The organism is Kribbella sp. NPDC000426 (genome assembly GCF_040300265.1).
Taxonomy (GTDB): domain Bacteria; phylum Actinomycetota; class Actinomycetes; order Propionibacteriales; family Kribbellaceae; genus Kribbella.
In genome coordinates this window covers 1-112,180 of record NZ_JBEPDK010000011.1, presented here as the reverse complement: position 1 = coordinate 112,180, position 112,180 = coordinate 1, and the positions used below count along the sequence as shown (strand labels likewise).

Sequence of the window (112,180 nt, the reverse complement as noted above, 5' to 3'; positions counted from 1 at the left end):
CGTCGGCCCGCTGGTGAACTCGCCGGAGGTGCAGGACGCCATCGCCACGAAGGTCACCGACACGATCCAGGACCAGGTCGACATCGAGGCGCTGCTCAACGACGTGTTCTCCGGTGTCATCACCGACCGTCCGCGGCTGCAGCGACTGGTCGGGCCGCTGTCCGGCGCGATCAACAGCCTGATCGAACGGCAGGTCCGGGAGTTCATCGCCTCGGACGCGTTCGCCGACCTCTGGACTGCCGCCAACACCAGAGCCCAGCAGACCCTCCAGCGGGTGCTGAAGGGTGATCAGACCGGAGCCGTCTCACTGCAGGGTGAACAGATCGTCCTCGATGTCTCCCAGGTCATCGACCAGGTCAAGCAACGCCTGGTCGATCGGGGCCTCACGATCGTGCAGAACGTCCCTATCCCCGACGTCGACAAGCAGATCGTGCTGATGGAAGCACCGCAGGTCAAGCAGCTCCGGACGATCTACGCGTTCGCGAACCCCGTGGCCCAGTGGCTCATCGTGGTGGTGGCCGGGCTCTATCTGCTGGCCCTGCTGCTCTCGCGCCGGCGGCCGCGCACGACGGTGATCATCGGGGTGCTGATGGCGGCGAACGCGTTGCTGATCGCGCTGGCGCTGACCGTCGGACGGCAGCTGTTCATCGACGCCCTGTCCGGTACGACGTTCAGTACGGCGGCCGCAGTCTTCTACGACCAGCTGCTGTCCTATCTCGAGCGTGGCCGGCAGGTGTTCTTCCGGCTGGGCCTGGTGATCGTGGTCATCGGCTGGTTCGCAGGACCCAACAAGTCCGGTACCGCCGTACGTACTGCCGTCCGCGACGGTCTGGAAGGTATCGGCGCAGCCCTGTCGAACGGCCCGGTCGGCACCGCGGGCCGCTGGGTTGCGGCCAACGCGCGGTGGTTACGGGTGGTCATCGGCCTGCTGGGCGCCGTCGTACTGTTCTGGGGTAACAACGTCTCACAGGGCAGGCTGTTCTGGTCGCTCGCGCTCGTGGCCCTGCTCCTGGTGGTGGTGCAGCTCCTGGTCGGCGCCGGCCGGGCTTCGGCCGCCTCCCGTCCCGTCCCTCCGGCCGAAGCCGTTGCCGGGACCGCGAACTAGCCGGCTGTGACAGCGGCGGCAGGCAGGCGCGCATGAACATCGTCTGGGCCGCTCTGGTCATGGTCCTGTCGACAGCGGTCACCGTCACTGCAATGCTCCTCGTGCGCAGGCGGGCGCCGGAGGGCAGCTACTTCACTGACGGTGACCGCGCCTCGGGTGTCTTCGGCGTGCTGGCCACCGGGTTCTCCGTGCTGCTCGGTTTCATCATCTTCTTGTCGTTCACGTCGTACGACCAGTCGCGGGCCGGCGCCGAGTCGGAGGCGACGATCGTGGCGCAGCAGCTCCAGACGGCCCAGTTCATGCCCGGCAAGGCCCGGTCGGAGCTCACCGCCGAGCTGACCTGCTACGCGCGATCCGTGGCCGGGATCGAGTGGAACTCGCTGAACACCGGCACGCTGGGCAATTCGGTCAATCCGTGGGGCGTGGAGATGTTCCGGACGATCTCGACCGTCGATCCGCAAACTCCGGCCGAGCAGTCGGCGTACGACCGCTGGATGGATCAGACCGCCGCCCGGGAGCAGGCGCGCATCGACCGGATCCACGGTGCGGAGGGGATCATCCCGGCGCCCGTGTGGCTGGTCCTGTCGGTGATCTCGGTGGTCATCTTCGTGTACCTGCTGTTCTTCGCCGACCCGGGCGAGCGGGCGCTGACGCAGGGGATCTTGATGGGCAGCGTGACGGTGGTCATCACCCTCCTGCTGTTCCTGCTGGTGTTCTTCGACCATCCGCACGGCGACGGCGTGGGCAGGCTGCAGCCGACAGCGATGGAACGAACCATCGGCCTGATCGACTCCCAGACCAAGCTGGTCGGGCTCGACGTGACCCTTCCGTGCGCAGATGACGGCAGCCGGCGCTGACGAGCGGCCCGGGAGCGGCCGCACCTGGCAGGAGGTGATCGTCACCGTCCTGCTGGTGGTCGCCGCCCTCGGCACCTCGTGGAGCAGCTACCAGGCGACCAGGTGGACCGGCGAGCAGGCAAAGGTCGCCGGCCGCATCAACGCGATCAGGATCGACGCTGCCCGGGCCCAGGGCCAGGCCCAGTCCCAGAGCCAGGTGGACGTCGCCACGTTCATCGCCTGGGCAGACGCCGACCGCCGGGGTGAGACCGAGGTCGCCGACTTCTACTCGCATCGCTTCCGCACGGAGTTCCGGCCCGCGTTCGACGCCTGGATGGCGACCCGGCCGGCCACCAACCCGGCTGCGCCGCCGACGCCGTTCGCGATGCCGCAGTACCGGCTCGCGTCGCGAAAAGAGGCCGAGCGGCTCGACGCGGCCGCCGACGCCGCCACGGTCGTGGTGCTGCGCGACCTGCAGACAGTCAGTAACTATGTGCTCACGGTCGTCCTGTACGCCGTGGTCCTGTTCTTCGCCGGGATGAGCACCAAGGTCGCCGGCCGCCGCGCGCGCTGGATCCTCATCGGGATCGGCTGCCTCGTCTTCGTCATCGCGATCGCCTGGATCGCGACCTTCCCGGTCAGCGTCCAGATCTGAGCTCAGCGGCCCCGGCCTGGCTCGTCCCCTGAGGATGATGCCGCCGCCGGGGCGATTCGACAGCCTGGTGCCATCCTCCGCCGTGGCGGAACGGTCCGATCACGACGTGGCACAAGGGAGTGAATGACAGTGGCACAAGGGGCAGCAGCATCGCACTACGACAAAGCGAGCGAGGAACACGAGGTCAGCGGCTGGGCGGTCGGATTCACCCTGTTCGCCGGCATCATGATGGTCATGGCCGGCGGCTTCCACGCCTTCTCCGGCCTGGTGGCGCTCTTCCAGAACGAATTCTACGTCGCCACCCGCAACTACCTGTTCCAGTTCGACGCCACCACGTGGGGCTGGATCCACCTGCTGGTCGGCATCCTGGTGATGGTGGCAGGTTTCGCGATCATGGCGGGCCAGACCTGGGCGCGGGTCGTCGGCATCATCCTGGCTGTCCTGAGCGCGATCGCCAACTTCACGTTCATCCCGTACTACCCGTTCTGGGCACTGACCATCATCGCCGTCGACATCTTCGTGATCTGGGCGCTGGCCGTGCACGGGCGCGATGTCAAAGATGTGATGACGTGACCGGTACGGAAGGCGATGTGCGCTGAAGCCACCCGGAACCGGCACCGGCCCGCTCGAGATCCACGAGCGGGCCGGTGCACTGCGTGCGGGCGGTCCTGGAATCAGCCTGCTCGGCGCCGGCTGTCGTCGACGTACGGGAACGGGTTGCCGGACGCTCGTGCGCCGGAGGCGAGCCAGGCCGCGAACCCTTCCGGGGATCGCCGGTTGAGCTCGTCGAGGTACAGCTGCCGCTGTTCGACGACGGCCTGGCGCCGCGCGGGTGTCGTCGCGGTCTCCAGCAACAGGAAGCTTTGCCGCCAGAGCAGGCACAACTCCACGTCGTGGAGGGAACTGAGCTCTCGTGCCGGCGCGACCTCAGGGGCATCGGCGTGCGACGGCGCCGGGTCGCGGGGTGTCGCGTCGCGGTGTTTCGTCCGGTCGCGGTGTTTCGTCCGGTCGCGGGGTGGCGCCGGCTCCGGCCGTACGACCCCGGGGTCCCCCTGCACGCGCCGTCGCGACCGGATGCGTGAGGTGACGGCCGGCGTGGTCGCCGCCAGCGCCAGCACGATCAGGATGCCGGCCAGCCCCAGGACGGCAATCAGGCCTGCGGCGGCCGCCAGGACCAGCGCGGTGGCGAACGTGCCCTGAATGATCCTGGACGCCGTGGGCCGCCCGGGCCCGTCCCAGGCGGACGAGACCAGGACTATTGCCACCATCGCGAGAACGACGACACTGATGAGCACGCGCACCAGACCCCAGTGGGCGATCGCACAGACGACGCCCGCTGTCACAGCCAGGTAGACGCACCAGATCCGGACAGTTCGGCCCCGACCGCGGAACGCGCCGGGATCGGATCCATCGGCGCCGGATGACCGCATCATCTCGCTCACGTTCTCAGTCCTTTGCCCCGGTTCTCGATCGCATCTTCCGCCACCGAGCTCAGAGTGTCAGCATGCAGGGGACGGACCGATTCTCGCCTCCTCCTGCCGGGGTGAGACGGCTGACGGGCGTGCGAACACGAGCGGTGATACGACCGGCACCGGCGAGGCCGGACGACGCCTCATCCCTGAAGGGTGAGATGCCGTCGCCGCTCATGGGGCAGCATGAGCAGGTCCGACGGATCAGTGACGCCCCGAGCCGGAATCCGGGGCGGAAGCATCGTTCACGACCCCGCCGAACAGTCGTTGGAGCCAATAACGCCGGGGGGCGAGATGCCGGGTCGAGGTACGCCGGGGAGCCAGCAGGCAGACGAAAGGCGCCGACGTCGCTTGATGCCGGTTCGCGACCAGGAGCAGAGGGCGCTGCCCGGCCCGCCGGCGATGCTCAGGAGGACGATCGTCCGGCAGCGTCTTCTGGAGCTGGTGAGTCAAGGAATACGGCGGCCGCTGACGCTGGTCAGTGCGCCCGCAGGCTTCGGAAAGACGGTGCTGCTGGTCTCGTGGGAGGCGCTCGGCACCTGGGCCGGCCCGGTCAAGCACATCTGTGTGGACGCCGCCGACGAACAGTCCGCAGCCTCGCTGCAGTCCGAACTCGACCGTCTCCATCGCAGCGCCGCCCTTGCCGGAGAGGCCGCCCTGGTCGTCGTGGTCGACTGCGGCGACCTCTGTCTCACCCCGGAGCTCGGCAACAGCCTCAACCGCATCATCCGCGGCAATGCCGCGAGTGTACGGATCGTCCTGCTGACCCGCACGGACCCGCCCCTGCCGCTGCACCGTTATCGGCTGGCCGGCACCTTGACCGAGATTCGTGCCACCGACCTCGCCTTCACGATGAAGGAGGCCACCGGTCTGATGCGGCGCGAGAACCTCGACCTCGAGCCGGCCGAGGTGGCAGAACTGTGGACCAGGACCGATGGCTGGCCGGCAGGCCTGGCGTTCGCGGCCATGAGCCTTGCCGGGACGGCTGACACCGCCCAGGCCATCCGGGCGTTCCGGGGTGATGTGGGGAACGTGTCGGCGTTCCTGATGACCGAGGTGCTCCAGGCTCAGCCGGCTGCGCAGCGCGAGTTCCTGCTCCGGACCTGCATCGTCGACAAGCTCTGGCCCGCGTTGGCCGAGGCGCTGACGAATCGCGTCTGCGATCGCCGGTCGTTCGAGTTCATGTCGCACGGGAACGCGTTCATCCAGCAGGTTCCCGGGACCGACGACTGCTACAGCTACCAGTCACTCTTCCGTGAATTCCTGCAGGCTCAACTGCTGTTCGAGCGACCGGCTCTGGTCCCCGAGCTGCACCGGACCGCCGCGAACTGGTACGCGGAGAACGGACACCGGCTGACAGCGGTCCGCCACGCCATCACGGCCGGAGAATGGGGCGACGCAGCACAGTATCTGGTGGAGGATCTCGACTTCGCGAAGCTACTTGTCGGGCGCCGGCGGGAGCTGCTGCCAGGGTTGGTCGCCGACCTTCCCGACGACCTGGACGGAGCCGGGCCCGCGGTGGTCCGATCCGTCCGAGCGCTCGCAGAGTTCGATATCGACCGGTGCGCCGCGGAACTGCGGAAGGCCCGAACCAGCCTGGACCGGGACGGCCCGTCTCCGACGCACTCCTACGACCTGGCGATCGCCGTGCTGCAGGCGATCTGTACGAGTCTCGAGGCGGATGCCGCCACGGCGCTGGACGCCACGCTCGCCGCCGACGCGGCCCTCGAAGCGGCAGCGGTGGGATCCAGCGACCCGCATCCGGAGGTGCAGCTGCTCCTGGCCGGATGCAAGGGCAGAGTTCTGCTCGAGCGCGGGGATCTTCCGGGAGCCGCGGAGGCGTTCTCCGAGGCGATCGCGATCGCCGACGAAGCCGGTCTGGACGACGCCTTGGCCGACGTGATGGGGATGGCCTCGCTGGTGGAGGCGGTGTGGGGACACCTGCGTAGGGCCGGCGAGTTCGCGGTGCACGCAACCACCCTGGCGGAGGCCGCGGCTCACTTCAACGAGCCGCGGGCAGCGATCCTGGCCCAGGCCTGGACGTGTGCCGACCGCGGCGAGCTCGCGGCAGCCGGGGATCTGGTACGTCGCGCCGGCGACGCCGTACCGACGTTCGACGCACGGGTTCTGGCCGTCTTCGAGGCTCTGGTCCGCGCACGGGTACTGCGGTCCGACGAACATGACGAGCTGGCCCGCGCTGAGCTCAGGGCGGCCACCGACAGCTACGGTGCGGGGATCGACGACTGGCTCGGACAGTGCCTCGTCGTGGACGAGGCGAGGATTCTGGTGGCTCAGCACCTGCCACGGGAGGCAATCACCCTCATCGAGGACTCTCCTGGCCGTGACCAGGTCGAATCGATCCTGGTGCTGCAACGTGCGGCGATCGAGGCGGGCGAGCAGGGTCCTGCCCTGCCGTCGGCGCTCAGGCCGCGGGACCTGTCGCTGGAGACCCAGATCGAAAGGTGCCTGGTGCAAGCAGCGGAGTCGATCAGGACCGGCGACTTCCGCCGCAGCGGCCTCGACGTGGAGCGCGCCTTGAGGCTGGCCGCGCCCGAGCACCTCCGCCGGCCGTTCTCGGACGCGCCACCACGACTACGAAAGTTGCTCCAGCCAACGAGTGACCTGATGCGGCGCCACGCCTGGCTCCAAGCGCCGGGACCGGGAAGCGACCGCGCGGCAGACGAATCCAGCCGGACGCGGTACGAACCCGTTGTCACCAGCACCTTGAGCAGCAAGGAACACGAGGTCCTCGAGTACCTCGCCGAGCTACTGACCACCGAAGAGATTGCCAACACCATGCACGTCTCGGTCAACACCGTCCGCAGCCACGTGCGGAGCATCCTGCGCAAACTGAGCGCTTCCCGGCGCAATGAGGCAGTACGGCGGGCGTGGGACCTGGGACTGCTCCCCCAACGCCCCGAAACCTGATGTCCTCAGGGCAGGTCACCGGAGGTGCGAGGTGACAGAGGCTACCTTCGCCGTACTCGCGCTGCTCGTCCTCGTGTGGGCAGTGACCTCGGATCTCCTGGCCCGCTTGAACATCACCGGCCCGCTTGTCTTCACCGTCGCCGGCTACGTGCTGGGGAATCCTGACAGCGGCCTGCTGACAGTGGATGTCGAGACGCCCTCCATCCACCTGATCGCGGAGCTGACGCTGGCGCTGCTCCTGTTCTCGGATGCTGCCAGAGTCAACGTTTCACGACTGAAGCGAGACATTCGCCTGCCCGGCCGCCTGCTCGCGTTCGGTCTGCCGCTGTCGGTGATCCTGGGTGCGCTCCTGGCCGCCTGGCTCTTCGCCGATGCCACCTGGGCACTTGCCGGTTTCGTGGGCGCTGCTTTGGCTCCCACGGACGCCGCACTCAGCGCCCAGGTGATAAACGACCGCCGGATCCCGATGCGGCTGCGTCGCGCACTCAATGTGGAAAGCGGACTCAACGACGGCATCGTCACACCGGTCGTCACGTTCACACTGGCTGTCGCCGCGGGCCAACTCGGTTCAGCGGCTCATGACGGCGGCGGCGACGACAGCGGGGGCGGAGCGTTGCTCGAACTCGCTGTCGGTCTCGTCGTCGGCCTGGTGATCGGGACAGCGAGTGCCTGGCTGCTGTCGGTCGGCTCGCGACGGCACTGGATGGGTACGGACGCAAGTCAGCTCGGCACACTTGCGGCCGCCCTCAGCAGCTTCGCCCTCGCCGTCGCGTTCAGCGGCAACGGCTTCATCGCAGCGTTCGTCGCGGGCATCGCCTTCAGAGCCGCACTGGATCAGGATGCCGTCGACGCCGACGCCGCCGTCGAGCTACCGGAGTTGCTCGGTGAAGTCCTGGCACTCGCCGCCTGGTTCCTCTTCGGAGCCACGCTGGTACCGATTGCCCTGCACAACTTCGGAATCACGGTCGTCGCGTACGCCGTCCTGAGTCTGACCGCGGTGCGGATGGTGCCCGTTGCCCTGTCTCTGCTTGGCACCGGGCTCGACCGGACGACCGTCCTGTTCGTGGGATGGTTCGGTCCGCGCGGTCTGGCATCCGTGGTGTTCGCGTTGCTGGCAGTCGAGCAGCTCCCCACCATCCCGGTGGTCGAGCGAGCCGTCGCCGTCGTTGCGCTCACGGTGTTCCTCAGCGTCGTGCTCCACGGTGTCACCGCCGGCCCGCTCGGACGCCGCTACGTCCACCTCGAACAAGCTGAGGACACCCAGGACGCAGGCCCCCGATCACGACGTGCCGTTGTGGAGTAGAGTCGAAGGCGGTGCCGTGTAGTCCCGCGAGTGCCGCATCGACACGGAAAATCAGAGGGCTTTTGAAATAATGGGTTCCGAGCCCGGCGACGAGGTCGATCCTTCACTCGCCGACAGGGTGGAGAAGGCCGCGCTCAGAGAGCAAGCAAGTGGCGTACTCGCCGAGTATCACCAGATCGAGCTGGCGGAGGCACGCCGGCTGCTGTCCGTGTTGGCGGACTACCTCGGCCGCTCGGTCGATGCCGTGGCAGCAGATGTCATCGACAGCGCGTCCGCGCGCCGTCGGGAGATCGACGATCCGCCTCAGCCCCGCGGCCTTGCTCCGGAATGAAGGCTTCTTCCACTGGGGACGGACGATTTCTTCCAGGACGCGCGCGCGATCTTGCGGTCCACCGATGGTTTGGCTCTTTGCGCCGTCCGCCCCTCAGAGGATGACGCAAAGAGCCGGCGACGGTCAGGATGCGGATCAGTGCCCCGTCCGTGATCGCACGCTCCGCCTGCCTTTTCGAGGCTAGGTCCGCCCGGACGGCGGCGCCTCATCCCTGGTGGACGATCTCGTCCCGTCCGCGCGGGTCGTCCCGCCGGGATGAGGTCCCGGCGATCACTCGTCCCTAGGCTCGAGGAGCAGTCTCGGCGTGTCTGAAGGAGGCACCCCGGCGTGGGCGCACATCCTGTACTCCGTTACCTCCGGCCGGAGCGACCGAGCCTGCGCGCCGACGTGGTCGCCGGGCTGCCGGGCGCGATCAGCAGCGTCCCGGACGGGATGGCAGCCGCGGTACTGATCGGTGTGAGCCCGATCCACGGCCTCTATGCGAGTTTCGCTGCACCGATCGCGGGCGGGCTGACGTCGAGCACCCGGCTGATGGTGATCACGACGACCTCCGCGGCGGCGCTCGCGGCCGGCTCGGCTTTGAGTGGTGTGGATCCTGCGGACAAGCCGGCGGCACTCGTCCTGCTGACGCTGATCGCCGGCCTGGTGATGATTGCGGCCGGGATCGCCCGGTTCGGGCGCTACACGCGGTTCGTCTCGCACTCGGTGATGATCGGCTTCCTGACCGGGATCGCGGCCAACATCTTCTTCGGCCAGATCCCCGACCTCACCGGCGCGGAGGCCGGCGGAGGATTCCCGCTGGCCAAGGCGGTGGACGTCGTACTCCATCCGTCCCGGATCGACGTCCCGTCCCTGCTGGCCGGGCTGGCGGCGCTCGGGATCCTCGTCCTCATGTCCCGGACGAGGTTGAGGGCGGTGGGCGCACTGGTGGCGCTGGTTGTCCCGACGTCGATCGTGCTGCTCGTCGGCGCCGATTCGGTGGCACAGGTGGAAGACGCCGGGGAGATTCCGCAAGGTATTCCGTTGCCGCATCTCCCCGACCTCAGCATGCTGTCGTTTCCGCTGCTGACCGGGGCGCTGGCCGTCGCGGCCATCGTTCTCGTCCAGGGCAGCGGGGTCGCCGAGGCCGCACCCAACCGCGACGGAACGGTCTCGAACCCGAACCGGGACTTCATCGCCCAAGGCGTCGGCGGCCTCGCGGCAGGTCTCTTCCGCGGTCAACCGGTCGGCGGTTCGGTCGGCCAGACCGCGCTGAACCAGGCCGTCGGCGGCAAGACCAGGTGGGCGGCGATCTTCTCGGGACTGTGGATGCTGGTCATCCTCGCCGCGTTCTCCGGCGTGGTCGGACTCGTTGCGATGCCGACCCTCGCCGCGGTACTCGTCTTCGCGGCCGCCGGTTCGCTCCGGCCGCACGAGTTGACGACGATCCTGCGCACCGGCCCGACCTCGCAGATCGCGATCGTCTCGACCTTCCTCGCGACGTTGTTCCTGCCGATCGCCGCCGCCGTCGGGATCGGCGTGAGTCTGTCACTGCTGCTCCAGCTCAACCAGGGAGCGATGGATCTGAAGGTCGTCGAACTGAAGCCCGCGGGCCACGGCCGGTGGATCGAGCACGCCGCGCCTGAGCGGCTGTCCAGCCACCAGACCATCGTGCTCGACGTGTACGGCAGCCTGCTGTATGCGGGTTCCCGCACCCTCGGCGCACGCTTGCCCGACCCGGCTGGTGCCGAGGCCCCTGCCGTCGTACTCCGCCTTCGGGGCCGGACATCCGTCGGCGCGACCTTCGTCAAGGTGCTGGCTGATTACGCTGCTGCTCTGAAGGCGGTCGGGGGCCGGCTGTACCTCAGCGGCGTGGATCACGGCCTGGCCGAGCTGCTGCGTCGTACCGACCGGGTGGATGTATCCGGACCGGTGCAGATCTTCGAGGCCAGCGAGCTGGTCGGGGAATCGACCGGGCTGGCGCTGCACGACGCAGAGACGTGGGCAGTCAACCACCGCGGCGATGTACCGGATGAGCAGGGCAAAGCCTGAGGCGGCAGTCAGCGGCCCGCCTGCAGACGCTCGGTGGCGGGGTGTCGGTGTGCCCAGGGGCGGGCGGACTCCAGTTGGGCGGCGAGGCAGAAGAGGGTGGCCTCGTCGGCGTACCGACCGAGGAAATGTACGCCGATCGGCAGGCCGGACTCGTTCCAGTACAGGGGAACGGACATCGCGGGGTTGCCGGTCAGGTTGGCGACCACACCGGCGTACGCGACTGTTCTGCCGCCGACGCGGGCCGCCCGGAGCGGATCGGAAGGCGTCGAGGTGATGTCGCCGATTGTTGCTGGAGGCATCGACAAGGTGGGGGTCAGCCAGACGTCGATCCCGGTCAGCCATTGCGCCACGACGCGGGCGAAGGCTTGGCAGTCCTCGACCGCCAGCAGATAGCCGGCCGCGGACACCTGGCGGCCCCGGTCCCAGTACGCCCGGGTCAACGGTTCGAGCTCGTCGTCGGCTGGAACCCGGCCGAGGCGCCGGATCCAGTACTCGACGATCCAGGCGGTCGCTGCATCGAAGACGGTGCCGATCGCCGTACCCACCTCGGGAGTCAACCCGGGCAGTTCCGCCTCCACCAGGTCGTGGCCGAGCGAAGCGCACAACGCGACCGCGTCGTCGAGCGCCGCGACACAGTCCGGGTGGGCCGGGCGTCCGTTGGCGGTCCGGGCGCTGTACCCGATCCGCAGGCGGCCCGGATCGACACCGACCTCGGCCGCGAACGGGTGTGCGGGCAACGGCAGCCCGTACGGATCGCCCAGTGCGGGGCCGGCTGTGGCGTCCAGGAGCGTCGCGCTGTCGCGGACCGACCGGGTGAGCGCATGCTCGCAGGCCCAGCCGCTCACGGCATCGCCGTACTCCGGGCCGAGGGGATTGCGGGCTCTGGTCGGCTTGAGGCCGAACAGCCCACACGCCGACGCGGGATAGCGGATCGAGCCGCCGAGATCGTTGCCGTGCGCAATCGGTACCATCCGCGCCGCGACCGCCGCCGCAGAGCCACCGCTCGATCCGCTGGTCGACCTGCTCGGGTCCCACGGGTTGCGCGTCGGCCCGTGAGCGAGCGGCTCACACGTCGGGACCATCCCGAACTCAGGTGTGTTGGTCTTTCCGAGAACCACCAGGCCGGCCCGCCGCCACCGACGTACGAGCTCGGAGTCGACCTGCGAGACCAGGCCCCGGACGAAACGCGAGCCCTCGCTGAACGGCGTCCCGGCAATCTCCACGACGAGATCCTTCGCGAGGAACGGTACGCCGGACAGCGGCCCCGCAGGCACCGATCGAGCGGCCTCGAGTGCCTCGTCGTACAAGGGGGTGATGACCGCGTTGAGCGTCGGGTTGAGGTCCTCGATCCGCTCGATCGCGGCGGTGGTGAGCTCGTACGGCGTGATCTCGCCACGGCGGACCAGGTCCGCCTGAGCGACAGCGTCGAGCTCGCCGAGCTCGTCCGCGAGCGGTGTGGTCATGTCAGCTCCTTGTCGACGGTCCTGCCCTGAAGGCGCGAGATCTGACCTCGCGGGCCGCCAGACGAGATCTCGCGCTCTTGAAGTAGGAGCCGGCAGCCGACCGGCGGACACCAGGAGCCACATCATGAGCACCATCAGCACCATCAGCACAGTCCAGGACGAGACGGTCGCGCCGGTCGTCGACGAAGCCGCGGTCGAGGCAGAGATGGGCAGGATCGTTACCGAACTCGGTGCGTCGCTAGGCGTCCTGCTCACTGCTCTCGGCACCCGCAGCGGGCTCTGGGCAGCACTCGCCGACGCGGGTCCGCTGACCGACCACGAGGTTGCGGCCAAAGTCCGGGTACACCCCGCGCTGGTCCGCGAATGGTTGCGCGCCCAGGCAGCGGGCGGCTACCTCGAGTACGACGCCGTCGGCGAGACTTTCACCCTGTCGGCTCCTGTCGCGGCAGCGATCCACTACGGTCCCGGCGGCGCACTGGTCGACGCCTGCGCGACCATGTTGACGTCGATGGGTGAAGGATTCGGTGCGTTCAGTGACGCGTTCACGTCTGGCCGGGGATTCGGGTGGCATCAGCGCACAGCCGACCACTGGCACGGTACGGACGCCTTCACCAAGATCGCATTGCCCGCTGAGCTGATCGGCGCCGCGATCACCGCGATGCCAGAGGTCGCCGAGGCCCTGTCCCAGGGCGGTACGGTGGTCGACGTCGGCTGTGGATACGGGTTCCCGACGACGACGATCGCCAAGCTGTACCCGGCCGCGCCGGTGCTCGGCATCGACTACCACGACGCGTCCGTCGCGCACGCGCGCGAGCAGGCCGGGCCGGACAACGTCAGGTTCGAGGTTGCCGCTGCGGCCGAGCTGCCGGGCTCGGAGTACAGCCTGATCACCTTCTTCGACTCCCTGCACGACATCGGCGATCCGCTCGGGGCTCTCGTCCGGGCCAGGTCCGCGGTCGCGGCGTCCGGGAGCGTCCTGCTCTTCGAGCCGCTGGGTGCCGACGACGTACAGGACAATCTCAACCCGACCGGCCGGATGTTCTACGCCGTCTCGACGCTTGCCTGCACGCCGAACGCCGTCTCGCAGGAGAGCGCGACCTCCTCGGAGCCGCTCGGCGCCCAGGCCGGCGAGACGAGGCTCCGTGCCCTGGCCGCCGAGGCGGGTTTCACCCGGGTCCGCAGGCTGGATCTGCCCGCACCGCTGAACCTGGTCTTGGAGCTACGGCCCTGACGACCGATCATGACGCTATGAACCCACGGGGACGGTTCGTCGGACGGGAACCGGTGCTGGCCGCGGCCACCGCCGTACTCCGGGACGCGGCTTCCGGCGCCGGGCAGTTCCTCATGGTCAGCGGGGAGGCCGGGATCGGCAAGACCGCGGTGCTCGCCGCGCTGGCCGAGCGCGCAGGCCCGGACTGGACGGTCCTGCGAGGTGTCTGCTGGGATCGCCCCGGCGCTCCGCCGTACTGGCCGTGGTCGCAGATCCTGCGGGCAACCTGTGTTGCGCCGGTCGACCTCGGCGAGGCTCGCCGCCTCGTCGAGACACCGGCGAACGACGGCCGTGACGCGGCGATTGACGCAGGCGAGGCCGCCGACGCTGAGTTCAGTGTGTTCGAGGCGGTCGGACAATGCCTGTCCGCGCTGGCGGCCGAGCGGCCGATCCTGGTGGTTCTCGACGACCTGCACTGGGCGGATGCCGCGTCGCTGCGGCTGCTCGGGTTCCTGTCGCGGACACTGGTCGGCAGCCGGCTGGTGCTGGCCGGCGCGTACCGCGATATCGAGGCGTCCGACGACCTGCTGGCAGTAGCAGCCACCGCTCAGCACCTACGACTCGGTGGCCTGGGTGTCGAGCAGGTTCGCGAACTGGTCACCTCGATCGTCGGACCCGACGCGTCCGAGCTCGGCGATCAGGTGTGGGAGCGCAGCGGCGGGAATCCGTTCTTCGTCGGCGAACTGGCTCGGCTGATGGTTGCCCAGGGAACGCCGGATCAGCCGCCGCCGATACCGGCCGGAATTGCAGAGACGCTGCGCCGTCGACTCGCCAGGCTGTCGACGGACTGCGTCCACGTGCTCGAACGTGTCGCCGTGGCCGGAGGCGAGGTCGACACCGATCTGCTCGTCCTGATCGGTGCCGCCGGCAACGAGATGGCGCTGAACAGCCTGCTCGACGAGGCGCGTCGGGCCGGCGTCGTCACCGACGGGCCGGACGGGCCGCGACTCAGCCACGACCTGTACCGCGAGACCATCCTCGGCGGCCTCAGCGCCACGACTCGTACCGAGATCGACCTGGCTCTCGGCCTGGCGCTACAAGAACGTCCCGGCGGTGCCGCGCGCGTGGCCGCCCATTTGCTCGCGGCCGGATCACAGGTCCGGCGCAAGGCCGTCGAGTACTCCGTCCTCGCGGCCCGGGAGGCAACCACCCGCCTGGGCCACGACGACGCCTGCGGACACTACCGGCGCGCCCTGCAAATGATCGACGCCGAACGGACCGACGTACCGTGGGATCCTGCGCGCGGGGAACTCCTGGTCGAGCTGGCCGGTGCGCACGCCCGCGCCGGGCGCGGGGACGAGGCACGCACGCAGTACCTCGCGGCGGCCGCGACCGCACGAGCAACCGATGATGCGGTCGTCCTCGCACGCGCCGCGCTCGGCATCGAGTCACTCGGGCAGAGGTCTGGTGCCCACCGTGCCGACGTACTGGATCTCCTGGAGCAGGCCGCTGCCCGACTGGGCGCAGTGGACGGTTCCTGGAGCCTGCAATCGCGGGTGTACGGCGCGAAGGCGCGCATGCTCCGGCATGGCTCGATCGCCCTACCCGACGAGACGGTTGCCGCAGCAGCGGAGCGGGCCGTCGAGCTCGCCGCAGCTGCTGGTGACAGCCAGGCACTCGCCGAGGCGAGACTCGCACAGCACGATTCGCAGTGGACTCCGGGCACAGCCAGACGACGCCTGCCGCTGATCGCCGCCATGCTCGATGCGGCGACTGCTGCGCACGACGCGGATCTCGTTGCCCAAGGCCACCAGTTGCGCGCGGCCGCACTCCTGGAGCTGGGTGATCCCGCGGGCCGCGACGAGCTCCTCACCTACATCACGCTCGCCGACCGGCTCGGGCATGCCCGGGGGCGATGGGGTGCGCTGACCAGGCGCGCCACCTTCGCGCAACTCGCCGGCCACGCCGACGAGGCGGCCCGGCTCGGCGAGGAAGCACTCGAACTCGGCCTGGCCATCGGCGTACCGGATGCGGTCGGCTGCTTCTGCACCTCCCGCTGGGCGCTGGTTGCCCTCGGCATCCCCGAACCGCCGCCCGGCGAACTCGATCCGGCCGATCCGCTCTGGCCGATGTTCCCGCTCCTCAAGGCCTGGCCGCTCGCGGTCCGCGGCGAACTCGACGCCGCCGCCCTCGCGCTGGGCGACTTCAGCGTGCTGGACATCGCCGTCTGGACCGGCCTCGAAGGGCTCGCGGCCGCGGCGGTCGTGTTCTCCGCGGTCGGCACACCTGCCCAGCGGGTCTGGACCTACGACCGGCTGCGGCCGTACGCCGGAACCCACGTGGTGGTCGGCGGCTGCGCGTCGTACCACGCCGCCGTCGACCACCACCTCGGCACCCTCGCCGCTGCGCTCGGCGACCCGGCCTCGGCCGAGAAGCACCTCCGGTCCGCCCTCGCCATGCATGAACGGATCGGAGCCGCGGGCTGGGCGCGGGTCACCGAGCAGGAACTGGCCTTGCTCGCCGGATCTGTTGCCCCGGACCACGAGTTCCGGCCGGTGAACGGGCTCTGGCAGCTCGCGTACGACGGAGTCCAGGTCCAACTGGCCGACTCCAAGGGGCTGCGCGACCTCGCCGTCCTGATAGGTGCTCAAGGCAACGAGGTGCACGTGTCGGCCATGGTCGGGTCCGGGACTGCCGGCAGCAGCCGCGATCCGGTCCTCGACGAGACCGCCAGGGCGCAGTACAAGGCACGGCTCGCCTCGCTGGCCGAGGAGCTCGATCAGGCCGACGCGTACGGCGACGCCTCCCGAGCCGAGAAGTTGTCCGCCGAACGCGACGCCTTGGTGCACGAACTCCGCGCGGCAACCGGCCTGGGCGGACGCACCCGACGCCTCGACGACGAGACAGAACGAGCCCGCAAAACGGTCAGCGCCCGCATCCACGACACACTGACCAAACTCGACCAAAGCCACCCCGCCCTGGCCGCCCACCTGCGCGCCTCCATCCAGCTCGGCACGTCCTGCACCTACTCCCCCACCCACCCCGTCACCTGGCGCCTCAAGTAACCGTCAGGTGCCGGGAGCGATCGCGCAGGCCGAGACGCAGAACCAGGTGCCGTTGCGCTTCTGGTAGGCGTCCGTGTACAGCGCTTCCTGCTGGCTGCCGTCGGAGAGCATCGTGTAGGTGCTGCGACCGTGGATCAGCGCGACGTCGCTGAGGATCCGGACCTTGACGTCGTGGACGGCGAGGTCCTTGAACGGGCGCGGCTCGGCGATGTACTGCAGGAACTCTTCACGATTGCGGGTGACGCCCGGAGTCTGTACGACGAAATCCTCCGCCAGCAGCTCGCTGAAGCGCGCCGCGTCGCTGGCCTGGTCGGCCTCGACGTAGTCCAGGTTGAGCCGTTCGAGGATCCCCAGGTCCTCGGCCGACTGATCCAAGTCGCTCATTCTTCTACTCCCTTGTCTGGTCGTTGTCTGCGCAAGTGATGAGTGTTCGGTCCGGTGGGCGCTCTTACCGATGAGTCGTCGGTAAGACCGCGCGACTGTTCGACGCTGATGAGGTGGATGGGGGCGGAACTGGAGAGAGGCACACGCGCGATGGAGAACCTGGCACCGGTGATCGACCTGCGCCGGCGGGAGAGAATGCTCCGGCTGGCGTTCGTCTCGGCGGTGGCCTCGCTGATCGCGGTCTTCGCCGCGGTGGGCTCGACCATCCCGCTGTTCAACATCTACCGCGCCGAGGAAGGGTTCACGAACGCCGACATCTCGCTGACGGTCGTCGCGTACTCCGCCGCCACTCTCAGCACGCTCCTGCTGCTGGGGCGCCTGTCCAACTACGTTGGCCGACGGCCCATCGCCATCGCCAGCCTGGGACTGCTCGCCCTGGCATGCCTGCTGCTCCTGAACGTGCATCAGATCGGCATCCTCATCGCAGGCCGCCTCCTGATGGGCCTCGGCGCCGGGCTGGCCAGCAGCAGCCTCACGGCGTACGTCGTTGACAGCGCGCCGGCCAGGCCGACCTGGCTCGCGTCCGTCGCTTCGAGCCAGACAGTCATGCTCGGCCTCGCGGTCGGTGCCGTCGCCTCCGGTGCCTTGGTCCAGTTCGGCCCGTGGCCGCGTGACTTGATCTACCTGGTCGTTATCGGCCTGCTCCTGCTGTCGGTTGCACTCGTCGCCATCAGCCCTGAGACCGTGACACCGAGGCCGGGTGGTTGGCGATCGCTGCGTCCCAGCGTTCGCGTACCGGTCCGAGTCAGGCACCTGCTTCCTGTTGCGGCCGGCGTCTTCCTGGCCACCTGGGCGACCGGGGCGTTCTACCAGGCTTTCGTGCCCGCACTGGTCGCGGATCAGCTGCACACCAGGAACTCGCTCGTTCTCGGACTGGTGTTCGCCGCCTACATGGGGCCGAGTGCGGTCGGCGCTCCTCTTGGCGGCCGGTTCTCACCGGCGGCGGCTCAGCGCATCGGCATGGCCGCGTTCCTGGCCGGATGGATCGGCCTGATCGTGGCGATCACCACCGGCGTACTGCCGTTGTTCATAGCGGCAACCGTCATCGCAGGAGCCGCCCAAGGGATCGCCATCAGCGCCGCAACCCGAGGCCTGCTCTTCGGCAGCACCCTGCCAGACCGCGCACCGACCTTCGCCGTGATCTACCTCCTCAGCTACAGCGGCGCCACCATTCCCAGCCTCATCTCCGCCCGCCTGTCCACCATCTTCACCGTCCCGGAGATCGCCCGCGGGTACGCCGGACTCGCCCTGCTCGCCACCCTCCTCACGGCCGTCGCCGCCCGCAACCCCCACAACCAAGAGCCGTAAGCACGCCCGCCGAGCGCGACACCAACTCCCGTAAGGAACGACGAGCCCCTGGAGCTGAGTGATGTCGACTGAAGAGCGCGGTGCGATGCGGACGTTGCTGGAGGACTCCGAGCGCAATCTGGCGGTGGTCGAGAACGGGGAGCTGCGGAGGTACGAGCTGCTTCTGGCGGGGACAACGGTAGGGACGCTCGACTTTCGGATTCTCGGCCCGCGGCGTGTTCTGGGACATACGGAGATCTCCGCCGAGCACCGCGGACGCGGGCTCGGGACAGCGCTGATCAAGGCGATCCTCGACGACCTGATCGCCGCGGAAGTCCGGATCACGAACTACTGCCCTGCGGTCGAGCGGTTCCTCGACGGACATCCGGAGTACGTCGTGGTCCTCGATCCGTCGCATCCCTCGATCCAGCGCGGCTCCAACCCGCTGCAGCAGTTGATTCACACCCAGCACTCCCGGCTCCGAGAGCTCGCCGCAGCTGCCGAGGACCCGAGCATCGACAGGTTCGACCGGCGCCGGATCGCGGACCAGTTCACTGCCATTGCCGCGCAGCACGCAGCGGCTGTTGCCGACGTCCTGCTCGCAGCTTCCAGAACGTCGTCCAGTGCGTACGCCGCGGCCCTGCTCGCCAATCTCAAGGAGTTCGAGCAGGCATTGCGCGTGCTCAAGGGCCACGCCTACGGTGACGCACGCTTTCTGGACCTCGACACAGCCGAGACTTGGCGCGAGGCGGAGCGTCTGCTGGCCGCGCACGAGACTCATGAGACGAAGGTCGTCTCCGACCTCGAGCAGCTGCATGGCGCCGACGGCGCCGCGGATCTGGCCCGAGCACTGGCGAAACGGCAGTGGAGCTCGCCCACGAGACCGCACCCCAACTCGCCGCATGCGGGAGTTGCCGGACGCATCGCACGGCACCTGTGGCGCCTCGCGGACTCGACCTGGGACGAGCTGGAAGGACGAGGCCTTCCGACTGAGCCCGCCGAGCACGAGAACCGTCATTCGGCCGTGTCCCATTACTTGTTCGGCACCCCCGACGACCAGTAAGACCGATCCCCGATTCGCACACAGACAAAGGGAATCCGGGCCAACCCGGCCCGGCCGGGATCGAGGGAGAACCTCATGAGTGGGTACTTCGAAGGCCGCAAGCTCATCGTCGTCGGTGGCAGCAGCGGCATGGGACGGCAGACCGCCGAGGACGTCGTCGGCCAAGGCGGCAAGGCCGTCATCGTCGGGCGTCAGCAGGCGAAGGTCGACGAGACGGTCGCCGAGCTCGGCAAGAAGGGAGAGGCCTGGGGCATCACCGCCGACCTGGCCGATCGCAAACAGGTGGAAGACGTCCAGGAGCAGCTCGCCGCCGAGCACGCCGACGCGACGCTGCTCGTCAACGCGGCCGGGTTCTTCATCCCCAGGGATTTCCTCGACTACAGCCAGGAGAACTACGACGCGTACCTGGAGCTGAGCCGCGCGACGTTCTTCCTGACCCAGACCGTCATCCGGGGTATGAAGGCCGCCGGCTCCGGCGGTGCGATCGTCAACATCGGCAGTATGTGGGCGCATCAGGCCGTGGCGGCCACGCCCGCGACCGGCTACTCGATGGCGAAGGCCGGTCTGCATGCGCTGACCCACAACCTGGCCATGGAGTTCGCGGCCGACGGGATTCGCGTCAACGCTGTGGCTCCGGCAGTCGTGGCCACGCCGCTGTACGAGGGCTTCATCCCGGCCGACCAGCTCGAGAAGGCTGTGAAGGAGTTCGACGGCTTTCACCCGCTGGGTCGCGTGGGAACAGCCCAGGACATCGCCTCCGCGATCGTCTTCCTGCTGTCCCCTGAGGCCAGTTGGATCACCGGCACGATCCTCAACGTCGACGGCGGCGTGATGGCCGGCCGCAACTGACCGGTCAGTCGAACTCGTAGCGTTGCTCGAGCCAGGGGTCACCGTGGTTGTGATAGCCGGCTCGCTCCCAGAAGCCAGGCTCGTCGTGCGACAGCAGTCGCAGTCCGTTCAGCCACTTGGCCGACTTCCAGAAGTACAGATGCGGGACGAGCAGACGGGCGGGGCCTCCGTGCAACGCCGCGAGGTCCTGCCCGTCGTACCGGTAGGCGATCCAGGCCTTCCCGCCAAGGAGGTCGGCCAACGGCAGGTTGGTCGTGTAGCCGCCGTACGAGGTGGCCATGACGTGGGTCGCCTCGGTCGTGATGCCATCGAGGACGGCGTCGACCGAAACGCCTTCCCAGCGGGTTCCGAACTTGGACCATCTGGTGACGCAATGGATGTCGGTGACCAGCGTCTCGGACGGGAGTGCGAGCAGGTCCTTCCACGTCCAGCGTCGCTGCTCACCGGTCTCCGTCGTGACCGTGAACTCCCACTTGTCCTTGGGGATCAGTGGGGTCACGCTCGCCGACAACACCGGGAAGTCGTCGGTGAGATGCTGGCCGGGCGGGAGTCGGTGATCATCCGATCCGCGCCTGCCCTCGAAGCCGCGATTGACGACTGCCATCAAGACCTCCTTGCCGGCAGCGAGCTGCTGCTCACGCGATCTGCTGGTCCGGCAGGTAGCCGGCGTCGACCAGAGCGGTCCGCAGCTTGCGGCGGGCGTCGAACATCATCTTATAGATCGCGTTGGTCGTTGCACCGAGCTGATCGGCGAGCACCTCGGTGGGCATCCCGTTGAGTACCAGTGCGACGAAGACCACCCGCTGTTTCGCCGTCAGCTTCTCGTCGACGGCACGACGTACGGCGCTCATCAGGTCCCGGCTCTCGGCCTGTTCCTCCGGCTCGATCCCGAACCGGGCCGGAAGGCGCTCCCAGTCCTCGTCGTCGAACGCGACACCGGCCCGCTGCCAGAAGTGCCGGTTGACCTTGGCCGCGACGTCGAAGACCACGAACTTGTAGGCCCAGGTGGTGAACTTGCAGTCACCGCGGAACGTCTCGACCTTGCCGCTGATCGCCAGCAGGGCATCCGCGGCGGCCTGATGCGCGAGGTCGTCCAGCTCGGGACCGGCGAGTCGCAGCCTGGCCGCCCGCCGGCCGACCTCTGCTCTGGCTGCTCGCAGCAGCACGTCGTACAGGCGCCGGCAGGCAAGCTCGCGCCGGTCCCCGCAACTGCTCAGGTCGCGTACCCAGGTGCGGTTCTCCCGGGCCACCTCCGCAGAGACGACCCGCCCGTGCGACACCAACTCGGACCCTTCGCGCTTCATAACTCTTTGGACGATACAGTCCATTTCGCACCGAGTCCACTCCGTGCGAATGGACTCTAACTGGTCTATACAGTCCAGTTCACGCGGGCCTACCGCTCGTACCGGCCCTCGAAGGTCACATCGTCGCCGCCGGTGAATCTGAGTCCGACGATCTGCGCGTCCTCGACCATCCAGCGAAGCGCGTAGCAGGCCCGGTACGACGGCGGCCAGAACGAGCAGAACCGGCCCTGGTCGTCGACGTACCACTCGCCCGCGCTGTCACCACGTCGTTCGGAGTACGTCGTGTGCCCGTCGGCCGTGAACACCTGGGTGGCGCCGTCGACGTACGTCAGCCGGCCGGCGGTCACCGCCTTCGGGATGTCGGCGGCGGCAACCGCGGCGTCGTCATCGGCTTGGATTCCCTGCAACGCGTCATTCATCGCGTCCTGTCCTCTCGTCCGGTCGGTCGTCCATGGTGATCAGGGCCGTCAGTCCGTCGGCGTCCTCCGCGCACGATTCGCAGGCAGCGAGGTGCGACGCCACGGCGGGAAAGCGCTCGGCAGCGTCTTCGCCGGACGCGACGAGTTCGGCGTACAGATGAAGAACGGACCTCGCCCCGTCGCAGCCGACGTCATGCGGGTCGGTTCCCAGGAACCGCTCGAGCCCGTCCCGCCACCCGCTCATGACGTCCCGCCTCTAGTTGTCCGACAGCCCCGTGGAGAAGCCGCTCAGGGAGCGATCTCGAGCATAGTGATGAGGTCGTCGGCGAGCGTGAAGCGGTAGATGAGGTCGACCACGCCACCCGGAAAGTCACCCTCGAGGTGACTCGTCACCACATACCGGTCGTCGTCGAGCTTTTCCACGTGACTGATCTCGACCGAGTAGGTGTACTGGCTACCCTCGGTCTCCCGCCACCGGTGGATCTCGTCGTGCCCCTTGTACGTCTTCCCGTCGTCAACCACGGTCGCGTCACTGGCAAACGCCGCCAGCAGATCATGAGCATTCGCCTTGTGCTGCGGATCCGCCTCCCGCAGGTACCTCATGATCGCGTGCGGCAACTGCTTCGCCATCTCCCCGGCGGTCGGGTCAGGCGGAGTCTGAATAGTCATCAATACCTTCCAAGGTGAGGGGTTGTCGTGATCTGCCGCGTCAATCGCCGTCGTACCGCTGTTCTTTCCACGGGTTTCCGTAGTTGTGGTAGCCGAACATCTCCCAGAAGCCCGGTTGATCTGTCGGCCGCAGGTCCAGACCGCGGACCCACTTCGCGCTCTTCCAGAAGTACAGATGCGGCACCAGCAGACGCGCCGGCCCGCCGTGCTCCGGATCGAGCGGCCGTCCGTCGTACTGGTCGACGATCCACGCCTTCCGACCTCGCAGGTCCGCGAGTGGAATGTTCGTGGTGTAGCCGCCGTCGGAGAACGCCACGGCGTAGCCCGCCTCGGTCTGCACCGCTTCGAGGAGGGTGTCGAGCGACACGCCCGACCAGGTCACGTCCAGCTTGGTCCACTTCGTCACGCAGTGGATGTCGACGGTGAACGTCTCGCGGGGCAACGCCTGGAATTCAGCCCACGACCACGAGACCGGCTCGTCCACGGCTCCGCGGATCGTGAAGGTCCACGTGTCCAGTGACGTGGACGGCGTCGGGCCGGCCGACAGCACCGGGAAATCCTGCGTGACGTACTGCCCGGGTGGCACTCGGGAGGACTCTGCGGCACGGCGGCCGACGAAACCTCTGGATATAGACATACTTCCTCGGTGTCGCGGCCGGGGCGCGATCTTTCCGGTGGCGGGTTACTCGGTGAACTTTTCGTGGGCGGCCATGGCGGCGCCGACGATGCCGGCGTTGTTGAGGAGTTGGGCCGGCTTTACCGGGGTGGAGAGTTCGAGCAGCGGGACCCACTTGTCGGCGTTCTTGCTGACGCCGCCGCCGACCACGAACAGGTCGGGGGTGAACAGGTTCTCGACGTGCCGCAGGTAGCGCTGGACGCGCTTGGCCCACTGCTTGTACGAGAGGTCCTCGTTGTCCTTCGCTGCCGAGGAAGCCTTCTTCTCCGCGTCGTGGCCGTCCAGCTCGAGGTGGCCGAGCTCGGTGTTCGGCACGAGCTGGCCGTCGAGCAGCAGCGCGCTGCCGATACCGGTGCCGAACGTCAGCAGAATGACCACGCCGCGGACGCCTTTGGCGGCGCCGAAGCGGGCCTCGGCGATGCCTGCCGCGTCAGCATCATTCAGTACCGTCACGTCGCAGTGGGTAGCGTCGGTGAGAACCTTGTCGACGTCGGTCCCGATCCAGCTCTTGTCGACGTTCGCGGCGCTCTTGGCCACCCCGTCCTTGATGATCGCCGGGAACGTCGCGCCGACGTCACCGGTCCACCCGGCCTCCTTGACCAGCCGGGCCACGACCTCGGCGACGGACGCCGGTGTGGACGGGCTGGGCGTCAGGTACTTGATCCGCTCCGTCGCCAGATCGCCCTTCTCCAGGTCGACGATCGCACCTTTGATCCCGCTGCCGCCGATGTCGATCCCGAAAGCCGTCGAAGTCTTCACGCTGGGCACCTATCTCTCCCGTCGCCCGCCATTGACACGTAACGACCGTACAGGCTGACCGCCCGGCTCAGTCGCGGCCCAGGAAGATCGGGTTGGTCAACGCAGCCATCGAGCCGAAGGTGAGCGACGGGTCCATCGAGGTGTGGCCGGGCGTGCCGTCGGCGAGCGGGTGGCGCACTTCGGCACGGACGAACGCGGCCGCCTGCGCAGTGGTGAGCCACGTGACCGTTCGGTACGCCGCTGACCCGCACACTCACCGTGATCTGCTCCCGAGTCCTTGCTCAGGTCATCCGCGAGTACGACGTTGTGCGGCAGGCCGATCACGTTCCCGGGGGTGTGCGCGTCGCTGTTGCCCATCGCGGGCAGCCAGGGCTTCTTCTCCCGCACCGCGGCGGCCAGCAGGTTCGCCCAGGTGGAGACCGCGGCGTCGTCGTCCCAGCCCCACGGGCCGGTCCACACCTCGGTCGCGTCGAGTCCCTCGAACCCGAACTTCCACTCGCTCGCGATCCACGGGCAGTACAAGTGGGCCGACACGCACAACCCGCCGGCCTTGTGGACCTGCTGCCGGATCCGGTCGAACACGCCGTCGCGCGACCGGAACCGCCAGTCCACCCACTGCCCCGGCTTCGTGCCGAGCGCGAGCCAGTGGCCGTTGCGTGTCGTGACCTCCTCCCCCGTCACGATCAGCAGGTCGTCGCCGGCGTACGGTCCCCACGCACCGTGCGAGGCGTTGGTGTTGTGATCGGTCGACACGATGAAGTCCAGCCCGGCCGCGCGGGCGCCCACTGCGACGTCGGCCGGCCGGTTGCGGCCATCGGAGTACACGGTGTGCAGGTGGCAGTCGCCTCGGTACCAGTCCCGGCCGCGCCCCTTCGCCCTGGTCGGCGGGTACGCCGGGACGTACTTCGCGCCGGGTTCGCCGTACGTGAGGGTGACCTCGACGTGGTAGTCCAGGCCTTGCGGGGCGACCTGGTACGGACCGAGGACGATGTGCCACGTGCCGGGCATCACGTCGCCCGGCACGTACCCGGGCGTGGCGTCGGTGCGGCTGATGCTGAACTCGGTACGGAAACCACCGGACCAGCCGCGGGCCCGCTGAAGTCGAACCCGGCGGGCTCACCACCCCGGTGGTAAGAAGGAGATGTTTCAACTACTTGGCCCGATCGCCTCTGGAGGCACACGTTGAGCAACGCCGACCCCGCCGACACCGCCGACACCGTCATCGCCGCACTCCGCACCGGCTACGAACGGCTCGCGGAGCTGGTGACGAACTTCGACGAAGACGCCCTGGCCGGTCCGTCGGCGGCGGCCGAGTGGGACATCGCACAGGTGCTGAGCCACCTCGGCAGCGGTGCGGAGATCATGACCAACACGGTCCAGCTCGCCCTCGATGGCAAACCCGCCGCCGACGGCGACTTCAACAAGAACGTCTGGGCCCGCTGGGACTCGTCGTCGCGCCAGGAGCAGTCCGCCGGCTTCCTGGTCTGGAACGAGAAGCTGACGACCCTGTTCGAGTCGCTGGACGACGACCAGCGCGAGAACCTCCGGATCGAGCTGGGCTACCTCCCAGCGCCGGCCGACGTGGCGACCGTCGCCCGGATGCGCCTGAGCGAGCTCACCTATCACTCGTGGGACGTGCGCGTGGCGTCCGACCCGGGCGCAACGCTCGACGCCGGCGCCGTACCGCAGATCCTCCAGACCGTCGGCGACCTGAGCTGGATCAGCAAGCCGGCCAACCTGAACGGCCAGCAGGCCGTACTGAACGTCGCCACCACCGATCCGGCAACCGCGTTCTCGCTACGCCTCGACGATCCGGTCAGCATCGACCCGAATCCCGCGGACGACGCCGCTGGAACGCTGACCCTGCCGGCAGAGTCCTGGCTGCGACTCATCGCCGGCCGCCTCAGCCCGGACCACACCCCGGCCACGTTCGAGCTGACCGGCCCGATCAGCCTGGCCACTCTCCGCACGGTGTTCCCCGGCTACTGAACCCCGTAGTCGGGGACCTGGACCTCGGCACCGCCCCGGAGCGCCGACTGGTGGGCGCAGATTCCCGGGGCGGTCCAGGTCGCCGCGGTCCGCGCGTCCACCCGGGGCGCGCGGTCCTCGACGATGCTCGACACGAACTCGTGCACGAGATGCGGATGTGAGCCGCCGTGACCGCCGTCGGCGAACCTGCGCAGCGGCTCGGGCAGCAACTCCGGCGCGCCCTCGGGCCGCACGTCCGCCTCGGCAACCCCGCGACCGCGATGCCCCGCGGCCAGCGGTTGCAACGAGAACTCCTTCATCGGCCCACCCTCGAGCTGCGGCCACTCGAGCGCGCCTTCGTCGCCGTACACGGAGAAGCCCTCTAGATAGCTGCGGCCGAGCTGGAAGAACGACATCGTCACGTTGGCGACCAGATCGTCGTCGCCGCTCAGCTTGAACAACGCGGCCTCGGTGCCGAACCCCTCCCCCGCAACGCCGATGTGATCCGGGGTGAGGCGGCTCGATCCGAGGCAGCGGACCGACTCGACGCGGGTCTCCGCAAGGGCGAGTGCTGGTGAGAGCGCATGCGTGACGTAGTGCATCGGGGGATAGCCGCGCCAGTACTCCGGAAACCCGTCGAGGTTCTGCAGGTGATCGCCCTTGAAGTAGGTGAGCCGGCCGAGTTTCCCGGACTCGAGCAGCTGCCTCGCGTGGAAGTACTCCCGCGAGTACACCGCGGTCTCCATCATCATGTAGTTGCGCTGGGCATCTTCCTGGGCCGCGATCAGCGCGTCCAGGTCCTCCAGGGTCGTTGCCATCGGCACCGCTGACGCGCAGTGCCGGCCGGACTTCAGCACCTGCTGCACCTGGTGGGCGTGAAATCGGACGGGCGTCAGCAGGTGTACGGCGTCCCAGCCGGGCGCCGCCAGCGCGTCGTCGAGGGTCGGGAACGTGTCGGCGGTCCCGAGCCGCTCGGCTACTTCCGCCGTACGCGCCAGATCCGTGTCGACGACCGCGACCCGGCCGACGTCGGGGTGGGCCTGGTAGATCGGGGCAAAGTCGGCGCCGAAGCCGAGACCGACCACCATCACATCCACACTGGCTCCTCACGAGTAAGCAGGGCCGCCGGATGGGACTCCGGCGGTCCTGCGTTCGGCCTGCGGACTATTGTGGCCAATCGGCCTCCGTCACCGCTCCCCCGGTGACGTCGACGGTCAGTTGCACGGGTCCGTCGGGCCGTACGTACAGCTCGTAGTTGCCCTGCGGGACCTCGAAGAAGACCGCCGAGTGGACGATCTCGCCGTCCGGCGAGGGCCTTGGTACGACGGCAACGTGTGGCAACGCGTGACTGTGCCCGTGCCCGTGTCCGTGTGCGTGGTGGACCGCGTGGCCGGCGGTGAAGTTGCTCGGGCGGAGTTCGATCTCCTCGCCCTCGAGCGCCGCCGGCAACGTGATGACCAGGGCGCCGACTTCTCCGCCGATGTCCAGCAGCACCGAGGATCCTTTGCCCGCGTGCGGGTTTTCGACGGTGCTCATCATGCGGCCGGGGTTCCGGGTTTGGACTGGTAGCCGCCGGCCGGCGTACCGAGGTACGGGAACCACGTCAGGTAGTCCGCGTTGGTGTTCGACGTACCGTCCTTGATCGCTGCCGCCGCGGCGTCCGGCTTGAACGATGGGTCCACCAACGGAATCGTCAGACCCGCGACGGCACGCAGTTCCACGGTGACGACGTCGTCGAACACCCGGCGACCGTTCGGGAAGCCGGCCGCGTCGCCCGCGACCAGACCCAACGGGTTCGGCGACTTCGCCGGCGGGACCGCGACGTTCAGCCGCAACAGGTCGGCCTGCACCGGTCCCGTGTAGTTCTGGAACCCTCGTACGACGCCCTTCGGGATGCCGGTGAGCAGGATCGCCGCCAGGTCCGCGCGGGGCTTCTTGTACGCCGCAAGGTTCGGGAACACGCCCGGGTACAGGACCGGAAGCAGACCCGCGAGCTCGGGCTTGGTCACGAAGCCGGCGAACCGCTTGTCGCCGTACGGCGGCTGGCTGTTCCACTTGTCCTTCTCGGCCATCGGCACGATGACTTCGTTGAACAACGGGTTCCCGAGCCGGGAGACCTGCTTGTACGGACCGTGCCACGTCGGGATCCCGTACACGCCGTCGAGGATCTTGGACGCCTGGCGGCTGGCCGACGCGTACACACCGATGACGGCCTTCGGGTCCAGGACGCCGGTCGGCCGGTGCCCGTCGCGGGTGAGGTCGGTGATCGGGACCTGGAGCGCGATCGTGTGCACGTTCGATCCCTGCAGGCCGTTGACGCCCATCGCCGCGGCCGACGGAATCAGGTGCGCCATCTGGAACGGCCGGAGCGTGCCGAGATCGAAGATGCTGCCGAGGTCGGCGAAGAACCCGTCGGCCCGCTGGCCCGCGAACACCTTGCGGTTGGTGCCGATCGTGTGGATCGCCTGCCGGGCGAGCTTCGCGTAGTCCGGCGTACTGCGGATGCCGACGTTCACCGGCGGCGCCGCCAGATTGCGGGCCAGGACCCGCGAGCGGCCCTTCTCCACCCGCGTGACCGAGTAGTACTGCGGGCGGTTCCAGGTGCGATCGGAGATCGAGCTGATCGGGCCGGTGTTGTACAGGAACGTCTTCTTGTTCCTGATCTCGGCGTGGAACCGGAACTGGTAGCTGATGTCGGAGCGGCCGGTGCCGCTGTTGGAGATGTGGATCTCGTACAGCACGTCGTCGCCGAACTCGTAGAAGTTCGGGCCGCCGTACGGATTCTGGAACGGGATGAAGTTGGCGATCAGCGTCACCGTGTCCGGCTTGTCCGGGCTGACGAACGCGTAGACATCGGTGTTGTCGGCGACCGGGTCCTTCGAGATTTCCGGTGCTTCGCGATGCGAAGACATGACTGTTCCTCCAGTGAAAACGTCTGCGTGAATTGCAGGAGAGCCGCGGCTCAGGTGGTGGTGAGGCCGGCGAGACGCGCGGCCAGTTCGCGATCGGTCAGGACAACCTCGCGCTGGCCGACCAGAATCGCCAGCTGACCCTTCCTCACGTCCTTCACGTGGACGACGAACGACTCCGCCGTCGCCAGATCGGCCGCCTGCAACTCGTCCCCACCCGCGGCCGCCTCCGGCCGCTCACCGAGGATCTTCACCCCCGCCACCGCACCGACCGCAGCCGCGGTCCCTGCCCCGGCGAAGACCAGAAAGCCCCGGCGTGTTGCGTCACTCATGTCTGCCCCTTCCCTCTGATGGCACATCAACACTCACGAGGCTTTCGCCGCCGAGGCACCGCCGGATGGGTCGGCCGTCAGTCCGTCCGCAGATCCGACCCTGCGGTTCGGCCTGAGCCCGGCGAGGGTGTCGGGCTCGTATCATCCATTACATGGATGAGTCCCGGGATGGTTCTGCGAACGGTGTTGCCGCTGCGAGCTCGGCCGATGTGATAGCTGATCTGCGGGCCCGGATCCGGGAGCGGTGGGAGGGGTTCTCGCCGGCCGCGCGGGCGGTCAGCCGGTCACTGACCGAGCGGACGGCCGAGGAGCTGCTGTTCCTCTCGGCGGCCGACCTCGGCGCCGAGACGAAGACCAGCAACGCGACGGTCATCCGAACCGTGCAGGCGCTCGGGTACTCCGGCCTGGCCGAGCTGAAAGCGAAGATCGCCGCGCCGTTCACGCAGGCGAACCGGCCGGTGGTCCGCGCCCGCAAGCGGGTCGAGTCCACCGGCGGGGACCTGGCCAGCGTCTGGCATCAGGTCCTGGCGGAGTCGATGGACCGCCTGGAGTTGATGCAGCCGACGTTCTCGCTCGAGACGTACCAGCACGCCGTACAACTGCTGCTCGATGCGAAACACACGCTGACCTACGGCTTCGGCGCCTCGTTCGTGGCCGCGGATCATCTGGCCTTGGTACTGCGCCGGGTCGGGCTCCGCGTGACCGCTCTGGAGGCCGGGGGCTTCCGGCTCGCCGACGACCTGCTCGCCATCGGCCCCGGAGATGCGGTCGTCCTGTTCGCACCCGGCCGCTCGGTCATCGAGGTGGACGTCCTCGTCGACCGCGCCCGGGACGTCGGCGCCGCGACCGTGCTCGTGACCGAGGACCCGGGCAGCAAGCTCGCCCGAGCGGTGACTGTCACGCTGCACTCGCCGACGACTCCCACCGGCCTGACCGGCGAGCCGCTGACCTCGATCGTCGTCGGGGACGTGCTGGCGCAGGGCGTCGCGACCCTGGCCGCCGAGCGGTCGGTGGAGGCGTCCGAGCAGCTGACGGCGCTGCGCCGCAGGCTCGGCTTCTGACACCAGCACCATCGCCGCATCCCGCGATTGATCACCAATTACGTAGCTGCTAGATTGGTCACCAATCGTAGGAAGGTGGCTATGCGTGGGCGACCTCGACCTGGCGGGCCGGGCTGCAGTGGTGACCGGGGTCGGCAGCAGGCGCGGCATCGGCTTTGCGGTTGCCCAGGCCCTGAGCGCCGCAGGTGCGTCGCTGGCCATCTCGGCAGCCGGCGACCGGGTGCACGAGCGCGCGGCCGAACTCCCCGCCGGCACCGTTGCCATCGCCGGTGACCTGACCCGGGACGGCACCGCCGAGGAACTGGCCCAGGCTGCCATCTCCCGGTTCGGCCGACTCGACATCGCCGTCAACTGTGCAGGACTGACCTCGACCACCCATCCCGAGCCGGAGTCGGGAACAGCCAGGCAACTGTCGTACGAGAAGTGGCGGGCAAGCCTGTCCCGCAACCTCGACGCGGCGTTCCTGTTCGCACGCGCCGTACTGCCGGCCCTTGAGGACTCCGGCACCGGTCGTCTGGTGATGGTGTCCAGCCTGACCGGACCGGTCATGGCTATGCGCGGCGAGGTCGCGTACTGCGCCGCGAAGGCCGGCGTGACAGGCCTGATCCGCGGACTCGCGCTGGACTCGGCGGCCGCAGGGGTCACGGTCAATGCCGTGGCGCCAGGCTGGATCGCCACCGACTCGCAGACACCGGACGAGCACAGCCAGGGTCTGCGGACCCCGGTCGGCCGCAGCGGGACCCCGGAGGAGGTCGCCGGCCTGATCGCCTACCTGTGCTCGCCGTCCTCGTCCTATCTCACCGGCCAGTGCCTCGTCGTCGACGGCGGCAACTCGATCGCGGAGGAACGAGCATGACGCAACACTTCGACTTCTTCGAGGAAGCGGCGCTCCCGGCACCGCAGATCACCGCGCAGCAGGCGGCGGCGTACGTCCGAGCGACGTACGGCGTCGACGGCGACGCCACCGAGCTCGGTAGCCAGCAGGATGCGAACTTCCTGATCGACCAGCAAGGGACCCGCTACGTCCTGAAGGTGTCCAACGCCGCCTTCACCCGCGAAGACCTGGCGGCGCAGGACCGCCGGCCGCCGAGGTCGCCCTGCACGAGCCCGGCATCCTCGTGCCCGTGGCGATCCCCGGCCCCGACGGCTCGACCGTCCAGCCCATCGTCCTCGGCGGACAGTCGACGTACGCGCGGCTGGTGAGCTTTGTCGCCGGCGACGTCCTCAGCGACAGCCGCTACCTCGCGCCCGAGATCGTCGCCGCCCTGGGCGATCTCGCCGCCCGTACGTCGCGTGCGTTGACCGGCCTCGCCGGTCAGGTCCCGACCCGCTCCCTCCAATGGGACCTCCGCAACGCGGCCGAGGTCGTGACGCGACTCGCCGACTTCGTGACCGTTCCCGGCGGGCGGGAGGCCGTGCTCGCCGCCGCCAGGACGGCCGCCAGAGCGCTCGCGCCGTACGCCGGAAGCCTGCCGCTGCAGGTGATCCACGGCGATCTGACCGACGACAACGTGATCGCCGCGGTCGACGACGACGGCCGCCGGCGACCGGTCGGAGTGATCGACTTCGGCGACCTCGCGGAGAGCTGGTCGATCGCCGAACTCGCCGTCACCTGTACATCCCTGCTCGCCCACTCCCCCGATCCGGCGACGATGCTCCCGGCAATCGTCGCGTACGACGGGATCCGGCCGATCTCTGACGACGAACTCGCCGCGCTCGGCCCACTCGTCGTACTCCGAGCCGCGGCGCTGGCAGTCAGTGGTCAGCAACAGGCCCAGGTCGACCCCACCAACCACTACGCGACAGAGAACCTCGCCCGCGAGTGGGCCATCTTCGAGCGGGCGACCTCCGTACCACTCGAGGTCCTCACCGAGCTGATCCGCGCATCGGTGCGGCCTCGGCGTGAGCACCGGACCGCCCACGGCTCAGCACTCCTATGGATCGACCAACCCGTCGTTCCGACAGCGCTGGATCTGTCGGCGACAAGCCCCGAACTCCACGACGGATACTTCCTCGTCGACGACGCGGAAGCGACCGCGGCGGCGGCAGCGATCAAGCGGGACGGATCGGCGGCCGTGTCTGTCCCGTACGTCCAGCCACGGCTGACCCGCACCGGCCTGAACTCGTTCGAGGCTCCGGCATCGATCGGCCTCGGCGTCGAGGTGTTCGCCGGACAGGACCTAGAGCTCCGGGCACCATGGTCCGGCGTCGCCGCGCGGTACGACGATGCCGTCGCGCTCAAGAGCCCGGAGGGTCTGACCTTGTGGCTGAGCGGCGCGACCGCCAGCGTCGAGGGTGCCGTCGACACCGGCGACATCCTCGGCAGGCTCGCAGCTCACGACTCGCTTCGGGTGCAGGTGAGCGACCTCGACAGCCGGCCACCTTTCTTCGTCTCGGCCAGTCTGGCCGCGGCCTGGGGCGAGTCGTGTCCGGACCCGACCGGCCTGATCGATCCGGCCGCGGTCCGCACCGCGCCCACTGGCGCAGAGGAGTTGCTGGATCGCCGGGACCGCGCGTTCGCTCCGGTCCAGGAGCACTACTTCCGGCAGCCGCCGCAGATCGAGCGCGGCTGGCGGAGCCACCTGTTCGACACCGACGGCCGCTCCTACCTCGACATGGTCAACAACGTCTCGATCCTCGGCCACGGGCATCCACGCCTCGCCGCCGCGATCGAACGGCAATGGCGTCTGCTCAACACCAACTCCCGCTTCCACTACGGCGCGGTCGTCGAGTTCTCCGAGCGCCTGGCCGCGCTCCTGCCCGAACCGCTGGACACCGTGTTCCTCGTCAACAGCGGAACCGAGGCCGTCGACCTCGCACTCCGGCTCGCTTGGGCCAACACCGGACGACGTGACATCGTCTCGGTCCGGGAGGCCTACCACGGCTGGTCCGACGCGACCGACGCCGTATCGACGTCGGTCGCCGACAACCCCAACGCCCTTGAATCGCGGCCTTCCTGGGCCCATACGGTCGCCGCACCGAACGCCTATCGCGGGCAGTACCGCGGAGCCGACGCCTACCGGTACGCCGAAGACGCCGTTGCCGCCGTCAACAACCTGACTGCGCAGGGCCACCCGCCCGCGGCGTTCCTGTCCGAGTCGTTCTACGGCAACGCCGGCGGCATGGCGCTTCCGGATGGCTACCTGCCGACGGTCTACGCCGCGGTACGGCGGGCCGGCGGGCTGTGCATCGCCGACGAGGTCCAGGTCGGATACGGACGCCTGGGCCACCATTTCTGGGGCTTCGAGCAACAAAACGCCGTACCGGACATCGTCACGGTGGCGAAGGCGATGGGCAACGGGCATCCGCTCGGCGCGGTCATCACGACGGCCGCGATCGCGGCGGGCTACCGCAGCCAGGGCTACTTCTTCTCGTCGGCCGGCGGCAGTCCGGTCAGCTGTGTCGCCGGCACGGTCGTTCTCGACGTACTGCGTGACGAACAGCTACAGGAGAACGCGCGCGTAGTCGGCGGCCACCTGCGGACCCGGCTGCTCGAACTCGCCGAACGCCATCCGATCATCGGTGCCGTGCACGGCATGGGCCTGTACGTCGGCGTCGAACTCGTTCGCGATCGCACCACGCTGGAGCCCGCAACGGCGGAGACCGCCGCGATCTGCGAACGGATGCGCGAACTCGGGGTGATCATGCAGCCGACGTCGGACCGCCTGTGCGTACTCAAGATCAAGCCCCCGCTCGGCATCGGGACCGCCGACGCCGACTTCTTCGCAGATGCACTCGACCGTGTCCTTACCGAAGGGTGGTAACGCTGTGACGACCGTGCAGAACTTCATCAACGGGGAGCTCGTCGACTCCGTCCGGGGCGAGACGATGCCGATCGTCGACCCATCGACCGGCGAGCAGTACGGATCCGCGCCCAACTCGACCGGCGCCGACCTGGACGCCGCGTATGCCGCCGCGTCGGCGGCCTTCGTCGACTGGCGACGCAGTACGCCGTCGGCCCGGCAGAAGGCACTGCTCGGTTTCGCCGACGACGTCGAGGGCGCCGCGGACGACCTGATCGCGGCGGAGGGCCGCAACACCGGCAAGCCCGGTCACCTCACCAAGGCCGAAGAGATCCCGCCGATGGTCGACCAGATCCGCTTCTTCGCCGGCGCCGCGCGTGTGCTCGAAGGCCGGTCGGCCGGCGAGTACCTCGAAGGGCACACGTCGTGGCTGCGCCGTGAGCCGATCGGCGTGATCGGCCAGGTCACCCCCTGGAACTACCCGATGATGATGGCGATCTGGAAGTTCGTCCCCGCGGTCGCGGCCGGCAACACCGTCGTACTCAAGCCCAGTGACACCACTCCGGTCACCACCGTGATGCTCGCTGAGCTTGCCGCGAAGCACCTGCCGCCGGGCGTGCTCAACGTCGTCACCGGCGACCGCGAGACCGGGGCCGAGCTCGTCGCGCACCCGACCCCGCAGATGGTCTCGGTGACCGGATCGGTCGCGGCCGGCCGGGCCGTTGCCGCCAGCGCGGGCGGGCAGCTCAAGCGCACTCACCTCGAGCTCGGCGGAAAGGCACCGGTGATCGTCTTCGACGACGCCGACCTCGAAGCCGCGGCCGAGGGCATCGCGACGGCCGGGTACTTCAACGCCGGCCAGGACTGCACCGCGGCCACCCGAGTACTCGTGCAGGCACGAGCCGCCGCGGACTTCGTCGCCGCGCTAGCCGCGTGCACCGAACGGGCAACGACGACCGCGGGCCGCTCCCCCGACGACCAGGACGCCTGGGTGCCGCCGGTGAACAACGAGATCCAGTTGCGGCGCGTACTCGACGCCATCTCCCGCGTCCCCGCGCACGGCTCGGTCGTCACCGGAGGCGAGCGCCAGGGCGACACCGGGTACTACGTCACGCCCACGGTCATCGGCGGTCTACGTCAGGACGACTGGCTGTCGCAGCACGAGATCTTCGGACCTGTCATCACCGTGCAGACGTTCGAGGACGAGGACGAGGCACTGCGGTGCGCCAACGGCGTCGAGTACGGCCTCGCATCATCGGTGTGGACCAAGGACGTGAGTCGCGCGCTCCGTTTGTCGGCTGCTCTCGACTTCGGCTGCGTGTGGATCAACACGCACATCCCGCTGGTGGCCGAGATGCCCCACGGCGGCTTCAAGTCCTCGGGCCACGGCAAGGACCTGTCCGTGTACGGCCTCGAGGACTACACGCGGATCAAGCACGTGATGGCCGCCCTGACCTGACGGTCAGGGCGGCCCGCCCACAAGACCAGCTCACCAATCCCGGCTCAGTACCTGGTCCAGTACTTCGGTGAACAGTTCGGCGTCGGCCGGCGTGAACGCGAGCGGAGGCTTGACCTTCAGCACGTTCTCGGCCGGCCCCGTCGGGTAGACCAGCATGCCCTCGTCCTTCATCAGCTCGCTCACCAGCAACGCTTCCTGCGGCGCCGGCTCCTTGGTCGCGCGGTCTCTGACCAGCTCGATGCCGACGTACATGCCGTGGGCGCGTACGTCGCCGATCAGCGCGTGCCGGCCGGCCAGCTCGCGGAGCCTGTCGTCGAGGACCCGCCCGGTCGAGGCCGCATGAGCCTGCAGGCCGTGCTCGGAGATCTCGTCGAGTACGGCGGTCCCGATCGCGCACGAGACCGGGTTGCCGCCGAAGGTGTTGAAGTACCGCATTCCGGTGTCGAACGCGTCGGCGATCTCCCGGGTGGTGACCACGGCTGCCATCGGATGGCCGTTTCCGATCGGCTTGCCCATCGTGACGATGTCCGGCACGACGCCCTGACCTTCGAATCCCCAGAACACGTCGCCGAACCGACCGAAGCCGACCTGGACCTCGTCGGCGATACAGAGTCCGCCGGCCGCCCGGACGCTGGCGTGTGCCTGTTCGAGGTAGCCGTCGGGATAGAAGATGCTGCCGGCTGTGCCCATCGCCGATTCCGCGATGAACGCGGCCGGCGGCGTACCGCGTGCGGTCAGTCGATCGACCTGCCGCCGGACGTCCGCGGCGTACTTGCTGCCTGCATCGGGATCGTCGTACCCGAACGGGCCGCGGTAGCGGTTGGGTTGCTGTACTTCGTGGGTGGTCGGATCTGGCCCAGTGCCGCCGGGGCCTTTGTAGCGGTTCGGGCTGAGTCCGGTGAGGACCGAGGTGTTGCCGTGATACGCCCCGTCGACCACCAGTACGTCGCGGCGGCCGGTGACCGTGCGGGCAATCCGGACGGCCAGGTCGTTGGCCTCGCTTCCGCTGCACACCAGGAACACGACTTCCAGCGGATCGGGCAGGAGCGCGGTCAGTCGTTCGGCGTACTCCGCGATCCCTCGGTACAGGAACCGGCTGTTGGTGTTGAGCTGCCACATCTGTGCAGTTGCGGCCTCGACCACGCGTGGATTGGAGTGGCCGACGTGACTGACGTTGTTCATCACGTCGAGGTAGCCGCGGCCGAACTCGTCGTACAGCCAGGCGCCGCGGCCGCCGACGAGCTGCATCGGCCGTTCGTAGTACGAGCGCTGGGACCGGGCGAAGCGCCGGTCTCTCGTCGCAAGCACCTTGTCCGCCGTCCAGTTGACTGCGGGGTCCGGCTCGCCGCCGAGTCCGAGGAAGCGCGACGGATCGGGCGAGACGATCGCCCATGCGGCTGCCTCCTCGGGCGTTACCAGTGGTCGGCCGCCGGCTTGTGCTGTCTCTAACGAACGGAAGATCGCCACGCGGAGAGAGGTCTGCGCGGCACCGAGCGGCTCACCCGCAGCCACCTTGGCGCCTGCCGACAACGGCGAGTCGAGCCCGGTCCAGCGAGACCAGATCGTCTCCTCACCCTCGTGCCGCAGGATCAGGTACGACGTACTCCGCTCCTGCACGACGCCGGCCTGTGGCGCGACGACCTGAAACGGCCCGGACGAGGCCGCGATCTCGACGCCGAGTCTGAGCGTCGCCGCTGCACCCGACTCGGTCGTACGCCGGACGACGGTCCCGGCATCGGCCCGCAGGTGACGGCCGAGCCGGGCGCGATCATCCTGGCCGACCGGTTCGTGCGCTGCTTCGAATGGAACGAGGTCCAGGCCGGGCACCGCCCGCCTGGTGCCAGCTGCCGGCACCGGTCTGCCCGGTTCGACCGCAGCTCCGGCGGCCAAGCGGAACAGGATCTCGCCGACCTCCGGCGGAGTTTCCGCGAGGAGAGCTATCGCCGGCCAGGTGTGCTTCATCCGCTCGTGCCCGTACGACGTACCGCCGTCCACTTGACGCTTGGTCCAGGTGACGGCGTTGACGCAGAGCCGGGCCGCGGCCAGCGGGTACAGCACGGCGAGCTCGTCCTCGGTGAGCTCGAGCTCGGCGGCGTACCCCCGGATGACGGCCGCTGCCGCGCTGAGCGGATTCTGCTTGCGCAGCATCGAGTAGGCGACCGCCACCGCCAGCTCACCGATCCGCGCGGTGTGGAGCGCGTCGGCGAAGTCCAGGACGGCGCTCACGTGATGGCGACCGTCCGGCCCGGGGCGGGCCAGGACGTTGAAGTCGTTGAGATCCTGGTGGACGACCGACCTCGGCAGCGTGGCGCCGTGCTTGTCGATCACCCGGTCGAACCACCCGACGATCTGCCGGACGTGGGCCTGCCGGACCGGGTCCTCGACCGCGTCGATGCCGTCGGCAATCGCCTCCGGCGCCCGCAGGACGTCCCAATGGCGAGTTGTTGCCCCGGGCAACGCGGTGGCCGGGGCGAGTGCCTGGACCATCCGGGCGGCGGTCCGGCCGAGCTCGCCGAGGAGTTGGGGAGAGTGACTATTGAGGTCGGACAACGTCCGGCCGGGCAGCCAGGGCTGAACCGTGACGATCCGGCGGGTACCGTCGCGGTCGACCGGGACGACCGTGTCTCCGTTCTCGGCGGCACGTGCGGTGGTGACTTGCACCGGCCCGAGGGCGTCCGGCCGGGCGGCGAGAGCCTGCAGCGAGTGACGCCAGCGGATCTCGTCGGGATCGGCTCCGGGCGCCGAGACCTTGACGACGAGGCGGGATCCGTCCGAGAGCTCGACGGCCACGTTCTGATCAACCTCGCCGCCCAGCGGTGACTGTGCGACCGCCCGGAGACCGAACTGCCGGGCAAGGACTTCGCCGATGACCTCGGCGAGGACTTCCTGGTTCCACTGTTCTACCGGCGAGCTGGACTCGAGGATACTCATTGCACCTCACAGGATTGGTGACCAATGCACCAATGCTACCATTTGCAGTGAGCGCGATAGAGTGCCCTGGACGAGGTAGGCAGGGTGAGAGAGGGAGCCGCATGACGGTCGACGGACGAGTCTCGAGGCTGAACCGCGGTACGACCGCCGAAGAGGTCGCTGCGCTGCTGCGCGAGACGATCATGGACGGCCGGCTGAAGCCGGGCGAGCAACTGCGCGAGGAGGGCCTGTCGGCCCAGTTCGACGTCTCCCGCCGCACCATCCGGGACGCCCTCGGCATCCTGGCGCGCGAGCGGATCGTGCGGCACTACCGCCACAAGGGTTCCCGGGTCGTGCTGTTCACGGAAGAGGACATCCGCGATCTCTACCGCGTCCGCAGGACGCTGGAGGGCAGCGCAGCCGCGCGGGCCGCCACGCTGACCGATGCCGAGCTGCGGCCGCTCACCGGCGCCTTCGACCAGCTGGCTGCGGCGACCGAGTCCGGCCGCGCCCAGGAGATCGTGCAGCGGGACCTGGAGTTCCACCGGGCCGTCGTCGGCCTGATCGGCAGCGCCCGGGTCGACGACTTCTTCGCCGGTATCGCGGTCGAGATGCGCTTCGCGCTGTCCATCCTGGAGACCACCTACCGGGAGTCGGCCCACCGGCCGGCCGAGGCGCTCGACGAGCACCGCGCCATCTGCCAGGCCTTCGTACGCCGCGACGCCGCCGAGGCCGGCCGCCTGGTCCAGCAACACGCCGACTCCAACGAGCAACTCCTACTCGACGTAGTCGCCGCAACAGACATCACAGCCCTCGCCCCGTAACTGCCCCCCGCCACGGCGGCGGGGGGTCAGGTGGCGGGGTGGATGAGGCGGCCGCCGAGGTATGTGCGCTCGACTCGTGCTCGGAGCAGAGTTTCGGGGTCGCCGGTGCGGATGTTCTCGCTGAGGACGACGAAGTCGGCGAGTTTGCCGGGTGTGAGGCTTCCTTTCACGTCCTCCTCGTGGGCGGCGTACGCCGGGTTCGCGGTGTAGGCGAGCAGGGCCTCGTCGACGGTGAGCGCCTGGTCGGGGTGGAACGGACTGGCCTGGGTTGAGGCGGCCGTGCGGGTGATCGCGGCGTACATGTTGCGCAGCGGATCGAACTCGGCGACGTGCGATTTGTTGAACGCGCCGGGAAGGTCCGAGACCAGGTTGACGGTGACGTCGCTGTCGATCATCCGGCGCCAGGCGAACGCGTTCGCCGCGCGGTCCGGGCCGATCGCCCGGTCGAGGTTCGTCGAGTAGAGCAGGAACTGGTCCGGGGTGACGTCGGCGACCAGCCCGAGCTTGCCGGCACGGGCGAAGTCGTCGGCCGCGAGATGCCAGGCATGGATGAGTCGATGCCGCCGGTCGCGCGGCTCGTTCAGCTGCGCCGCCCGCTCGAAGGCATCGATCGCGATCCGGCAGCCGCGGTCGCCCTGGACGTGGACGCCGATGTCGAACCCGGCAGCGTCACCCGCCAGCACCAGCTCGGCCAATCGTTCCTCACCGACGAACCGGTACGACCACCCGTCGGTCAGCCCCGTGCCCGGTGCGTCCGCAGGGTCGAACGGCGGGAGCATCGCACCGCTGTCGACGAAGATCTTGAGCGCACCGAAGTGCAGCCAGTCGTCTCCCGTCGTCGGCGTGATGCCGTGCCCGGCCAGTCGGTCGTGCGTGTCGAGCGGGAGGAACGCGTACACGCGGACCGACAGCTCACCGCGGTCCGCGAGACTCCGGAAGATCTGTACGTTCGAGAAGCTCCGCTCGAGGAAAACCGGCGGGATCGTCTCCTCGGTCACCGCCGGCAGCCGCGCGATGTCGTGGATCGACGTGATCCCGACCGCGTTGAGTCCGGCCATCACGCCGCGCGCACCGAGCAGCTTCTGCTCCAGCGACATCGGGGTGACCAGCCGGTGCACGAACTCACCGGCCTGCCCGTGGAGCATCCCCGTCAGCTCGCCGCCTGCGTCCCGGCCGAACCGGCCGCCGCGCGGATCCGGCGTACCAGGCTCGATGTTCGCGACGCCGAGGGCCTTGGAGTTCGCGAAGTACTGGTGGTCGGCGCGGCGGATCAGCAGCGGGTTGTCCGGCGTGAGCGCATCGATCGCGGTTAGGTCCGGCTCGAGCAGCGTGGCGTCGCCGCGGGTCGAGGCAAAGTCCCCGAGGTCTCCCCCGGTGATCCAGACGCCAGGCGTCAGTCGCGCGGCCGTGGCCGCGACGCGTTCCTCGAGGCGGGCCTGGTCGTTGACGTCGGTCAGCGCAACCTGGAAGTACCAGTCGACAGCGTTCTCGAAGTGCGTGTGCGCGTCGATGAACCCCGGGCACACCATCCGGCCGGCCAGATCGAGCACCTCGGTGTCCTCGCCTGCGAGTTGCAGGATCTCGGCGTCGTCGCCGACACGGACGATGCGGTCCCCCGCGACCGCGAACGCGGAAGCGGTCGGTCGCTGCGGATCGGCGGTCCACACAGTCCCGCCGTACACGACGAGGTCGACGGGGTCAGGCAGGGACTTTGGGGTGGTCATCCGGAGTGGCTCCTCAGATCCGTTGTCCGTAAGGTCTGGACAGACCGTAATAGTCGTTACAGTATTGCGTCAATGTTCTCTCACTGACCAAGACTGTTCACCAAAGGAGACCGCGTGCCGAGTCCCCGAGTCATCGAGATAGCCGGCCCGTCCGCCCAGGACCGTGGCCGTCAGTACGGCGCTGCCGCGGCAGATCTGATCGCCGACGCCATCGCCTACTACCGGGAGGCTTTCGCGCATCAGGCCGGTCTGAGCTGGGACCAGGTGCTCGAGCACACCCGGCCGTGGCAGCGCCTCGTCGAGCGGGACCACCCCGAGCTGCTCGCAGAGACGGCCGGGATCGCCGACGGCGCCGGCGTCACGCTCGCGGAGATCCTCGCGCTCAACTGCCGCGGCGAGATCATCTACGACAACTGGTTCCCCGAGTCCACGGCCCGCGCAGACACCGACGGCTGTACGTCGTTCTCCTTGATCGATGGCGCAGCCGGCGACGGGCATGTGTACGCCGGCCAGAACTGGGACTGGCGCGAGGCGATCCGCGGAACCGTCGTCATCCTGCGGATCGTGCAACCGCCGAAGCCGACGCTGATCCTGCAGGTCGAGGCCGGGCAGATCGGCCGCCACGGCGCGAACTCCGCCGGCCTCGCGCTGAACGCGAACGGCCTCGGCGGGCGTTTCGGCGACGCGACCGGGATGCCGCAGACGGTCATCCGCCGCGCGGTCCTCGACGCTCCGAACATCGCCGACGCGGTCAAGATCCTCACCTCGACCGACGCGCATATCCCGAGCAACGCCCTGCTGACCCACCGAGACGGGTTCTCCATCGACCTGGAGACCACACCGGGTGGCCACGGCTGGGAGTACGGCGAGAACGGCTTGCTTGTCCACGGCAACCACTACCAGGTGCTGAGCCCGCGGGAGGTCGGCAGCTCTGGCCGGCTGATCTCACCCGACTCGTTGATCCGGGTGCCACGCGCCCGCCGGGGCCTGGTGAACGCAGCCTCGGCGACCACGTCGGCCGACGTCCGCGACACTATCCACGCGGCGATGTCGGACCATCTCGGACACCCCGACTCGCTCTGCGCGCACCCGGACGAGCGGCTTCCCGCCGTCGAGCAGTGGTCGACCACGTTGTCCAGCTGCGTCGACCTCACCACCGGCGAGTACTACGTCGCCGCGGGATCTCCCTGCGAGAACAAGTACGAACTCGTCCCGTTCAACCTGTACGACGAGGTCCGGTCATGATCGAGCATCGGACCCGGCCGACCTCGGCCCACTTCGCGCGGGGCAAGACCCCGATCTTCGCGTCGCAGTACGACCAGCGGCTCGGCTACTGCCTCTACGTGCCGGAGAACCTGCCCACCGACCGGGCACCACTGCTCGTCATGCAGCACGGCACTGAACGCAACGCGTCGCTGTACCGCGACCATATGGCCGGGTTCGCCGACGAGCACCAGGTCGTCGTCCTGGCGCCGCTGTTCCCGGCCGGGATCATCGATCCCGACGATCTGCACAACTTCAAGTTCATCGAGTACCAGGGCATCCGGTACGACCGTGCGCTGCTCGCGATGGTCGACGAGGTCAGCCGCCGGTACCCGATCGACCCGGATGTCTTCTATCTGCACGGATTCTCCGGCGGCGGCCAGTTCGCCCACCGTTTCCTCTATCTCCATCCGGAGCGGCTGGCCGGCGTCTCGATCGGCGCTCCCGGCCGGATCACCCAGCTCGACGACCGCCTCCCCTGGTGGCTCGGCACCAAGGATCTCCAGCAGCGCTTCGGCCGCTCGGTCGATCTCGAGTCGCTGCGCCGGGTGCCGATCCTGATGGTTGTCGGTGACAACGACGTCGAGACCTGGGAGATCGACAATCCGGGCGAGAACAACTGGATGGACGGCGTCGAGAGGACCGGCCGGACGCGGATCGAGCGCCTGCGCACGCTCGAACGCGACTTCCTTGCCCAGGGCATCGACGTCCGGTTCGAGCTGGTCCCCGGCGTCGCGCACCGCGGCTCCTTGATCCTCCCGGCCGTCCGGGGCTTCTTCGCCGGGCTGCTGCGGTCCCGGTCCGCGATTCACCGCCCCTTGTCTGTAACGCCTCTTCGACCCCAGGAGTGATTGCCATGTCCAACACCGCTTCGAGGCTGCGGCGGTCACTCGCCCTCCTCACCCTGACCGTCGCGGCGGTCGGCCTGGCCGGGTGCGGCACGTCCGCGTCGCCGGCCACCGGCGACGCACCGAACGCGAACCGGGCCGCGGCCGCGCAGGGGATCAGTTCGGATCTCAATCTCGAGCAGTGCGGCAAAGAGACCAGGACGATCAAGCACGACCTGGGCACGACCACGATCACCGGTACTCCGAAGCGGGTCGTCGCACTGGAGTTCTCGTTCGTCGACGCGCTGGTCGCGGTGGGGATGGCGCCGGTCGGCGTCGCCGACGACGACAAGCCGGAGCGGATCATTCCCGGCCTGAAGGAGAAGGTCGGCAAGTACACGTCGGTCGGCCTGCGAGCAACCCCGAACATCCAGGTCCTCACCGCTCTGAAGCCCGACCTGATCCTGGCCGACAGCGGACGGCACAAGGCGATCTACGCCCAGCTGTCGAAGGTCGCGCCGACCGTCGCCTACGCCAGCCTCAACGGCAACTACCAGCAGGTGATGGACAGCGAGATGTCCGCGGCGATCGCGCTGAACAAGTGCGACCAGATGAAGGCCCGGCTGGCCGAGCACGACAAGATCCTGTCCGACCTGAAGGCCAAGGCGAAGTCCGGTGAGACCCGCAAGGCGCTGTTCGCGGTGTCGTCCGACAAGGAGTTCACCGGGTTCCCGCCGAAGGCCTACACCCCCGGCGTACTTGCCCTGCTCGGCATCAAGTCGCCGCTCGCCGACGACAGCGGTGACGCGACGGTCTCGCTGACGCTGGAGACGGTGGTGAGCACCAAGCCGGACATCATGTTCATCGCCGGCCAGACCGGGGACACGCTGGCCGACACGTGGGAGAAGAGTCCGCTCTGGAAACAGATCCCGGCGGTCAAGGACAACGCGACGTACAAGGTCGACCAGAACGTCTGGTCGCGGTCGCGTGGACTGGTCGCCTCGGAGCTGATCGCCCAGGAAGCCGTCAAGAACCTCTACGGGAACTGACATGACCCAGTCGACCGGGATCGCGCCCGGACCCACCGAGGCTGCCGTGCACCGGCGGCCGAAGATCGTCACCAGCAAACAGCGGGTCACCTGGGTGACCCTGGTCCTGCTGGCCCTGCTCGTGATCGGCGTCGTCTGGGGCCTGTCCATCGGCAGTCAGCACATCTCGCTCTCACGGTTGCCCGGGGCAATCTTCAAGGCCGACGAGCCGGACGAGTTGATCCTGCAGTCGATCCGGATGCCGAGGATCGTGCTGGCGCTGCTGGTCGGCGCCGCGCTGGCAGTGGCCGGCGCCCTGATGCAGGCCGTCGCGGCGAACCCGCTGGCAGCGCCCGAGATCATGGGCGTCAACGCCGGTGCGGTGTTCGTGGTCGTGCTCGCGGTGACCGTCGTACCGTCGCTGTCCGGCGCGCCCACGATTCTGCTCGCGTTCGGCGGTGCGGCCGCGGCCGGCGTGTCGGTGATGCTGCTGGCCGGGTCGGGCCGCGGGCGGGTGAGCCCGGTCCGCCTGGCCCTGGCCGGCGTGACCGCGAGCAGCCTGCTGATCTCGCTGACCCAGGTGCTGATCATCTTCGATGAGAACTCCGCGGACAGTGTGCTGTTCTGGCTGGTCGGCGGCGTCAACTTCGCCGCCTGGGGCGACATCCGCAACCTGCTCCCCTGGCTCGTCGTCGGACTGGCCGGCGCGTTCTCGATGTCCCGCTCGCTCAACCTGCTCGCCCTCGGCGACGACATGGCGCGCGGTCTCGGCCAGAACGTCGAACGGACCCGGTTGCTCGGCTCGGCCCTCGTCGTCGTGTTGTCCGGTGCGGCCGTCTCTGTCGCCGGTCCGGTCGCGTTCATCGGCCTGATCGTGCCGCACATCGTGCGACGACTGACCGGCTCCAACTACACCGTGCTGCTTCCGCTGTGCGCGGCCGCCGGGAGTGTGCTCGTGCTGTACGCCGACCTGCTGTCCCGCTACGTCAAACCGCCGTACGAGGTCCCCGCCGGTGTGGTGACCGCGCTCATCGGCGCACCGATCTTCGTGTACCTGGCCCGTCGACAGAAAGTGACTGCATCGTGAGTACGGCGATCGTCGCGCAACATGTCCGCCGGAGCACTGCCGCCCAGCGGTATCCACGAGTCGTCGTGGGATCGCTCGGCGCGCTGGCCGTCGTGCTCAGCTTCTACAGCCTCAGCGTCGGCGCGACCGACGTCTCGATGCACGACGTGTTCAACGCGGTCACGGGCAACACGACCGATCAAGCCGCCCAGATCGTGGTCGACTTCCAGCTGCCACGGGTGCTGCTCGCTTGGCTCGTCGGTACGGCGTTGGCCGTGTCCGGCGGGGTGATGCAGGGAGTCATCCGCAACCCGCTGGCCGCTCCCGACGTCGTTGGTGTCACCAAGGGTGCGGGCTTCGCGGGCATGTTGCTGCTGCTCGCGATCCCCGGCGTACCCGTGCTCGCCGTCGTACCCGCGGCGTTCGTCGGCGGCATGCTGGCTGCGGGGCTGGTGTATTTGCTGGCCTACCGGCGCGGTGCGACTCCGGTGCGGATCGCGCTCGTCGGTGTCGCGGTGAGCGCGGCGTTCGAGGCCGGCATCCGGTTCCTGCTGGTTCGGAATCCGCTGGATGTCAGTGCGGCGCTGATCTGGCTGACCGGAAGTCTGTTCGGTCGGTCGATGAGCTCTGTGTACGAGATCCTGCCGTGGGTCGTGGTGTTGGTGCCGCTGATCCTGGTGTGGTCCCGCAGGCTCGACGTACTCGGGCTAGGCGACGACCTGGCCGCCGGACTCGGCGAACCGGTCGAGAAGACGCGGCGGCTGCTCCTGCTGTTCGCGGTGGCACTCGCATCGTCGGCCGTCGCGGTGTCCGGGACGATCGGATTCATCGGGTTGATCGCCCCGCACATGGCCCGCCGTATCTTCGGCGGCCGGCACCTCGCGTCGCTCCCCTCGGCGGCTCTCTTCGGGGTCCTGCTGATGCTGTTCGCCGACATGCTCGGCCGTGGCCTCGCGCCGCCACTCGAGATCCCGGCCGGCCTGGTGACCGCGGTCATCGGCGGTCCGTACTTCCTGTACCTGCTCGTGAAGACCGGAAAGTAGGAGACCCACCATGCGTCTGCAGGCCCAGGGCGTCCAGCTCGCCTATGACCAGCACGTCATCGCACGCGATCTGACGCTCACCATCCCGGACGGCAAGGTCAGCGTGCTGATCGGACCGAACGGCTCCGGGAAGAGCACGGCGTTACGGGCTCTGGCCCGGCTGCTGCCGCCGGCCAAGGGCAGCGTGATCCTGGACGGCAAGTCGATCCACGACACCTCGACCAAGGAGGTGGCCCGGCTGCTGGCGATCCTGCCGCAGGTGCTGGTCACGCCCGAGTCGATCTCGGTCGAGGACCTGGTCTGGTTCGGCCGGCACCCGCACCGCACCTCGCTGAAGGTGCCCAGCGCGGCCGACAAGGAGGCGGTCGAGTGGGCAATGACCGTGACCAGCACCGCCGAGTTGCGTCACCAGCACGTCGACCAACTGTCCGGTGGACAGCGGCAGCGGGTGTGGATCGCGCTGTGTCTGGCCCAGGGCACTGACCTGATCCTGCTCGACGAGCCCACGACGTACCTCGACGTCGCCTATCAGCTCGAGGTCCTGGACCTGCTGCACCAGCTGAACCAGGAGCAGGGCAAGACCGTGGCGATGGTGCTACACGACTTCAATATGGCCGCGGAGTACGCCGACCATGTGTTCGTGATGAAGTCCGGCACACTCATCACCGAAGGCTCCCCGGAGGATGTCTTCACGGCCGACATCATCCGTGACGTCTTCGGCGTGGAGTCCAAGGTCGTGCCTCACCCGGTCAGCGGCAAACCAATGTGCATCCCCCTCCGCGCCGGGCTCCGTAACCGGATAACACTGGCGAACTGCTGAACCTGTCAGCTGTTCAGCCAGGTGGTGGTTGATTCCGGGAGGTTGCCGAGTTCGCGGCCGAGGTTCAGTTCGACGCCGGTTGCGGATTGCAGGCCGTGGTCCAGCAAGTACCTGATCCGGATCGCGTTCTCGGGGCGGCCGGACGTCCGGAAGAAGGCGACGAGACCGGGCGCGAACTCGTCGTCCGGAGGCAGCGACGCGAGGTCGAGCAGTGCCTTGGTCTCGGCGATCGCCGTCTTGTCGAAACCCGCGATCCGTCGCGCGAACGCGTCGACGAACGCGTCCAGCCCGGCGTCCGGCAGCACCCGGTTGACGTACCCGTACCGCTCGGCCAGCGCGGCCGGTACGTCGTCCGCCCCCAACAGGATCTCCGCTGCGCGCCCGCGTCCGACCAGCCGGGCGAGCCTCGCCATCGCACCGCCCCCGGGCACTGCCCCGAGGCCGACTTCGCACTGTCCCAGGACGGCCCGGTCCCCCGCGAACCTCACGTCGGTGGCGAGCACGAACTCGCTGCCGGCGCCCCGCACCCGGCCCCGGATCGAGCAGATCGTCACCGCCGGGACCTTGCTCAGCCGGACCAGATCATCGACGTACGGGTGCAGCCCAGTCGGCCCGGCCGGCATCGAGACCACCCGCGCACGGTCGGCCCGCAGATCCCGGTGCGCCATGAAGTAGTCCGGGTTGGAGCTGCCGAACACGACCACCGTGAGCGCCGGCGCATCCTCGATCCGGGTGACCAGGTCGGCCAGCTGCTCGATCGAATCCGCGTCCAGCAGGTTGATCGGCCCGTTGCGGAAGACGACTCGCCAGTACGACGGCGAAACCTCGTCGACGAGGAACTGCGCCGGGTCGGTCGGCTGACCCGTCACCGCCGCCAGATCTGCCTCGCTGCTCACGGTTCCTCCAGAGGGCTCCGCGCCCAGCCTGCGCCTCCCCCGGGCTCGTTCGCGCCAGTGAAATTCCCTGGTTCGGTCGCTGTCAGCTCATGACCTGACTCCGAACACCGCCCGGAACCCGGCCCGCCAGGTGGGATACGCGAGATCCATCCCCAACGTCATCCTCAGCTTGGCATTGCTTGCTGCGGGCAACTTATTGCCGTAGTACACGGTCTGTACGCCGTACCGTTCCGCCGCCTCCGGCTCCGGCACCCGGCCAGGTGTCGGTGCGTCCAGGAGCTCGGCCAGGTACGGGATCCACTCGGCCGCCCGGGCCGGTTCGTCGTCCACGATGTTGTAGATGCCGGTCTCCCCGTGGTCGACCGCCAGCAGCGTGGCCGCAACGGCGTCGTCCACGTGGATGAACGGGTACCGGCCGTCGCCGCCTCCGACGATCGGGAGTTCGCCGGCCCGGACCGCGTTCGCCCAGTCGCCGTCGGGCCCCAGCGCCGTACCCGGCCCGTAGAAGAAACCGTAGCGAAGCACGATCCCCTCGACTCCAGGTGTGGTGAGCACCTTCTCCTCGCCTGCGGCGCTGGCGCGGACGTGTACGCCGATCGGTCCCGGACCGTCCAGATACAACGGCGAGGACTCGTCCGTCGAGCCGTTCCCGGGCTCGGTCATGTAGGCGCCGCTCTGCGAGAGCACGCGCCGGCTTCCGGCCTCCGCAGCCGCGGTCATCACAGCTGCCGTGCCCTCGTTCCGCAGACGGTTCGTCACTGCGAGCCAGGTAGCGTAATCGGCGGACGGAGCAGACAGTGACGTCATCTGGTTGACGACCACCTCGGGCTTGGCGTCGACGATTGCTCGACGGACCGCCGACTCGTCCTGGCCGTCCATGATCACCGGCTGCGCACCGAGTCCCTCGACGACCGCGACACCGCCGGCCCGCGTCGTACTGGCCGTCACCTCGTGGCCCCGCGCGACCAGCGCCTTGACGAGAGGCCGGCCGATCACCCCGGTGCCTCCCGCGACGAAAACCCGCATCTTCGTCTCCTTGCCTCGTTCAGACGAGCTGGGTGGTCTCGAGCACCTCGCGCAACTGCTTGCGTGCGCTGATGCCGAGCTTCGTGAACACCTTGCGCATATGCCATTCGACCGTGCGCGGGCTGAGGAACAGCTCGGCCCCGATCTCCGGATTCGACAAGCCCTGAATCGCCAGCCGAGCGATGTGCAGCTCCTGCGCGGTCAGGTCGTGAGCCGTCGCCGACGTCCGCTTCCGCGCCGACTCGCCGGTCGCGATCAGCTCTCGCCGGGCTCGCTCGCAGAACGCGAGCATGCCCATCTCGGCCGACGCGTCGTACGCCGCGCGCAACTGCTCACGCGACTCGACACGTCGCCCCTCGCGCCGCAGCCACTCGCCGTAGAGCAGCCGGGCACGAGCCAGCTCGGTACGGACAGCCGTGCGCTCCAACCTGTCTGTGGCCTGCCGGTACAGGTCCTCTGCCTTCGTTCCGTCGTACAGCTGGGCCTCGGAGCGGGCAGCCACTCCCAGCGCCCAATCGGTGCCGCTGGCCTGCGTCATCTCCGAGAGCAGCTCGAAGGCAGCGGCTGCCGCGGGCCGATCACCGGTCCGCACGGCTGCCTCGATCAGCTCGACCAACCCCCAGTTCGACACCGCCATCTCCGCGGGGAACGCAGCCGCTTCGCGCGCGGCGGCAAACGCTTCCTCGTACCGGCCGAGCCCGTTGCACAGCATCGCCTCGGCCCACTTCGTCACCGAGACCGCCATCCCCTCACCACGCGCCTCGACCTGCCGCAGCGAGGCAGCAAACAGCTGTGCGGCCTGGTCTTCACGGCCCCGGAAGGCCGCTAGACCGAGAGCGGCGTACGGCGACATCCTGCTCTCGGCTGCTTCGCTGACCGCGCTGATCTCCTGGACCCGGTCGGCCGCAGCAGCCAGGTCGCCGGTGAACAGATCGACGAAGGCGCGCGCGTTCAACGCGAGCGGCAATGCACTCAGCGCCCCGGCCTCGCGGACGATCGTCAGGTGCCGACTGGTCAGCCGATCCCAGGCGTTCTCGTCCCAGAGATCGGAGGCCGCAACAGCTGCCAGCCACATGAACCGGACGCCCTCTTCCAGCGTCAGCTCACTACTGTCGAACACCTCGGTCGCTCGTCTCAGCAGCGGTGCCGCGGCCGGATAGCCTTCGGCGAAAAGTACTGCGACACCGTGCAACAGCACGTCCCCGCGCCGCAGCCGCGCAGCGGACGACGGCGCCCGGCGCGCCGCCTGCGCCACGTCGGACGGCCCCGGGCGAGAAGCTAGTCGTCCGGCGAACAGCGCTGCGGTCAATGCGTCGAGATACGTGTCGAGCGCGCGCTCCGCGTCGAGCGGCTCCAGACGGCGAGCCGCCGCCAGCAGGTGTGGCAGATCCCGGTTGCCCCGGTAGGACGCGAATCCGATCTGGGCCCGGAGTACGTCGACCCGGGCGCGCTGCAACGCGGTCAGGGAACGATGTTCGGCGACCGTGAGCAGTTTCTGTGCCGCTTCGAAGGTGCCTGCGTGGAACATCGCCTCGGTTGCGCTCAGCAACCGTTCGGCTCTGGTTGCGGCATCGGGCGTCAGCAGTGCGGCGGACTCCAGAAAAGCTGCAGCCGCGGCAAGTCCGCCGTGGGCCTGCGCGCGGTCCGCGCAACGCTCGAGTTCCGCGGCCACGGTTTCGTCGGGGCCGGTCGCAGCCTGTGCTTGGTGCCAGGCACGACGGTCGGGGTCGAGATCGGGATCCGTCACTTCCGCGAGCGCGCGGTGCACAGTCTGCCGCTCCAGGGCTCCGGCAGACCGATAGGCAACCGACCGGACCATCGAATGCCGGAACCGAACCGTGTCGCGGAGTTCCAGCAGACCGGCCTCTTCGGTCGGGCCGGCGGCGTCCCTGCCGATGCCCAGCTGCGCGGCCGCACGCCAGAGCAGGCTGACGTCACCGAGCGGCTCCGCGGCGGCCGTCAGGAGGAGAAGTCTCGAGTCGTCCGGCAACGGCTCCAATCTGCGCAGGAATCCTTGCTCCATGCGACTCGTCAGCGCATGCGGCTGCGCCGGGTAAGGGCCGAAGGTCAGTTCGGCTGTCGTCAGCCAATGCGGCAATTCCAGCAACGCCAACGGGTTTCCACGGGCTTCGGCGAGGATGCGGCGTCGTACCCGCTCGTCCAGCGGCCCGGTCAACGCGGACTGGAGCAGTGCCTCCGCGTCCTCATCAGGTAGTCCACGCAGCGTCAGTTCCGGTAGCCCGGCCCAGCTCTGGTGCTCGCTGCTCGTCCTCCCCGCGAGAACCAGAACGACGGCTTCGGCTGCCAACCGGCGTGCGACGAAGGTGAGTGCGTGCGCCGAGGCGTGATCGAGCCACTGCGCATCGTCGACGAGGCAAACCAGCGGTTCCTCGCTCGCCCGCTCGGACATCAAGGTCAGAGTGGCGAGTCCGATCAGGGACCGGTCCGGACGGCTGCCGGCACGCAGCCCGAACGCCGTACCCAGAGCGTTTGCCTGCGGTGCCGGCAGCCTCCCGATCCCGGCGAGCAGCGGCTCGCACAACTGGTGCAGACCGGCGAAGGCCAGCTCCATCTCGGACTCGACACCGGCCACCCGGAGGACCCGGCCGTCTGTAGCGGCATCCTCGACGAAGTCGAGCAGGGCGCTCTTGCCGATACCGGGCTCGCCGCGCACGACCAGTACTGCGCTGCGACCCGATCGGGCCGACTGGACCAGGCCCGCCAGCCGCTCGCACTCACCGCGCCGGCCACGCAGACCCGGCCGGCTGTTCGCTGCGGGCGACACGTCTCCTCCAACCGCTTCCCCTCACGTTCCCACCGAGACATTCGCCAGGCAACGGCGGCGGGTGCACGCATCGCCGAAACCATCCGCAGAGCTGTTGCCCGACCGGAACGACGGTGCAAAAGTGATTCGAGCGGTCCCAGCAACTGGGACAGGCATGTTCCGGGACGGGTCGCCATGGTGAATTGGCCAGGCTTGCGCGGGCGGGTCAGCGAGCGCGACACGCTACGCCAGCTAGTGGCGCAGGCCCGGGCCGGCCGGAGCCAGGTGCTGGTACTTCGCGGCGAGGCCGGTATCGGCAAGACAGCCTTGCTCCAGTTGGTGGTCGACGAAGTCACCGCTTCGCGGGTGATCCGGGCAGCGGGCGTGCAGTCCGAGATGGAACTCCCGTTCGCGAGCCTGCACCAGCTGTGCGCACCCTTCCTCGATCGGTTGGACGAGTTGCCGGCACCCCAACGCGATGCCCTGACCACGACGTTCGGGATCCAGACGGGTAGCCGACCGGACCCCTTCGTGGTCGGGCTCGCCGTACTGAACCTGCTGGCCGACGCGGCCGACAAGGAGCCGCTGCTGTGTGTCGTCGATGACGCTCAGTGGCTCGATCAAGCCTCCGTGCAAACGCTCGAGTTCGTCGCCCGCCGGCTCCGGGCGGAACCGATCGCGATGGTCTTCGCGGTTCGTACGACGGACCAGGCGCCCAGGCTGACGGGACTGCCGGAGCTGACACTCGCGGGCCTCCCGGCCGAGGAGGCAGCCGCGCTCCTGGACTCTGCGATGAGCGTCGCGCTCGACAACCAGGTCCGCGACCGGGTCCTGGCCGAAGCTCACGGCAATCCGCTCGCGCTGCTCGAACTGCCGCGCCAGGTCTCCGCTACCGAGCTCGCCTTCGGGCCTACCGTCGACGCTGTACTCGAGCCGTCGCTCGTCGGCCGCCTGGAGGCAGGCTTCCAGCGCCAACTCGAGGCGCTTGCGCCGCAAACGCGCACCGTGTTCCTGCTGGCCGCTGCCGAGCCCGCCGGTGACGTGGACGTCCTGCGCCGCGCCGCCCAGCGGCTTGGCCTCGGAGACGATGCGTTGGCAACGGCCGCGACGGTGGATCTGCTCGAGCTGCGTCACCAGGTCGAATTCCGCCATCCGCTGGTGCGTTCGACCGTGTACCGCGCCGCGTCGCCGGAGGAACGCCGTACGGCGCATGAGGCACTTGCCGAGGTGACGGATCCGCAGGAGGCGCCCGACCTGCGGGCGTGGCACCGCGCTCGGGCCGCAGCGGCGCCGGACGAGAGCGTCGCCGCCGAGCTCGATCAATCTGCCGAGCGTGCGCTCGGACGTGGCGGAATCGCCGCCGCGGCAGCATTCATGGAGTCCGCTGCGTACCTGACGCCTGATCCACAACGCCGCGCGCAACGCTCGCTGGCCGCCGCCCAGGTCAAGGCGACCGCCGGTTCCTTCGACCAGGCGCTGGCCCTGCTCGCGACCGCACAGGCCGGGCCGCTGTCCGAAGCCGAGGCCGCGCGGGTTCAGCTCCAGCAAGCCCAGATCTCGCACTACTCCGAGCACGGCAACAAGGCGCTGCCCTTGCTGCTTGCCGCTGCGAGGCGCTTGGAACCGACCGAACCGACGCTCGCACGGGAGACCTATCTGGATGCCCTGGCGGCAGCCATGTTCGCCGGCCGGCTCGCCGCCGGTCCCGACATCGGGATGAGTCAGGTGGCCGAGGCTATGCGCCAAGTGCGGCTGCCGGAAGCGCCGACCAAGTCCGAACTCCTGCTGCACGGCGTCTCCGTCCTCTACACCGATGCGTACGCCGCAGCCGCCCCTGGCCTGCGCGAAACAGTCAGTGCCTTCGGACGGGACGAACTGACCATGGACGAGGCCGTCCGGTTCGCCTGGCTCGCGGCCTGCGTCGCGACGGACCAATGGGACGACGTCAACTGGGGCATCCTCACCCAGCGGCACCTGGAGGCGATCCGCACCATCGGCGCACTCAGCGTGCTGCCGGTGGCGATCAACAGCCGGATCATCTACGACCTCTACAGCGGCGACCTCGCCGAGGCCGAGGCACTGGTCGCGGAAGCGGAATGGGTCGCCGACGTCACCGGCGGACAGAACGCGATGATCCCGTACGGCGAGGTGAGCCTGAACGCGATCCGCGGACGCGCGACGGTGGCAGAAGCCCAGTTCAAGCAGATCCACGACGAGATCACCGTGCGCGGCGAGGGCGTCGGGCTGAACATGATCAGCTGGTTCCAGGCGATCATGTGCAACAGCCTCGGCCGGTACGACGAGGCCCTCGAAGCAGCGCGCACCGGCGCTGCCTCCCCACTCGAGCTCGGGCCGCCCAAATGGGCACTGGGCGAGCTGGTCGAAGCCGGCGTACACAGCGGGCACACGGCCGAGGCCGCCGCGGCGCTGGAGCAGCTCGCGTCCTTCGCCGAAGCCAGCGGGACCGAGGCCGCGCTCGGCGTACTCGCGGGCCGTCGAGCACTTCTCGCCACCGACACCGCGGCCGAGGACTACTACCGCGAGGAAATCGAGCGGCTGAGCCGGACAACCCTTCGGGTCGAGCACGCGCGAGCACACCTGCGGTACGGCGAGTGGCTGCGACGCGAGGACCGTCGTACCGACGCACGCGGGCAGCTCCGGACCGCCTACGAGAACTTGAGCGCGCTGGGCGTCGACGGCTTCGCCGACCGCGCCCGCAAGGAACTCCGGGCGACCGGTGAGTCGGTCTCCCAGCGCTCCGCCGAGACGTCCGCAGACCTCAGCACCCAGGAAGCCCATATCGCCCGGCTCGTGGCGGAAGGGCTGACGAACAACGAGATCGGCGCCGCGTTGTTCATCAGCCCCCGCACGGTCGAATGGCACCTGCACAAGATCTTCACCAAGCTCGGCGTCAGCACTCGGCGCCAGGTACGACGCTCGGTGTCACGACCCCTGGCGCAGTGACCTGAACGCGGCGCGCATCTCGGCCGCGAACAGCTCCGGCTCCTCCCAGGCGGCGAAGTGCCCGCCGCTGTCGACTTGGTTGAAGTAGGCCAGGCCGGGATAGACCGTCTCGGCCCAGCTCCGCGGGGCGGCCCAGATCTCGCCGGGGAACGTCGTACACGCGACCGGGACCTGCACCGGTGGCGGGGCGTGGCCGGCCGCGGCGGCCGCAGCCAGGAACCGTCCGAACTCCCAGTACCAGCGGGCCGCAGAGGAGCCGGTGCCCGTCAGCCAGTACAGAGTGATGTTGTCGACGACGCTCTCCCGGGTCAGATTGCCGGTCGGTACGCCGTCGACGAAGGCCCGGGAGATCTTGTAGTAGCTGTCTGTGTCATGGTCGAGCATCCAGGCGGCCAGGCCGAGGGGCGAGTCCACCAGCGAGTAACCGATGGTCTGCGGTCGCGTGGACTGCTCCACGAAGTACCCGAAGCCGTCGGTCGTGAAGGTCTTGAGGGCGGCATGCGCGGCGCGTTCCGCCTCGGATTCCGCCGGCAGCAGGTCGACGACGCCTAACGCCGTCGCGAGCAGGTTGACGTGGATGCCGACCAGCCCTTCGACCCCGTGGCGGCCCATCGCGTCGGTGACCGCGGCGCCGACGTCGCCGCCCTGGGCGACGTACCGCGAATATCCGAGGCGGGCCATCAGCTTCGCCCACGCCTGTGCGATGGGGCCGTTCTCCCAGCCGAGCTCGGTGGGCGCGCTCGAGAAGCCGTATCCGGGCAGCGACGGCAGGACCAGATGGAATGCGTCCTCGGCGCTGCCGCCGTGCGCAGTCGGATCGGTGAGCGGCCCGATCGTGTCGAGCAGCTCGATGACCGAACCCGGCCAGCCGTGCGTCATGATCATCGGCAACGCGTCCTCGTGCCGCGACCGGACATGGATGAAATGGATCTCGATCCCGTCGATCTCGGTGGTGAACTGCGGCAGCGCGTTCAGCCTGGCCTCGCACCGGCGCCAGTCGTAATCGTCCTTCCAGTAGCCGGCGACCGCCTGGAGCGTCGCCTGCTGGACACCCTGCGACCGGTCGGCGACCAGCTCCTGCGCGGGCCAGCGCATCGCCGCGATCCGGCGGCGCAGGTCGTCGATGCGCTCCTGCGGGATGTCGATCTGGAACGGCTGGACTTCGGTCGTGGTCTCGATGGTGGTACTCATGACGCCTCCTCGGCGCGGCGATCCCAGGCAGCGCGGATCCCCGGTCCCAGTGACGTCCGGCGCCTGATGCGGTTGCTGACGCCACCGAGCCTGCGCCACTCCCGGCCGCGTCGCGCCCGCAAGAACCCCGGGTTCGTACGCCGCCCCGGGTCCGCTCACCGCCACCGCCGACGGACCGGCCTCCGGACGTGGGAGGCCGGTCCGTGGGTCAGATCAGCATCGGGTCAGATCGGCAGTGGGTCGTAGTTGGCGCCGAAGGGGGCGTCGGGGCGGGCGAACTCGCCCATCAGGGCGCGCCGCAGCGGCGTGGTGCGCTCCAGGAACTCGGGGTCGTTGCTGAGGCGGTCGGCCGGGCGGACCCACGGCGGGCTGTAGACGTAGTGGGTCGTGAAGCGGTCGTAGTCGCCGTCGTGGCGGAAGGTCCGGTGCCAGACGCCGTTGTGGAAGACCAAGGCGGCGCCGGCCTCGGCACAGACGACATGGCCGATCGCGACGTCCTCCTTGTTCTTGCGGATCGAGTCGGGCAGCGGCACCCGCGAGCGGTGGCTGCCGGGAATCAGCTCCATGTTGCCCATACCGGGCTTGGTCTGGTCGGTGAGCAGGTACGAGACGCGGAGCTGGATCAGCGGGACGGGGTACCCCAGGTCCTTGAAGTCGAACGCGGAGGACCCGTCCTGGTGCCAGCCGCCGTTCCCGCCGTGCGCGGGTTGCATGGTGTTCCAGCCGGCCTGCAGGACGAATCGATCGCCGAGCAGCCCCTGCACCTTCGGAAGCACGTCAGGATGATCGATCAACCGCTCCAGCACCGGCTCGCTCTCGTAGGTCCGCCCGAGCTGGCCGAACTCGCGGTCGCGGCTCTGATGCAGACGCTGCGAGACGTCGTACGCCTCGGCAGCCTCGTCCTTGGTCAGGACGCCGGGAATCAGGAAGTAGCCCCACGACTCGAAGATGAAGCGGTCAGTCTCGGTCAGCTGACCTTTGTCCACGACGGGATCAAGCATCGCTCTGCCCTCTTCTTGATGTAGTTGTCGGCGCCTCGGATCTGGCATCACACCGAGCACCCAGACTGCATCCTTACCCCGGGATCGCGCGCGCATGTCACCCGATTCTCACGTCGTGGACGTCGCGGACGACCAGCGACGTCCCTCAGGGCTTGGGCTTCTTCGGCTTCGGCCCGGGCTTGTCCGGTTTGCCGTGGTGGTTCGGCTGGGCCGGGGTCGTTCGTGCTTGCCGGGGCGGCTTCGTGGCTCGGGGCGGCTTCGTGGTCCCGGGCGGGGCGGAGGGCCGGACGCGGACCGTCGTGGTTCGGTCCGGGGTCCGGGGCGCGGACGGCGAGGGCGGAACAGCGGTCGGGGTGTTCTTGCTGGGGGCAAGGTTGTCGGTTGCCGGGGCCACCGGTGATCTGGTGGCGAGAATGGTGCCGACGGCGGCGCAGACAGCCAGCAGTGTGGCCGCGACGGCGCCGACAATCGCGGGCTTCCGACGTACCGGAGCCGGCGGATGACGAACTGGAGCCGGCTCGACCGTGGTGGTCGGCGGCATGGCACCTTGCGCGAGTTCGGCGGCGGTCGGGCGGCGGGCCGGGTCCTTGGCGAGCATCCAAAGGATCAGCGCATCGACCTCGGGCGGCAGATCACGCCGTACCTCGCTCGGCGGCGCCGGCTCACCCTGGACGTGCTGGAACATGACGCTCGCCGGGTTCTCACCCATGAACGGCGGATGTCCGGTCACAAGTTGGTAGAACACGCATCCGAGCGCGTAGATGTCGGACGGAGGCTCAGCGGGCCTGCCCTGGGCGCGCTCCGGCGACATGAAGTGACTGGTCCCGACGAGCTGCCCGGCCGCGGTCAACGTCGTGGCCACCTCGTCGAGGAACCGGACGATGCCGAAGTCCGCGACCTTGACCGACCCGTCGCAGGTGAGCAACAAGTTGTCCGGCTTGATGTCACGATGCACAACCCCGTCACGGTGAGCAGCCGCAAGACCGATCGCCGCCTGACGGACGAGCGACTCGGCCCGCTCGGGCTCGAGCGGTCCCGAACACCGGAGCTCCTCCCCCACCGTGTGCCCGTCGACCAGCTCCATCGCGAGATAGAAACAGTCCTCGTACTCACCGAAGTCGTAGGCAGCCACCACATGCGGATCCGACAGCCGCGCGATCGCCCGCGCCTCCCGCAGAAACCGCTCCGACGCGGCCAGCGTCCCCGCCACCGGCAACATCACCTTCACGGCAACCTCGCGGCCCAGCACAAGATCCCGCGCCCGATATACCTCCCCCATCCCGCCACGCCCGATGACCGCGCCGATCCGGTACCTGCGCGCGACCAGCTCCCCTGTTCTCCTCACCGAAGCCCGGTACCCACAGCGAATCTCGCAGGCTCGGACGAGTCGTCTCAGGCGGCGTACAGGCCGGCGCCGACGACAAGTGCCCAGGTCAGGCCGGCGATCAGGAGGACGCGGTCGTGGAAGAGCTCATGTTCCGGCTGTTCGCCGCGGCCGGTGGAGACGAGGAGTCCGTAGCGGAGGAGGCCGGTGAAGAACGGCAGGAAGGACAGGGCGAGGAGTTCGCGGTACGCGTCGCCGCCGAGGTACTGGAAGGCCCACATGCCGTACGACAGGGCTGAGCCGAGGAGCGCCACCGTCATCACCTGGTCCAGCCAGGACGCGGGGTACGCCGCGAGCACCGGCCGGCTGACCGCGTTCCCGGCCCGGAGGTGCTCGGCCTTGCGCTTGCCGGTGACCAGGAACATCGCGCCGAAGAGCGAGACGAGCAAGAACCAGTGCGAGACAGGAAGACCGGTCGCGGTGCCGCCGGCCGCGGCGCGCAGTACGAAACCCGAGGCGACGATGATCAGATCGACCACCGCAACGTGCTTCAGGCCGATCACGTACAGCACTTGCGCGACCAGATAGGCGAGCCCGAGCCCCATCGTGGGCCAGCCCAACAGACTCGTGACAGCCAGGCCGAGCAAGGCCGCACTGAGCCCGAACACTGCCGCGACAGCCGGACTCAGCGAGCCGGACGCCACGGGCCGCAGTTGCTTTCGTGGATGGCGTCGGTCGTCCGGCGCGTCACGGATGTCGTTGAAGGCGTAGATCGCGATCGAGAGCAACAAGAAACCGGCCGCGGCGACCGCGGCCCGCGCGACCAGGACCGGGGCCTCGAGTGCTCCGGCCGCCGCCGGGGCCGCGAACAGCATCAGCGCCTTGTGCCACTGCTGCGGCCGGCTCAACCGCAGCAAGGCCCGCGCCGGCGGCTCCCGCGATACGACGTCTGTCCGCAGGTCCGTCATTTCACAGTCACATAGAAGAAGTCACGCTGGTCGTCGACCAGGTAGCGATCGGACGGAGAGTTCATCGAGTCGAGCAGACGTTCGGAGGAAACGGAGCCGTGCGGTCCGGGCCGTTCGATGGCGAAGCTGACCATCGCGGCGTGGATGTCGAGCTCCATCCCCTGGACGATCCCCGCCCGGCGCATCGCCGCGGCCAGCGTGGCCAGCGTCAGCTTGTTGCCGGCGACATAGATCAGGTTGCCCTGGGCATCGGTTCCGAGACCGGACCGCCAGGTGTACTGGAACTGGCTGCGCACGGTCCCCCAACGCCCGTTCGCATTCGTCGTCAACCCGGCGACGATGTGCCCGTCCACGATCACCGGATCGAGGTTCTGCCGGACCGCGACGACGTTCGATGCCATTCGCAACGTTCGGTTCCAGGAGCCGATCCGCGCCGAACCGTCGCGGAGGATGGCGACCGAGGCCCGGCCGTCGACCAGCGGCACCGCCGCGATCCCGGCCGTCCACCACCCGCCGTGCGAGTCCTTCATCTTGAACCCGGCGTTGAACGTCGCCTCGAGAGCGGCGCGGTCCGCGGTGGGAACCGAGAAGCCGTTCGGCGAGGCCATCCCGACCAGAGGCTCCCGGGTCCCGGGCATCAGGTGCAGCCGGTACGTGTCCCGCGGCAGCAGTGCGGCCGCGGCCGTGACCGGGAGGTGCGCAGGGTCGGCGCGGAACCAGCTCGTCCAGAGCAACGGCGTACCGGACTTGGACTGGCGAGCCACGGTCCAGGCGCCTTCGCGCGGGAGCGGGGTGACACCGGGCAGCGGCCGCACGGCAGCCACGCTCGGACGCGGGTGGCCGGCAACAGGAACGATGCTCGGCCCGGTGGTGTCGATGGGCGCACCGACGGCGGGCGGCTGCTGGTGGGAGTACTTCCAGGTCTCGACGGTGTCGATCAGTTTCCCGCCGCCGTGGTCCCGGAACCACTCGACCGTGCGGACGGAGAAGCTCGCGCTCCCCGGATACAGAAGCGCCTGCACGTAAGACACAGCAGGCACGACCAGCAGCAAGGCACACCCGAGTGCGATCCAGCGCTTGCGCGGCCGTCTCATCGCCAGGCCGCCGGGAGAAGTCTGCGCGGCATCACGGACAGAACCCGTACGGCGAGCCCCATCCGGCGCGGTACCCAGACAACAGTCTGGTCGCGCTCCAAGGCAGCCGCGACCCGTCGCGCGACTCGCTCCGCGCTCGTCGCCAGTGGCGGAACGGGCAGGTCAGCGGTCATCCGCGTCGCCACGAACCCCGGACGTACGACGAGAACCCGCACGCCGGTCTCCGCCGCCTGCCGAGCCAGCAGGACGGCTGTCGAGTCGGCCAGCTGCTTGCCCAGCGAGTACGCCGCGATCGACAGCCGCGGTCGCACCGCAGCTGCCGACGACAGCAGCACGAGTTGGGCCGGCGTACGTTGCACCAAAGCACGCAGGAGCAGCGAGACCCCGACCCCGTTGACCGCGAGCCCTTCCGCGAACGTCTCCGACGACAGCGACCCGACGGCCACGATCGCGAGCTCCAGCGGAGCGTCCGCACACGCTCGATCGAGCATCCCCTCGATCTCCTCGACGCCCAGGCCGCCGTCGTACTGCGTGGTCGACACGTCGTACCCGGCATCGCGGAGCTTGTCGGCGTTCCACCACAGCTCGCCACTGGGCCGCCCGGCGAGGATGACGCGCCGCGGTGTCGCGCCGAGCAACTGGAGCAGGACCGCGAAGCCGATCTCCGACGATCCGCCGACGAGCAGCGCCGTACCGGGGCTCATGCCAGCAGCCCCAGACGCTCGGCCAGTCCCGAGGACCAGCGTCCGATCGGATCGAGGCGGTGCCGGGTGTGCTGCCAGTTCGCGAGCCGCGGGTACATGACAGGTATCAGGTCCGGATCGGTCACGGTGTCCTTGGCGAGGTACACCCGGCCGCCGGCTCCGGCGACCAGCTTGTCGACGGGCCGCAAGGAGTCGTGCACCCAGCGCGCCGGCAGATCAACAGCCAGCGTCCATCCCGGGATCGGGAACGACAGCGGCGCCGAGGAGTCGAAGCCGAGATTCTTCAGCGTCGCCAGCGCCGGCGTCATGCCGTGCGTGCCGAGGTACTCGAGCACGTCCCGTACGACCCCCAGCTCGTCAGGCGGTACTGCGAACTGGTACTGGACCAGCCCTCTCCGGCCGAACGCCGCCGGCCACGAATCGGCGCGATCCAGCGGGCACAGGGCCGATCGCAACGTCGCCAGCTGTGAGTTGGCCGATCTGCTGAGATGCCAGCGCGCGGCCGAGGCGGCGGCAATCGTCGCCCTCGACACCACACCCGGTCCCGGCAAGGAGCGGCGCCAGCGAGATGCTGCTGTCCGCGCCTCGGGGTACGGCGCCACCGAGCCAGGTAGATCCAGTGTCGACGCACCGTAGAACTCGTCGACGATGCCACGGCCGAGGCTCGCCCCCGGTGCATGCGCATCCACCCAGGCGACGACGTGCCGGTCCGGGTCGAGCTCCTGCTGGGCGGCGAGCGATTGCATCGCCTCGAAGGTCTCGTCGAGTGAACGCGTCCGTTGGCGATTGCGAATGACCCAGCCGGTCTCCACCCGCCGCAGCTGGATCGCGGCGTGCAGGATGACCCCGGTCAGCCCCATGCCACCGACCGTTGCCCAGAACGCGTCGGCGTCCTGCCCGGGAGAGAGTTGGACGATGTTCCCGTCGGACCGGAGCAAGGCGAGCCACCGCACCTGCCGGCCGAAGGATCCCGCTCCGGGATGGTTCTTGCCATGAACGTCCGAGGCGATCGCGCCGCCGACCGTGACGCGTTCCGTCCCGGGTACGACGGGTAGCTTCCAGCCCAGCGGCAGGGTCTGGTCGATCACGTCCCGCAGCAGCGCGCCCGACTCGACGATCAGGACTCCGTCGCGCTCGTCGAACGACACGATCCGGTTGCGCGACGTCAGGTCGAGCACGATCCCGTCGTTCGGCAGCGCAGCGTCCCCGTAGCTCCTCCCCGCGCCCCGCACCGTGATCCTGGGTTCGGCCAGCACGGCCTCGACCAGACCGCCGTCGTACGTCGGCCGTCGGACCGGCGTGGACCGATGGACCGTCCGCCCCCAGCCGGACAACGCCTGCAGGCCGGGATGTTCGAGGGTCATACCAGCGACGCTAAGGACCAGGCACTGAGAGCGTGCTGAGTCGGCCCCGCTCAGGTTGCTCTCAGCGGGGAGGATCGACACTGGGTGGGTGCGGGTATTGATTGTCGAGGACGAAGTTCCCCTGGCCGAGACTGTTCGGCACGGGTTGGCCGAGGACGGGTTCGTGGTGGAGGTGGTTCACAACGGGGAGGACGCCGTGTGGGCCGCGACCGAGAACGCGTACGACGTGATCGTGCTGGACATCATGTTGCCCAAGCTCAACGGCTACAAGGTGCTCGAACAGATCCGTGAGCGCGGGGTCTGGGCGCCGGTGCTGATGCTGACCGCGAAGGACGGGGAGTACGACCAGACCGACGCGTTCGACCTCGGCGCGGACGATTACCTCACCAAGCCGTTCAGCTTCCTGATCCTGGTTGCCCGTCTCCGCGCGCTGATCCGGCGCGGCGCCCCGGAACGGCCGGTCGTCATGACAGCCGGCGACCTCGTCCTGGACCCGGTGAAGCGCCGGGTGGAACGCGCCGGCCAGGAGGTCATGCTGACGCCGCGCGAGTACGGTCTGCTCGCCTACCTGATGCGTCACCGGGGCGAGACCGTCAGCAAGACCCAGATCCTGGAGAACGTCTGGGACCCGGCGTTCGACGGCGACCCGAACGTCGTCGAGGTCTACATCCGCTACCTCCGCCTGAAACTGGACGCCCCGTTCGGCCGGAACGCGTTCGAGACCATCCGCGGCATGGGCTACCGCCTCGACGCCGACGGTGGCTGAGCTTCAACGGCCCGCGGTGAGTACGCCGTGAGGTGCTGAGCCAGCACATTTCTCCAAGTCATCACCGGATCCGTGTGCCGGTTGAACGACTGGATCCGCGACAACTCCGCCCGGTCGCTCAGCAACGCCGCTGCGACCGCCGCCATTTCGGAGTCGCTGTGCACCAGCCGGCCCTCGATCCCCGGCCGGACGAACTCGCCCACCCCACCCGAAGCCATCGCCACCACAGCAAGACCAGCACATCGAGCCTCGAGCGCTGCCACGCCGAAGGACTCGAGTTCCGCGGGCGCGAGGTACACGTCCGCCGAGGCATACAACTGCTGGATCTCGAACCGGGTCAGCCGCCCCGGCAGGTCGACCCACTCGCTGAGCCCACGCCGCCGTACAGCTCGTGCGGCAGCGGCCGCCTGAGGGCCGTCGCCGACGACGACGGCTCGAAGCGGAACAGCGGACGGCACCGCGGCGCGGATCTGCTCCAGGATCCGCACGGTCGCCAGCGGCCGCTTGCGGCGTACCAACCGCATCGTGCTCACGATCGTCAGGGTGTGATCAGTACGCCGGTACCGACGCCACAGCTCAGGGTCGACGCCGTTGTGCAGTACGCCGATCGCTCGCTCGGGAAGCTGATTCCTCAGGACCTCCGCAACCGCCTCGCTGACAGCAGTCCATTGCACGTCACCGACATACCGGTCAATCCCCGCCAGCGGCCAAGGCATCGATGCGCTGGGCAACGAGTGCAGAGTCAGGAACGGGCGGTGGGCCAGCCGTGCAGCCTGCCAGGCCAGTGGTGACACCAACGAACTGTGGCAGTGCACGACCTCGAAGCCCGGCAACATCGCCCGCAGCCGATCGACCGCGGCCCGGAGCGGTACGCCGCCGTACGCCGGCAACCGCACGACCGGGACATCTCCCGCCGACGACGGCCCGTCGGTGATCGTGAAGACCGTGACCTCGTGGCCGGCACGGATCAGCTGGACGGCGAGGTCGTGGACCTGGAGCTCGATCCCGCCCAGCCGCGGGAGATAGCAGTCGCTGACCAGCGCGATCCTCATCCGGCCACTGCCTCCAGCCGTTCAGCGCCGGTACGACGTCCGAACCACGACCAGACGGCGAGCATCACGCCACCGACCGGGATCTCCATCAGGTAGGTGAATCCGCGGAACAACAGCATCCCGGCCGCGACGCCCGCCGGATCGCCGCCGAGCGCGACCAGCGCCGCGGTCGTCCCGACCTCGACGACACCGGCGCTGCCCGGGGTGATCGGAACCAAGGTCAACAGGCGCTCCACGGCAAGCGCAGTGAAGAGAACAGGAACGCTTAGCGGGACGTGCAACGTCGTGAAGCAGAGCCACAACAGGGCGAGCTGCAACGCCAGGTACGCCAGCATGCCAACCGTCATCGGCTGCCATCCGGTACGCATCAGCTGGAGGATCCGTCGTCGCAACGCCGGCAGCCGCGACTCGAGGCGGAACGCGCTGACGGCCTTGTCGAGAACCACGCCGACGACCACAGCTGCTCGCTCGTCCACAAGGATCCAGAGACCCAAGGCGACGACTATCGGCACCGGCAGGAACAGCAGACTCGCCGAGCTGAAGGCCGAGCCGCTGTGCAGGATCGGCACTAGGCCGAGTGCCAGGGCGATCACGCCGAGCTTGGAGGCGACGTTCAGCAACGTGGTCACGGCCAGGAACCCGCCGAACGAACTCGCGCTGAAGCCCCAGCGCCGGACCATCGTGAAGTTCAGCGCCGTCCCGGCCGCGCCGCCGAGCGGCAACACGTTCGCCACCGCGCTTCCGGTCAGGCTCAGCGTCAGTCCACGCCGTTTCGTCAACCCTGGCAGCGACGCGGCGAGCACGAACGAATGCGCCCACAGTCCGGCGATCCACACGATCGTCAGCAGCACCAACGATCCCGGCGACACGCGGCCGATGACAGCACCGACCTGGGACCAGGTCGCGCCGACCGCTCGCGGCAGCAGGATCACCAACGCGGCGGTGATCAACCCGCTCAGGATGGAGGTCACCAGCCTCCGGCGCGTGCGGTCCATCGTCACTCCAGGCCGCTGTTCGATGTGCCTCATCGGTCCCAGCCTGGTGTCCCGGGGCTGAGAGGGTGCTGAGAGCAACTAGCTCGATCACGAACGACGTGTCACGCTCGTACCGTGGCCGGACCTTTCACCCTTGTGGCCTTCCACGCCCACCCGGACGACGAGGCCTTGCTGATGGGCGGGACCTTGGCGCGGCTCGCGGCGGAAGGACATCGCGTCGTACTCGCGGTTGCTACCGACGGCGAGGCCGGCGCGGCTGCAGCGGCGTACCGGACAGGTGGCGGATTGGCGGCTAACCGGCGCAGCGAACTGGAGCGATCAGCTGCGGCGCTGGGTTGCGCGCGGGTGGTGCGCTTCGGTTTCAAGGACTCAGGATCGTCCGGACCGCCGGCGGAAGGCGCCTTCAGCACGCTCGCCGTCGAGGAGGCCGCCGAGCCGTTGATCCGGCTGCTCCGGGAAGAGCGGGCCGACGCCCTGACCAGCTACGACCCGGCCGGCGGTTACGGTCATCCGGATCACCGCCAGGTGCACGCGGTGGGTACGTATGCAGCCGCCCGGGCCGGCACGAAGTTGGTGCTTGAGGCAACGATCGACCGCCGCTCGATCCGGCGGCTGATCCGCGTCGTCGAGGCGATCCCCGGCGTACTGCCCGAAGTCACCGCGGCCGCCTACGATCACGCCTACTCCCCCAGCACGGCGATCACCCATCGGGTCGACGTACGGCGTTATCTGCCGGAGAAGCGCGCGTCGTTCGAGGCGCACGCCAGCCAGGCCAGCTCGGACGAGGGAGCACGCACCCTGGCACTGCTGCTCAGATTGCCGCGGTGGCTGTTCGCGTCGATGCTCGGCCGGGAGTGGTACGTCGAACACGGCCGCCGGCCCGGCAAGCCGCTCGACGACGTGTTCGCCTCGCTGCGCTGAGCCACGTTCTCAGCCGACACTCAGCAACCGTCCACCACACTGGGCAGAGCCACACAGGACGGAGCCACAGTTGGCAGTACTGCGCAGCGCGATCTCGAGGCTGCGTCGCGCCAGCGTGCGGAGCAGATCGACCGCGGCCGCAGTCGTGGTCGTCGCGGTCGCCATGGCCCTGGGCGCGGCCCTGCTGCTGCTCCTGTTGCAGCGAGCTCTCATCACCACGGTCTCCGACGCTGCGGACGGACGCGCGGCCGACGTCGCCTCACAGGTCTCACAGGAAGGTATCGGGGCACTCGGTATCGACCTCGCCAAGACGACCAGGGCCAGTCAGATCGTGCAGGTGCTGGACAGCTCCACGCGGGTGGTCGCCGCATCGTCGACCAGGGCCGAAACCACGGCGTTGACGCAGCTGCAGCCCCCTGCCGGTACGGTTCAGCGCTCAGAGGTGGGCGAGATGCCGCTGCTCGACGACGACCACGATTACCTCATCGTCGCGCGGGGCGTCGAGTACGGCGGCCGGCTGTACACGGTCGTGGTGGCGTCGTCGGTCGCGACCCAGCGGGCCACGGTTGCCACGGTGACGGAGTACCTCGCGATCGGCTTCCCGGTGCTGCTGCTCGTCGTCGCCGCGGCGGGCTGGATGCTCGCCGGCCGCGCGTTGCGACCGGTCGAGCGAATCCGCCGGCGGGTGCAGGGCATCGAATCCAGCGACCTGACCGAGCGCGTACCGGTGCCGCAGACCGACGACGAGATCGCCCGGCTGGCCGCGACCATGAACGCGATGCTCGATCGGCTGCAGGCCGGCCAGGCCACCCAGCGTGCCTTCGTCGCCGACGCCAGCCACGAACTCAGATCTCCGCTCGCCACGGTCGCGGCGGGCCTGGAGGTTATCGAGCCATCGGCGCGCGGGCAGGCCTGGGAGGAACTCCACGGGTTGATGAAGGGCGAGGCGGAGCGGATGGGCCGCCTCGTCGAGAACCTGCTCCTGCTCGCGAAAGCCGATGACGCGGCGCTCCCGATGCACCGTACCGACGTCGATCTGGACGACCTGGTCGACACGGAGATCCTGCGACTGCGGGAAGCGAAGCGGCTCACCGTGCTCGCCGACGTACAGCCGGTGCGGGTCGTCGGCGATCCGCTGCGGTTGAGTCAGGTGATCCGCAACCTCGTCGACAACGCCGCGACGGCCGCGCACAGCACGGTCCGGCTCAGCACGAGCGAGCACGACGGCACCGCGGTCGTCACCGTCGAGGACGACGGCGACGGGATCCCCGCCGACGATCGCCTCCGGGTCTTCGAACGCTTCGTCCGGCTGGACACCAGCCGGGCCCGGGCCAGCGGAGGCTCGGGCCTCGGCCTGTCGATCGTCCAGGAGATCATCAAGGCCCACCAGGGCACCGTCACCCTGACCCCTGCCACCACTGGCGGCACGACAGCCACCATCACGCTCCCCTTGCCCTAGCCCACCCCGAATCACCCGTCCCGGGGGACCAGACCGGCCCGCGGCCGCGGGACAGTAGGGGTGGGAACCGGCAAACGATCAGAGCACCGACATGACCGAGGCAGTCCGGAACGACGTACGGCCGTCCGCCACGGCCGGAGCGATCTACGGGACTATCGCGTCGATGGCGGTGGTTGCCGGCGGAGCACACAACACGAGTATCGGCCGGCTGCTGGCGGTGACCGTCCTGACGCTGGCGATCTTCTGGCTCGCCCACGTGTACGCCGAAGCCCTGGCTCACCACCTCACCGCGGCGAAGCGCCTCGACTGGCCGGCCGTGCGGAGGGCGATGGCCGAGGAGTGGCCGCTGGTGACCGGACCGCTGCCGGCCCTGGCGTTCCTCGCGCTCGGAGCCCTCGACGTCCTGCCGGACGATCGCGCGATCAGGCTGACCTTGTGGTGCGGGGTCGCGCAGCTCCTCGGCTGGGGCATCACGTTCGCCCGCCGGCAGCGCTGGGGCTGGTCGATGGCGTTGCTCACCGGCGCCCTCAACGCGACGTTCGGCATCGTCATCGTGATTCTCGAGGTTCTGATCCACTGACACGGTCCCGCCGTGCGACGGATGGCTGAGTATGCAGCAAGATGGCGCTATGGAGCAGGAGATTCTGGATCTGGCGCAGGACCTGGCCGAGATCGGGCGGCTGGTGGACGACGACGACGTGACCACGGTCCTGGATCGGTTCGTCCGGCGGGTGGTACTGAGCGTGCCCGAATGCGAGGAAGCCTCGATCACGGTGCTGACGCACGAGCGGCCCGAGATCATCGCGCGTCATCACAAGACCGCGGCCGACGTCGCCGAGCCGTCGCGGGCCGCGCTGGCCGAGCAGCTGTGCGCTCCTGGCGGACCGCTGCAGGAAACCCTGCTGTACGGCGAGCCGCGCCGGATCGGCGACCTGGCCGCCGACCACCGCTGGCCCGATTTCGACGCGGCCGCCATCAACGCCGGCTACCGCAGCTGCCTGTTCCTCCCGCTGCCGGCCGCGGCCAGCGGTGCGGCGGCATTCACCCTGTTCTCGGTCAAACCGGACGCGTTCGGCGCAACGTCGTACGACGTCGTCCTGCTGTTCGCGATGCACGCCGGCGTCGCGTTCGACAACATCACGCTGTACGACGACAGCACGCAACTGATCGAGCACCTACAGTCCGCGCTACAGACCCGGACGGTGATCGGGCAAGCCCAGGGCATCCTGATGCACCGCTACGACATCAGCTCCGACGTCGCGTTCGACGTCCTCAAACGCGGCTCGCAGGACCAGAACGTGAAGCTCAGGAACCTCTCGCTCGAACTCGTCGACGCCCAGCACACGGGCAACCTCACGCAAGCCCTCCAGCAGTACGGGCTGGGCCAGTGAGGCTGCGAACGAGGTGATTGAGTAGCACGGCGGCGCGGTCCGGGTCGTCGGCGACGGGGCCCAACGCGTCGTAGGTGACGAACGACGTCACGGCCGTCACGCCGGCGACCACGTCTGCCTCGTCGAAGGACGGCGCTGACTCCGCGGCGAGTCGTCGTACCAGACTCTGCAGCTGGTTGCCGCGCCATTCCTCGCGTTGCTGCAGGATCGACGCGACGTCGTGGTCGACGGCGGCCAGGCCGAACAGCGGTCGGAGCAGCTCCCGCTCGGAGTGCCAGAACAGACAGGTCCGCCGCACGATCGCGGCGCACGCTTCCCCGGCGCTCAGGTGCTGTGTGTCGGTCAGCAACTGGTCCATCCCGGCGCGGTCGACGAGGTCGGCCAGTACGGCGTCGAGCAGCCCGCGCTTCGACCGGACCTGGTTGTAGACCGTCACCCGGGTCACGCCCGCACCGTTGGCCACACCCTCGATCGTGAAGTGCTGCCAGTCCTGGGTCGCCAGCAGCTCCCGCGCGGCATCGATGATGCCGCGACGGGTTGCCGCCGTCGTGGCGGCACGCCGACCGGTGGTGGTCACAACCCACTCCTTCACTTGACACGCTGTACAGCGAATTACTATACAGGCTGTAAAGCGAAAGGAGGTCACCGATGCCCGACAAAGGACTGCTGATCGAGTTCGGCGGGCTGCCCGGGACCGGCAAGTCGACGCTGGCCCGGCTGCTCGCCCACGACACCAAGGCCGTCTGGCTACGCATCGACGAGATAGAAGGGGCGATGCGCCGCAACGGCCTGACTCCTGCGCAGACCGGCATCGCGGCGTACAGCGTGGCCCACGACGTCGCAACGAGCCATCTGCGACGTGGGCTGACGGTGATCGCGGACGCTGTCAATCCGGTCGCCGAAGCTCGTGATGGTTGGCGTCACCTGGCGGCGGAGGTCGACGCCGGCCATGTGGTCGTCGAGACCATGTGTCCCGACATCACCGAGCACCGCCGGCGCGTCGAGACCCGCAGCAGCGATCTGCCCGGCTGGACCTATCCCACCTGGGACGAGATGCGCGGGGTGATGACGGAGTACCAGCCCCGGGTCGGCGACCACCTGGTTCTCGACACCACCTGGCCGGTGGACCACACCTACCAGGAGCTGACGGCACACCTCAGTCGACGTACGGCGTGAGTCGGCCGCTGCGCTGAGCGGTCGTGAGGTCTCCGAGAGTGATGTTGTTTACCTCGCGCACATGTGGGGTGCTGGCAGTGTTGGGGGGCGGCTCTCACGATTGGTCGGGCTCTGGCGGTGCAGCCAGGGCCGGTCAATCTGTGAGGAGGAATCGTGATACGGAAACGCATCGCGGCCGCGGTCGTGGCGGCGGCGGCCGTCATCACCTCGGTGGTGGTCGTGAACGGCCGTACGGCGCCCGCGCAAGCGGCGGCCGGCGTGCCGGTCTTCGACCACATCGTGCTGGTGATGTTCGAGAACCACGCATACTCGCAGCTCAACGGGAGCTCCAGCGCCCCGACGTTCAACAGCCTGGCGGGCCAGGGCGCGAAGTTCACCCAGGCGTACGGCGTCACCCACCCCAGCCAACCCAACTACGCGGCCATGTTCTCCGGGTCGACGCAGGGCCTGACCAGCGACAGCTGTCCGCACACGTACAGCGGCAGCAACCTGGGCAAGCAGCTGATCGACGCCGGCAAGACCTTCAAGGGCTACTCCGAGAGCATGCCGTCCGACGGCTACACCGGCTGCTCGAGCGGCCAGTACCAGCGCAAGCACAACAGCTGGGTCAACTTCAGCAACGTGCCGGCGGCGAGCAACCTCCGGTACGCCGACTTCCCGAGCTCGGCCAACTACGCGAGCCTGCCGACCGTGTCGTTCGTGACGCCGAACATGTGCAACGACATGCACGACTGCTCGGTCGGCACCGGTGACACCTGGCTGAAGAACAACCTGACGGCGTACGCGACCTGGGCCAAGACCCACAACAGCCTGCTGATCATCACCTTCGACGAGGACAACGGCGGCTCGTCGAACCACATCTTCACCGCGTTCGTCGGCGCACACACCCAGGTCGGCACCTTCTCCAACCAGATCAACCACTACAACGTCCTCAGCACCATCGAGAGCTCCTACGGGCTGACGCACCTGAACTCGGCCGCGGCGATCACCAACGTCTGGAACTAGGCGTGTATCTGTCGACCATCAAGAACCCGCGCGGCGTGCACACGCCGCGCGGGCGCGCGCTGTTCCTGGTCAGCGGCAACGTTCTCGCGCTCGGCGCCGTCAGCCTGATCACCGACATCTCCGCGGAGATGGTGACCGCGGTGCTGCCGGTGTACCTGATGATCGGCCTGCACCTGAGCCCCACCGTGTACGGCGTGGTCGACGGCACCTACACCGGCGCGACCGCGCTGCTGCGACTCGTCGGCGGGTACGTCGCCGACCGGGCTCGCCGGCGCAAGTTCATCGCCGGTCTCGGCTACGGGCTGTCCGCGGTGGCCAAGCTCGGATTACTTGCCGCAGGCAACGCTGTCGGCGCGATCGGCGCGGTGATCGCGCTCGACCGGACCGGCAAGGGTCTGCGGACGGCGCCGCGCGACGCGCTGATCACGCTGTCGACCCCGCCCCGGTTGTACGGCCGCGCGTTCGGCGTACACCGGATGATGGACACGATCGGCGCGTTCGCCGGGCCGCTGGTCGCGCTAGGCATCCTGGCCGGCACCGCGCAGGCGTACGACGCGGTGTTCGTGGCCAGCTTCTGCATCGCGGCGTTCGGCGTACTCGTGCTGGTCCTGTTCGTGCGGGACCGCCGGGACGAACAGCCGCCGAAAAGCACGGTGGCTCCCTCGGCGTTGCGCGATCTCCTGCGGATCGCGCCGGTGCGGAGGACTGTGCTGGCTGCCTGCCTCGCCGGGCTGGTGACGATCGGCGACGGCTTCGTCTACCTGCTGCTGCAGCGACGCGAGGACATGAGTATCGGCTGGTTCCCGTTGCTTGCCGTGGGCACCAATCTGTCCTATCTGCTGCTGGCCGCACCACTGGGGGTGCTCGCCGACAAGATCGGCCGGCAGAAGGTGGTGATCGGCGGCTACCTCGCGCTGATGCTGGTGTATCTGCTGCTGTTCGGACCGCTCGGCGGCTGGCCGCTGCTGGTCGTCGTACTCGCCCTCTATGGCCTGTTCTACGCATCGACCGACGGAGTGTTGATCGCGCTGGCCGGACCGGTGCTCCCGAGCGGCGTCCGCACGACGGGGATCGCGCTGATCCAGACCGGGCAGGCATTGTCATACCTCGTGTCCTCGGTGCTGTTCGGACTGGCGTGGACGGCGTGGGGACCAGCCGCCGCGATCCGGATCGCGGCGGCGCTGGTCGCGGTCGCCGTACTCGCGGTTGCACTGCTGCTGCGCGGGATCCCGACGGAGCAGCCGGCATGACGCGGCGGATCGTGCTCGCGGTCGTCGGGGCGCTCGTGCTGGCGTCGGTCGCGATCGGGTACGGCGTACTGGCCTCGGCGCGTCAGCCCGGTGCTCCAGTCGCAAGCTCGTTGAGCCTGACCGGCGCGCGGATCATGTTCCGCAGTACCGCACCGGACAGCAAGGGGCACCTGGCCCTCGTCGCCAAGGACGATCCGGGTGGGCCGCGATCGGTCTCCGCGCTGAGCTGCCTGCGGGTCTACGCAGCCGGCGGCACCGGCACGTGCCTGCGGCAGGACGGTGCGCTCACCACGTTCCAGATCGCGATCCTGGACAAGAACCTGAACGTGCAAAAGGCGATCCCGCTGGTCGGCGTACCGAACCGGACCCGGGTCTCCGGCGACGGCCGCCTGGTGGCGTGGACCGTGTTCGTGGCGGGCGACTCGTACAACCACGGGCGGTTCTCCACCCGCTCCGGGCTCATCGACCTGAGCAGCGAGGACATGATCGACTCGCTCGAGTTCCTCTCCGTCACGCTCGACGGACACCCGTACACGGCCCCAGACCTGAACTTCTGGGGAATCACGTTCGCCGCCGACGACGACCACTTCTACGCCACGATGTCGACCGCCGGCCACCGCTACCTGGTCGAAGGCGACATCGCCGCCAAGTCGGTGCACACCATCGCCGAGAACGTCGAATGCCCGTCGCTGTCCCCCGACGGCAAACGCATCGCCTTCAAGTCGGCCATCGACGGAAACCCCGCGAAAGGATGGCGGTTGTCCGTCCTCGACCTGGCCACCGGCACCCGCACCCCACTCGCCGAGACCCGCAGCGTCGACGACCAGCCCGCCTGGCTCGACCCCGGCACCATCGCGTACGCCATCCCCCGCGGCCCCTCCGACTCCGACATCTGGTCCGTCCCCGCCAACGGCACAGACACCCCCCACCTACTAATCCCCCACGCCGAATCCCCCGCCGCCCTCAACTGACGTGGCGGCTTTGCGAGACTTCGGGGATGAGGGTGTTGTTGCGGGTGAAGCCGGGGGCTTCGCGGACGGCGGTTGGCGGGCGGTACGAAGGTGTGGGCGGGGTGGCGTTGGTCGTGGCGGTGGGGGCTCGGGCCGTGGAGGGGCGGGCTACCAAGGCGGTGCTGGTGGCGGTTGCTGAGGCGTTCGGCGTACGGCGGTCGGGCGTGCGGCTGGTGAGTGGGGCGACGAGCCGGGACAAGGTGGTGGAGGTCGAGGGCGAGGACGGCGTGATTCGGGAGCGGCTCGAGCGGCTGCTCGGATGAAGGGTGTGGAACAGTGGCGTCCATGGAGAATCGATCGGCGTCGGACCGCGTGGTGACCAAGACTGCTGCGGGCTCGGTGGCTGAGGTGGCGGCGCGGTTTCGGGGGATCCTCGAGGGCAAGGGGGTCATGGTGTTTGCCGTGATCGATCAGGCGGCCGCGGCGCAGACGGTCGGGCTGAGCCTGCGGGACACCGTGCTGATCGTCTTCGGCAACCCGGCGGCGGGTACTCCGGTGATGGCGGCCGCGCCACTGGCCGGACTCGATCTTCCGTTGAAGGTGCTGATCTGGGACGACGACGGGGTGACGCGGATCAGCTACTACTCGCCCGCGAGCATCGCCGAGCGCCACCACCTCGAGCCGGCTACGGCTGCCGGGCTGTCCGCGATCGACGTACTGACGGACGCCGCCATCAAGAGCTGAGCGTCAGTCGCGGCGCTTCTGGACCAGCCAGCCGGCTCCGACGCCGAGGATCAGCAGGATGAGCATGCAGAGCCACAACGGCGTCCTGATGTTCCAGAAGAACACGGTGATGTTGGTTTCGTCCTGGTTCTGCAGGGCGAAGACCAGAGCCAGCACCATCACGACGCCGGCGCCGATCTGCTTGGGCGACGGCCGCCAGCCCCGCTTCTTCTCGCCCGTGGCCTGAGTGTCACTCATGGATCCATAGCAGCACGGCCATCTTCGGTGTCAAGGCAGACATGCCTATCAGAGACAGTGTTGTGTCCGGGATGAGCGTCAGGCAAGGATCGGGAGCAGGGCGAGGATCGGGGCTCCGAGGGTGCCGAGGAAATGCGCGAGTGTGCGGATGGGCGCGACGAGGGCGGAGCCGGCCGAGGCTAGTGAGCCTGCGGCAAGGAGCAGGCGGGTCAAGCGTTCGAGTCTCGGGGCGATCCGGGCGCGGTCGGGCTTCGGCTGGCGCAGGCCGGACTCGACGTCGCCGAGTTCCTTCTCCGCCGCGACAGACGTCGCCGGGTCGAGCGGCGTGGCGCGGACGCCGTCCCGCAGCTGAGCGAACGCCTGCCAGGCCTGCTCCGGCGTCACCACGATCCCGGTCTGGCCGCCGGTGATGTGCTGATCCCGGCCGACGTTGTTGATGTTGGCGGCGTTCTGATTACCGATGTTGAAAGTCATCGCGATTCATCTCATCAGCTGGGGTGGCGGCAGCTCCCGGTCGACCCGGCGGCGGCGCGAGGTGGCCACGATGTGCAGGACGATCCCGGCGATGATCAGCAGTACGCCGACCAGGTTCACCAGGCCGCCGACCGCGAAGACCAGGAAGCCGCTGAAGTCGTCCGTCGTGGGCATCGAGGCGGACGAGAAGTTGACGATCTGACCGAAGTACTTGTACCAACCGACCACGGCAATCCCGAGGCCGACCACGAACACCAGGACGCCGACCCAGATCAGCCCGCGCGCCCTCGTCCTGGTCGCAGCAATCTCGCGGAAGAAGTTCTCCCGCTGCTGGATGAGGTACTGGTCCCGCCCGATGTTGTTGATCGTGTTCGCGCGCTGCTCGCCGACGTCGTACCGGACGGCTGTCGGCGCCCCCTCGCCGGCGCTGTAGCGAAGCTGCAGATCGGCCAGCCGGACTCGGTCCCCCGGATACAACCGGCGCGGCAGCGTGACTGGCTCCTCGTTCACGAACGTGCCGCCGGCCGAGCCCAGATCCTCGAGGTAGTCCGCACCGCCGCGCTGCCAGAGCGCGGCATGCGTGCGGCTCAGGTACGGGTCCTCGAACCGCACGTCGCAGTTCGGCAACCGGCCCACCGTCAGGTGGGCACCGGTCAGGTTGATCCGCCGCCCTTCCTGCGACCCCGTCTCGACCACGAGGTACGGCGTACTCGCTGTATCACTCATCGTCCGCCCCTACAATCAGGAAACCACTCCCCCTGAACCACGACAACCCTCCGCGACCGCGGCAGTGAATGACGCCGGGTACCGGCCAGCCACCTGACGACCTCGAGACGGAGGCGCTTGATGTACGACGTATTGGTGCTCGTCGAGGATGAACTCAGCGAGGCAGACGCCGGGCGGCTGGCTGAGCTGTACCGGGGTACGGCGGATCCGGTCAGGTTCCATGTGGTGATTCCGTGTGAGGACGCCGAGGCGCAGATCGAAGCGTCCCTGGCGGGGATGGCGGGGACCGAACCGTTCGGGACGGTCGGGCCCCGGTACATGCCGCAGGAGGACGATGAGATCCACCACGCTGCGGACGAGGCCCAACGGGCCGTGGACGCCGCCGCAACCGCCGCGATGGAACGCAGCGTCGAGCGGCTCCGGTCGCTGGACCGGGAGGCCGAGGGCATCATCACCCGCCGGCCGCCGGTCGACGAGCTCGTCGACCGCATCCGGCGCGTTCATGGCCAGGAGGTCGTCATCCTCACCCGGTCGCACGTCGTCGCCCAACTACTCCATGTCGACTGGTCCGCGCAGGCCCGCCGCCACCTCGGCGTACCCGTCCTGCATCTACTCGAGTACGGCGACGACTAGAACGGCCGCCCGCAGATCGCGAGGCGGCTCAGAGGACGTAGAAGCCGGTGACCACTGTCGGGAGCAGGCCGACAACCAGCCAGAGAGATTTCAAGGAGCGTTGGAAGATCGCGAGGATGCCGGCGGCGGTGAGGACTCCGATGACGCCCGACATCAGCCACAGGCCGACGCCCCGCCCGTACTCCTTCTCCGCCACACCGATGCTGTAGACGGCCAGCGTGATCGCCGGGACGCTGCCGACGTGGAACAGGATGACCGAGGCGACCCAACGCTGGACGGTCTCGATCTTCATGGGTTTCGGTGTTCTGCGGCGCATGTCTCTATCGTAGCCGAATGATTAGTGTACGAACTATGTGGCGTTGGCCTCTTTGGCGGCCGCGATCACCTTGGTCAGTTCCTGGTGGAGATGCTGCAGCTCGGACACCTCCATCCCCAGCCGGCTGACGATCGCCGCCGGGATCTTCTGGGCCTCGTTCCGCAGCCGCCAGCCCGCCGGCGTCAGCGTCACCGCGAGCGACCGCTCGTCCGTCCGCGCCCGCGGGCGCTCGACGTACCCGGTCGCCTCCAGCCGCTTCAGCAACGGCGACAACGTCGCAGGCTCCAACTGCAGCAGCCTACTCAGCTCCTTCACCGACAGCGGTGCGTGCTGCCACAATGCCAGCATCACCAAGTACTGCGGGTGCGTCAGCCCCATCGGCTCGAGCAACGGCCGGTACACCGCAATCACAGTCCGCGAGGCCACCGCCAACGCAAAACACACCTGATTCTCCAGCTCCAGCGGATCGATATCGCCGAAGTCAGCCACCGGAACCTCCATCAGAACGTCGTCCCACCCAGACTAACGCATCTCACTAATCATTAGCCCACTAACCGAGGCCTCCATCAATCGTCACGCGAAAGGAGTAGCATCGGTGTTCGATAATTGACGAACACCGAGAGGATCTCAGTATGCGCGCCCTGAGCTTCGAGCAGCCGGCTCCTGATACCAGCGCTACCCGCGTCGTGGAGGTTGAGGTGCCGGGGCCGGGACCGGGTGAGGTGACGATCGACGTGCAGGCGGCCGGGATCAACTTCATCGATGTGATGGCGCGGCGGGGGGATCCGGCGTACGCGAGCGGTTGGCCGTTTGTTCCGGGGCTGGAGGCGGCCGGGACGGTGAGAGAGCTCGGCGCTGGGGTCGTGGGACCGCCTGTGGGTACGCCGGTTGCCGCGTTCACGCGGTCGGGTGGGCTGGCGGAGGTGGTCCGGGTTCGTGCCGAGCTGGTGGTGCCGATCCCTGATGGTGTGTCGTTCGAGCAGGCGGCTGTTGCCCCGGGCACCTTTACCACCGCGGCGCTGCTGGTGCAGCAATCCGGGCGGCTGCGCGCAGGCGAGACTCTGCTGATGCAGTCGGCCGCGGGCGGGGTCGGGCAGGCGGTTGCCGCCTGGGCGCGGCGTGGCGGCGCGAAGACGCTCGTCGGAGTCGTCGGCAGCCCGGCCCGCGTGGCCGCCGCCGAGAAGAGCGGGTACGACGTCGTACTCACTCGCGGAGCTGATCTGACCGACCGCGTCCGCGAGGTGACGGGCGGCCGCGGTGTCGACGTGATCCTCGATTCACAGGGGACCGAGCAGGTGGACGCCGACCTCGACATGCTCGCCGCGGGAGGTCGGGTCGTGTTGTTCGGCAACGCGGGCGGAGCGCCGATCGACGCCTTGCCACAGCCCGGACGGCTCTTCGCGGGCAACGCGTCGATCGGCGGCTTCAGCATGAGCGCCATGTCCGTGAACGCTCCCGAGCTCATCGGTGCCGCCTTGAGCGAAGTACTCGAGCTTGTCGCCGGGGGACAGCTCACCCTCGACTTCACCACGATCGACGGCCTCGCGTCCGCGGCAGACGCGCAACAGGCCCTGGCCGAGGGGCGAGGCGCCGGCAAGTACGTCGTACGCCTCTAGCTCAGCCCTAGTTCGGGGCGAGCGGGTTGCCCTGGGCGGTCGGGGTCGGCGTGTTCGTCGGGGGCGTGCTCGAAGGCGTGCTGGACGGCGTGGGCGACGGTGAGTTCGACGGCGTACTGCGGGTGGGCGTGGGAGTCGGGCTGCTCGACGGCGGTGTGTTGGACGGCGTCGGGCTGGTTGAGGGGGTGTTGGTCGGAGTCGCGCTCGGCGTGGGGGTCGGTGACGGCGAGGTGGTCTGGGACGGCGTCGACTGGGTCGGCTGGGTCGGTTCGGACTGGGTCGGAGCAGTCGTGGACGACGGCGTGGTCGGCTGCGACGTCGGCGTACCGCTGGTCGCGCCCGGCTGCGGACCGACGTCGGTCGTCGGGGGTTTCACCCCGTTGTCGTTGAGCAGGACCAGGGCCAGTACGGCGCCCGCCGTGGCCAGCAGAGCGATCGCGCCGGCGATCAACGTCATCCGCCGATCGCGTTGCGCCTGCGATGTCGCCGGTCGGGCAACAACAGGCTCGGCGACCGGGACCGGGGCCGTGCCGGGAGCTGTGACGGGCATGGGCGTGGTCGCGGCGACCGGCGTGGTGGCGCTCAACGCGCCCGCCTCGATCTCGGCGGCGGTCGGGCGGTCGGCCGGGTCCTTCGCGAGCATCTGGAGCAGGACCTGCTCGAACGCGCCGGCGAGCTCGGGCCGCTCAAGACTCGGCGGAGCCGGATCGGCGTCGACGTGCTGGTACAGGATCGCCGTCGGATGTTCTCCGGTGAACGGAGGCCGGCCGGTCACCAGTTGGTAGAGCACACAACCAAGCGCGTACACATCGGCCGGTTTGCCCGCCTGTCCGCCCTGGGCCCGCTCGGGAGCGAGGTACTGCGCGCTGCCGATGATCTGGCCGGTCCCCGTCAGCGTGCTCGCGCCCTCGCCCGGCAGGTGGGCGATGCCGAAGTCGGCGACCTTGATCGTCCCGTCGGTCGAGATCAGCAGGTTGCTCGGCTTCACGTCCCGATGGACGACGTCCTCCCGGTGCGCCGCGGCCAGACCGGCGGCGCTCTGCTCGACGATCTCGATCGCGCGGTCCTTGGACAGCGGCCCGTGCTCGGCGAGCTCGTCGGCGACCGACCCGCCCTCGACCAGCTCCATGACCAGGAAGAACCCGTCGTCGTGCTGGCCGAAGTCGTACACGGCCACCACATGGCCGTCGTTCAGGCGCGCGGCGGCGCGGGCCTCGCGGTGGAACCGCTCGGCCGCGCGTGGATCGCGGTCGGACCGCAGCAGCAGCTTGACCGCGACCTCGCGCCCGAGCTGCTCGTCCGTACCGCGAAAGACCTCCCCCATGCCGCCCCGGCCGAGAGAGGAACCCAATCTGTACCGCTTTGCTACAAACACCCTCACACCCGTACCCACGGCCACACCCGGCAACCCGTGCGCCTCGTCGTGACAAATGACCCAGTTCATCATGACAAACGGGCCAAGCCCGGCCCTGTCGAGTCGCTAGGTTCTTGCTGTGACCACTGACACCACGGCCAGTAGCCCGATCGCTCCCCCCACTTTCGGTCCACGTCTGCCCTTGCTGACCGGCGCGGTGTTCCTGGTCACCCTCGCCTGCGGAATCGCCCAACTGGCACACCGCCCGCTGTACGACGCCGTCGTCCGCGACGCCGCGCACATCGACAACGGCCAGTGGTACCGCTTGGTCACGGCCATGTTCTTCCAGGACGGCTGGGCGCCGGGCCTGGTCTCGAACCTGATCCTGCTGGCAATCTTCGGCACCATCGCCGAACGCGCGTTCGGCCGGTGGCGGTGGGCGATCCTGTACTTCGTCTGCGGCTGGTTCGGCCAGCTGATGAGCTACCTGTGGCTCAACCCGGTCGGCGCCGGCAACTCCATGTGCGTCGCCGGCCTCGCCGGAGGCCTGTCCACCTTCATCCTGCTGTCATCGCGGCGCTACGGCTTCACTCCCCCGCTCCAGCTGCGCATCACCGCGTTCATCATCCCCGCCCTCGCCATCGTCAGCACCGCCCTCCACGACAACCACGGCCTCCCCTGCCTCCTCGGCATGCTCCTCGCCTACTTCCTTCTCCCCACCTCTCAGTCCTCCGGGGATTAGTCGTCGAGTGGGTTTGCGGCGACGCGGTCGGCGAGGCCGGAGCGGACCGCGCGGGCAGCGGAGCTGTCGACCTTCCGGTCGGCCTGGGCCTGGAAGCAGGCGAGGAACTCTGCGGAAAGCCCGAGCCTCGGGAACTCCCGCAGTACGTCGGCGCGGAAGGCGGGACTGAAGTCGTCGGCGTCTTTGCCCACGATGTCGAGCGCCGCCGCCCGCGAGATCAGATGGCCTTCGGGATCGGCGGTCACGTCCACGTCGGGCACCATGTGCCGGACGATCACCTCGCCGAGGCGTTCGCGGCGCTCGCTCGGCCAGCCGGCGCCGGCGGCGAAGACCCGGGCGACGTGACCGCCGGCCTCCTCGAACGAGACGGTGTGGCTGTCGAACACCGGCACCAGCGCGATGTCGTGGAACATCGATGCCGCGAACAACAGTTCGGCGTCGTGCTCGATGCCGTGCTGCTCGCCGTACGCGGCCGCCCACAGGTAGACGCGGCGCGAGTGGCTCAGCATCGCGGCCGACAGGTAGCCGGAGGCAACTTCCAACGCCGCCGCCGAGGCAGCCGTGGCCGGAATCACCAGGTCCTTCGTACTGATCATGCTTCGACGGTATGGCGGAAAGACTCCGATCGCTGGTCCAATCCGACATCATGAACGTGGGCCACCGTTCACACCCGAAAGGACCGTCATGCGTGCCATCACAGCCACGGATCGAGCAGCCGGCGTCGACGGGTTGTCGCTGACCGAGCTGGCGTACCCGCACGCCGCCGAGAACGACGTCATCGTGCAGGTGCACGCGGCCGGCTTCACCCGCGGCGAGCTGGACTGGCCGGGGACGTGGACCGACCGCGCCGGACGCGACCGCACGCCGACCGTCCCCGGCCACGAACTGTCGGGTGTGGTCGCCGAGCTCGGCTACGGCACCACCGGGCTGACGGTCGGCCAGCGGGTCTTCGGGCTGGCCGACTGGACCCGCAACGGGACTCTCGCCGAGTACGTCGCCGTCGAGGCGCGCAACCTCGCCCCGCTGCCCACCGAGGTCGACCACGTCGCAGCAGCCGCGCTGCCGATCTCCGGGCTGACCGCTTGGCAGGGACTGTACGACCACGCACATCTGCAGCCGGGCCAGTCCGTCCTCGTCCACGGAGTCGCCGGCGCCGTCGGATCCGTCGTCGCGCAGCTCGCTCGTGAGACCGGGGCACACATCATCGGCACCGGCCGGGCCGCCGACCGCGCCGCGGCCGCCGAGCTGGGCGTGCATGAGTTCCTCGACCTCGGCAGCGAGCGCCTCGAGGACGCCGGCCAGGTCGACGTGGTCTTCGACGTGATCGGCGGCGAGATCCGCGACCGCTCCACCGAGCTGGTCCGCGCCGGCGGGACCCTGATCACGATCCCGGATCCGCCCGCGATGCACCCCACCGGCGGCCGGGCCGTCTTCTTCGTCGTGGAACCCGACCGCGGACAGCTGACCCGACTCGTCAACCGCGTCCGCGAGGGCCGCCTGGTCCCGCTCGTCACGACCGTCCGCCCGTTGTCCGAGGCGCCCGCCGCCTTCACCGAGCGCGGCCGGACGATCCTCACCTCGACCGGGCTGTGACTGCAGTGGGATCGTGCTGAGATGACGAAAGACGGGCGGTTGCCGAAGAAGATCTACGAGCGGGAGCTGCTGCGGCTCCAGGCCGAGCTGGTCAAGCTGCAGGAGTGGGTCCGGGTCGAGGGCGCTCGCGTCGTGGTGATCTTCGAAGGGCGCGACGCGGCCGGCAAAGGCAGCACGATCAAGCGGGTCACGGAGTACCTGAATCCCCGCGTCGCGCGGATCGTCGCGCTGCCCGCGCCGACCGAGCGGCAGCGGACCGAGTGGTACTTCCAGCGGTACGTCGAACACCTGCCGGCCGCCGGTGAGATCGCGCTGTTCGACCGCAGCTGGTACAACCGCGCCGGCGTCGAGCGGGTGATGGGGTTCTGCACGAATCAGGAGTACGCCCGGTTCCTGCATCAGTGCCCGATCTTCGAGCGGTTGCTGGTCGAGGACGGCATCGTGCTGCGCAAGTACTGGTTCTCGGTCAGCGACAGCGAGCAGGAGAACCGGTTCCGCAGCCGTCTCGAGGACCCGATGCGACGCTGGAAGCTGTCGCCGATGGACCTGGAGTCGATCACCCGCTGGGAGGACTACTCGCGCGCCAAGGACGAGATGTTCGTCCACACCGACATCCCCGAGGCGCCGTGGCACGTGGTGGAGAGCGAGGACAAGCGGTCTGCGCGGATCAACATGATCGCCCACCTGCTCTCGACCATCCAGTACCACGAGGTCCAGAGGCTGCCGCTCGACCTGCCGCCGAGGCCGCCGTCCAAGGGGTACGAACGCCCGCCCCGCGACATGCAGGCCCAGGTCCCCGACCACGCCGCCGAACTGCGCCGCTGACGGCACCGGCACACTGGACCCGTGCCGTCGAAGGACAAACCGACCCCGACCCGGACCAGACCGGCCTGGTACCGCCGGTTGTGGACCGCCGTCTCGCTGGTCATCTTGTTCGCCGTCGTCGAGTACGTCGTACTCCCGAAGCTCGCCCTCGCACGGGAGTCGCTGCACCGCGTGTCGGAGCTCAACCTCGCCTGGCTGATCCTCGCGGTAGCGCTCGAAGCGAGCAGTCTGGTCTGCTACTCGCTCTTCAGCCGGGCCCTGCTCGGCAAAGACCACCTGCCGTTCTCGTGGATCCTGCGCTCCGATCTCACCGGGTACGGCGTCAGCCACGTCGTACCCGGCGGCGCCGCCACCGCGACCGCGCTGCGTTTCCGGCTGCTCGTGATGGGCGGGGCACAGCCGACGAACGTAACCGCCACGGTCACAGCCGAGGCGATCGGTTCCCCGCTGGCACTGGTGCTGCTCGCGTGGCTGACGTCGATCCCCGCGGTGTTCCTGCGCGAGGCATCCACGGCGTACCTGGTCGGGTTCCTGATCGGACTGGGCGTGCTGGTCTGCGCCTTCCTCGCCGATCGCGGGCGCTCCAGCATCGAACACCTCGCGGCCCGGTTGCTGCGAGCGATCCTCGGACGACTCCCCCAGCGGGTCAGGCCGTGGATCTCAACCGTCGCCCGCCGTCTGCGCGACGTGGTCGCCGATCCCGAAGTACGCAAGGCGTTCCTGATCTGGGCGACGCTGAACTGGCTCCTCGACGCCGCCGTGCTCTGGACCTTCCTCGCGGCCTACGGCGAGCGGGTCCATCCGATCGTGGTCCTGCTCGCGTACTGCGCCGCGAACCTCGCCGCCGTCGTACCGCTCACCCCCGGCGGCATCGGCGTCGTCGAGGGCATCGCGGTCTCGTCTCTCATCGGCTTCGGCGTCGACGGCCAGGCCGCCCTCCTCGCCGTCCTGTCCTGGCGCCTCCTCCAGTTCTGGGCCCCGGTCCCGCTGGCCGGCCTCTGCTACCTGAGCCTCCGGGCCCAGGGCGCCCTGACCCCGGCGAAACAGGCCTAGCCGCGCTACTTCGCGGCGCCTCGGAGGGTTGCCTGCTGCTGGGCCTTGAGGGCCAGGCGCATGGTTTCGAAGGTGTGTTCCTGCGGGGCGGCCGTCGTGGTGCGGTCCTGGACGTCGCGGATCAGGTCGGCGTAGTACGTCGTCCCGACCGTCGAGCAGTCGATGTAGTTCGTGCCCTCCTGGTTGACCAGGAACAGGTGGTCGCCGCCGTCGCGGCCGGCGATGTCGACGTACTTGCGGAGCTCGATGTAGCCGTCGGTGCCGAGGATCATCAGCCGGCCGTCACCCCAGGTCGACAGGCCGGCCGGGGTGTACCAATCGACCCGGATGTAGCCCTGGGCGTTCTCGCTGCGGAGCAGGATCTCGCCGAAGTCCTGGAGGCCGGGCTCGTCGGCGTTGGCGAAGTTCCCGACCGTGCTCGCGACGACCTCGGCCGTCCGTGCGCCGGTGAACCAGAGGAACTGGTCGATCTGGTGCGAGGCGATGTCGGTCAGGATGCCGCCGTACCGGGTCTTGTCGTAGAACCAGTCCGGGCGGCCGGCGCCGCCGCCGAGGTGGCCGCGGTCGCCGATGCGGTGCGGGCCGATGCCGATGGTCTGTACGACGGTGCCGATCTTGCCCTCGCGGACCAGCTCGCCGGCCTTGATCACGCTCGGCACCTCGAACCGCTCCGAGAACGTCACCGACCAGAACCGCCCGCTCTGGCCGACCGCCTTCTCGATCTCCTCCAACTGCTCCAGACTCACGCAGCCGGGCTTGTCGGTGACGACGTCCTTGCCGGCCAGCAACGCGGCGACGGCGATCGGCCCGCGCCGATCCGGTACGGCGGCGGTCACGATCAGGTCGATCCCGTCCCGGCCGACCAGCTCCTCCGGGCTCTCGGCCACCGGAACGTCCGGGTAGCGCTCGCGGACGCGGGCCGCGATCGCCACGGACGGATCGTCGGTCGCCATCCCGGCGAACTCGGCGCCGGCCGCGATCAGGCCCGCGATCTGCCCGAAGATGTGCGCGTGGTCGAGCCCAACGGCGGCGAACCTGACAGCTTGCGTGGAAGTCACCCGTACTCCTCGATACTCGGCAGCACTTCAGCTCCACTCACCCTATGCCAATCCGGCAAGCGCTTGCCAACCCCTGGGCGAGCCGCATGTTCTCGCTACCCCGATCGAGTGTCGCCCCGGTAGGCGGCTCCCCCGGTCGCGGCACCCGCCCTACGGTGAGGCCAGGTGCGGGGCGGCGGAGAGGGGTCCGGCGATGGTCAGGGCACACGACCTCGAGTACGAAGCGGAGTACGAGTTCGAGTACGAAGTACCGCCGCCGCTGCTGCGGATCCGGGTGGTGCACGGCCGGTCCTGGGGTGCCGACCACGAGTTCGAGGACGAGGCCGACTTCTTCGATCCGGTCCCGCCGCCGGCCGGCGCCCGGCTGCTGACCCGGTTCGCGTACGGCGGGGCGAGCCTGACCGCCGCGCACCGGCGGGCGATCGTCCAACTCGCCAAGGATCTGCTCCGGGACGGATCGATGGGCAACCTCGACTGCCTCGACGTCACGATCGTCGGGCACGAGGACGAGCTCGGCGAGCCGGCTCGTTTCGGCGCTCTCGGGCAGCGGCGGGCGGAAGCCGTCACCAAGGCGCTCGCCGACGAGATGAAGCGCCAGGTCGCACGCCTGCCTGCCGCATCCCGGCCGCGCGGCCAGTTCGTCATCACCGTCCAGACCCTCGGCCCGACCAGGCCGATGCGCTCGAACCTCACCGCAGACGGCCGCGCCCTCAACCGCCGCGTCGAGATAACCGTCGGCCGCCCAGGCCTCTGCCCGGACGTGACCTGAAGACACAGCGTCCCACCTGCTCCGCGGCTGCATCGAGGCGCGGAGCAGGTGGTCGGTGGGTTAGGGGTTGTTGGCGACGCCTTCGTCGATCTTGGGGCCGCGGGCTGCGGTGATGCCGGCGTAGCTGATGCCGGCGATGGCTCCGCCGACGATCGGGGCGACGATGAACAGCCAGACCTGGCCGAGGGCGCTACTGCCCGCGAACCAGGCGACGCCGAGCGACCGGGCCGGGTTCACCGACGTGTTGGTGACCGGGATGCTGACCAGGTGGATCAGCGTGAGCGAGAGGCCGATCGCGATCGGGGCGAATCCCTTCGGCGCCCGGTCGTCGGTCGCCCCCAGGATGACGTACAGGAAGAAGGCCGTCAGGACGACCTCGACGATCGCGCAGGCCAGCAGCGAGTAACCACCCGGAGAACGGTCGCCGTACCCGTTGGTCGCGAATCCGCTCACCTTCGCACTGAAACCATCCTTGCCGCTGGCAACAGCCAGCAGAATGGCGCCGGCCGCGCTGGCGGCGCCAATCTGGGTGACGATGTACGACGGCACCCACCTCCACTCGATCCGCTTGGCGACCGCGAGACCGATCGTGACGGCGGGGTTGAAATGACCGCCGGAGACATGGCCGACGGCGTACGCCATGGTCAGCACGGTCAGGCCGAAGGCCAGCGCCACGCCGAGATAGCCGATCCCGACCGGAACCTTGTCCGGGTTGAGCACGACACCGGCCAGGACGGCGGCACCGCAGCCGCCGAACACCAGCCAGAATGTCCCGAGAAATTCCGCACCGATCCGAGCAGCAGGACTGGGTGATTCCACGACTGCCTCCTTGTGACCCCCGTTGAATTGATGCCTTGCTGTCACAGTAAGGCATCAACTCGTCACATTTGGTTAACCCGCGGCATTCGACAATGCAACGGTCATCCGTCGGCGGGACTCGTAGTAGTGCTGCGCGTCGAGCACTGGACGGTCGAAGCGCAGGCTCCGATCGGGGTCGATGACGTCCAGCGCCGCCGTACCGCCGTGGGCCGCGCGGACCGCCTGCAGCGCGCGGTGGTCCCACATCGCCTGGGCGAAGACGCGATGGCGGATCGACGGCCACGGCGTACCGTCCGTGCCCGGGTAGACCGCGAAGGCGTCACCGGACGGGAACGCACCGCCGGCCGATGTGTCCTCGAACGGGTTCACCCGCCGGATCGCGTGCCAGGTGTACCAGAAGTTGAATCCCCAGTGCAGGAAGCCGTCGACCCCGGACGCGAACAGCTGATGCCCGAGCGCACGGTTGCGCGCCGAGGGCATCCCGACGAACCGGTTGGCGACGTCGCGATCCTGTGAGACGCAGTAGTAGACCCACAGGCGCTCCGGTCGCTCGGCGAGGAACGGCTCCACGTGGTTGGTCGCAACAACAGGGACGGCAACGGCGCCGGAGGTGTAGAAGGAGTGCTCGCTCAGGGCGTCGACGACAGTCCAGCCCTTCAGCAGATCGGCGACGACGGCTTTCGCGGCGAGGTACGTCGCGAGCCCGTCCTCGCCCGACGGCTCGTCGGAGACGTGGAAGACGACGTGGTCGCGATCCCATTCCTCGTCGAGCACGGCCTGCAGCGCCGGCAGCAACGCCTCCATCAGCTTGCGGTACTGCGGGTCGGTCGCGGGAACGTCCCACCCGAAAGCGCGCTTCTGGTTCACGATGATGCCCGGCGTCGCCTTCGCTCCCCACTGGGTGAAGAGATGTGCCACCTCGACGCCGGTGATCCCGGTCCGCCGACACAACTCGAGCCAGCGCCGCAACCGGTCGAAGCCGAACTCGTAGCCGTCGGCGGTCTTCGTGATCTCGATCAGCTGTACGACGGTGCGGTACGAGCCGATCGCGGTGTCGAGCGGCGGCGTCCACACCGGCGCGAGCAGCGAGGTCGCGCCCATCTCCGCCGCGGATGCCATGAACCGCTCGACGACGTTCCAATGCTCTTCGCTGAACACCTCGAGACCGTAGTGGTCCGCGAGCGAGTCGAGATGCATCCAGTGGCTCGACACGATGTCGAGCGGCGGCAACTCGATCGCGGTGAGCTCGACGGTGACCGATGCCCGATGCAGCTCGGTGCCGTCGGACGAGGTCATCACGACGGTGAGGTCGTGGACGCCGGCTCGCGCCGGATCGCTCGTGGTCACGTCGAACCAGAGCGCGGCCCAGCTGCCGAACCGGACCGGAGCCTCGCCGTTGGTCACCGGCCGCAGCAGGTCCGGATACAGGCCGGGTTCGTCGAACTCGTACCCGTCGTCATGCCCCGGCAGGGCCACGAACGAGCCCGGCACGAGTTCGACGCACGACACTGCGACCAGGTCGGCCGCTGCACCTTCGACCCGGACCTGGAGCGGGCTCGGGTCGCGGAACGTCGGCACGAGCGGAGGACGGTAGGCCAGCTGGAACGACGCCCGCTCGCCGAGGAACGCCTGGAACCACGTCTCGGCCGACACCGGACGCGGGTCCCGCACCGGGTGCACCTTCACGAGCGCATCGCAAACCACGAACTCCCAGGCTCCAGCCACGCCTACCACCCTCCTGTGCGCAATTGTGGACTCTATGATGCAGATCCGCGCATCAATGCACAATGCTGCCGGAGGTCCGCCGGCAATCAGTCAGCGGCGAGGCCCGCAGTACCTGCGGTGGCGGCACCGGCGACGTCCTGCTGCTTCGTCAGCGTGCCGTCGTGGTGGACGGCGTACGAGGCGACGGAGCCGTTGGACAGCCGCACGTACAGGAACTTGCCGTCGGGGCTGAGGGCTGCGTCCGATCCCCCGGCACTCGTCGGAGCCGCGACGGCCGCGATCAGCTTCAGCCGTCCGTCGGCGCTGATCCGGTACGACGAGATCGACGCGCTCGCTGCGTTGATCGTGAAGGCCTCGTCGCGGGTGACGACCAGCCAGCATGCCGCCGCCTGCCCGTCACTCACCGAAGCGCTGATCGTCCGGACCCGGTTGCCGTGCACGGAGTACGACGAGACCGCTGACGGGCCGGCCTCGGAGACGATCGCGTCACCACGCCGATCGAAGTCGAACCCGTACGGCGTGACGCCGGCGGAATGGTGCGGTGTCGCCGTACCGGCGTACCCGTTCCGGACGGCGAACGTGTCGATCGTCTGGTCGCCCTTGTGGGTGACGACCAGGCTCCGGCCGTCAGGACTGAACGAGACCTGAGCAGCTGCCGTCGGGGTCGCGCCGGACTTGCTGAGCGACCTGGTCGAGTGCGGCAACGGCTGCAGGTGCCCGTCGTGGCTGACCCGCAGACCGCTGATGGTTTCGCTGTTCTGGTTCAGGACGTACACGACTCCGTGGCGGACGGTGACGCTGACCGGCAGGTCGCCACCGCTGGGCGCGACGTCCCGACGGACCAGACCTCGGTCGGTGATGGCGAGTGTCGACACCGTGTCGTCCCCGCCGTTCACCGCGAACAACAAGTTGCCGTCTCGCACCAGTCCGTACTGCGAGGCAAGCGACGAACCGAGTCCGTGACCGCCGGTCGGTACGACGGCGCCGGCCCGCAGACTGCCGTCACGCAGCCGGTCGAAGACCTGGACGGCGTTGCCGGCGGCCGCGTTCGTCGTCTCGTACACATGGCCGACGACGCTGTCGCCGCCGGACCGTCCGCTCACCGCGGCGTTCGCGGGCGCGGTTGCCAGTAGTGAGGCCACGGCGACGGCCGCGAAGGCAGGTGCCAGCAACCGGGCGGAATGAATGGGCATGGAAATTCCTCTCACGCAGGAAATCAACAGAACGCCTTTGACAGTAGGGCTTTCCGCGATCCCCGAGAGGAATTTCCGAGCACGGTAAGGATGCCGTTATCGACCCATTTCGTTCGTGAAATGTAAGCTGCCGTCAGTCCTTGAAGGCGTCCTTGACCTTCTCGCCGGCCTGCTTCAGATCGGCCTTGGTCTTCTCCGCCTGGCCCTCGGCCTGCAGGTCGCGATCGTCGGTCGCGTCTCCGGTCTTCTCCTTGGCCTTGCCCTTGGCAGCCTCGGCGGCGTTCTTGATCTTGTCACCGGCACTCATCGAGCACTCCTTCCGTTCCAGTGATCGTCGCCTCCCGGTGCCACCCGGTCGTCTCTGCGAAACGCCTACTCGCGAAGGTTCTGCGCGCGCAACTGGTTGCGTCGCAGCGCGCGGCGTTCGAGTTCGTCGAGGCCGCCCCAGATGCCGGCGTCCTGGCCGGAGCGCAGCGCCCAGTCGAGACAGACGTCGGCTACTTCGCAGCGGCGGCAGACCTGCTTCGCGTTCTCGGTCTGCCGCAAAGCGGGTCCGCTCGTGCCCAGTGGGAAGAACAGCTCGGGATCCTCCGCAGCGCACGCGCCTCGGTGCTGCCAGCGGTCGGTGGACTCCATCTCGACCTCCTCGGTCGACGTCGTTCCTCAGTAGGACAACGTGAACCGCCGGTTTGTGACGTCGACCTGTCACAGCGAGCCGCGCTACCCGGACCTTCAGGTACGACCGGACCTGCGCTGGAGGAACGATGAAGCGAACAGTAGTCGCCGCGGGAGTTGCCCTCGCCTTGTCGGCGCTGTCGGCGGTGACGGGCTGTGGCGGCAGTGGTGGCGGTGGTGGTGATGCCGACGCCGCGGCCAAGGCGCGTGGGCCGATCACGATCTGGTATTCGAACAATGCCGAGGAAGTGGCCTGGGGCAAGCAGATGGTCGCGGCCTGGAACGCCGAGCATGCCGACCAGAAGATCACCGCGCAGGAGATCCCGACCGGCAAGAGCTCCGAAGAGGTCATCGGCGCCGCGATCACCGCCGGCAACGCGCCGTGCCTGATCTTCAACACCTCCCCGGCGTCGGTGTCACAGTTCCAGAAACAAGGCGGCCTGGTCGCGCTGGACTCCTTCGGTGACGGCAAGTCCTACATCGAGGACCGCTCCGGCGACGTCGCCCAGCAGTACAAGTCGACCGACGGCAAGTACTACCAGCTGCCCTGGAAGTCGAACCCGGTGATGATCTTCTACAACAAGAAAACCTTCGCCAAGGCCGGCATCACCACCCCGGCCCTGAGCACCTACGACGACTTCCTGGCCACCTCCCGCAAGATCGTCGCCTCCAAGGCCGCCAAGGTCGCGATCTACCCCGCCCCGAGCAACGAGTTCTACCAGTCCTGGTTCGACTACTACCCGCTGTACGCCGCCCAGACCGGCGGCAAGCAACTGATCGAGGACGGCAAGGCCACCTTCGCCTCCGACGACGGCAAGAAGGTCGCACAGTTCTGGCGCACCATGTACCAAGACAAACTCGCCTCCCCGGAGAAATACACCGGCGACGCCTTCGTCGACGGCACCGCCGCAATGGCCGTGGTCGGCCCCTGGGCCATCGCCACCTACAAAGGCAAGGTCGACTGGGGCGTCGTCCCCGTCCCCACCGCCGACGGCAAACCCGCCACCGACATCCACACCTTCAGCGACGCCAAGAACGTCGCCATGTACTCCGCCTGCAAGAACCGCGGCACCGCCTGGGACGTCCTCAAGTTCGCCACCAGCAAGGACCAGGACGCCAAATTCCTCGCCGCCACCGGCCAGATGCCACTCCGCAAAGACGTCGCCACCACCTACGCCGACTACTTCACCACCAATCCTGACTACAAAATCTTCGCCGACCAGGCCTCCCGCACCGTCGAGGTCCCCAACGTCCCCAACTCCATCACCATCTGGCAAACCTTCCGCGACGCCTACTCCAAATCGGTCATCTTCGGCCAGCAAGACGTCGGCGAAGCCCTCGACGGCGTAGCGTCGAAGGTCAACCAACTGGCCTCCCAGCCATGACCGTCACCAGCCGGCCGCCGACGTCCCGAGCTCCCACGCAACGGCAACAGTCCGACAAGGGCAGGCTCCTGGCCGATCGGATCCTCGGCAAACAACCGATCGGCGCCGCCCTCGCGGTCCCGTACGTCGTGTTCCTGCTCGCGGTCTTCGCCTATCCGCTCGGCTTCGCGGTCTACATCTCCTTCCACGACTACTTCTTCGCCGCGCCGGGCGCCGTGGTCGACCGTCCCTTCGTCGGGTTCGACAACTACGTCGCCGTCTTGACCGACCCCGCAGTACAGCGGGCCTTCGGTAACGTGGTGATCTTCCTGGTCATCAACGTCCCGCTCACCGTCGTCCTGTCGCTCGGGCTGGCCAACGCGCTCAACGCGGCGATCCGCTGGCGCACCTTCTTCCGGGTCTCGTACTACGTCCCGTACGTCACCGCGAGCGTCGCCGTCGTCGGAGTCTGGCTCTTCCTCTTCAACTCCAACGGACTCGTCAACTCGATCCTCGGGCCGCTCGCGCCTGATCCGTCGTGGTTGGTGAACTCGAAGCTCGCGATGCCGACCGTCGCCATCTACGTCACCTGGAAACAGCTCGGCTTCTTCATCCTGCTCTACCTCGCCGCGCTGCAGAACGTGTCGAAGGACCTCTACGAAGCAGCTGAGATGGACGGTGCCAACAAGTGGCAACGCTTCCTCAACGTCACGGTCCCCGGCGTACGACCCGCGACCACTCTTGTCGTGCTCGTCGCGACCGTGACCGGCGCCAACCTGTTCACCGAGCCCTACCTGCTGACCGGAGGCGGCGGACCGGACGGAGCATCCGCCTCACCCGTCCTGATCATGTACCAGCGCGGCATCGAACAAGGCAACCCGGACATCGGATCCGCGATCGGGGTGCTGCTGGTGATCGGCGTGTTGCTGCTCGCCCTGATCGAACGACGACTCGTCGGAAGGGATGACGAATGAGACTCAAGTTCATCGGGCTGCTCGCCGGCGCCTTCGTATTCCTCTTCCCCTTCTACTACATGCTGATCGGCTCACTGCAGGCCGAGCCGGACCCATCGGTCAGCGGCGCGTTCCCCAACCCCGGCAACCTGACCGGCCGCAACTACGGCGAGATCAACAAGGCGATCGATCTCGGCCGCTCACTGCTCAACTCCGGCATCTTCACCGGCGGCGTACTCCTGGGCACGCTCGTCTTCGGTGTCCTCGCGGGCTACGCGTTGGCGCGGTTGCAGTTCCGCGGCCGCGGGCTGGTGTTCAACCTGATGCTGCTCATCCAGGTCGTACCGTTCCAGCTCCTGACGATTCCCTTGTATGTGTTGATCGTCCGCAGCTACGGGCTCGCCGACTCCTACCTCGGCATGATCCTGCCGTTCCTGATCAACTCCACCGCCGTCTTCGTGTTCCGCCAGTACTTCCTGCAACTGCCGGCCGAGCTGTTCGACGCCGCCCGGATCGACGGCGCCTCCGAGCTGAGCATCCTCTGGCGCATCGCCGTTCCACTCGTACGACCCGCCCTGCTGACCGGCGTACTGCTCACCTTCATCGGGCCGTGGAACGAATTCCTCTGGCCGTTCCTCATCACCAAACAGCAAGACCTGCAACCACTCGCAGTCTCACTGTCCAACTACCTGACCACCGTCTCCGCACGAGCCGCCAACCCGTTCGGCGCCGTCCTCGCGGGCGCCTGCGTGCTCGCCGCGCCGGCCGTCACGCTGTTCATCATCTTCCAGCGTCAGTTCATCTCCCAGGGCATCCAATCGGGAATCAAAGGATGATTGCCATGAGCATCAACTACACCCTGCGCCGCGCCGGTATCCTGATGTCACCCGAGCCGGGCAACGAGCTCGAGGTCGAGGGCGTACTCAACCCGGCGAGTGCGCACACCCCGGACGGCGAGCTGTACCTGCTCCCCCGGCTGGTTGCTGCCGGCAACGTATCCCGCATCGGGCTGGCGCACGTGGTCGTCAAGGACGGCGTACCGGCCGAGGTCCAGCGCGAGGGCGTCGTGCTCGCCCCGGACGAAGGCTGGGAGCGCGGCAAGAACAACGCCGGCGTCGAAGATCCCCGCATCACGGCCGTCCCTTCGCTCCGCCAGTACCTGATGACGTACGTCGCGTTCGGCCCGCTCGGCCCGAAGCCCGCGCTCGCGGTCTCGTCCGACCTCCGTCACTGGCGCCGCCTCGGCCCGCTGCACTTCGAGTACCAGCCCGACCTGGAGACGGACCTGAACCTGTTCCCGAACAAGGACACGGTGTTCTTCCCCAGGCCGGTGACCGGCCCGGACGGCGAACCGTCGTACGCGATGCTGCACCGGCCGATGTGGGACCTCGGGTGGCTGCGCGAAGGCGAAGGCGTTCACCTGCCTGCTGGTGTCACCGACGCCCGGCCCGGGATCTGGGTCTCGTTCACGCCGGTCCGTGAGGTCGAGAACGACATCCGCAACCTCACGCACCTCAGGTACCACCGACTCGTGGCGCTCCCGGAGCACCCGTTCGAGCAGCTCAAGATCGGCGCCGGTCCCCCGCCGCTGCTCGTGCCGGAAGGCTGGCTGCTGATCCACCACGGCGTCACCGGCTCGCAGCCGCACGGATTCGACCCCACCACGCAGAAGGTCACCTACTCCGCGGGCGCCATGCTGCTCGATGCCGACGACGTGACGAAGGTCCTCGACCGGACAACCGAGCCCATCCTCACCCCGGAGACGCCGGACGAACGGTTCGGGCTCGTCGACAACGTCGTCTTCCCGACCGCGATCGAGAAGGTCGACGGGGTCCACTACGTCTTCTACGGCATGGCCGACGACAAGATCGGCGTCGCCCGTCTGGAGAAGAGCTGACATGCGAGACCTGGACACGCTGATCAAGGCGTACGACATCCGCGGCATCGTCCCCGGTCAGCTCGACGAGTCGCTCGCGTACGACGTCGGCGCCGCCTTCGCCGACCTGCTCGCTCCGGAGCGGATGGCCGTCGGACACGACATGCGCGTCTCGTCGCCCGCACTGGCCGACGCCCTGGCGGCCGGGGCGGCGAGCCGGGGCGTCGACGTACTCGCGATCGGCTATGTCTCGACCGACCTGCTGTACTTCGCGTCCGGCATCCACGGCGTCCCCGGAGCGATGATCACCGCGAGCCACAACCCACCGTCGTACAACGGGATCAAGCTGTGCCGACCGGGCGCGGCCCCGGTCGGCCAGGACACCGGTCTGGGCGAGATCAGGAAGGCACTCGAGACCGGCCTGCCACCGGCCGCCGGGCCCAAGGGTGAGGTGCGACCGGAGGACCTGCTTCCGGCGTACGCCGATCATCTGCGCCGGCTGGTCGACCTCGGCGGCAGCCGTCCGTTGAAGATCGTGGTCGACGCCGGTAACGGCATGGCCGGCCGGACCGCGCCCGTCGTACTGCGTCATCCCGCCTTCGAACTCGTCCCGCTGTACTTCGAGCTCGACGGCACGTTCCCGAACCACGAGGCCAACCCGATGGACCCCACCAACCTCGTCGACCTGCAGGCTGCGGTGATCGAGCACCACGCGGACGTCGGCCTGGCGTTCGACGGCGACGCGGATCGCTGCTTCTTCATCGCCGAGAACGGCGAGCGGATCGCGCCCAGCGACGTCGTCGGCCTGATCGCGACCCGCGAACTCGCCCGCCACCCCGGCGCGGCGATCATCTACAACGCGATCACCAGCCGCGCCGTGCCCGAGGAGATCACCGAACACGGCGGCCGGCCGATCCGCACCCGCGTCGGGCACTCGTTCATCAAGCAGGTGATGGCGGACAACAACGCCGCCTTCGGCGGGGAGCACTCCGGTCACTACTACTTCCGCGACTTCTGGAACGCCGACAGCGGCATGCTCGCCGCTCTGCACGTGCTCCAGGCCCAGGGGCAGACGACCGAGCCACTCTCGAGGCTGATGAGCGGGTTCTCGCGGTACGTCGACAGCGGCGAAACCAACCTCACCGTCGCCGACATCCCCGGCACGTTGGCCCGGGTCGAGACGGTGTACGCCGCCCGCGGCGCGACAGCCGATCACCTCGACGGGCTGACGATGACGCTGCCGGGCGGAGCGTGGTTCAACCTGCGTCCCTCCAACACCGAACCACTACTCCGCCTCAACGTGGAAGCCCCCGACCGGCCGGCGATGACCCAACTCCGTGACGAGCTGTTGAGCCATCTGACCCCGTAGATCGCTGACTGTGACAGGCGGTGGTCAGGACTGGTGGCCGGTCCAGCGGGGGGAGACTTTTCGCCATTCGCGGGCCCATTGGTCGGCGCGGTAGCGGTCGAGTGAGCGGCGGGCGAGGCGGAAGGCGAGGAAGATCGCGGGCCAGGCGAGGAGCGGGAGGGTCAGGGCGAACGCGGTCCCGAGCGCGTTGCTGTCGCCGGAGGTGGGCGGCGGGCCCGTCATCGCGCCGGCCCGGTCGATCCAGATCGTCACTTCGGCGTTGACCGGAGTACCGAGGAGGACGTCGGCCTTCCCCTCGTGCGAGGCGCCTGACGGGTCCTGCCAGCGGACGCGAACCGGGGTGGTGCTGAGGCCCAGGGTCGACGGGACGGCGTTGGCCGTGCCCTCGAGAGTTCGCGCGCGGACCTGGTGGACGCTCGCGCGTTCCACGGCCGCCGACTGCTCCGCGTGATCGTGCAGCGCCGTACCGAGGGCTGCCGCCGCGGGGATCATCAGCAGGCCGACGGCGATCGCGACCAGCAGGAACGCCGCCTCGATCCGGTCGACCCGGCGGCGCAGCGGGTTGTGCCCGAAGCTGAGTCGCCGCAGCTGCATCATCACGAACAGCTCGGCACGGTGTTGCGGCGTGGAACTCATCGGGCTCCCCTATCTGCTTCACCAAGTAAGACAACACAGGCACGCCCGCTGTGACGTCGTGTCACGAACTGGCCCGCCGTCCGGACTTCCAGGCGGCACCACACGTTGCAGAGGGCAACCACGTAGTGGCCCCCACGCGTCCGTAGTGGCGCCGACCACGTATCTGCCCACGCCCTTCAACGGCGCGAGCGCGGGGCCTCGGACCGGATCGTGAACTCAAGGGCACGACGAGCCCGAGAGGAGCCGGAAACGTGAACGCCACAGTGTCACGGCAGGTGCGGTACGACGGGGCGAAGTCAGCGGTCCAGACCGCATGCACCGGTCAGGTCGGCGGCGACCTGGACGACGCGGTCGCGACCTTCCTGGAAGTCCGTCCGCGACTGCTGGCGATCGCGTACCGCTTCCTCTCCAGCGCGGCCGACGCCGAGGACGTGGTGCAGGAGACGTGGCTGCGCTGGCAGCGGACGGACCGGACAGTGGTCGAGAATCCGCGCGCGCTGCTGGCGACCATGACCACCCGGCTCGCGATCAACGTCAGCCAGTCCGCGCGGCGACGCCACGAGACCGCGATGACGTCCGCGGCCGCCGAGCGCATCGACGACGGCGAGGACCCGGCGGCCGCGGCCGAACAGAGCGACGCGGTCGAGCACGCAGTACTGATGGTTCTGCAGAGCCTGTCCCCCAGGGAACGTGCGGCCTTCGTACTCCGCGAGGCTTTCGACTACTCGTACGTCCAGCTCGCCGAGTTCCTCCACCTCGGTACGGCGAACAGCCGCCAGCTGGTCTGCCGCGCCCGACGACGGATCGCGACCGACAACCAGGCAATCGTCAGCACCGCGTCACACCAGCACTTCGTACACGCATTCCTCGACGCCGCACGCGCCGGAGACCTAACCGGTTTCGAAGAACTCCTCACCGCCGACCTGGCCGCGTGACCGTTGCACCTCCTGACCAGTCGCGGCCGCCGTACGCACCGGTCGCCGGGCGAGCGCGACCGACGCGATCCAGCGACTCATCGAGTTGAGCCGGCCCAGCGGTACGGCGTGGGCCCTGGGCACGCCGGCGTGTATGCGTGCCGTGGTCACGGACGGGGTCGCCGCCGAGCCGTCGTACCAGGAGGCGATCGATCGCCTCGACCAGACCGAGGTCCGCGTGATGCGTGCTCGCACCCGGCTCCTGTACGGCGAATGGCTGGCCGGCCGCAACCGTCCGGCCGACGCCCGGATCCAGCTGGCCGTCGCCCACGAGATGTTCGACCGGATGGGCGCCGAGGCGTTCGCTGAACGCGCCCGGCTCGGACTGAATGCCGTCGGCGCGGACGTCCGGGTATCGCGTCACGCCGCGACATCCGCACCGCTCTCCCGCAGGGCGCAACGAGCCCGGTCTAGCGGCGGCGCTCTTTGCTCAGTTCGATTGCTTCCTGCAGGGCGGCGAGGATGTAGCCGGGGACCTTCATGCCCTGGTGCTGCGCCCACAGCAGCTCGCGTTCGACCAGGCTCACCTGCCGTACGACGTCCTCGAGGTTCCGGTCGAAGTCGAGTGCACGCGCGACGTCACCGAAGTCCGCACGCTGGCGGCGGTTGTTGACGCCGACCAGCCCGAACGATCGTCGGCGCAGGACCCGCGCCAGGTGGAGCTGCCAGTCCCGAAGGCCTTCGTCCCGCACCAGCGACTCGGCCGACATGCGGTAGAACGCGAAGTGGCCCGGCTCCTGCCGCCTGATCGGAGCCACGACCGTCGACGCGATCGCGTGCTCCCCCATCGTGCGCAAACCGTCCACCAGCCGCGAGTACGCGATCACGGCGGACCGCTCGGTGGCCGCGCCCGTCAGGTAGTAGAGCAGGCGGATGACATCGAGCATGCCGGGCAGATGTGACAGCAGTCCGGCCAGCTTGATCGGGACGCTGACCCGCGACAGCTCGCTCGGCGCCGCCGTCATCCCGATCCGGTGCTGGACCGCGTCGAGCAGTACGCCGTGCTGCAGCTCCTGCGGCGACCACACGTCCTCGTAGAAGAACCTGTCCGTTTCCGTTGCGTCAGGCATCAAGGCCCGCAGCTCGAGCACGTTGCGTTCGACCTCGAACTCGACGCGGGTCAGGTAGTTGAACACGGCGCCGTACCGACGTCGTACGCCGTCGGGATCCTTGATCGTCAGATCGGCCGAATCCAGCAGTAACGGCGGATGCTCGTCCGCGAACGCCTCGACGAACTGGCGGAGCCCGCTTCGCGTCGCGTGTCTGCGGAGCGGGCTCCGGGGCGGCTTGACAGTCAGGTCGGTCACGGAGTCCTCGCTAGCTGCGGGCGGCCTGTTCGATCACCCGCGTGGTCGTCTTGGGGTCGCTGATCAGGCCGAGGTGTCCTTCGTCGAACTCCGTGACGTGGGCGCCGGCGCGCTCGGCCATCGCCCGCTGGACGTCCGGCGGGATGATCTTGTCGCCGGAGCCGATCAGGTACCAGGACGGGATCGTCTTCCAGGCCGGCGTACCGGACTTGTCGGCCAGACCGCCGAACGCACCCGGTCGCTGGGTCGCGTAGACCTTGGCCTTCTCGTCGTCGTCCAGACCGGTTGCGAACGACGCGAAGACGGTCGGCCGCTTCAGGTACAGATCGGTGGTCGGCCCCGGCGGACCGTCCGGGACGAAGTCGAACACCTGAGTCGGATCCGGGTTCGACAGGTGCGAGTCCGGTCCAGCGGCCTCGAGCGCCGACTCGCCCTCGTCGAGCGCGAACGCGTTGACGTAGACGAGCGCCCTGACGTTCGGGAGCCCGGCGGCCGCATTGGTGATCACTGCACCGCCGTACGAATGACCGGTCAGGACGACGGGACCGGGCAACGTTTCGAGGAACGCCCGCACGGAGGCCGCATCACCCGGCAGCGAACGCAGCGGGTTCGGGATCGCCCGCACCGGGTAGCCGTCGCCCAGCAGCCGATCGATGACGCCCGACCAGTTCGACGCGTCCGCCCATGCACCGTGAACCAGCACTATCGTCGGCTGGTCCGTGCTGCTCATGTCACTGCTCATGACCCTCTCCTGTTCGGTCGAAAGCTCACCCATTTGCCTCTAGGTCCGGGCACCGCTCTCGGCTGTGACATCGCTCAGCGCCTCGTACAGCGGGCTGTCCGCGAGCAGGTCGTTGCTGTGCCGGGCGTTGTGACGATGCGCGACCCGGCGATGACCTTCGAGGATCGCGGCGATCCCGACGACGCTCCACACCCCGAGTACGACGGCGTGCTGTGCGGCGCCGTGTCCGTTGAAGTAGGCAGCGCTGCGGAGCAGGTTCGCGCCGGCGCCCGGCGGCATCAGCTGGCCGAGCTGGCCGACGACCGACGGCATCAGCTCGGGCGCCGAGGTCACTCCGGCGAACGGGTTCCCGACGAAGACCATGAGGATGCCGCCGATCGCAACCCCGCCCGGGCCGAGCAGCGCGGCCATACCGGCGGCGAAGCTGCTGATCGCGAACAGCATCAGCGACAGCGCGGCCCAGGTCCCGATCCGGTTTCCCGGCAGGGCACCGATGTAGTCCTGCGCCACCAGGTGCACGCACGCACCGGCCAGGCACGAGACCACCGCCAGAGCGACGATCTCCCTGACCGCGGGCTTGAAGCCGACGAGTACGGCGACCAACACGGCCAGGATCACTCCGCCGAGCACGAGCGGCGTCATCGCGGCCGCGAAGGTCGAGCCGCGCGGATCGTCGGTCGACGTCGGAACCACGTCCTGCACCACCGAGACCGCCGCCGGTTGACCGGTCGACGACAGCTGTCCGGCCATCGCCCCCGCGGCCGATGTCAGCAACTGGGCGACGGCCGGGCTGGCGGCGCTGGCGGTGAGGAAGATGATGTGCCGGCTGCTGACCTCGAACGCGCCGTACACCTCGCGGTGCTCGATAGCCGAGCGGGCTTCGGCGTCGCTGGCATACAGGTGCAGATCGAAAGCGCCTGGCCGGGTGCTGGTCAGGCCTTCGGCTGCCTTCTGGGCGGCGACTCCGGTGCCCACCACGCCGACCGGGAGGCTGCGGGCCTCGGTCCGGGACGCCGGCCAGGTGAACGCCAGGACCGCGAGACCGACGATCAGCGGTGCGATCACGGACAGGATCAGTAGCTGGCGCCAGGGCGGATGGTGAACGAGCGGATTCTTGGGCACGGCTGCGCCTTTCGGATGGACTGTTAGATGCTCTCACTAAACGACAATGATCGTTCTCTTTCGACTATACTCTGCTCATGCCGAGGACTTCGGAGAGGTATCGCGACGCCAGGCGGGAGTACATCCTCGACGCCGCCCGCCGCGCCTTCGCGCGGAACGGGTTCCACGCGACGTCGATGCACGACCTGTTCGCGGAGGCCGGCCTGTCCTCCGGCGCGGTCTACCGCTACTTCGCCGGCAAGGACGAGGTGGTGGTCGCGATCGTCGAGGACAACATCCGGCAGATCGGCGCGATGATGCGCGCCGTCACGGTGGAACGCGCCGACGGGTCCTTCGGCGCCGCGCTCGCCGCGGCGGTCGAGACGATCCAGGCCAAGCATCGGGAGAACGGGCTCGCCGGTATCGGCGTACAGGCCTGGACCGAGGCGCTGCGCGATCCCCGGATCGGGGCAGAGTTCGAGGAGTTGCTCACCGGGCTCCGGTCCGAGCTGGCCGAGGTCGTCGCTCACTACCAGCGGACGAACACGTTGCCGGCCGGGCCGTCGGCGCAGTCACTGGCGTCGGTGACGATCGCCGTTCTGGTGGGCTGTATCCAGCAACTCGCGCTGCTCGGACCTGACGCGATCGCCGACGTCCCGGACGCGCTGAGGGCGTTGTGGCCGCCTTCAGCGATCGCCGGCTAGAGCACAGTCGCCGCAGAGCGCGCCCGCGTGGTCGGGCGCGGCGCGGTAGATGAGGCAACAGCTGCGGCGGCGGAAGGTGCCGTCCGTGATGGTGTGAGCCTCGCGGAGAGTCGGGTGCGCCAGAAGGCCGGCGGCCGTCTCGGCGGCACGGCCTGCCAACTGCGGTGCTGCATTGGTGAGCGCGACGCGTGCGCCATTGATCGCGGAGGCAACGTTGCCCCGGAGGATGTGGTCCGAGACAGAGAACCGTTCGGTGGCCTGGTTCAGCGCAGGGACGGGGCCTTCGAAGATCTCGGTGGTGAGGTCGCGTGACTTGCTTGGCGGGGCCAACGACAAAGGAAAGGCTCCGCCCAGGACCGGTTGCCAGTAGACGGCTTCGAGGGCGAGCGGCGGGACGCCGGCGTCCAGGACTGCAGTCGCGAGGGCGGGTGAGACGAGCCGCGCGACCAGGCCGAGGTGGGTGATCGACGCCGCGACGCGCACCTCGACGGCTTCGGGTTCCTGACCGCCCGCGGCCGCGAGATAGGCGCGGGTGGTCATCACCCGGTCCTCGAGTACGGCGGGGTCGTCGAGCAGCTCCGACATGCTCCGCCACGGTGCGGCCGGCGCCGTACCCGAGGGGTGTTGCTCGTGTGCGAAGAACGGGCCGAGGGCAACGACCTGGTCGAGGGTCATACGTTGCGGACCGGCTCCGGCTGCTGCGTATGTGCCTTGCGCGGCTGGAGCAGGCGCTCCGCAAGCGGACCGAAGATCAGGCCGATCGCACCCCACAGCAGGACCTGGGCGCCGACCGAGTAGAGGCGGAACGCGTACAGCCTGTCCGCGTCGAAGCCCGGGAAGACGATGTTGCCCTTCTCGTCGGTCAGCGGCAGCGGCGTCTCGGTGGCGTGCCGTCCGTACTCCTCGACGTTCGCCGCCAGGTGTCCCACCGACGGCAGCACAGCCATCAGTACGCCGATGATCGCGACGTACGCCGCGATCGCGAGCAGGGTCGCGTTCCAGTTGCCGAAGCGCGGCTGGAGACGCTTGCCGAGCAGGACCGCGCCGATCAGCAGCACGATCGAGCAGGCCACCATCGCCAGATACAGGTTGCCGCGGTCGTGGATCGTGTCCTCGTGCCCGATCGCCGGCGGGTTGGCCGGGTACTTGAGGAACGGCACGAAGTAGACCCCGAGGAACCCGCCGAGAGCGACCAGCATCGCGAGGTTGCGCGGGCGCAGCTTGCCGACCCGGCCGAGGCAGATCGCGTAGGCGACCGCGAACAGCGCGCCCATCGCGACACCGAACAGCACGATGCCGGCGCCGACGCCGAGGTTGGCCTGCAGGGTCCGGCTGAAGATCTCGTGACCCGCGTGCTCGACCGGCAGCCCGGCCGCGTGGTCCAGCTCGTGCTGGGCGGCGTCGCGGCCGCTCTCGTAGTCGATGGCGGCCTGGATCTGGGGCTCGGCGAAGATCCGCGCGAAGACGAACGCGAGCAGCCCGGCCGCTGCGCCGGCGAGGGCGCCGCGCAGGATGAGTTTCCTTTCCATGTCAGGAACTCAGTGCCGTCAGTGACAAGGGAAGCCGAGGAAGTGGCGCGCGTCGTGCACGAACTCGTGGATGTGCATGTCCTTGCCGAAGATCGAGTACGCGCCCTGGTCGACACCGATGAAGTAGTAGAGCGCGAACGCGACGATCGCGGTCCCGACCAGCCACATCACAGCCCGCGAGACCGGTACGACGACCGGCGTGGAAACCGAGGTGGGAGCAGACAGATTGCTCACGAGAAGAGCCTCCTTCTAGGGGATCGTGCGTCCCTCATCCAATGGAGCGTCGTGACGACGAAGTATCTGACTCACCGTCCGCCCGAGGGCGACCGGCTCACAGTGGCGCGACCGTGCCGAAGTCTCATCGGCTTCCTTGCGCCGTCACTACGCTGCGAGACTACGGACGCCGCCCGGGCACGTCAATCCGGAGAAAAATGATTCCGGCCACACGTGGTCGGACCGTTACGCTCGGAGGCCGGTGCACCCCGAGGAGGCCCCGTGTTCCAGCCGTTGCACGCTTCTGCGACCCGAGCTGTCGAGAAACTCCGCGATATCGGCGAACCGCTGCCGGACGACCTCGCCAGTCAGTTGGCCAAGCTGGCCGACGATTCCCGGTCCCCGGCCGCGGTCGAAGACCTGCTCCGTCCCTATGTCCTCGTCGACGTTTCGATCGACGAGCAAGGACTCCCGATCAGTACGCCGGCCGCCGCGCAGCCGCGCCTCGTCCAGCACGGCTGGCGTAGCTTCCTGGTCCGGATCGAGAACCCGCATCGGCTGGTCGGCGACCTCGCCGCGCAGTCGAACCATGTGCTCGGCACGACCGACTACCACAGCCACGCCGCGCGGATCGCCATGCCGGACACGCTGACGATCGTGCCGAGGATCAAGAACAGCTGGCTCGAGGTGAAGCTGGCCGGTCCGACGGACGTGTCCGGTATCGACGTCGAGTACAAGGTGATCAGCCTGTACAGCCGTGACGGCGGCAGCCAGAACGGCAAGCTGGGGTTCGTCCTGGCAGTCGAGGAGGCCGAGCACAGCTACACCCGGCCGCCGTTCGCGAAGGCCTGGCGGCGGATGGGATCGCAGAACCTTCCGTACGAGGCGTCGTACGAGTTCGACTGCCTGCCGGCGCGCGACATCCGGTTCGACATCCGCGAGCCGGACGGCAGCAGTTGCGTCGCGGCGCTGACCGTCCGCGACTCCCAGCGGCGCTCGTACCCGTCGAAGGGGATGCGGCTCGCGCCCGACATGTTCTTCCACGAACACGTCTACCGCGCGACCGGCGAGGTCATCACGCTGCCGGCCGGCCAGTACGAGATCTCCGCCCGACGCGGTCCGGAGTACCGCGAGGTCCGCGTCGACGTCGAGCTCACGGCCGAGGACGACGCGGTCACGATCGAGCTCGACCGCTGGGCCGATCCGGCCCGTCACGGGTACTACTCCGGCGATCCGCACATCCACGCCGGCGGCTGCTCGCACTACAGCGTGCCGTCGGAGGGAGTGAACCCGGAGACGATGATCCGGCACGTCCGCGGCGAAGGCCTGTGGATGGGCAGCGTGCTCACCTGGGGACCGTGTTACTACCACCAGAAGCAGTTCTTCAGCGGCTCGTCGATCAGCCCGCGGGCCGAGCTCGAGTGGCCGGCGATGCAGCAGGCGCAGGGGATGAACTGGGAGCCGCAGGACACCGACCACGACGGCCAGAGCCTGCTGCGGTACGACCTCGAGGTGTCGGGCTTCCCGTCCAGCCACTCCGGTCACGTGATCCTGCTCGGGCTGACCGACCAGGACTATCCCGGGACGAAGATCATCGAGGACTGGCCGTCGTACAACCTGCCGGTGATGCGTTGGGGTCACGCGCAGAACGCGATGGTCGGGTATGCGCACTGCGGTCTCGGCCTGTCGGTCGACACGAGTGAACTGCCGAACTACGTGATCCCGGGCTTCCAGTCGATCGGCTCGAACGAGATCATCGTCGACGTACCGCTCGGCGCGGCCGACTTCCAGTGCGGCGCCGAGTTCGATCCCGCCTCCGAGCTCAACATCTGGTACCACCTGCTGAACGTCGGCTACCGCACGCTGATGCTCGGCGAGACCGACTACCCCTGCATCTACGACGACGGCCCGGGCGTCGGGCGTACGTACGTCCAGCTGCCGGAGCCGCCGCACGGCCCGCAGGCGCTGGAATCCTGGCTCGGCGGACTGAAGGACAGGGCGTCGTACTTCGGCGACGGTCGCAGTCACGTCTACGACTTCGCGATCGACGGCGACACGAGCCGCGAGCAGACGGCGGACGCCGCGGGACCGGTCCGGGTCAGTGCGACGGTCGCGGCGTGGCTGCCCGAGGAGCCGCCCGCGCTGCCGGCTGCAGGGCAACCGGCGTACAGCGCTCCGGTCGGCTGGCATCTGGAACGGGCGCGGATCGGCCGGACCCGCAACGTGCTGGTCGAGGTGCTGGTCAACGGCGTCCCGGTCGCGTCGCAGGAGCTGGTTGCCGACGGCAACGAGCAGGCGGTCGAGTTCGAGGTACCGCTGGAGCGTTCGTCCTGGGTCGCGCTGCGGATCCTGCGCAGCGTGCACACCCAGCCGATCTTCGTCGAGCTCGCGGGCCGGCCGATCCGCGCGTCCCGGCGGAGCGCGCAGTGGTTGCACGACTCGGTCGACGCACTCTGGAAGGCGAAGTCCGGCTTCATCCGCGAGGCCGAGCAGGCCGAGGCACGCGAGGCGTACGACGCCGCGCAGGCCGCCTACCTGACCCGGCGCGACGAATCCGAGGTGGACTGATGTACGGCGAACCCGCCGGCTGCTGCGGCCCCGTCGACACCAAGGCGCCGATCTCGGTCACGATCAACCCGGAGGCCCGGGTGAACGTCGCCCGGACCGCAACGCGGGTGGAGCCTGTCGCTCCGGGGCACTGGCATCCGATCGACCTGACGATCGTCAACGACGGTTACGTCACCGGGCAGCTCGTCATCGAGAGCGACCCGGTCCCCGGCGTCGAGCTCGACCTGCCGCCGCACGCCCTCACCGGCGAGCCACGCCAGGAGGGAGCGATCCGGGTCCGCTTCGACTCCCCCGCGGTGGTGGACGTGACCCTCAACTTCCGAGCGCTCGGCGCGCTCGGCGGTCTCGCCAACCACAGCGCGATGCATCTGCTGCTGCGCAGTCAATGAGCAGTCAGTAGGTCTTGTAGCCGATCAGCACGCCAACTTGCCGGTCGGTGCTGTGGATCCGTCACCGGCGACATTATGCCGCTGCGGGCTTAGTCTCGAAGTCCCTGCGTTCTCCCTGCCCACTCTCGAGGCGTCATGACTGAACTCCAGCAGCAATGCGAGCTCCTGCGCTCGCTCCATCGCCCGGGCAATCCCCTGCTCCTGCCGAACGCGTGGGACGCCGCCACGGCTCGAGCCGTCGTCGCAGCCGGCTATCCCGTGGTCGCGACCACGAGTTGGGGAGTCGCTGCCGCCCTCGGTTACGAGGACGACGAGGGCGCGCCGGGTGACGAGATGCTCGCCGCTGCCGGCCGGATCGTGCGCGCTGTCGACGTACCCGTATCGGTGGACGCCGAGGCCGGCTACCGGATGGAGCCGGCCGAACTTGTGGCCGCGCTGCACGCCGTAGGCGCGGCCGGCTGCAACCTCGAGGACTCCGACCACAGCACCGGCGGCATCCGCGATACCGCCGTTCACGCGGAGTGGCTGGCCGCGATTCGTGCGTCCGCGGCCGCGATCGACTACCCGCTCGTCATCAACGCCCGGATCGACGTGTTCGTCCCACCGTTCCTGGCCGGCGCCGGGATGGAAGCGTACGGAGAGCTGGTGCCGGCGGCGACCGACCGGGCGAAGGCCTACCTGGACGTGGGCGTCGACTGCGTCTATCCGATCGGCCCCTGGGAATCCGACGCGTTGGGCCAGTTCGTCTCGGACGTCCAGGGCCCGGTGAATGTCACGCACTGGCCAGAGCGCCAATCGTCGGCGGAGCTGGCAGAGCTGGGCGTGGCCCGGGTGAGCTGGGCCATTTTCCTCTATGAGGACGCGATGGCCCGGTTCGCCGACGATCTCGGCACGCTGCAGCGCTAGGCCGACTCGAGAGCGCTCAGCGGCAGGTGGCCGAGCTGGTTGCGGGAGGTGATCTCGAGCTTGGCGTACACCTTCCGCAGGTGCCATTCGACCGTATGGCGGCTGATGTACAGCTCGGCGCCGATCTCCGGGTTGGACAGTCCGTCCCGGGCGAGCCGCGCGATCTGCGACTCCTGCCGGGTGAGCAGGTTGCGGGGTTCCGCTCCGCGCTTGCGTGCGGTCTCACCGGTGGCGGACAGCTCTCGCCGCGCGCGCTCGGCGAACGCCTCCGCCCCGATCCGGCTGAAGATGCCGTACGCCGTCCGCAGCTGCTCGCGAGCATCGACGCGGCGCGCCTCGCGCCGCAGCCACTCGCCGTACGTGAGCCGTGCCCGGGCGAGATAGACGACGACGCGGGTCCGCTCCAGCCGCGCGATCGCCTCCTGGTAGAGCGAGTCGGCGGTCTCGCTGTCGCTCAGCATCGCCTGGGTCCAGGCCTGGACACCGAGCGCCCAGTCGGTGCCGGCCGAGGTCGTGCGGTCGGTCAGGCGTCGCAGGGCGTCCGCTGCTTCGTCGTACGCTCCGCTGCGGCTGCCTGCTTCGATCAGCTCGACCAGGGCGAGCCCGTAGATACCCAGGTCCTCGTACTCGCAGGCCACCCGAGCATGGGCCAACGCGTCGTCGTAGTGGCCCGCGGCGTTGTTCAGCACGGCCATCGCATACCCCTTGCCGCTGATCCCCCGTCCTTCGCCCCGCTCGGTCACGTCCGCGATCCCGTCGGCGAAGGCAGCGAGCACCGCGTCGGGCTCGCCGCCGCTCCAGGCCATGAGCATCAGCGTCGGATAGCCCACGGTGGCGCTGCCGGTTGCCGCCGTGATCCCGTCGCCTTCCGTGAGCAGTGTCGATGCCGCTGCGAACTCACCGGCGTGGAGATGCACGAAGGCGCGGTACCCCAGCGCCAGGGGCAGCGCGGTGAGCGCACCGGACTCGCGGCACACCCGCACGGCCTTGGTCGCCAGGTCGTGCCACTTCGCGTCGTCCCACAGTTCGCCGGCAACCAGCCAAGGGATCCAGAACCACCGCAGTACGTCGTTCTCGTCGTCACCGTCCGCGTGCACGAACGCTTCCATCGCACGCTGCAACGGTTTCATTCCGGCGATATAGCCGTCCATGTACAAGGTCGACAGACCGTCGAGCAGGAGATGCCCCGGCCGGTCGGTGCGTCGCCCGGGAGGGGCCTTCCGGGCCGCCGACGCGACCGCCTGCGGGCCGACCCCACGATGGACGCGGCCGACGTAGATCGTCGCTCCGAGCGCGTCCAGGTAGGTCTCGCGGGCCGCCTCGGCGTCGTACGGCGCGAGCTTCTCGGCCGCGTCGAGCAACACCGGCGGCGCCTCGATACCACGACGTACGGCGAAGACGATCTGCGCGCGGAGACGAGCTAGCTGGGCGCGCCCGAGGCCGTCCAGCGGAGTGCCTTCGGCCATCGCCAGCAGTCGCTGTGCACCTTCCAGTGCACCCGAGCCGACCTTGGCCTCAGCCGCGGCAAGTGCCCGCAGGCCCCGACGGCCCGGGTCCGGAGTGAGCTCGGCGGCTCGCTGCAGGAACGCGGCGGCAGCGGCGATCCCGCCGCGAGCCCGCGCCCGTCCGGCCGAGCGCTCCAGCTCGTCGGCGACAGACTCGTCCAGGCCGGGTGCCGCATGGCCGCGATGCCAGGCGCGCCGATCGGCATCGCGGTCGGCATCGGTCGCCTCGGCCAGGGCCGCATGAACCCTCAGCCGGTCGCTCGCCGACGCGGTCCGGTAGACCGCCGAGCGCACCAACGGATGCCGGAACCGGACGTAGGCAGCGAGCTCGATCAGGCCCGCCTCCTGCGCGGGCACCCCGGCCCCGATCCTCAGCCCGAGCAACCCCGCGGCCCGCCACAGCAGCGCGACGTCACCCACCGGCTCGGCCGACGCCATCAGCAAGAACAGCCGGGTCTCCTCCGGGAGCGACTCGACCTGCCGCAAGAAGCTCCGCTCGAGCTGGTTCGCGAGCGGTGCCGCGCTCGGAAGCTCGAAGCCGCCCGCCAACTCGGCCGGACTCAGACCTCGTGGCAGCTCGATCAGCGCGAGCGGGTTCCCGCGCGCCTCGGCGATGACCCGGTCGCGGACCTGATCGTCGAGCCGCCCGGGCCACGCCGCGTCGAGGAGGGCGCGAGCGTCCCGGTCCTTCAGCCCGCCGAGAACCAGCTCCGGCAGCCCGTCGAGTTCGCGCACCTGACCGGTTTGCCGGACGGCGAACACCATCCCCACCGACTCCGCCAGCAGCCGGCGGGCAACGAACGCGAGCGTCAGCGCCGACGCCTCGTCCAGCCACTGGGCGTCATCGATGACGCAGAGCAGGGGCTCGTCCTCGGCGGCCTCGGAAAGCAGTCCGAGTACCGCGAGGCCGACGGCGAAGCGGTCCGGCGGGGCCTCCGCAGTGAGCCCGAACGCCGTCTCGAGCGCCCGGCGCTGCGGCTCGGGCAGCCGCTCGCGTAGCTGCAGCAGCGGCGCGCACAACTGATGCAGCCCCGCGTAGGCGAGCTCCATCTCGTACTCGACCCCGACCGCACGCGCCACCCGGCACCCGGTCGCGTTCTGCTGGAGGTAACCGAGCAGCGCCGACTTCCCCGCGCCGGCGTCCCCACGCACGACCAGCACCTGGCTCTGCCCCGTCCGCACCCCCTGGACGAGCCGGTCCAGCACCCCGCACTCGTCCTGCCGACCCCGCAACCCGTACTGCGGTTTTCCAGTCGACATGACCTGGGACGCTACCCGGGCAGGCGCCCTGCTGCCAAGGAAGATTGCTTCTTGTGCGGCGCGGTGGGCCGGGAGAAAATCACCGGTACGGTCGCCCTCCACGTCCGCGTGATACCGCTGCCCCGGTTAGGAGTGACGTGAGATTTTCGTTCCGTGCTGTCCCCGCTCTCGCCATCGGTGGTCTGGTCGCCGCTCTTCTGGTCCCGCAAGTTTCGGCCGGCACCCCCACCTCGACCTCCGCTTCCGCTTCCGCTTCCGCTTCCGCTTCCGCTGAAAGCGTCAACCTCTCGCTGCTGCCGGGTGCTGTCGCCTCGGCCAAGTCGCAACGGATGACTGCACCCGCGTTGACCTACGCGCCCGCCAACGCGACCGACGTCTTCGTCCACAACGGCTGGACGTCGAACTACGCGTCGGTCGGCAGCGGGTACGACCCGACGCAGGACTGGTTCCAGGTGAAGCTGGCCACGCCGTCGCCGGTGTACGAGGTGTTCACCCGGTGGACCTCGCCGGCCAAGCCGTCGCAGTACGACCTGCAGGTGTCCACGGACGCCGACTGCCAGGCGTGGACGACGGTCGCCCAGGTGGCGAACCCCGCCGACAAGGACTCCCAGGTCATCGATCACCAGGACCCGGTCACGTGTGTCCGGATGCAGGCGCTCGCGACCACGTCCACGGTCGGCTACACGATCAACGAGTTCGAGATCTGGTCCGGTCCGAAGCCGCCGCCCACGGTGGGACAGATCATTCCCGTCCCGGTGAAGCAGACGCCAGGTAGCGGCCAGCCGTGGCAGCTCACGGACACGTCCCGGATCGTCGTCTCGAGCAGCGCGCTCAGCGCCACGGCCGAGGTGCTCGCCGGGTACCTCCGCCCGGCCACCGGGTTCGTACTGCCCGTCGTCACCGGCTCCCCCACGGCGGCCGACATCTCGCTGGCCACCGGTTCGGTACCCGGCATCCCGTCGGACAAGACCGACGAGGGCTACTCGCTGACCGTGTCGAGTGCCGGCGTGAAGATCGTCGCGCCGCAGGCCCACGGCCTGTTCAACGGCTTCGTCAGCCTCCGACAACTGTTGCCAGCAGCAATCAACTCGCCGGCGACCGGCGCCGGTCCGTGGACCGTACAGCCGATCACCGTGCTCGACTACCCGCGGTACCCGCATCGAGGCCTGCAGCTCGACCCGGCCCGCAACTTCATGACCGTCGCTGAGATCCGCTCCATGATCGACCAGCTGGCCGCGCTCAAGGGCGACCGGCTGCACCTGCACCTGAGCGACTCGCAGTCCTGGCGGCTGGAGATCAAGGGCTACCCGGCTCTGGACGGTACCGGCTGCAACGGAACGGCGTGCATCGCCGGCTTCTACACGCAGGAGGACTTCAAGGGCCTGGTGAAGTACGCCGCCGACCGCTTCATCGAGATCGTCCCGGAGCTGGAAGGCCCGGCCCACGCCACGGCCGCGGTCCGGTCGCTGGGCGGCGTCGCGGTGATGGGCTGCCAGGGCCAGACGCAGACCGACCGGTTCTGCACCAACCCGAACGATCCCGCGAGCGAACGGGCCCTCACCTTCTGGCGGGACGCGATCGCCCAGCTCTCGGCCATCTCCCCCGCACCGATCATCCACATCGGCGGTGACGAGGCCATCGGCATGCCCCACGAGGACTACAAGTGGTGGATCGGCCAGATGGAGAAGATCGTCAACGCCAACGGCAAGCAGATGATGGGCTGGAACCCGGCGCTCGAGGGTTACGCACCGGGCTCGACGTCCATCAACCACTACTGGTCGGACTACACCGGCGGCGGTCCGCCGCTGATCAAGCCCGAATGGTTCAACCAGCACCGCGAGGTCATCACGACCCCGGAGTGGAATGCGTACCTCGACTTCGGGTACGACGGTTCGCCCGGCCGCACGCCGCGTACCGAACTCGACAAGGCGTACGGGTGGGATCCGGAATGGGTCTACGAGAAGTACCGGTCCGTGTGGGCGCAACCGGCGTACGGCGGTCCGAAGGCCGAGGACATCATCGGCATCGAGGCGCCGATCTGGGGTGAGCAGATGCGCGGGCTGGCCACCAACGAGTACATGGTCTTCCCGCGGCTGGCCGGGATCCTGGAGAAGGCGTGGTCGCCGAAGGTGCTGACCCAGGACTACGACTCGTACGTGCAGCGGCTCAGCGTCGCCGGACCGCGGTGGGCGTTCGCAAACGTCAACTACGGCTCGATCGCCCAGGTCAACTGGACGCCGGACTCGATGGGCACGGTCACCCGCTTCGGCGTCGACCGGACCGTCACCAACGCGTCGCTGGGACGTCTGGCGGCCGGTTCGATCCCGCCGGGCGAGGTCACTGCCTCGATCGACTGGGGCGACGGGTCCGCGGCCGAGACTGCTCCTGTCGCGGGACGCGACTACGTGGCGAGCCAACGTCAGGGCCGCAGCCTGATGACCGTCAGCGGCTCGCACACCTATCCCGCCGACGGGACCTATCACGGCACCGTCACCTACACCCGCCAGGCCCAGACCTGGGTGGTGCCGTTCGTCGCGACCGGCATCCCGTCCTGTACGACGATGCTGAGCGGCACCCACAACGGCCCGCTCAATGTCACGTCAGGCGTCGCCTGCTTCGACGGCGCAACGGTCTCCGGACCGGTGACCGTTGCCGCAGGCGCCGGGCTCTACGCCTCCGGGTCGGAGTTCCGCGGTCCGGTGACGGCCTCCGGCGCAGGCGAGGTCCTGCTCTGCGGTACGACGGTGTCAGGACCGGTGAGCGTGACCGGTAGGACCCGCGTCTGGCTCGGCAACGCAGGCGGCGACTGTGCGCCGTCGACGATCCGAGGCCCGGTGTCCCTGCAGAACAACACCGGCTCCACGATCGTCTCCGGCAACCACATCAGCGGCCCACTGTCCTGCTCCGGCAACACCCCCACCCCAAGCAACGCCGGCCAACCCAACACGGTCTCCGGCCCCAAGTCAGGCCAGTGCGCCCGACTCTGACACCTCATCCCTAAAGCCATCACCGAGTGGTGGGGGGGGGGGGCGGGCCGGGGGCCCCACGGGGGTGTTGTGAAAGATGGGGGGGGTGGGGGGGGGCGGGGTCGAGGTGGGGGGGGGGGGGGGGTGATTATTGAGGGCCGT

The 112,180-nt window shown here is 68.8% G+C and carries 108 protein-coding genes and 1 riboswitch (1 of these 109 cut by a window edge); of the genes, 56 read left to right on the top strand and 52 right to left on the bottom strand.

Annotation, left to right across the window (positions count from 1 at the left end; all coding sequences use genetic code 11):
* The 4 genes from ABT313_RS41525 to ABT313_RS41510 all read left to right on the top strand — a co-directional run.
* Positions 1 to 1,105: the 3' portion of a hypothetical protein gene (locus ABT313_RS41525; RefSeq protein WP_350866067.1), read on the top strand. The gene continues 200 nt to the left of window position 1, outside the view; the window shows 1,105 of its 1,305 coding nt (coding positions 201-1,305); the start codon falls outside the window, past its left edge; the stop codon is at positions 1,103 to 1,105.
* 32 nt (positions 1,106 to 1,137) lie between these two features.
* The gene (locus ABT313_RS41520) at positions 1,138 to 1,962 is read left to right on the top strand and encodes a bestrophin-like domain (RefSeq protein WP_350866065.1); all 825 of its coding nucleotides are present in this window, start codon (positions 1,138 to 1,140) and stop codon (positions 1,960 to 1,962) included.
* Complete coding sequence (locus tag ABT313_RS41515; protein WP_350866063.1) at positions 1,943 to 2,596, top strand: hypothetical protein; 654 nt, start codon at positions 1,943 to 1,945, stop codon at positions 2,594 to 2,596. Before ABT313_RS41520 ends, ABT313_RS41515 begins: the two co-directional genes overlap by 20 nt.
* 123 nt (positions 2,597 to 2,719) lie before the next feature.
* Positions 2,720 to 3,169: a DUF7144 family membrane protein gene (locus ABT313_RS41510; protein ID WP_350866061.1), complete on the top strand. Its 450-nt coding sequence runs from the start codon at positions 2,720 to 2,722 to the stop codon at positions 3,167 to 3,169.
* A gap of 101 nt (positions 3,170 to 3,270) precedes the next feature.
* Here the strand turns inward: ABT313_RS41510 and ABT313_RS41505 are convergent, their stop codons facing one another.
* Positions 3,271 to 4,038 (bottom strand): hypothetical protein, encoded by a 768-nt coding sequence (locus tag ABT313_RS41505; protein WP_350866059.1) that lies wholly within the window; start codon positions 4,036 to 4,038, stop codon positions 3,271 to 3,273.
* 381 nt (positions 4,039 to 4,419) lie between these two features.
* Here ABT313_RS41505 and ABT313_RS41500 point away from each other — a divergent pair, with 381 nt between their 5' ends.
* The 4 genes from ABT313_RS41500 to ABT313_RS41485 all read left to right on the top strand — a co-directional run bounded on the left by ABT313_RS41500 (position 4,420) and on the right by ABT313_RS41485 (position 10,658).
* A complete protein-coding gene (locus ABT313_RS41500; RefSeq protein WP_350866057.1) occupies positions 4,420 to 6,993 on the top strand; it encodes a helix-turn-helix transcriptional regulator in 2,574 nt (857 codons plus the stop codon).
* Positions 6,994 to 7,024: 31 nt separating this feature from the next.
* A complete protein-coding gene (locus tag ABT313_RS41495) occupies positions 7,025 to 8,296 on the top strand; it encodes a cation:proton antiporter (protein ID WP_350866055.1) in 1,272 nt (423 codons plus the stop codon).
* Between the two features lie 70 nt (positions 8,297 to 8,366).
* Positions 8,367 to 8,627 carry a hypothetical protein gene (locus ABT313_RS41490; protein ID WP_350866053.1) on the top strand — a complete coding sequence of 87 codons (261 nt, stop codon included), beginning with the start codon at positions 8,367 to 8,369 and terminating at the stop codon, positions 8,625 to 8,627.
* A 327-nt stretch (positions 8,628 to 8,954) separates the two neighbouring features.
* Positions 8,955 to 10,658 carry a SulP family inorganic anion transporter gene (locus tag ABT313_RS41485; RefSeq protein WP_350866051.1) on the top strand — a complete coding sequence of 568 codons (1,704 nt, stop codon included), beginning with the start codon at positions 8,955 to 8,957 and terminating at the stop codon, positions 10,656 to 10,658.
* 8 nt (positions 10,659 to 10,666) lie between these two features.
* Here the strand turns inward: ABT313_RS41485 and ABT313_RS41480 are convergent, their stop codons facing one another.
* Entirely contained in the window at positions 10,667 to 12,121 is a 1,455-nt protein-coding gene (locus ABT313_RS41480) for an amidase (protein ID WP_350866049.1), read from the bottom strand.
* A gap of 124 nt (positions 12,122 to 12,245) precedes the next feature.
* Here ABT313_RS41480 and ABT313_RS41475 point away from each other — a divergent pair, with 124 nt between their 5' ends.
* Together ABT313_RS41475 and ABT313_RS41470 are read left to right on the top strand one after the other, a co-directional pair.
* The gene (locus ABT313_RS41475) at positions 12,246 to 13,352 is read left to right on the top strand and encodes a class I SAM-dependent methyltransferase (protein ID WP_350866047.1); all 1,107 of its coding nucleotides are present in this window, start codon (positions 12,246 to 12,248) and stop codon (positions 13,350 to 13,352) included.
* A 17-nt stretch (positions 13,353 to 13,369) separates the two neighbouring features.
* Positions 13,370 to 16,396, top strand: coding sequence for an ATP-binding protein (locus tag ABT313_RS41470; RefSeq protein WP_350866045.1), 3,027 nt, complete (start codon positions 13,370 to 13,372; stop codon positions 16,394 to 16,396).
* Positions 16,397 to 16,399: 3 nt separating this feature from the next.
* Here ABT313_RS41470 and ABT313_RS41465 read toward each other — a convergent pair whose 3' ends face one another.
* Positions 16,400 to 16,780: a nuclear transport factor 2 family protein gene (locus ABT313_RS41465; protein WP_350866044.1), complete on the bottom strand. Its 381-nt coding sequence runs from the start codon at positions 16,778 to 16,780 to the stop codon at positions 16,400 to 16,402.
* A 150-nt stretch (positions 16,781 to 16,930) separates the two neighbouring features.
* Between ABT313_RS41465 and ABT313_RS41460 the strand changes: the two genes are divergently transcribed.
* From ABT313_RS41460 to ABT313_RS41450, 3 genes are all read left to right on the top strand, one after another.
* Complete coding sequence (locus tag ABT313_RS41460; RefSeq protein ID WP_350866042.1) at positions 16,931 to 18,148, top strand: MFS transporter; 1,218 nt, start codon at positions 16,931 to 16,933, stop codon at positions 18,146 to 18,148.
* 61 nt (positions 18,149 to 18,209) lie between these two features.
* Positions 18,210 to 19,190, top strand: coding sequence for a GNAT family N-acetyltransferase (locus ABT313_RS41455; RefSeq protein ID WP_350866040.1), 981 nt, complete (start codon positions 18,210 to 18,212; stop codon positions 19,188 to 19,190).
* A gap of 75 nt (positions 19,191 to 19,265) precedes the next feature.
* A complete protein-coding gene (locus tag ABT313_RS41450) occupies positions 19,266 to 20,039 on the top strand; it encodes an SDR family NAD(P)-dependent oxidoreductase (RefSeq protein ID WP_350866038.1) in 774 nt (257 codons plus the stop codon).
* 4 nt (positions 20,040 to 20,043) lie between these two features.
* Here ABT313_RS41450 and ABT313_RS41445 read toward each other — a convergent pair whose 3' ends face one another.
* From ABT313_RS41445 to ABT313_RS41410, 8 genes are all read right to left on the bottom strand, one after another.
* Positions 20,044 to 20,643 (bottom strand): sulfite oxidase-like oxidoreductase, encoded by a 600-nt coding sequence (locus tag ABT313_RS41445; protein WP_350866036.1) that lies wholly within the window; start codon positions 20,641 to 20,643, stop codon positions 20,044 to 20,046.
* Between the two features lie 31 nt (positions 20,644 to 20,674).
* Complete coding sequence (locus ABT313_RS41440; RefSeq protein WP_350866034.1) at positions 20,675 to 21,343, bottom strand: sigma-70 family RNA polymerase sigma factor; 669 nt, start codon at positions 21,341 to 21,343, stop codon at positions 20,675 to 20,677.
* Positions 21,344 to 21,432: 89 nt separating this feature from the next.
* Positions 21,433 to 21,762: a hypothetical protein gene (locus ABT313_RS41435; protein ID WP_350866032.1), complete on the bottom strand. Its 330-nt coding sequence runs from the start codon at positions 21,760 to 21,762 to the stop codon at positions 21,433 to 21,435.
* Positions 21,755 to 22,006 carry a hypothetical protein gene (locus ABT313_RS41430; RefSeq protein WP_350866030.1) on the bottom strand — a complete coding sequence of 84 codons (252 nt, stop codon included), beginning with the start codon at positions 22,004 to 22,006 and terminating at the stop codon, positions 21,755 to 21,757. Before ABT313_RS41430 ends, ABT313_RS41435 begins: the two co-directional genes overlap by 8 nt.
* 44 nt (positions 22,007 to 22,050) lie before the next feature.
* Complete coding sequence (locus ABT313_RS41425) at positions 22,051 to 22,431, bottom strand: nuclear transport factor 2 family protein (protein ID WP_350866028.1); 381 nt, start codon at positions 22,429 to 22,431, stop codon at positions 22,051 to 22,053.
* Positions 22,432 to 22,471: 40 nt separating this feature from the next.
* Positions 22,472 to 23,017, bottom strand: a complete 546-nt coding sequence (locus ABT313_RS41420) for a sulfite oxidase-like oxidoreductase (RefSeq protein WP_350866026.1) — start codon at positions 23,015 to 23,017, stop codon at positions 22,472 to 22,474.
* Between the two features lie 96 nt (positions 23,018 to 23,113).
* Positions 23,114 to 23,866 carry a polyphosphate--glucose phosphotransferase gene (gene ppgK / locus ABT313_RS41415; RefSeq protein WP_350866024.1) on the bottom strand — a complete coding sequence of 251 codons (753 nt, stop codon included), beginning with the start codon at positions 23,864 to 23,866 and terminating at the stop codon, positions 23,114 to 23,116.
* A gap of 96 nt (positions 23,867 to 23,962) precedes the next feature.
* Positions 23,963 to 24,889 (bottom strand): CehA/McbA family metallohydrolase, encoded by a 927-nt coding sequence (locus ABT313_RS41410; protein WP_350866022.1) that lies wholly within the window; start codon positions 24,887 to 24,889, stop codon positions 23,963 to 23,965.
* A gap of 159 nt (positions 24,890 to 25,048) precedes the next feature.
* On the opposite strand from ABT313_RS41410, the gene ABT313_RS41405 reads away from it, so the two are divergent.
* On the top strand, positions 25,049 to 25,855 hold the full coding sequence (locus ABT313_RS41405) for a maleylpyruvate isomerase family mycothiol-dependent enzyme (protein ID WP_350866020.1): 807 nt from the start codon (positions 25,049 to 25,051) through the stop codon (positions 25,853 to 25,855).
* On the opposite strand, the gene ABT313_RS41400 is transcribed toward ABT313_RS41405, so the two are convergent.
* The 4 genes from ABT313_RS41400 to ABT313_RS41385 form a co-directional block, all read right to left on the bottom strand.
* Complete coding sequence (locus ABT313_RS41400) at positions 25,849 to 26,922, bottom strand: Gfo/Idh/MocA family protein (RefSeq protein WP_350866329.1); 1,074 nt, start codon at positions 26,920 to 26,922, stop codon at positions 25,849 to 25,851. The genes ABT313_RS41405 and ABT313_RS41400 overlap by 7 nt on opposite strands.
* A 76-nt stretch (positions 26,923 to 26,998) precedes the next feature.
* Positions 26,999 to 27,328, bottom strand: coding sequence for a hypothetical protein (locus ABT313_RS41395; protein WP_350866018.1), 330 nt, complete (start codon positions 27,326 to 27,328; stop codon positions 26,999 to 27,001).
* 41 nt (positions 27,329 to 27,369) lie between these two features.
* Positions 27,370 to 28,746 (bottom strand): DUF4331 domain-containing protein, encoded by a 1,377-nt coding sequence (locus tag ABT313_RS41390; protein WP_350866017.1) that lies wholly within the window; start codon positions 28,744 to 28,746, stop codon positions 27,370 to 27,372.
* 50 nt (positions 28,747 to 28,796) lie between these two features.
* Complete coding sequence (locus ABT313_RS41385; RefSeq protein ID WP_350866015.1) at positions 28,797 to 29,075, bottom strand: twin-arginine translocation signal domain-containing protein; 279 nt, start codon at positions 29,073 to 29,075, stop codon at positions 28,797 to 28,799.
* A 152-nt stretch (positions 29,076 to 29,227) separates the two neighbouring features.
* On the opposite strand from ABT313_RS41385, the gene ABT313_RS41380 reads away from it, so the two are divergent.
* The 5 genes from ABT313_RS41380 (at position 29,228) to ABT313_RS41360 (ending at position 35,338) form a co-directional block, all read left to right on the top strand.
* A complete protein-coding gene (locus ABT313_RS41380; protein WP_350866013.1) occupies positions 29,228 to 30,136 on the top strand; it encodes a MurR/RpiR family transcriptional regulator in 909 nt (302 codons plus the stop codon).
* An 85-nt stretch (positions 30,137 to 30,221) separates the two neighbouring features.
* The gene (locus ABT313_RS41375; protein ID WP_350866011.1) at positions 30,222 to 30,992 is read left to right on the top strand and encodes an SDR family NAD(P)-dependent oxidoreductase; all 771 of its coding nucleotides are present in this window, start codon (positions 30,222 to 30,224) and stop codon (positions 30,990 to 30,992) included.
* Entirely contained in the window at positions 30,989 to 31,339 is a 351-nt protein-coding gene (locus tag ABT313_RS41370; RefSeq protein ID WP_350866009.1) for a hypothetical protein, read from the top strand. The genes ABT313_RS41375 and ABT313_RS41370 overlap by 4 nt, the downstream gene beginning before the upstream one ends.
* Positions 31,261 to 33,900 (top strand): aminotransferase, encoded by a 2,640-nt coding sequence (locus ABT313_RS41365; RefSeq protein ID WP_350866007.1) that lies wholly within the window; start codon positions 31,261 to 31,263, stop codon positions 33,898 to 33,900. The genes ABT313_RS41370 and ABT313_RS41365 overlap by 79 nt, the downstream gene beginning before the upstream one ends.
* Positions 33,901 to 33,904: 4 nt before the next feature.
* Positions 33,905 to 35,338: an aminobutyraldehyde dehydrogenase gene (locus ABT313_RS41360; RefSeq protein ID WP_350866005.1), complete on the top strand. Its 1,434-nt coding sequence runs from the start codon at positions 33,905 to 33,907 to the stop codon at positions 35,336 to 35,338.
* Positions 35,339 to 35,368: 30 nt separating this feature from the next.
* Here ABT313_RS41360 and ABT313_RS41355 read toward each other — a convergent pair whose 3' ends face one another.
* On the bottom strand, positions 35,369 to 38,269 hold the full coding sequence (locus ABT313_RS41355; protein WP_350866003.1) for an aminotransferase class III-fold pyridoxal phosphate-dependent enzyme: 2,901 nt from the start codon (positions 38,267 to 38,269) through the stop codon (positions 35,369 to 35,371).
* 101 nt (positions 38,270 to 38,370) lie between these two features.
* Here ABT313_RS41355 and ABT313_RS41350 point away from each other — a divergent pair, with 101 nt between their 5' ends.
* Positions 38,371 to 39,072, top strand: a complete 702-nt coding sequence (locus ABT313_RS41350; RefSeq protein ID WP_350866001.1) for a GntR family transcriptional regulator — start codon at positions 38,371 to 38,373, stop codon at positions 39,070 to 39,072.
* A gap of 26 nt (positions 39,073 to 39,098) precedes the next feature.
* Here ABT313_RS41350 and ABT313_RS41345 read toward each other — a convergent pair whose 3' ends face one another.
* Entirely contained in the window at positions 39,099 to 40,796 is a 1,698-nt protein-coding gene (locus ABT313_RS41345) for an amidohydrolase (RefSeq protein WP_350865999.1), read from the bottom strand.
* Positions 40,797 to 40,910: 114 nt separating this feature from the next.
* Here ABT313_RS41345 and ABT313_RS41340 point away from each other — a divergent pair, with 114 nt between their 5' ends.
* Genes ABT313_RS41340 through ABT313_RS41315 form a run of 6 tightly spaced genes read left to right on the top strand, consistent with a single transcriptional unit; the run spans position 40,911 to position 46,843 of the window.
* Complete coding sequence (locus ABT313_RS41340) at positions 40,911 to 42,041, top strand: C45 family autoproteolytic acyltransferase/hydrolase (protein ID WP_350865998.1); 1,131 nt, start codon at positions 40,911 to 40,913, stop codon at positions 42,039 to 42,041.
* Positions 42,038 to 42,910, top strand: coding sequence for a PHB depolymerase family esterase (locus ABT313_RS41335; protein WP_350865996.1), 873 nt, complete (start codon positions 42,038 to 42,040; stop codon positions 42,908 to 42,910). The genes ABT313_RS41340 and ABT313_RS41335 overlap by 4 nt, the downstream gene beginning before the upstream one ends.
* A 5-nt stretch (positions 42,911 to 42,915) precedes the next feature.
* Positions 42,916 to 43,935 carry an ABC transporter substrate-binding protein gene (locus ABT313_RS41330; RefSeq protein WP_350865994.1) on the top strand — a complete coding sequence of 340 codons (1,020 nt, stop codon included), beginning with the start codon at positions 42,916 to 42,918 and terminating at the stop codon, positions 43,933 to 43,935.
* A 1-nt stretch (position 43,936) separates the two neighbouring features.
* Complete coding sequence (locus ABT313_RS41325; RefSeq protein ID WP_350865992.1) at positions 43,937 to 45,001, top strand: FecCD family ABC transporter permease; 1,065 nt, start codon at positions 43,937 to 43,939, stop codon at positions 44,999 to 45,001.
* Positions 44,998 to 46,023, top strand: coding sequence for a FecCD family ABC transporter permease (locus ABT313_RS41320; protein WP_350865990.1), 1,026 nt, complete (start codon positions 44,998 to 45,000; stop codon positions 46,021 to 46,023). Before ABT313_RS41325 ends, ABT313_RS41320 begins: the two co-directional genes overlap by 4 nt.
* Positions 46,024 to 46,033: 10 nt before the next feature.
* The gene (locus tag ABT313_RS41315) at positions 46,034 to 46,843 is read left to right on the top strand and encodes an ABC transporter ATP-binding protein (protein WP_350865988.1); all 810 of its coding nucleotides are present in this window, start codon (positions 46,034 to 46,036) and stop codon (positions 46,841 to 46,843) included.
* Between the two features lie 5 nt (positions 46,844 to 46,848).
* On the opposite strand, the gene ABT313_RS41310 is transcribed toward ABT313_RS41315, so the two are convergent.
* The 3 genes from ABT313_RS41310 to ABT313_RS41300 form a co-directional block, all read right to left on the bottom strand.
* Entirely contained in the window at positions 46,849 to 47,739 is an 891-nt protein-coding gene (locus tag ABT313_RS41310; RefSeq protein WP_350865986.1) for an enoyl-CoA hydratase/isomerase family protein, read from the bottom strand.
* 87 nt (positions 47,740 to 47,826) lie between these two features.
* On the bottom strand, positions 47,827 to 48,765 hold the full coding sequence (locus ABT313_RS41305; protein WP_350865984.1) for an NAD-dependent epimerase/dehydratase family protein: 939 nt from the start codon (positions 48,763 to 48,765) through the stop codon (positions 47,827 to 47,829).
* A 19-nt stretch (positions 48,766 to 48,784) separates the two neighbouring features.
* On the bottom strand, positions 48,785 to 51,550 hold the full coding sequence (locus ABT313_RS41300; protein ID WP_350865982.1) for a helix-turn-helix transcriptional regulator: 2,766 nt from the start codon (positions 51,548 to 51,550) through the stop codon (positions 48,785 to 48,787).
* 174 nt (positions 51,551 to 51,724) lie between these two features.
* Here ABT313_RS41300 and ABT313_RS41295 point away from each other — a divergent pair, with 174 nt between their 5' ends.
* Positions 51,725 to 54,493, top strand: coding sequence for a helix-turn-helix transcriptional regulator (locus ABT313_RS41295; protein ID WP_350865980.1), 2,769 nt, complete (start codon positions 51,725 to 51,727; stop codon positions 54,491 to 54,493).
* Here ABT313_RS41295 and ABT313_RS41290 read toward each other — a convergent pair.
* From ABT313_RS41290 to ABT313_RS41260, 7 genes are all read right to left on the bottom strand, one after another.
* Positions 54,473 to 55,684 carry an epoxide hydrolase family protein gene (locus tag ABT313_RS41290; RefSeq protein WP_350865978.1) on the bottom strand — a complete coding sequence of 404 codons (1,212 nt, stop codon included), beginning with the start codon at positions 55,682 to 55,684 and terminating at the stop codon, positions 54,473 to 54,475. The genes ABT313_RS41295 and ABT313_RS41290 overlap by 21 nt on opposite strands.
* A 224-nt stretch (positions 55,685 to 55,908) precedes the next feature.
* The gene (locus ABT313_RS41285; RefSeq protein ID WP_350865976.1) at positions 55,909 to 56,685 is read right to left on the bottom strand and encodes a phytanoyl-CoA dioxygenase family protein; all 777 of its coding nucleotides are present in this window, start codon (positions 56,683 to 56,685) and stop codon (positions 55,909 to 55,911) included.
* Between the two features lie 145 nt (positions 56,686 to 56,830).
* A complete protein-coding gene (locus ABT313_RS41280; protein ID WP_350865975.1) occupies positions 56,831 to 58,030 on the bottom strand; it encodes a serine/threonine-protein kinase in 1,200 nt (399 codons plus the stop codon).
* Between the two features lie 47 nt (positions 58,031 to 58,077).
* Positions 58,078 to 58,977: a decaprenyl-phosphate phosphoribosyltransferase gene (locus ABT313_RS41275; protein ID WP_350865973.1), complete on the bottom strand. Its 900-nt coding sequence runs from the start codon at positions 58,975 to 58,977 to the stop codon at positions 58,078 to 58,080.
* The gene (locus tag ABT313_RS41270; RefSeq protein ID WP_350865972.1) at positions 58,974 to 60,017 is read right to left on the bottom strand and encodes a phosphodiester glycosidase family protein; all 1,044 of its coding nucleotides are present in this window, start codon (positions 60,015 to 60,017) and stop codon (positions 58,974 to 58,976) included. Before ABT313_RS41270 ends, ABT313_RS41275 begins: the two co-directional genes overlap by 4 nt.
* 50 nt (positions 60,018 to 60,067) lie before the next feature.
* Positions 60,068 to 60,775 carry an SDR family NAD(P)-dependent oxidoreductase gene (locus tag ABT313_RS41265; RefSeq protein ID WP_350865970.1) on the bottom strand — a complete coding sequence of 236 codons (708 nt, stop codon included), beginning with the start codon at positions 60,773 to 60,775 and terminating at the stop codon, positions 60,068 to 60,070.
* Positions 60,772 to 62,139 carry an FAD-binding oxidoreductase gene (locus ABT313_RS41260; RefSeq protein WP_350865968.1) on the bottom strand — a complete coding sequence of 456 codons (1,368 nt, stop codon included), beginning with the start codon at positions 62,137 to 62,139 and terminating at the stop codon, positions 60,772 to 60,774. The genes ABT313_RS41265 and ABT313_RS41260 overlap by 4 nt, the downstream gene beginning before the upstream one ends.
* A gap of 88 nt (positions 62,140 to 62,227) precedes the next feature.
* On the opposite strand from ABT313_RS41260, the gene ABT313_RS41255 reads away from it, so the two are divergent.
* Positions 62,228 to 62,905 carry a response regulator transcription factor gene (locus tag ABT313_RS41255; protein WP_350865966.1) on the top strand — a complete coding sequence of 226 codons (678 nt, stop codon included), beginning with the start codon at positions 62,228 to 62,230 and terminating at the stop codon, positions 62,903 to 62,905.
* Here ABT313_RS41255 and ABT313_RS41250 read toward each other — a convergent pair.
* Entirely contained in the window at positions 62,878 to 63,957 is a 1,080-nt protein-coding gene (locus tag ABT313_RS41250; protein ID WP_350865965.1) for a glycosyltransferase family 4 protein, read from the bottom strand. The genes ABT313_RS41255 and ABT313_RS41250 overlap by 28 nt on opposite strands.
* Positions 63,954 to 64,985 (bottom strand): lysylphosphatidylglycerol synthase transmembrane domain-containing protein, encoded by a 1,032-nt coding sequence (locus ABT313_RS41245; protein WP_350865963.1) that lies wholly within the window; start codon positions 64,983 to 64,985, stop codon positions 63,954 to 63,956. Before ABT313_RS41245 ends, ABT313_RS41250 begins: the two co-directional genes overlap by 4 nt.
* 81 nt (positions 64,986 to 65,066) lie before the next feature.
* Here ABT313_RS41245 and ABT313_RS41240 point away from each other — a divergent pair, with 81 nt between their 5' ends.
* From ABT313_RS41240 to ABT313_RS41225, 4 genes are all read left to right on the top strand, one after another.
* Positions 65,067 to 65,873, top strand: coding sequence for a PIG-L deacetylase family protein (locus ABT313_RS41240; protein ID WP_350865961.1), 807 nt, complete (start codon positions 65,067 to 65,069; stop codon positions 65,871 to 65,873).
* Positions 65,874 to 65,943: 70 nt separating this feature from the next.
* Entirely contained in the window at positions 65,944 to 67,332 is a 1,389-nt protein-coding gene (locus ABT313_RS41235; protein ID WP_350865959.1) for a sensor histidine kinase, read from the top strand.
* A gap of 91 nt (positions 67,333 to 67,423) precedes the next feature.
* Positions 67,424 to 67,912, top strand: coding sequence for a hypothetical protein (locus ABT313_RS41230; protein WP_350865957.1), 489 nt, complete (start codon positions 67,424 to 67,426; stop codon positions 67,910 to 67,912).
* Between the two features lie 49 nt (positions 67,913 to 67,961).
* Positions 67,962 to 68,723, top strand: a complete 762-nt coding sequence (locus ABT313_RS41225; protein WP_350865956.1) for a GAF and ANTAR domain-containing protein — start codon at positions 67,962 to 67,964, stop codon at positions 68,721 to 68,723.
* Here the strand turns inward: ABT313_RS41225 and ABT313_RS41220 are convergent.
* Complete coding sequence (locus tag ABT313_RS41220; RefSeq protein ID WP_350865954.1) at positions 68,686 to 69,300, bottom strand: TetR/AcrR family transcriptional regulator; 615 nt, start codon at positions 69,298 to 69,300, stop codon at positions 68,686 to 68,688. The genes ABT313_RS41225 and ABT313_RS41220 overlap by 38 nt on opposite strands.
* Positions 69,301 to 69,371: 71 nt before the next feature.
* Here ABT313_RS41220 and ABT313_RS41215 point away from each other — a divergent pair, with 71 nt between their 5' ends.
* The 6 genes from ABT313_RS41215 to ABT313_RS41190 all read left to right on the top strand — a co-directional run bounded on the left by ABT313_RS41215 (position 69,372) and on the right by ABT313_RS41190 (position 73,848).
* A complete protein-coding gene (locus ABT313_RS41215) occupies positions 69,372 to 69,899 on the top strand; it encodes a P-loop nucleotide/nucleoside kinase family protein (RefSeq protein ID WP_350865952.1) in 528 nt (175 codons plus the stop codon).
* A 153-nt stretch (positions 69,900 to 70,052) separates the two neighbouring features.
* A complete protein-coding gene (locus ABT313_RS41210; protein ID WP_350865951.1) occupies positions 70,053 to 70,904 on the top strand; it encodes an alkaline phosphatase family protein in 852 nt (283 codons plus the stop codon).
* A 2-nt stretch (positions 70,905 to 70,906) separates the two neighbouring features.
* Positions 70,907 to 72,154 carry an MFS transporter gene (locus ABT313_RS41205; RefSeq protein ID WP_350865949.1) on the top strand — a complete coding sequence of 416 codons (1,248 nt, stop codon included), beginning with the start codon at positions 70,907 to 70,909 and terminating at the stop codon, positions 72,152 to 72,154.
* Positions 72,151 to 73,125, top strand: a complete 975-nt coding sequence (locus tag ABT313_RS41200) for a TolB family protein (RefSeq protein WP_350865947.1) — start codon at positions 72,151 to 72,153, stop codon at positions 73,123 to 73,125. The genes ABT313_RS41205 and ABT313_RS41200 overlap by 4 nt, the downstream gene beginning before the upstream one ends.
* Positions 73,126 to 73,151: 26 nt before the next feature.
* Positions 73,152 to 73,427: a DUF167 domain-containing protein gene (locus ABT313_RS41195; protein ID WP_350865945.1), complete on the top strand. Its 276-nt coding sequence runs from the start codon at positions 73,152 to 73,154 to the stop codon at positions 73,425 to 73,427.
* A 22-nt stretch (positions 73,428 to 73,449) separates the two neighbouring features.
* Positions 73,450 to 73,848: a DUF302 domain-containing protein gene (locus tag ABT313_RS41190; protein WP_350865943.1), complete on the top strand. Its 399-nt coding sequence runs from the start codon at positions 73,450 to 73,452 to the stop codon at positions 73,846 to 73,848.
* A 3-nt stretch (positions 73,849 to 73,851) separates the two neighbouring features.
* Here the strand turns inward: ABT313_RS41190 and ABT313_RS41185 are convergent, their stop codons facing one another.
* The 3 genes from ABT313_RS41185 to ABT313_RS41175 all read right to left on the bottom strand — a co-directional run bounded on the left by ABT313_RS41185 (position 73,852) and on the right by ABT313_RS41175 (position 75,285).
* Complete coding sequence (locus ABT313_RS41185; RefSeq protein WP_350865941.1) at positions 73,852 to 74,085, bottom strand: LapA family protein; 234 nt, start codon at positions 74,083 to 74,085, stop codon at positions 73,852 to 73,854.
* A gap of 78 nt (positions 74,086 to 74,163) precedes the next feature.
* Positions 74,164 to 74,559 carry a hypothetical protein gene (locus ABT313_RS41180; RefSeq protein WP_350865939.1) on the bottom strand — a complete coding sequence of 132 codons (396 nt, stop codon included), beginning with the start codon at positions 74,557 to 74,559 and terminating at the stop codon, positions 74,164 to 74,166.
* Positions 74,560 to 74,565: 6 nt separating this feature from the next.
* A complete protein-coding gene (locus ABT313_RS41175) occupies positions 74,566 to 75,285 on the bottom strand; it encodes an FHA domain-containing protein (RefSeq protein ID WP_350865937.1) in 720 nt (239 codons plus the stop codon).
* Between the two features lie 120 nt (positions 75,286 to 75,405).
* Here ABT313_RS41175 and ABT313_RS41170 point away from each other — a divergent pair, with 120 nt between their 5' ends.
* Positions 75,406 to 75,918, top strand: a complete 513-nt coding sequence (locus ABT313_RS41170; RefSeq protein ID WP_350865935.1) for a hypothetical protein — start codon at positions 75,406 to 75,408, stop codon at positions 75,916 to 75,918.
* Positions 75,919 to 75,946: 28 nt separating this feature from the next.
* On the opposite strand, the gene ABT313_RS41165 is transcribed toward ABT313_RS41170, so the two are convergent.
* Together ABT313_RS41165 and ABT313_RS41160 are read right to left on the bottom strand one after the other, a co-directional pair.
* The gene (locus tag ABT313_RS41165; protein ID WP_350865933.1) at positions 75,947 to 76,234 is read right to left on the bottom strand and encodes a hypothetical protein; all 288 of its coding nucleotides are present in this window, start codon (positions 76,232 to 76,234) and stop codon (positions 75,947 to 75,949) included.
* Between the two features lie 33 nt (positions 76,235 to 76,267).
* On the bottom strand, positions 76,268 to 76,723 hold the full coding sequence (locus ABT313_RS41160; protein WP_350865931.1) for a MarR family winged helix-turn-helix transcriptional regulator: 456 nt from the start codon (positions 76,721 to 76,723) through the stop codon (positions 76,268 to 76,270).
* 143 nt (positions 76,724 to 76,866) lie between these two features.
* On the opposite strand from ABT313_RS41160, the gene ABT313_RS41155 reads away from it, so the two are divergent.
* Complete coding sequence (locus ABT313_RS41155; protein ID WP_350865930.1) at positions 76,867 to 77,850, top strand: quinone oxidoreductase family protein; 984 nt, start codon at positions 76,867 to 76,869, stop codon at positions 77,848 to 77,850.
* A 7-nt stretch (positions 77,851 to 77,857) separates the two neighbouring features.
* Here the strand turns inward: ABT313_RS41155 and ABT313_RS41150 are convergent, their stop codons facing one another.
* The gene (locus ABT313_RS41150; RefSeq protein WP_350865928.1) at positions 77,858 to 79,225 is read right to left on the bottom strand and encodes a serine/threonine-protein kinase; all 1,368 of its coding nucleotides are present in this window, start codon (positions 79,223 to 79,225) and stop codon (positions 77,858 to 77,860) included.
* Between the two features lie 118 nt (positions 79,226 to 79,343).
* Here ABT313_RS41150 and ABT313_RS41145 point away from each other — a divergent pair, with 118 nt between their 5' ends.
* Positions 79,344 to 79,946 carry a rhomboid family intramembrane serine protease gene (locus ABT313_RS41145; RefSeq protein ID WP_350865926.1) on the top strand — a complete coding sequence of 201 codons (603 nt, stop codon included), beginning with the start codon at positions 79,344 to 79,346 and terminating at the stop codon, positions 79,944 to 79,946.
* Here ABT313_RS41145 and ABT313_RS41140 read toward each other — a convergent pair.
* On the bottom strand, positions 79,943 to 80,542 hold the full coding sequence (locus ABT313_RS41140) for an HD domain-containing protein (protein WP_350865924.1): 600 nt from the start codon (positions 80,540 to 80,542) through the stop codon (positions 79,943 to 79,945). The two genes, ABT313_RS41145 and ABT313_RS41140, sit on opposite strands and share 4 nt — an antisense overlap.
* An 88-nt stretch (positions 80,543 to 80,630) precedes the next feature.
* On the opposite strand from ABT313_RS41140, the gene ABT313_RS41135 reads away from it, so the two are divergent.
* The 3 genes from ABT313_RS41135 to ABT313_RS41125 are packed head-to-tail and all read left to right on the top strand — an operon-like array spanning position 80,631 to position 83,417.
* The gene (locus ABT313_RS41135) at positions 80,631 to 81,539 is read left to right on the top strand and encodes an NADP-dependent oxidoreductase (RefSeq protein WP_350865923.1); all 909 of its coding nucleotides are present in this window, start codon (positions 80,631 to 80,633) and stop codon (positions 81,537 to 81,539) included.
* A 21-nt stretch (positions 81,540 to 81,560) separates the two neighbouring features.
* On the top strand, positions 81,561 to 82,364 hold the full coding sequence (gene ppk2, locus ABT313_RS41130; protein ID WP_350865921.1) for a polyphosphate kinase 2: 804 nt from the start codon (positions 81,561 to 81,563) through the stop codon (positions 82,362 to 82,364).
* A gap of 21 nt (positions 82,365 to 82,385) precedes the next feature.
* Complete coding sequence (locus ABT313_RS41125; RefSeq protein ID WP_350865919.1) at positions 82,386 to 83,417, top strand: lysylphosphatidylglycerol synthase transmembrane domain-containing protein; 1,032 nt, start codon at positions 82,386 to 82,388, stop codon at positions 83,415 to 83,417.
* Positions 83,418 to 83,422: 5 nt separating this feature from the next.
* Here ABT313_RS41125 and ABT313_RS41120 read toward each other — a convergent pair whose 3' ends face one another.
* On the bottom strand, positions 83,423 to 84,475 hold the full coding sequence (locus tag ABT313_RS41120) for a Gfo/Idh/MocA family protein (RefSeq protein WP_350865917.1): 1,053 nt from the start codon (positions 84,473 to 84,475) through the stop codon (positions 83,423 to 83,425).
* A 193-nt stretch (positions 84,476 to 84,668) separates the two neighbouring features.
* On the opposite strand from ABT313_RS41120, the gene ABT313_RS41115 reads away from it, so the two are divergent.
* Positions 84,669 to 85,244 carry an OmpA family protein gene (locus tag ABT313_RS41115; RefSeq protein ID WP_350865916.1) on the top strand — a complete coding sequence of 192 codons (576 nt, stop codon included), beginning with the start codon at positions 84,669 to 84,671 and terminating at the stop codon, positions 85,242 to 85,244.
* A 60-nt stretch (positions 85,245 to 85,304) separates the two neighbouring features.
* Here ABT313_RS41115 and aqpZ read toward each other — a convergent pair whose 3' ends face one another.
* The 5 genes from aqpZ to ABT313_RS41090 all read right to left on the bottom strand — a co-directional run bounded on the left by aqpZ (position 85,305) and on the right by ABT313_RS41090 (position 89,617).
* The gene (gene aqpZ / locus ABT313_RS41110) at positions 85,305 to 86,063 is read right to left on the bottom strand and encodes an aquaporin Z (RefSeq protein WP_350865914.1); all 759 of its coding nucleotides are present in this window, start codon (positions 86,061 to 86,063) and stop codon (positions 85,305 to 85,307) included.
* Positions 86,064 to 86,135: 72 nt separating this feature from the next.
* Positions 86,136 to 87,788, bottom strand: coding sequence for a DUF4091 domain-containing protein (locus ABT313_RS41105; RefSeq protein WP_350865912.1), 1,653 nt, complete (start codon positions 87,786 to 87,788; stop codon positions 86,136 to 86,138).
* A gap of 86 nt (positions 87,789 to 87,874) precedes the next feature.
* The gene (locus ABT313_RS41100) at positions 87,875 to 88,981 is read right to left on the bottom strand and encodes a lactonase family protein (protein ID WP_350865910.1); all 1,107 of its coding nucleotides are present in this window, start codon (positions 88,979 to 88,981) and stop codon (positions 87,875 to 87,877) included.
* Positions 88,982 to 89,114: 133 nt separating this feature from the next.
* Entirely contained in the window at positions 89,115 to 89,288 is a 174-nt protein-coding gene (locus ABT313_RS41095) for a CsbD family protein (RefSeq protein WP_350865908.1), read from the bottom strand.
* 65 nt (positions 89,289 to 89,353) lie between these two features.
* Complete coding sequence (locus ABT313_RS41090; protein ID WP_350865906.1) at positions 89,354 to 89,617, bottom strand: WhiB family transcriptional regulator; 264 nt, start codon at positions 89,615 to 89,617, stop codon at positions 89,354 to 89,356.
* A gap of 128 nt (positions 89,618 to 89,745) precedes the next feature.
* On the opposite strand from ABT313_RS41090, the gene ABT313_RS41085 reads away from it, so the two are divergent.
* The 5 genes from ABT313_RS41085 to ABT313_RS41065 are packed head-to-tail and all read left to right on the top strand — an operon-like array spanning position 89,746 to position 95,218.
* Positions 89,746 to 91,041, top strand: a complete 1,296-nt coding sequence (locus tag ABT313_RS41085) for an extracellular solute-binding protein (RefSeq protein WP_350865904.1) — start codon at positions 89,746 to 89,748, stop codon at positions 91,039 to 91,041.
* Positions 91,038 to 91,994 (top strand): carbohydrate ABC transporter permease, encoded by a 957-nt coding sequence (locus tag ABT313_RS41080; RefSeq protein WP_350865903.1) that lies wholly within the window; start codon positions 91,038 to 91,040, stop codon positions 91,992 to 91,994. Before ABT313_RS41085 ends, ABT313_RS41080 begins: the two co-directional genes overlap by 4 nt.
* Positions 91,991 to 92,809, top strand: coding sequence for a carbohydrate ABC transporter permease (locus tag ABT313_RS41075; protein WP_350865901.1), 819 nt, complete (start codon positions 91,991 to 91,993; stop codon positions 92,807 to 92,809). The genes ABT313_RS41080 and ABT313_RS41075 overlap by 4 nt, the downstream gene beginning before the upstream one ends.
* 5 nt (positions 92,810 to 92,814) lie before the next feature.
* A complete protein-coding gene (locus tag ABT313_RS41070; protein ID WP_350865899.1) occupies positions 92,815 to 93,870 on the top strand; it encodes a glycoside hydrolase family 130 protein in 1,056 nt (351 codons plus the stop codon).
* Position 93,871: 1 nt separating this feature from the next.
* Entirely contained in the window at positions 93,872 to 95,218 is a 1,347-nt protein-coding gene (locus ABT313_RS41065; RefSeq protein WP_350865898.1) for a phosphomannomutase/phosphoglucomutase, read from the top strand.
* Between the two features lie 24 nt (positions 95,219 to 95,242).
* Here ABT313_RS41065 and ABT313_RS41060 read toward each other — a convergent pair whose 3' ends face one another.
* The gene (locus ABT313_RS41060) at positions 95,243 to 95,854 is read right to left on the bottom strand and encodes an Rv1733c family protein (protein WP_350865896.1); all 612 of its coding nucleotides are present in this window, start codon (positions 95,852 to 95,854) and stop codon (positions 95,243 to 95,245) included.
* Between the two features lie 251 nt (positions 95,855 to 96,105).
* On the opposite strand from ABT313_RS41060, the gene ABT313_RS41055 reads away from it, so the two are divergent.
* Entirely contained in the window at positions 96,106 to 96,789 is a 684-nt protein-coding gene (locus tag ABT313_RS41055) for a sigma-70 family RNA polymerase sigma factor (RefSeq protein WP_350865894.1), read from the top strand.
* Here ABT313_RS41055 and ABT313_RS41050 read toward each other — a convergent pair.
* From ABT313_RS41050 to ABT313_RS41035, 4 genes are read right to left on the bottom strand one after another with little or no spacing between them, the layout of a single operon-like run.
* Positions 96,767 to 97,192, bottom strand: a complete 426-nt coding sequence (locus ABT313_RS41050) for a hypothetical protein (RefSeq protein ID WP_350865892.1) — start codon at positions 97,190 to 97,192, stop codon at positions 96,767 to 96,769. The genes ABT313_RS41055 and ABT313_RS41050 overlap by 23 nt on opposite strands.
* A 46-nt stretch (positions 97,193 to 97,238) precedes the next feature.
* A complete protein-coding gene (locus tag ABT313_RS41045; protein WP_350865890.1) occupies positions 97,239 to 98,135 on the bottom strand; it encodes a GTP-binding protein LepA in 897 nt (298 codons plus the stop codon).
* Positions 98,136 to 98,145: 10 nt separating this feature from the next.
* Positions 98,146 to 98,877: an alpha/beta fold hydrolase gene (locus ABT313_RS41040; RefSeq protein ID WP_350865888.1), complete on the bottom strand. Its 732-nt coding sequence runs from the start codon at positions 98,875 to 98,877 to the stop codon at positions 98,146 to 98,148.
* Positions 98,878 to 98,916: 39 nt separating this feature from the next.
* Positions 98,917 to 99,999, bottom strand: a complete 1,083-nt coding sequence (locus tag ABT313_RS41035) for an ABC transporter permease (protein ID WP_350865886.1) — start codon at positions 99,997 to 99,999, stop codon at positions 98,917 to 98,919.
* Positions 100,000 to 100,076: 77 nt separating this feature from the next.
* Here ABT313_RS41035 and ABT313_RS41030 point away from each other — a divergent pair, with 77 nt between their 5' ends.
* Entirely contained in the window at positions 100,077 to 100,682 is a 606-nt protein-coding gene (locus ABT313_RS41030) for a TetR/AcrR family transcriptional regulator (RefSeq protein ID WP_350865884.1), read from the top strand.
* Here the strand turns inward: ABT313_RS41030 and ABT313_RS41025 are convergent.
* From ABT313_RS41025 to ABT313_RS41015, 3 genes are read right to left on the bottom strand one after another with little or no spacing between them, the layout of a single operon-like run.
* Positions 100,665 to 101,357 carry a (2Fe-2S)-binding protein gene (locus ABT313_RS41025; RefSeq protein WP_350865882.1) on the bottom strand — a complete coding sequence of 231 codons (693 nt, stop codon included), beginning with the start codon at positions 101,355 to 101,357 and terminating at the stop codon, positions 100,665 to 100,667. The genes ABT313_RS41030 and ABT313_RS41025 overlap by 18 nt on opposite strands.
* Complete coding sequence (locus ABT313_RS41020; RefSeq protein ID WP_350865880.1) at positions 101,354 to 102,211, bottom strand: CbtA family protein; 858 nt, start codon at positions 102,209 to 102,211, stop codon at positions 101,354 to 101,356. The genes ABT313_RS41025 and ABT313_RS41020 overlap by 4 nt, the downstream gene beginning before the upstream one ends.
* A gap of 18 nt (positions 102,212 to 102,229) precedes the next feature.
* On the bottom strand, positions 102,230 to 102,445 hold the full coding sequence (locus ABT313_RS41015) for a CbtB domain-containing protein (RefSeq protein WP_238159688.1): 216 nt from the start codon (positions 102,443 to 102,445) through the stop codon (positions 102,230 to 102,232).
* 39 nt (positions 102,446 to 102,484) lie between these two features.
* A riboswitch (cobalamin riboswitch) is annotated at positions 102,485 to 102,606 on the bottom strand.
* Positions 102,607 to 102,706: 100 nt separating this feature from the next.
* Between ABT313_RS41015 and ABT313_RS41010 the strand changes: the two genes are divergently transcribed.
* The 3 genes from ABT313_RS41010 to ABT313_RS41000 all read left to right on the top strand — a co-directional run bounded on the left by ABT313_RS41010 (position 102,707) and on the right by ABT313_RS41000 (position 106,287).
* On the top strand, positions 102,707 to 104,992 hold the full coding sequence (locus tag ABT313_RS41010; protein ID WP_350865877.1) for a CehA/McbA family metallohydrolase: 2,286 nt from the start codon (positions 102,707 to 102,709) through the stop codon (positions 104,990 to 104,992).
* On the top strand, positions 104,992 to 105,381 hold the full coding sequence (locus tag ABT313_RS41005) for a hypothetical protein (protein ID WP_350865875.1): 390 nt from the start codon (positions 104,992 to 104,994) through the stop codon (positions 105,379 to 105,381). The genes ABT313_RS41010 and ABT313_RS41005 overlap by 1 nt, the downstream gene beginning before the upstream one ends.
* 135 nt (positions 105,382 to 105,516) lie before the next feature.
* On the top strand, positions 105,517 to 106,287 hold the full coding sequence (locus ABT313_RS41000) for an isocitrate lyase/PEP mutase family protein (RefSeq protein ID WP_350865873.1): 771 nt from the start codon (positions 105,517 to 105,519) through the stop codon (positions 106,285 to 106,287).
* On the opposite strand, the gene ABT313_RS40995 is transcribed toward ABT313_RS41000, so the two are convergent.
* On the bottom strand, positions 106,284 to 109,052 hold the full coding sequence (locus ABT313_RS40995) for a helix-turn-helix transcriptional regulator (protein ID WP_350865871.1): 2,769 nt from the start codon (positions 109,050 to 109,052) through the stop codon (positions 106,284 to 106,286). The two genes, ABT313_RS41000 and ABT313_RS40995, sit on opposite strands and share 4 nt — an antisense overlap.
* Positions 109,053 to 109,381: 329 nt before the next feature.
* Between ABT313_RS40995 and ABT313_RS40990 the strand changes: the two genes are divergently transcribed.
* Positions 109,382 to 112,039, top strand: a complete 2,658-nt coding sequence (locus tag ABT313_RS40990; RefSeq protein WP_350865869.1) for a beta-N-acetylhexosaminidase — start codon at positions 109,382 to 109,384, stop codon at positions 112,037 to 112,039.
* Positions 112,040 to 112,180: the final 141 nt, after the last annotated feature.

Excerpts from the sequence above, each read along its gene's own strand:
- ABT313_RS41520 (WP_350866065.1), top strand. The coding sequence starts at position 1,138 with ATGAACATCGTCTGGGCCGCTCTGGTCATGGTCCTGTCGACAGCGGTC.
- ABT313_RS41515 (WP_350866063.1), top strand. The coding sequence starts at position 1,943 with ATGACGGCAGCCGGCGCTGACGAGCGGCCCGGGAGCGGCCGCACCTGG.
- ABT313_RS41510 (WP_350866061.1), top strand. The coding sequence starts at position 2,720 with ATGACAGTGGCACAAGGGGCAGCAGCATCGCACTACGACAAAGCGAGC.
- ABT313_RS41500 (WP_350866057.1), top strand. The coding sequence starts at position 4,420 with ATGCCGGTTCGCGACCAGGAGCAGAGGGCGCTGCCCGGCCCGCCGGCG.
- ABT313_RS41490 (WP_350866053.1), top strand. The coding sequence starts at position 8,367 with ATGGGTTCCGAGCCCGGCGACGAGGTCGATCCTTCACTCGCCGACAGG.
- ABT313_RS41480 (WP_350866049.1), bottom strand. The coding sequence starts at position 12,121 with ATGACCACACCGCTCGCGGACGAGCTCGGCGAGCTCGACGCTGTCGCT.
- ABT313_RS41475 (WP_350866047.1), top strand. The coding sequence starts at position 12,246 with ATGAGCACCATCAGCACCATCAGCACAGTCCAGGACGAGACGGTCGCG.
- ABT313_RS41470 (WP_350866045.1), top strand. The coding sequence starts at position 13,370 with ATGAACCCACGGGGACGGTTCGTCGGACGGGAACCGGTGCTGGCCGCG.
- ABT313_RS41465 (WP_350866044.1), bottom strand. The coding sequence starts at position 16,780 with ATGAGCGACTTGGATCAGTCGGCCGAGGACCTGGGGATCCTCGAACGG.
- ABT313_RS41460 (WP_350866042.1), top strand. The coding sequence starts at position 16,931 with ATGGAGAACCTGGCACCGGTGATCGACCTGCGCCGGCGGGAGAGAATG.
- ABT313_RS41455 (WP_350866040.1), top strand. The coding sequence starts at position 18,210 with ATGTCGACTGAAGAGCGCGGTGCGATGCGGACGTTGCTGGAGGACTCC.
- ABT313_RS41450 (WP_350866038.1), top strand. The coding sequence starts at position 19,266 with ATGAGTGGGTACTTCGAAGGCCGCAAGCTCATCGTCGTCGGTGGCAGC.
- ABT313_RS41445 (WP_350866036.1), bottom strand. The coding sequence starts at position 20,643 with ATGGCAGTCGTCAATCGCGGCTTCGAGGGCAGGCGCGGATCGGATGAT.
- ABT313_RS41440 (WP_350866034.1), bottom strand. The coding sequence starts at position 21,343 with ATGAAGCGCGAAGGGTCCGAGTTGGTGTCGCACGGGCGGGTCGTCTCT.
- ABT313_RS41435 (WP_350866032.1), bottom strand. The coding sequence starts at position 21,762 with ATGAATGACGCGTTGCAGGGAATCCAAGCCGATGACGACGCCGCGGTT.
- ABT313_RS41430 (WP_350866030.1), bottom strand. The coding sequence starts at position 22,006 with ATGAGCGGGTGGCGGGACGGGCTCGAGCGGTTCCTGGGAACCGACCCG.
- ABT313_RS41425 (WP_350866028.1), bottom strand. The coding sequence starts at position 22,431 with ATGACTATTCAGACTCCGCCTGACCCGACCGCCGGGGAGATGGCGAAG.
- ABT313_RS41400 (WP_350866329.1), bottom strand. The coding sequence starts at position 26,922 with ATGGTGGTCGGTCTCGGCTTCGGCGCCGACTTTGCCCCGATCTACCAG.
- ABT313_RS41390 (WP_350866017.1), bottom strand. The coding sequence starts at position 28,746 with ATGTCTTCGCATCGCGAAGCACCGGAAATCTCGAAGGACCCGGTCGCC.
- ABT313_RS41385 (WP_350866015.1), bottom strand. The coding sequence starts at position 29,075 with ATGAGTGACGCAACACGCCGGGGCTTTCTGGTCTTCGCCGGGGCAGGG.
- ABT313_RS41380 (WP_350866013.1), top strand. The coding sequence starts at position 29,228 with ATGGATGAGTCCCGGGATGGTTCTGCGAACGGTGTTGCCGCTGCGAGC.
- ABT313_RS41370 (WP_350866009.1), top strand. The coding sequence starts at position 30,989 with ATGACGCAACACTTCGACTTCTTCGAGGAAGCGGCGCTCCCGGCACCG.
- ABT313_RS41355 (WP_350866003.1), bottom strand. The coding sequence starts at position 38,269 with ATGAGTATCCTCGAGTCCAGCTCGCCGGTAGAACAGTGGAACCAGGAA.
- ABT313_RS41350 (WP_350866001.1), top strand. The coding sequence starts at position 38,371 with ATGACGGTCGACGGACGAGTCTCGAGGCTGAACCGCGGTACGACCGCC.
- ABT313_RS41345 (WP_350865999.1), bottom strand. The coding sequence starts at position 40,796 with ATGACCACCCCAAAGTCCCTGCCTGACCCCGTCGACCTCGTCGTGTAC.
- ABT313_RS41335 (WP_350865996.1), top strand. The coding sequence starts at position 42,038 with ATGATCGAGCATCGGACCCGGCCGACCTCGGCCCACTTCGCGCGGGGC.
- ABT313_RS41330 (WP_350865994.1), top strand. The coding sequence starts at position 42,916 with ATGTCCAACACCGCTTCGAGGCTGCGGCGGTCACTCGCCCTCCTCACC.
- ABT313_RS41325 (WP_350865992.1), top strand. The coding sequence starts at position 43,937 with ATGACCCAGTCGACCGGGATCGCGCCCGGACCCACCGAGGCTGCCGTG.
- ABT313_RS41315 (WP_350865988.1), top strand. The coding sequence starts at position 46,034 with ATGCGTCTGCAGGCCCAGGGCGTCCAGCTCGCCTATGACCAGCACGTC.
- ABT313_RS41305 (WP_350865984.1), bottom strand. The coding sequence starts at position 48,765 with ATGCGGGTTTTCGTCGCGGGAGGCACCGGGGTGATCGGCCGGCCTCTC.
- ABT313_RS41295 (WP_350865980.1), top strand. The coding sequence starts at position 51,725 with ATGGTGAATTGGCCAGGCTTGCGCGGGCGGGTCAGCGAGCGCGACACG.
- ABT313_RS41290 (WP_350865978.1), bottom strand. The coding sequence starts at position 55,684 with ATGAGTACCACCATCGAGACCACGACCGAAGTCCAGCCGTTCCAGATC.
- ABT313_RS41285 (WP_350865976.1), bottom strand. The coding sequence starts at position 56,685 with ATGCTTGATCCCGTCGTGGACAAAGGTCAGCTGACCGAGACTGACCGC.
- ABT313_RS41275 (WP_350865973.1), bottom strand. The coding sequence starts at position 58,977 with ATGACGGACCTGCGGACAGACGTCGTATCGCGGGAGCCGCCGGCGCGG.
- ABT313_RS41265 (WP_350865970.1), bottom strand. The coding sequence starts at position 60,775 with ATGAGCCCCGGTACGGCGCTGCTCGTCGGCGGATCGTCGGAGATCGGC.
- ABT313_RS41260 (WP_350865968.1), bottom strand. The coding sequence starts at position 62,139 with ATGACCCTCGAACATCCCGGCCTGCAGGCGTTGTCCGGCTGGGGGCGG.
- ABT313_RS41250 (WP_350865965.1), bottom strand. The coding sequence starts at position 63,957 with ATGAGGATCGCGCTGGTCAGCGACTGCTATCTCCCGCGGCTGGGCGGG.
- ABT313_RS41245 (WP_350865963.1), bottom strand. The coding sequence starts at position 64,985 with ATGAGGCACATCGAACAGCGGCCTGGAGTGACGATGGACCGCACGCGC.
- ABT313_RS41230 (WP_350865957.1), top strand. The coding sequence starts at position 67,424 with ATGACCGAGGCAGTCCGGAACGACGTACGGCCGTCCGCCACGGCCGGA.
- ABT313_RS41225 (WP_350865956.1), top strand. The coding sequence starts at position 67,962 with ATGGAGCAGGAGATTCTGGATCTGGCGCAGGACCTGGCCGAGATCGGG.
- ABT313_RS41215 (WP_350865952.1), top strand. The coding sequence starts at position 69,372 with ATGCCCGACAAAGGACTGCTGATCGAGTTCGGCGGGCTGCCCGGGACC.
- ABT313_RS41200 (WP_350865947.1), top strand. The coding sequence starts at position 72,151 with ATGACGCGGCGGATCGTGCTCGCGGTCGTCGGGGCGCTCGTGCTGGCG.
- ABT313_RS41195 (WP_350865945.1), top strand. The coding sequence starts at position 73,152 with ATGAGGGTGTTGTTGCGGGTGAAGCCGGGGGCTTCGCGGACGGCGGTT.
- ABT313_RS41190 (WP_350865943.1), top strand. The coding sequence starts at position 73,450 with ATGGAGAATCGATCGGCGTCGGACCGCGTGGTGACCAAGACTGCTGCG.
- ABT313_RS41185 (WP_350865941.1), bottom strand. The coding sequence starts at position 74,085 with ATGAGTGACACTCAGGCCACGGGCGAGAAGAAGCGGGGCTGGCGGCCG.
- ABT313_RS41180 (WP_350865939.1), bottom strand. The coding sequence starts at position 74,559 with ATGACTTTCAACATCGGTAATCAGAACGCCGCCAACATCAACAACGTC.
- ABT313_RS41175 (WP_350865937.1), bottom strand. The coding sequence starts at position 75,285 with ATGAGTGATACAGCGAGTACGCCGTACCTCGTGGTCGAGACGGGGTCG.
- ABT313_RS41170 (WP_350865935.1), top strand. The coding sequence starts at position 75,406 with ATGTACGACGTATTGGTGCTCGTCGAGGATGAACTCAGCGAGGCAGAC.
- ABT313_RS41165 (WP_350865933.1), bottom strand. The coding sequence starts at position 76,234 with ATGCGCCGCAGAACACCGAAACCCATGAAGATCGAGACCGTCCAGCGT.
- ABT313_RS41155 (WP_350865930.1), top strand. The coding sequence starts at position 76,867 with ATGCGCGCCCTGAGCTTCGAGCAGCCGGCTCCTGATACCAGCGCTACC.
- ABT313_RS41140 (WP_350865924.1), bottom strand. The coding sequence starts at position 80,542 with ATGATCAGTACGAAGGACCTGGTGATTCCGGCCACGGCTGCCTCGGCG.
- ABT313_RS41135 (WP_350865923.1), top strand. The coding sequence starts at position 80,631 with ATGCGTGCCATCACAGCCACGGATCGAGCAGCCGGCGTCGACGGGTTG.
- ppk2 (WP_350865921.1), top strand. The coding sequence starts at position 81,561 with ATGACGAAAGACGGGCGGTTGCCGAAGAAGATCTACGAGCGGGAGCTG.
- ABT313_RS41115 (WP_350865916.1), top strand. The coding sequence starts at position 84,669 with ATGGTCAGGGCACACGACCTCGAGTACGAAGCGGAGTACGAGTTCGAG.
- ABT313_RS41100 (WP_350865910.1), bottom strand. The coding sequence starts at position 88,981 with ATGCCCATTCATTCCGCCCGGTTGCTGGCACCTGCCTTCGCGGCCGTC.
- ABT313_RS41095 (WP_350865908.1), bottom strand. The coding sequence starts at position 89,288 with ATGAGTGCCGGTGACAAGATCAAGAACGCCGCCGAGGCTGCCAAGGGC.
- ABT313_RS41090 (WP_350865906.1), bottom strand. The coding sequence starts at position 89,617 with ATGGAGTCCACCGACCGCTGGCAGCACCGAGGCGCGTGCGCTGCGGAG.
- ABT313_RS41085 (WP_350865904.1), top strand. The coding sequence starts at position 89,746 with ATGAAGCGAACAGTAGTCGCCGCGGGAGTTGCCCTCGCCTTGTCGGCG.
- ABT313_RS41080 (WP_350865903.1), top strand. The coding sequence starts at position 91,038 with ATGACCGTCACCAGCCGGCCGCCGACGTCCCGAGCTCCCACGCAACGG.
- ABT313_RS41075 (WP_350865901.1), top strand. The coding sequence starts at position 91,991 with ATGAGACTCAAGTTCATCGGGCTGCTCGCCGGCGCCTTCGTATTCCTC.
- ABT313_RS41070 (WP_350865899.1), top strand. The coding sequence starts at position 92,815 with ATGAGCATCAACTACACCCTGCGCCGCGCCGGTATCCTGATGTCACCC.
- ABT313_RS41065 (WP_350865898.1), top strand. The coding sequence starts at position 93,872 with ATGCGAGACCTGGACACGCTGATCAAGGCGTACGACATCCGCGGCATC.
- ABT313_RS41060 (WP_350865896.1), bottom strand. The coding sequence starts at position 95,854 with ATGAGTTCCACGCCGCAACACCGTGCCGAGCTGTTCGTGATGATGCAG.
- ABT313_RS41040 (WP_350865888.1), bottom strand. The coding sequence starts at position 98,877 with ATGAGCAGTGACATGAGCAGCACGGACCAGCCGACGATAGTGCTGGTT.
- ABT313_RS41030 (WP_350865884.1), top strand. The coding sequence starts at position 100,077 with ATGCCGAGGACTTCGGAGAGGTATCGCGACGCCAGGCGGGAGTACATC.
- ABT313_RS41025 (WP_350865882.1), bottom strand. The coding sequence starts at position 101,357 with ATGACCCTCGACCAGGTCGTTGCCCTCGGCCCGTTCTTCGCACACGAG.
- ABT313_RS41020 (WP_350865880.1), bottom strand. The coding sequence starts at position 102,211 with ATGGAAAGGAAACTCATCCTGCGCGGCGCCCTCGCCGGCGCAGCGGCC.
- ABT313_RS41005 (WP_350865875.1), top strand. The coding sequence starts at position 104,992 with ATGTACGGCGAACCCGCCGGCTGCTGCGGCCCCGTCGACACCAAGGCG.
- ABT313_RS41000 (WP_350865873.1), top strand. The coding sequence starts at position 105,517 with ATGACTGAACTCCAGCAGCAATGCGAGCTCCTGCGCTCGCTCCATCGC.
- ABT313_RS40995 (WP_350865871.1), bottom strand. The coding sequence starts at position 109,052 with ATGTCGACTGGAAAACCGCAGTACGGGTTGCGGGGTCGGCAGGACGAG.
- ABT313_RS40990 (WP_350865869.1), top strand. The coding sequence starts at position 109,382 with ATGACTGCACCCGCGTTGACCTACGCGCCCGCCAACGCGACCGACGTC.